At 41.5% G+C, this 111,036-nt stretch carries 121 protein-coding genes, 3 tRNA genes, 1 other RNA gene and 6 pseudogenes (2 of these 131 only partly in view); 54 read left to right on the top strand and 77 right to left on the bottom strand.

Translation table 11 applies throughout. From position 1 onward, the window contains the following. The 9 genes from ACMFNG_RS02925 to ACMFNG_RS02885 form a co-directional block, all read left to right on the top strand. Positions 1-129 carry the end of an SPASM domain-containing protein gene (locus ACMFNG_RS02925; protein ID WP_011013207.1) on the top strand. The gene continues 465 nt to the left of window position 1, outside the view, so the window shows 129 of its 594 coding nt (coding positions 466-594); its start codon lies beyond the left edge, outside the window; the stop codon is at positions 127-129. Positions 130-391: 262 nt separating this feature from the next. Then, positions 392-1,846: a M1 family aminopeptidase gene (locus ACMFNG_RS02920; RefSeq protein WP_223208988.1), complete on the top strand. Its 1,455-nt coding sequence runs from the start codon at positions 392-394 to the stop codon at positions 1,844-1,846. 395 nt (positions 1,847-2,241) lie between these two features. Further along, positions 2,242-2,439, top strand: coding sequence for an antitoxin AF2212-like protein (locus tag ACMFNG_RS02915; protein ID WP_011013205.1), 198 nt, complete (start codon positions 2,242-2,244; stop codon positions 2,437-2,439). A gap of 158 nt (positions 2,440-2,597) precedes the next feature. After that, positions 2,598-2,768, top strand: coding sequence for a hypothetical protein (locus ACMFNG_RS02910; protein ID WP_011013204.1), 171 nt, complete (start codon positions 2,598-2,600; stop codon positions 2,766-2,768). Next, complete coding sequence (locus tag ACMFNG_RS02905; protein ID WP_394295155.1) at positions 2,717-2,884, top strand: PIN domain-containing protein; 168 nt, start codon at positions 2,717-2,719, stop codon at positions 2,882-2,884. Before ACMFNG_RS02910 ends, ACMFNG_RS02905 begins: the two co-directional genes overlap by 52 nt. 339 nt (positions 2,885-3,223) lie before the next feature. Continuing rightward, positions 3,224-3,700 carry a 30S ribosomal protein S15 gene (locus ACMFNG_RS02900; protein WP_011013203.1) on the top strand — a complete coding sequence of 159 codons (477 nt, stop codon included), beginning with the start codon at positions 3,224-3,226 and terminating at the stop codon, positions 3,698-3,700. A gap of 31 nt (positions 3,701-3,731) precedes the next feature. Continuing rightward, the gene (locus ACMFNG_RS02895) at positions 3,732-5,165 is read left to right on the top strand and encodes a DHHA1 domain-containing protein (protein WP_011013202.1); all 1,434 of its coding nucleotides are present in this window, start codon (positions 3,732-3,734) and stop codon (positions 5,163-5,165) included. Next, positions 5,143-5,394: a KEOPS complex subunit Pcc1 gene (locus tag ACMFNG_RS02890; RefSeq protein ID WP_011013201.1), complete on the top strand. Its 252-nt coding sequence runs from the start codon at positions 5,143-5,145 to the stop codon at positions 5,392-5,394. Before ACMFNG_RS02895 ends, ACMFNG_RS02890 begins: the two co-directional genes overlap by 23 nt. After that, a complete protein-coding gene (locus ACMFNG_RS02885; protein WP_011013200.1) occupies positions 5,394-5,990 on the top strand; it encodes a 30S ribosomal protein S3ae in 597 nt (198 codons plus the stop codon). The genes ACMFNG_RS02890 and ACMFNG_RS02885 overlap by 1 nt, the downstream gene beginning before the upstream one ends. On the opposite strand, the pseudogene ACMFNG_RS02880 reads toward ACMFNG_RS02885, so the two are convergent. The 3 genes and pseudogenes from ACMFNG_RS02880 to ACMFNG_RS02870 form a co-directional block, all read right to left on the bottom strand. Continuing rightward, positions 5,987-6,432 (bottom strand): annotated as a pseudogene (locus ACMFNG_RS02880) (Lrp/AsnC family transcriptional regulator). The gene ACMFNG_RS02885 and the pseudogene ACMFNG_RS02880 overlap by 4 nt on opposite strands. An 80-nt stretch (positions 6,433-6,512) precedes the next feature. Further along, positions 6,513-6,788 (bottom strand): nucleotide pyrophosphohydrolase, encoded by a 276-nt coding sequence (locus ACMFNG_RS02875; RefSeq protein WP_011013198.1) that lies wholly within the window; start codon positions 6,786-6,788, stop codon positions 6,513-6,515. Further along, a complete protein-coding gene (locus ACMFNG_RS02870; protein ID WP_011013197.1) occupies positions 6,766-7,164 on the bottom strand; it encodes an ArsR/SmtB family transcription factor in 399 nt (132 codons plus the stop codon). Before ACMFNG_RS02870 ends, ACMFNG_RS02875 begins: the two co-directional genes overlap by 23 nt. 118 nt (positions 7,165-7,282) lie before the next feature. On the opposite strand from ACMFNG_RS02870, the gene ACMFNG_RS02865 reads away from it, so the two are divergent. Genes ACMFNG_RS02865 through ACMFNG_RS02855 form a run of 3 tightly spaced genes read left to right on the top strand, consistent with a single transcriptional unit; the run spans position 7,283 to position 9,014 of the window. After that, on the top strand, positions 7,283-8,041 hold the full coding sequence (locus ACMFNG_RS02865) for a DUF2666 family protein (RefSeq protein ID WP_011013196.1): 759 nt from the start codon (positions 7,283-7,285) through the stop codon (positions 8,039-8,041). 59 nt (positions 8,042-8,100) lie between these two features. Beyond that, a complete protein-coding gene (locus ACMFNG_RS02860) occupies positions 8,101-8,808 on the top strand; it encodes a PrsW family intramembrane metalloprotease (protein ID WP_011013195.1) in 708 nt (235 codons plus the stop codon). Then, positions 8,799-9,014, top strand: coding sequence for a hypothetical protein (locus tag ACMFNG_RS02855; RefSeq protein WP_011013194.1), 216 nt, complete (start codon positions 8,799-8,801; stop codon positions 9,012-9,014). The genes ACMFNG_RS02860 and ACMFNG_RS02855 overlap by 10 nt, the downstream gene beginning before the upstream one ends. Here ACMFNG_RS02855 and ACMFNG_RS02850 read toward each other — a convergent pair. Continuing rightward, the gene (locus tag ACMFNG_RS02850; protein ID WP_014835504.1) at positions 9,003-10,313 is read right to left on the bottom strand and encodes a M20/M25/M40 family metallo-hydrolase; all 1,311 of its coding nucleotides are present in this window, start codon (positions 10,311-10,313) and stop codon (positions 9,003-9,005) included. The genes ACMFNG_RS02855 and ACMFNG_RS02850 overlap by 12 nt on opposite strands. Before the next feature lie 205 nt (positions 10,314-10,518). On the opposite strand from ACMFNG_RS02850, the gene ACMFNG_RS02845 reads away from it, so the two are divergent. Continuing rightward, the gene (locus tag ACMFNG_RS02845; RefSeq protein WP_014835505.1) at positions 10,519-10,734 is read left to right on the top strand and encodes a hypothetical protein; all 216 of its coding nucleotides are present in this window, start codon (positions 10,519-10,521) and stop codon (positions 10,732-10,734) included. Here ACMFNG_RS02845 and ACMFNG_RS02840 read toward each other — a convergent pair. After that, a complete protein-coding gene (locus ACMFNG_RS02840) occupies positions 10,731-11,711 on the bottom strand; it encodes an asparaginase (RefSeq protein ID WP_011013191.1) in 981 nt (326 codons plus the stop codon). The genes ACMFNG_RS02845 and ACMFNG_RS02840 overlap by 4 nt on opposite strands. 88 nt (positions 11,712-11,799) lie before the next feature. Next, positions 11,800-12,489 carry a DUF4152 family protein gene (locus ACMFNG_RS02835; RefSeq protein WP_011013190.1) on the bottom strand — a complete coding sequence of 230 codons (690 nt, stop codon included), beginning with the start codon at positions 12,487-12,489 and terminating at the stop codon, positions 11,800-11,802. Positions 12,490-12,549: 60 nt separating this feature from the next. Here ACMFNG_RS02835 and ACMFNG_RS02830 point away from each other — a divergent pair, with 60 nt between their 5' ends. Beyond that, on the top strand, positions 12,550-13,008 hold the full coding sequence (locus ACMFNG_RS02830) for a hypothetical protein (protein ID WP_011013189.1): 459 nt from the start codon (positions 12,550-12,552) through the stop codon (positions 13,006-13,008). A gap of 36 nt (positions 13,009-13,044) precedes the next feature. On the opposite strand, the gene ACMFNG_RS02825 is transcribed toward ACMFNG_RS02830, so the two are convergent. Next, entirely contained in the window at positions 13,045-14,400 is a 1,356-nt protein-coding gene (locus ACMFNG_RS02825; RefSeq protein ID WP_011013188.1) for a glycogen/starch synthase, read from the bottom strand. Positions 14,401-14,438: 38 nt separating this feature from the next. On the opposite strand from ACMFNG_RS02825, the gene ACMFNG_RS02820 reads away from it, so the two are divergent. Further along, positions 14,439-15,314, top strand: a complete 876-nt coding sequence (locus ACMFNG_RS02820) for an EamA family transporter (protein WP_011013187.1) — start codon at positions 14,439-14,441, stop codon at positions 15,312-15,314. Here the strand turns inward: ACMFNG_RS02820 and ACMFNG_RS02815 are convergent, their stop codons facing one another. Continuing rightward, complete coding sequence (locus tag ACMFNG_RS02815) at positions 15,315-15,899, bottom strand: DUF99 family protein (RefSeq protein WP_011013186.1); 585 nt, start codon at positions 15,897-15,899, stop codon at positions 15,315-15,317. Positions 15,900-15,954: 55 nt separating this feature from the next. Between ACMFNG_RS02815 and mobA the strand changes: the two genes are divergently transcribed. The 3 genes from mobA to ACMFNG_RS02800 all read left to right on the top strand — a co-directional run bounded on the left by mobA (position 15,955) and on the right by ACMFNG_RS02800 (position 17,582). Beyond that, the gene (gene mobA / locus ACMFNG_RS02810; protein WP_014835506.1) at positions 15,955-16,545 is read left to right on the top strand and encodes a molybdenum cofactor guanylyltransferase; all 591 of its coding nucleotides are present in this window, start codon (positions 15,955-15,957) and stop codon (positions 16,543-16,545) included. Positions 16,546-16,609: 64 nt separating this feature from the next. Further along, the gene (locus ACMFNG_RS02805; protein ID WP_011013184.1) at positions 16,610-17,161 is read left to right on the top strand and encodes a TIGR00288 family NYN domain-containing protein; all 552 of its coding nucleotides are present in this window, start codon (positions 16,610-16,612) and stop codon (positions 17,159-17,161) included. Further along, positions 17,103-17,582 carry a TIGR00288 family NYN domain-containing protein gene (locus tag ACMFNG_RS02800; protein WP_014835507.1) on the top strand — a complete coding sequence of 160 codons (480 nt, stop codon included), beginning with the start codon at positions 17,103-17,105 and terminating at the stop codon, positions 17,580-17,582. Before ACMFNG_RS02805 ends, ACMFNG_RS02800 begins: the two co-directional genes overlap by 59 nt. Here the strand turns inward: ACMFNG_RS02800 and cobO are convergent. The 4 genes from cobO to ACMFNG_RS02780 all read right to left on the bottom strand — a co-directional run bounded on the left by cobO (position 17,579) and on the right by ACMFNG_RS02780 (position 21,390). Next, positions 17,579-18,106 (bottom strand): cob(I)yrinic acid a,c-diamide adenosyltransferase, encoded by a 528-nt coding sequence (gene cobO, locus ACMFNG_RS02795; protein ID WP_011013182.1) that lies wholly within the window; start codon positions 18,104-18,106, stop codon positions 17,579-17,581. The genes ACMFNG_RS02800 and cobO overlap by 4 nt on opposite strands. Before the next feature lie 760 nt (positions 18,107-18,866). Beyond that, positions 18,867-19,619, bottom strand: a complete 753-nt coding sequence (locus ACMFNG_RS02790) for a hypothetical protein (protein ID WP_011013181.1) — start codon at positions 19,617-19,619, stop codon at positions 18,867-18,869. A gap of 33 nt (positions 19,620-19,652) precedes the next feature. Further along, positions 19,653-20,639: a magnesium/cobalt transporter CorA gene (gene corA, locus ACMFNG_RS02785; RefSeq protein WP_014835509.1), complete on the bottom strand. Its 987-nt coding sequence runs from the start codon at positions 20,637-20,639 to the stop codon at positions 19,653-19,655. Between the two features lie 674 nt (positions 20,640-21,313). Beyond that, positions 21,314-21,390: transfer RNA gene (locus ACMFNG_RS02780), tRNA-His, on the bottom strand. A gap of 73 nt (positions 21,391-21,463) precedes the next feature. Between ACMFNG_RS02780 and taw3 the strand changes: the two genes are divergently transcribed. Then, positions 21,464-22,084: a tRNA(Phe) 7-((3-amino-3-carboxypropyl)-4-demethylwyosine(37)-N(4))-methyltransferase Taw3 gene (gene taw3 / locus ACMFNG_RS02775; protein WP_014835510.1), complete on the top strand. Its 621-nt coding sequence runs from the start codon at positions 21,464-21,466 to the stop codon at positions 22,082-22,084. Here the strand turns inward: taw3 and ACMFNG_RS02770 are convergent. Next, positions 22,050-23,042 (bottom strand): archaeosine biosynthesis radical SAM protein RaSEA, encoded by a 993-nt coding sequence (locus tag ACMFNG_RS02770; protein WP_011013178.1) that lies wholly within the window; start codon positions 23,040-23,042, stop codon positions 22,050-22,052. The two genes, taw3 and ACMFNG_RS02770, sit on opposite strands and share 35 nt — an antisense overlap. A 96-nt stretch (positions 23,043-23,138) precedes the next feature. On the opposite strand from ACMFNG_RS02770, the gene ACMFNG_RS02765 reads away from it, so the two are divergent. Together ACMFNG_RS02765 and ACMFNG_RS02760 are read left to right on the top strand one after the other, a co-directional pair. After that, positions 23,139-23,267, top strand: a complete 129-nt coding sequence (locus tag ACMFNG_RS02765) for a hypothetical protein (protein ID WP_262923836.1) — start codon at positions 23,139-23,141, stop codon at positions 23,265-23,267. Between the two features lie 17 nt (positions 23,268-23,284). Further along, positions 23,285-24,886, top strand: coding sequence for a Na+/H+ antiporter NhaC family protein (locus tag ACMFNG_RS02760; RefSeq protein WP_011013177.1), 1,602 nt, complete (start codon positions 23,285-23,287; stop codon positions 24,884-24,886). 11 nt (positions 24,887-24,897) lie between these two features. Here the strand turns inward: ACMFNG_RS02760 and ACMFNG_RS02755 are convergent. Together ACMFNG_RS02755 and ACMFNG_RS02750 are read right to left on the bottom strand one after the other, a co-directional pair. Then, positions 24,898-25,787: pseudogene (locus ACMFNG_RS02755) on the bottom strand (4Fe-4S dicluster-binding protein). After that, positions 25,787-26,650, bottom strand: a pseudogene (locus ACMFNG_RS02750) (P-loop NTPase). The pseudogenes ACMFNG_RS02755 and ACMFNG_RS02750 overlap by 1 nt, the downstream one beginning before the upstream one ends. Before the next feature lie 164 nt (positions 26,651-26,814). On the opposite strand from ACMFNG_RS02750, the gene ACMFNG_RS02745 reads away from it, so the two are divergent. Further along, positions 26,815-27,354 carry a NifB/NifX family molybdenum-iron cluster-binding protein gene (locus ACMFNG_RS02745; RefSeq protein WP_011013170.1) on the top strand — a complete coding sequence of 180 codons (540 nt, stop codon included), beginning with the start codon at positions 26,815-26,817 and terminating at the stop codon, positions 27,352-27,354. Between the two features lie 156 nt (positions 27,355-27,510). Here the strand turns inward: ACMFNG_RS02745 and ACMFNG_RS02740 are convergent, their stop codons facing one another. Both ACMFNG_RS02740 and ACMFNG_RS02735 read right to left on the bottom strand, forming a co-directional pair. Continuing rightward, a complete protein-coding gene (locus ACMFNG_RS02740) occupies positions 27,511-28,764 on the bottom strand; it encodes an RNA-guided endonuclease InsQ/TnpB family protein (protein ID WP_011013169.1) in 1,254 nt (417 codons plus the stop codon). Beyond that, positions 28,757-29,386 (bottom strand): IS607-like element ISPfu4 family transposase, encoded by a 630-nt coding sequence (locus ACMFNG_RS02735; RefSeq protein WP_014835514.1) that lies wholly within the window; start codon positions 29,384-29,386, stop codon positions 28,757-28,759. Before ACMFNG_RS02735 ends, ACMFNG_RS02740 begins: the two co-directional genes overlap by 8 nt. 51 nt (positions 29,387-29,437) lie before the next feature. Here ACMFNG_RS02735 and ACMFNG_RS02730 point away from each other — a divergent pair, with 51 nt between their 5' ends. Genes ACMFNG_RS02730 through ACMFNG_RS02705 form a run of 6 tightly spaced genes read left to right on the top strand, consistent with a single transcriptional unit; the run spans position 29,438 to position 33,784 of the window. Then, complete coding sequence (locus tag ACMFNG_RS02730) at positions 29,438-30,187, top strand: MBL fold metallo-hydrolase (protein ID WP_011013167.1); 750 nt, start codon at positions 29,438-29,440, stop codon at positions 30,185-30,187. Between the two features lie 28 nt (positions 30,188-30,215). Continuing rightward, positions 30,216-30,782: an SMC-Scp complex subunit ScpB gene (gene scpB, locus ACMFNG_RS02725; RefSeq protein ID WP_011013166.1), complete on the top strand. Its 567-nt coding sequence runs from the start codon at positions 30,216-30,218 to the stop codon at positions 30,780-30,782. 53 nt (positions 30,783-30,835) lie between these two features. Next, positions 30,836-31,912: an OB-fold nucleic acid binding domain-containing protein gene (locus ACMFNG_RS02720; RefSeq protein ID WP_011013165.1), complete on the top strand. Its 1,077-nt coding sequence runs from the start codon at positions 30,836-30,838 to the stop codon at positions 31,910-31,912. A 1-nt stretch (position 31,913) separates the two neighbouring features. After that, the gene (locus ACMFNG_RS02715) at positions 31,914-32,282 is read left to right on the top strand and encodes a hypothetical protein (protein WP_011013164.1); all 369 of its coding nucleotides are present in this window, start codon (positions 31,914-31,916) and stop codon (positions 32,280-32,282) included. Beyond that, a complete protein-coding gene (locus ACMFNG_RS02710) occupies positions 32,279-33,088 on the top strand; it encodes an OB-fold nucleic acid binding domain-containing protein (protein WP_014835515.1) in 810 nt (269 codons plus the stop codon). Before ACMFNG_RS02715 ends, ACMFNG_RS02710 begins: the two co-directional genes overlap by 4 nt. A gap of 45 nt (positions 33,089-33,133) precedes the next feature. Beyond that, on the top strand, positions 33,134-33,784 hold the full coding sequence (locus tag ACMFNG_RS02705; protein WP_014835516.1) for a hypothetical protein: 651 nt from the start codon (positions 33,134-33,136) through the stop codon (positions 33,782-33,784). Here ACMFNG_RS02705 and ACMFNG_RS02700 read toward each other — a convergent pair. The 14 genes from ACMFNG_RS02700 to ACMFNG_RS02635 all read right to left on the bottom strand — a co-directional run bounded on the left by ACMFNG_RS02700 (position 33,781) and on the right by ACMFNG_RS02635 (position 47,050). Continuing rightward, positions 33,781-33,951 carry a preprotein translocase subunit Sec61beta gene (locus ACMFNG_RS02700; RefSeq protein ID WP_011013161.1) on the bottom strand — a complete coding sequence of 57 codons (171 nt, stop codon included), beginning with the start codon at positions 33,949-33,951 and terminating at the stop codon, positions 33,781-33,783. The genes ACMFNG_RS02705 and ACMFNG_RS02700 overlap by 4 nt on opposite strands. Positions 33,952-34,081: 130 nt before the next feature. Beyond that, positions 34,082-36,373, bottom strand: coding sequence for a DEAD/DEAH box helicase (locus tag ACMFNG_RS02695; protein ID WP_430515194.1), 2,292 nt, complete (start codon positions 36,371-36,373; stop codon positions 34,082-34,084). A gap of 8 nt (positions 36,374-36,381) precedes the next feature. Continuing rightward, positions 36,382-37,146: a bifunctional fructose-bisphosphatase/inositol-phosphate phosphatase gene (locus ACMFNG_RS02690; RefSeq protein WP_011013159.1), complete on the bottom strand. Its 765-nt coding sequence runs from the start codon at positions 37,144-37,146 to the stop codon at positions 36,382-36,384. A gap of 2 nt (positions 37,147-37,148) precedes the next feature. Beyond that, a complete protein-coding gene (locus ACMFNG_RS02685; RefSeq protein WP_011013158.1) occupies positions 37,149-37,952 on the bottom strand; it encodes a DUF63 family protein in 804 nt (267 codons plus the stop codon). 63 nt (positions 37,953-38,015) lie between these two features. Beyond that, positions 38,016-40,214, bottom strand: a complete 2,199-nt coding sequence (locus ACMFNG_RS02680) for an elongation factor EF-2 (protein WP_011013157.1) — start codon at positions 40,212-40,214, stop codon at positions 38,016-38,018. 92 nt (positions 40,215-40,306) lie between these two features. Continuing rightward, on the bottom strand, positions 40,307-40,555 hold the full coding sequence (pcc1, locus tag ACMFNG_RS02675) for a KEOPS complex subunit Pcc1 (protein ID WP_011013156.1): 249 nt from the start codon (positions 40,553-40,555) through the stop codon (positions 40,307-40,309). Beyond that, on the bottom strand, positions 40,518-41,189 hold the full coding sequence (locus tag ACMFNG_RS02670; RefSeq protein WP_011013155.1) for a ribosomal biogenesis protein: 672 nt from the start codon (positions 41,187-41,189) through the stop codon (positions 40,518-40,520). Before ACMFNG_RS02670 ends, pcc1 begins: the two co-directional genes overlap by 38 nt. 46 nt (positions 41,190-41,235) lie before the next feature. Then, positions 41,236-41,385, bottom strand: a complete 150-nt coding sequence (locus ACMFNG_RS02665; RefSeq protein ID WP_011013154.1) for a DNA-directed RNA polymerase subunit P — start codon at positions 41,383-41,385, stop codon at positions 41,236-41,238. A 7-nt stretch (positions 41,386-41,392) separates the two neighbouring features. Then, a complete protein-coding gene (locus ACMFNG_RS02660; protein ID WP_011013153.1) occupies positions 41,393-41,644 on the bottom strand; it encodes a 50S ribosomal protein L37ae in 252 nt (83 codons plus the stop codon). A gap of 62 nt (positions 41,645-41,706) precedes the next feature. Then, on the bottom strand, positions 41,707-42,057 hold the full coding sequence (locus ACMFNG_RS02655) for a DUF1667 domain-containing protein (RefSeq protein WP_011013152.1): 351 nt from the start codon (positions 42,055-42,057) through the stop codon (positions 41,707-41,709). Then, entirely contained in the window at positions 42,050-43,291 is a 1,242-nt protein-coding gene (locus tag ACMFNG_RS02650; protein WP_011013151.1) for an NAD(P)/FAD-dependent oxidoreductase, read from the bottom strand. The genes ACMFNG_RS02655 and ACMFNG_RS02650 overlap by 8 nt, the downstream gene beginning before the upstream one ends. Continuing rightward, the gene (locus tag ACMFNG_RS02645) at positions 43,284-44,774 is read right to left on the bottom strand and encodes an NAD(P)/FAD-dependent oxidoreductase (protein ID WP_011013150.1); all 1,491 of its coding nucleotides are present in this window, start codon (positions 44,772-44,774) and stop codon (positions 43,284-43,286) included. Before ACMFNG_RS02645 ends, ACMFNG_RS02650 begins: the two co-directional genes overlap by 8 nt. A 12-nt stretch (positions 44,775-44,786) precedes the next feature. Further along, positions 44,787-46,259, bottom strand: coding sequence for a glycerol kinase GlpK (glpK, locus tag ACMFNG_RS02640; RefSeq protein WP_011013149.1), 1,473 nt, complete (start codon positions 46,257-46,259; stop codon positions 44,787-44,789). 44 nt (positions 46,260-46,303) lie between these two features. After that, positions 46,304-47,050, bottom strand: coding sequence for a glycerophosphodiester phosphodiesterase family protein (locus ACMFNG_RS02635; protein ID WP_014835518.1), 747 nt, complete (start codon positions 47,048-47,050; stop codon positions 46,304-46,306). Between the two features lie 154 nt (positions 47,051-47,204). Between ACMFNG_RS02635 and ACMFNG_RS02630 the strand changes: the two genes are divergently transcribed. Both ACMFNG_RS02630 and ACMFNG_RS02625 read left to right on the top strand, forming a co-directional pair. Then, on the top strand, positions 47,205-48,533 hold the full coding sequence (locus ACMFNG_RS02630; protein WP_011013147.1) for an SLC45 family MFS transporter: 1,329 nt from the start codon (positions 47,205-47,207) through the stop codon (positions 48,531-48,533). 13 nt (positions 48,534-48,546) lie between these two features. Next, positions 48,547-49,413, top strand: a complete 867-nt coding sequence (locus ACMFNG_RS02625; protein ID WP_011013146.1) for an alpha/beta hydrolase — start codon at positions 48,547-48,549, stop codon at positions 49,411-49,413. A 319-nt stretch (positions 49,414-49,732) separates the two neighbouring features. On the opposite strand, the gene gcvPB is transcribed toward ACMFNG_RS02625, so the two are convergent. From gcvPB to ACMFNG_RS02600, 5 genes are all read right to left on the bottom strand, one after another. Beyond that, positions 49,733-51,241, bottom strand: a complete 1,509-nt coding sequence (gene gcvPB, locus ACMFNG_RS02620; RefSeq protein ID WP_011013144.1) for an aminomethyl-transferring glycine dehydrogenase subunit GcvPB — start codon at positions 51,239-51,241, stop codon at positions 49,733-49,735. Then, positions 51,242-52,588 carry an aminomethyl-transferring glycine dehydrogenase subunit GcvPA gene (gene gcvPA / locus ACMFNG_RS02615; protein WP_011013143.1) on the bottom strand — a complete coding sequence of 449 codons (1,347 nt, stop codon included), beginning with the start codon at positions 52,586-52,588 and terminating at the stop codon, positions 51,242-51,244. Positions 52,589-52,646: 58 nt separating this feature from the next. Next, entirely contained in the window at positions 52,647-53,312 is a 666-nt protein-coding gene (locus ACMFNG_RS02610; protein ID WP_193328785.1) for an HAD family hydrolase, read from the bottom strand. Between the two features lie 69 nt (positions 53,313-53,381). Next, positions 53,382-54,053: a hypothetical protein gene (locus ACMFNG_RS02605; protein WP_011013141.1), complete on the bottom strand. Its 672-nt coding sequence runs from the start codon at positions 54,051-54,053 to the stop codon at positions 53,382-53,384. A gap of 342 nt (positions 54,054-54,395) precedes the next feature. Then, positions 54,396-54,473: transfer RNA gene (locus ACMFNG_RS02600), tRNA-Arg, on the bottom strand. 48 nt (positions 54,474-54,521) lie between these two features. On the opposite strand from ACMFNG_RS02600, the gene dcd reads away from it, so the two are divergent. Beyond that, a complete protein-coding gene (gene dcd / locus ACMFNG_RS02595) occupies positions 54,522-54,992 on the top strand; it encodes a dCTP deaminase (RefSeq protein ID WP_011013140.1) in 471 nt (156 codons plus the stop codon). Here the strand turns inward: dcd and ACMFNG_RS02590 are convergent. The 16 genes and pseudogenes from ACMFNG_RS02590 to ACMFNG_RS02515 all read right to left on the bottom strand — a co-directional run bounded on the left by ACMFNG_RS02590 (position 54,972) and on the right by ACMFNG_RS02515 (position 67,014). Continuing rightward, positions 54,972-55,514 (bottom strand): hypothetical protein, encoded by a 543-nt coding sequence (locus ACMFNG_RS02590; protein ID WP_011013139.1) that lies wholly within the window; start codon positions 55,512-55,514, stop codon positions 54,972-54,974. The genes dcd and ACMFNG_RS02590 overlap by 21 nt on opposite strands. Before the next feature lie 104 nt (positions 55,515-55,618). Beyond that, positions 55,619-55,942: a 50S ribosomal protein P1 gene (gene rpl12p, locus ACMFNG_RS02585; RefSeq protein ID WP_011013138.1), complete on the bottom strand. Its 324-nt coding sequence runs from the start codon at positions 55,940-55,942 to the stop codon at positions 55,619-55,621. Between the two features lie 46 nt (positions 55,943-55,988). Continuing rightward, positions 55,989-57,008, bottom strand: coding sequence for a 50S ribosomal protein L10 (locus ACMFNG_RS02580; RefSeq protein WP_011013137.1), 1,020 nt, complete (start codon positions 57,006-57,008; stop codon positions 55,989-55,991). Positions 57,009-57,013: 5 nt separating this feature from the next. Further along, a complete protein-coding gene (locus ACMFNG_RS02575; RefSeq protein ID WP_011013136.1) occupies positions 57,014-57,664 on the bottom strand; it encodes a 50S ribosomal protein L1 in 651 nt (216 codons plus the stop codon). A gap of 78 nt (positions 57,665-57,742) precedes the next feature. Next, positions 57,743-58,237 carry a 50S ribosomal protein L11 gene (locus ACMFNG_RS02570; protein WP_011013135.1) on the bottom strand — a complete coding sequence of 165 codons (495 nt, stop codon included), beginning with the start codon at positions 58,235-58,237 and terminating at the stop codon, positions 57,743-57,745. An 11-nt stretch (positions 58,238-58,248) separates the two neighbouring features. Continuing rightward, positions 58,249-58,707 (bottom strand): transcription elongation factor Spt5, encoded by a 459-nt coding sequence (locus tag ACMFNG_RS02565; RefSeq protein ID WP_011013134.1) that lies wholly within the window; start codon positions 58,705-58,707, stop codon positions 58,249-58,251. 3 nt (positions 58,708-58,710) lie between these two features. Then, positions 58,711-58,896: a protein translocase SEC61 complex subunit gamma gene (locus ACMFNG_RS02560; RefSeq protein ID WP_014835520.1), complete on the bottom strand. Its 186-nt coding sequence runs from the start codon at positions 58,894-58,896 to the stop codon at positions 58,711-58,713. 56 nt (positions 58,897-58,952) lie between these two features. Continuing rightward, positions 58,953-60,071 carry a cell division protein FtsZ gene (gene ftsZ, locus ACMFNG_RS02555; protein WP_011013132.1) on the bottom strand — a complete coding sequence of 373 codons (1,119 nt, stop codon included), beginning with the start codon at positions 60,069-60,071 and terminating at the stop codon, positions 58,953-58,955. Between the two features lie 68 nt (positions 60,072-60,139). Next, positions 60,140-60,553, bottom strand: coding sequence for a hypothetical protein (locus tag ACMFNG_RS02550; RefSeq protein ID WP_011013131.1), 414 nt, complete (start codon positions 60,551-60,553; stop codon positions 60,140-60,142). Positions 60,554-60,639: 86 nt separating this feature from the next. Then, positions 60,640-60,849: a hypothetical protein gene (locus ACMFNG_RS02545; RefSeq protein WP_430515269.1), complete on the bottom strand. Its 210-nt coding sequence runs from the start codon at positions 60,847-60,849 to the stop codon at positions 60,640-60,642. Then, positions 60,850-60,939: pseudogene (locus tag ACMFNG_RS02540) on the bottom strand (hypothetical protein); the annotation flags it as partial. Next, positions 60,917-61,756: an IS200/IS605 family accessory protein TnpB-related protein gene (locus tag ACMFNG_RS02535; RefSeq protein WP_223208986.1), complete on the bottom strand. Its 840-nt coding sequence runs from the start codon at positions 61,754-61,756 to the stop codon at positions 60,917-60,919. The pseudogene ACMFNG_RS02540 and the gene ACMFNG_RS02535, both read right to left, overlap by 23 nt. A gap of 92 nt (positions 61,757-61,848) precedes the next feature. Then, positions 61,849-62,473 (bottom strand): annotated as a pseudogene (locus ACMFNG_RS02530) (IS607 family transposase). Between the two features lie 62 nt (positions 62,474-62,535). Beyond that, positions 62,536-63,075, bottom strand: a complete 540-nt coding sequence (locus ACMFNG_RS02525; RefSeq protein ID WP_011013126.1) for a hypothetical protein — start codon at positions 63,073-63,075, stop codon at positions 62,536-62,538. Positions 63,076-63,081: 6 nt separating this feature from the next. Further along, a complete protein-coding gene (locus ACMFNG_RS02520; protein WP_014835521.1) occupies positions 63,082-66,069 on the bottom strand; it encodes a hypothetical protein in 2,988 nt (995 codons plus the stop codon). A gap of 132 nt (positions 66,070-66,201) precedes the next feature. Continuing rightward, positions 66,202-67,014, bottom strand: a complete 813-nt coding sequence (locus tag ACMFNG_RS02515) for a D-aminoacyl-tRNA deacylase (protein ID WP_011013124.1) — start codon at positions 67,012-67,014, stop codon at positions 66,202-66,204. Positions 67,015-67,085: 71 nt separating this feature from the next. Between ACMFNG_RS02515 and ACMFNG_RS02510 the strand changes: the two genes are divergently transcribed. The 4 genes from ACMFNG_RS02510 to ACMFNG_RS02495 all read left to right on the top strand — a co-directional run bounded on the left by ACMFNG_RS02510 (position 67,086) and on the right by ACMFNG_RS02495 (position 69,131). Continuing rightward, on the top strand, positions 67,086-67,784 hold the full coding sequence (locus ACMFNG_RS02510) for a nucleotidyltransferase domain-containing protein (protein WP_011013123.1): 699 nt from the start codon (positions 67,086-67,088) through the stop codon (positions 67,782-67,784). 39 nt (positions 67,785-67,823) lie between these two features. Continuing rightward, a tRNA-Pro gene (locus ACMFNG_RS02505) sits at positions 67,824-67,901 on the top strand. A 35-nt stretch (positions 67,902-67,936) separates the two neighbouring features. Beyond that, positions 67,937-68,506 carry a hypothetical protein gene (locus tag ACMFNG_RS02500; protein WP_011013122.1) on the top strand — a complete coding sequence of 190 codons (570 nt, stop codon included), beginning with the start codon at positions 67,937-67,939 and terminating at the stop codon, positions 68,504-68,506. Then, a complete protein-coding gene (locus ACMFNG_RS02495; protein WP_011013121.1) occupies positions 68,499-69,131 on the top strand; it encodes a TIGR00296 family protein in 633 nt (210 codons plus the stop codon). Before ACMFNG_RS02500 ends, ACMFNG_RS02495 begins: the two co-directional genes overlap by 8 nt. Here ACMFNG_RS02495 and nadC read toward each other — a convergent pair. The 5 genes from nadC to thsB form a co-directional block, all read right to left on the bottom strand. Next, positions 69,109-69,939, bottom strand: coding sequence for a carboxylating nicotinate-nucleotide diphosphorylase (gene nadC, locus ACMFNG_RS02490; RefSeq protein ID WP_011013120.1), 831 nt, complete (start codon positions 69,937-69,939; stop codon positions 69,109-69,111). The two genes, ACMFNG_RS02495 and nadC, sit on opposite strands and share 23 nt — an antisense overlap. 9 nt (positions 69,940-69,948) lie before the next feature. After that, entirely contained in the window at positions 69,949-70,860 is a 912-nt protein-coding gene (gene nadA, locus ACMFNG_RS02485; protein WP_011013119.1) for a quinolinate synthase NadA, read from the bottom strand. A gap of 44 nt (positions 70,861-70,904) precedes the next feature. Next, positions 70,905-72,299: an L-aspartate oxidase gene (locus tag ACMFNG_RS02480; protein ID WP_011013118.1), complete on the bottom strand. Its 1,395-nt coding sequence runs from the start codon at positions 72,297-72,299 to the stop codon at positions 70,905-70,907. Positions 72,300-72,344: 45 nt separating this feature from the next. Next, positions 72,345-73,763, bottom strand: coding sequence for a phosphoenolpyruvate carboxylase (gene ppcA / locus ACMFNG_RS02475; RefSeq protein ID WP_011013117.1), 1,419 nt, complete (start codon positions 73,761-73,763; stop codon positions 72,345-72,347). Between the two features lie 142 nt (positions 73,764-73,905). Continuing rightward, positions 73,906-75,555, bottom strand: a complete 1,650-nt coding sequence (thsB, locus tag ACMFNG_RS02470) for a thermosome subunit beta (protein WP_011013116.1) — start codon at positions 75,553-75,555, stop codon at positions 73,906-73,908. Between the two features lie 153 nt (positions 75,556-75,708). On the opposite strand from thsB, the gene ACMFNG_RS02465 reads away from it, so the two are divergent. Beyond that, on the top strand, positions 75,709-76,431 hold the full coding sequence (locus ACMFNG_RS02465) for a hypothetical protein (protein ID WP_011013115.1): 723 nt from the start codon (positions 75,709-75,711) through the stop codon (positions 76,429-76,431). On the opposite strand, the gene ACMFNG_RS02460 is transcribed toward ACMFNG_RS02465, so the two are convergent. The 6 genes from ACMFNG_RS02460 to ACMFNG_RS02435 form a co-directional block, all read right to left on the bottom strand. Beyond that, positions 76,415-77,131: an anaerobic ribonucleoside-triphosphate reductase activating protein gene (locus ACMFNG_RS02460; RefSeq protein WP_011013114.1), complete on the bottom strand. Its 717-nt coding sequence runs from the start codon at positions 77,129-77,131 to the stop codon at positions 76,415-76,417. The genes ACMFNG_RS02465 and ACMFNG_RS02460 overlap by 17 nt on opposite strands. Before the next feature lie 9 nt (positions 77,132-77,140). Continuing rightward, positions 77,141-78,958, bottom strand: a complete 1,818-nt coding sequence (locus ACMFNG_RS02455) for an anaerobic ribonucleoside triphosphate reductase (protein ID WP_014835522.1) — start codon at positions 78,956-78,958, stop codon at positions 77,141-77,143. A 219-nt stretch (positions 78,959-79,177) separates the two neighbouring features. Continuing rightward, entirely contained in the window at positions 79,178-80,272 is a 1,095-nt protein-coding gene (locus ACMFNG_RS02450; protein WP_014835523.1) for an ABC transporter ATP-binding protein, read from the bottom strand. Positions 80,273-80,277: 5 nt separating this feature from the next. After that, positions 80,278-81,111 (bottom strand): carbohydrate ABC transporter permease, encoded by an 834-nt coding sequence (locus ACMFNG_RS02445; protein ID WP_011013111.1) that lies wholly within the window; start codon positions 81,109-81,111, stop codon positions 80,278-80,280. Beyond that, positions 81,108-81,962: a carbohydrate ABC transporter permease gene (locus ACMFNG_RS02440; RefSeq protein WP_011013110.1), complete on the bottom strand. Its 855-nt coding sequence runs from the start codon at positions 81,960-81,962 to the stop codon at positions 81,108-81,110. Before ACMFNG_RS02440 ends, ACMFNG_RS02445 begins: the two co-directional genes overlap by 4 nt. Before the next feature lie 38 nt (positions 81,963-82,000). Beyond that, complete coding sequence (locus ACMFNG_RS02435; protein ID WP_011013109.1) at positions 82,001-83,284, bottom strand: ABC transporter substrate-binding protein; 1,284 nt, start codon at positions 83,282-83,284, stop codon at positions 82,001-82,003. A gap of 184 nt (positions 83,285-83,468) precedes the next feature. Here ACMFNG_RS02435 and ACMFNG_RS02430 point away from each other — a divergent pair, with 184 nt between their 5' ends. Continuing rightward, entirely contained in the window at positions 83,469-84,473 is a 1,005-nt protein-coding gene (locus ACMFNG_RS02430) for a tetratricopeptide repeat protein (RefSeq protein WP_011013108.1), read from the top strand. Here the strand turns inward: ACMFNG_RS02430 and ACMFNG_RS02425 are convergent. Both ACMFNG_RS02425 and ACMFNG_RS02420 read right to left on the bottom strand, forming a co-directional pair. Further along, complete coding sequence (locus ACMFNG_RS02425) at positions 84,470-84,745, bottom strand: elongation factor 1-beta (RefSeq protein WP_011013107.1); 276 nt, start codon at positions 84,743-84,745, stop codon at positions 84,470-84,472. The two genes, ACMFNG_RS02430 and ACMFNG_RS02425, sit on opposite strands and share 4 nt — an antisense overlap. Then, positions 84,746-84,928, bottom strand: a complete 183-nt coding sequence (locus tag ACMFNG_RS02420) for a zinc finger domain-containing protein (RefSeq protein ID WP_011013106.1) — start codon at positions 84,926-84,928, stop codon at positions 84,746-84,748. 100 nt (positions 84,929-85,028) lie between these two features. Between ACMFNG_RS02420 and ACMFNG_RS02415 the strand changes: the two genes are divergently transcribed. Together ACMFNG_RS02415 and ACMFNG_RS02410 are read left to right on the top strand one after the other, a co-directional pair. After that, positions 85,029-85,862 carry a geranylgeranylglycerol-phosphate geranylgeranyltransferase gene (locus ACMFNG_RS02415; RefSeq protein WP_011013105.1) on the top strand — a complete coding sequence of 278 codons (834 nt, stop codon included), beginning with the start codon at positions 85,029-85,031 and terminating at the stop codon, positions 85,860-85,862. Positions 85,863-85,865: 3 nt separating this feature from the next. Further along, on the top strand, positions 85,866-86,246 hold the full coding sequence (locus tag ACMFNG_RS02410; RefSeq protein ID WP_011013104.1) for a hypothetical protein: 381 nt from the start codon (positions 85,866-85,868) through the stop codon (positions 86,244-86,246). On the opposite strand, the gene ACMFNG_RS02405 is transcribed toward ACMFNG_RS02410, so the two are convergent. The 6 genes from ACMFNG_RS02405 to fba form a co-directional block, all read right to left on the bottom strand. Then, the gene (locus ACMFNG_RS02405; protein WP_011013103.1) at positions 86,227-88,095 is read right to left on the bottom strand and encodes an aldehyde ferredoxin oxidoreductase family protein; all 1,869 of its coding nucleotides are present in this window, start codon (positions 88,093-88,095) and stop codon (positions 86,227-86,229) included. The genes ACMFNG_RS02410 and ACMFNG_RS02405 overlap by 20 nt on opposite strands. Beyond that, positions 88,095-88,931, bottom strand: a complete 837-nt coding sequence (locus ACMFNG_RS02400) for an aldo/keto reductase (RefSeq protein WP_011013102.1) — start codon at positions 88,929-88,931, stop codon at positions 88,095-88,097. The genes ACMFNG_RS02405 and ACMFNG_RS02400 overlap by 1 nt, the downstream gene beginning before the upstream one ends. Positions 88,932-89,038: 107 nt before the next feature. Then, positions 89,039-90,274 (bottom strand): 2,3-bisphosphoglycerate-independent phosphoglycerate mutase, encoded by a 1,236-nt coding sequence (locus tag ACMFNG_RS02395; protein WP_011013101.1) that lies wholly within the window; start codon positions 90,272-90,274, stop codon positions 89,039-89,041. A gap of 48 nt (positions 90,275-90,322) precedes the next feature. Beyond that, on the bottom strand, positions 90,323-90,796 hold the full coding sequence (locus ACMFNG_RS02390; RefSeq protein WP_011013100.1) for a THUMP domain-containing protein: 474 nt from the start codon (positions 90,794-90,796) through the stop codon (positions 90,323-90,325). After that, on the bottom strand, positions 90,793-91,653 hold the full coding sequence (speB, locus tag ACMFNG_RS02385) for an agmatinase (RefSeq protein ID WP_014835524.1): 861 nt from the start codon (positions 91,651-91,653) through the stop codon (positions 90,793-90,795). The genes ACMFNG_RS02390 and speB overlap by 4 nt, the downstream gene beginning before the upstream one ends. A gap of 61 nt (positions 91,654-91,714) precedes the next feature. Beyond that, positions 91,715-92,560, bottom strand: a complete 846-nt coding sequence (gene fba / locus ACMFNG_RS02380) for a class I fructose-bisphosphate aldolase (RefSeq protein ID WP_430515193.1) — start codon at positions 92,558-92,560, stop codon at positions 91,715-91,717. A 104-nt stretch (positions 92,561-92,664) separates the two neighbouring features. On the opposite strand from fba, the gene ACMFNG_RS02375 reads away from it, so the two are divergent. Further along, positions 92,665-92,874: an LSm family protein gene (locus ACMFNG_RS02375; RefSeq protein ID WP_014835525.1), complete on the top strand. Its 210-nt coding sequence runs from the start codon at positions 92,665-92,667 to the stop codon at positions 92,872-92,874. 9 nt (positions 92,875-92,883) lie between these two features. Further along, positions 92,884-93,618: a molybdopterin-guanine dinucleotide biosynthesis protein MobB gene (locus ACMFNG_RS02370; RefSeq protein ID WP_011013096.1), complete on the top strand. Its 735-nt coding sequence runs from the start codon at positions 92,884-92,886 to the stop codon at positions 93,616-93,618. Between the two features lie 50 nt (positions 93,619-93,668). Here the strand turns inward: ACMFNG_RS02370 and ACMFNG_RS02365 are convergent, their stop codons facing one another. Further along, the gene (locus ACMFNG_RS02365; protein WP_011013095.1) at positions 93,669-94,208 is read right to left on the bottom strand and encodes a CBS domain-containing protein; all 540 of its coding nucleotides are present in this window, start codon (positions 94,206-94,208) and stop codon (positions 93,669-93,671) included. A gap of 76 nt (positions 94,209-94,284) precedes the next feature. Here ACMFNG_RS02365 and ACMFNG_RS02360 point away from each other — a divergent pair, with 76 nt between their 5' ends. From ACMFNG_RS02360 to ACMFNG_RS02345, 4 genes are all read left to right on the top strand, one after another. After that, positions 94,285-96,186: a phosphoadenosine phosphosulfate reductase family protein gene (locus ACMFNG_RS02360; protein WP_014835526.1), complete on the top strand. Its 1,902-nt coding sequence runs from the start codon at positions 94,285-94,287 to the stop codon at positions 96,184-96,186. A 140-nt stretch (positions 96,187-96,326) separates the two neighbouring features. Continuing rightward, positions 96,327-97,211 (top strand): asparagine synthetase A, encoded by an 885-nt coding sequence (locus ACMFNG_RS02355; protein ID WP_011013093.1) that lies wholly within the window; start codon positions 96,327-96,329, stop codon positions 97,209-97,211. Between the two features lie 45 nt (positions 97,212-97,256). After that, positions 97,257-97,904 (top strand): phosphoribosyltransferase, encoded by a 648-nt coding sequence (locus ACMFNG_RS02350; protein ID WP_011013092.1) that lies wholly within the window; start codon positions 97,257-97,259, stop codon positions 97,902-97,904. Between the two features lie 3 nt (positions 97,905-97,907). Then, a complete protein-coding gene (locus tag ACMFNG_RS02345) occupies positions 97,908-98,186 on the top strand; it encodes a hypothetical protein (protein ID WP_014835527.1) in 279 nt (92 codons plus the stop codon). Here the strand turns inward: ACMFNG_RS02345 and mce are convergent, their stop codons facing one another. The 3 genes from mce to ACMFNG_RS02330 are packed head-to-tail and all read right to left on the bottom strand — an operon-like array spanning position 98,187 to position 100,023. Further along, positions 98,187-98,588, bottom strand: coding sequence for a methylmalonyl-CoA epimerase (gene mce, locus ACMFNG_RS02340; RefSeq protein ID WP_011013090.1), 402 nt, complete (start codon positions 98,586-98,588; stop codon positions 98,187-98,189). After that, the gene (meaB, locus tag ACMFNG_RS02335; RefSeq protein WP_011013089.1) at positions 98,581-99,546 is read right to left on the bottom strand and encodes a methylmalonyl Co-A mutase-associated GTPase MeaB; all 966 of its coding nucleotides are present in this window, start codon (positions 99,544-99,546) and stop codon (positions 98,581-98,583) included. The genes mce and meaB overlap by 8 nt, the downstream gene beginning before the upstream one ends. A 42-nt stretch (positions 99,547-99,588) precedes the next feature. Continuing rightward, the gene (locus ACMFNG_RS02330; protein ID WP_011013088.1) at positions 99,589-100,023 is read right to left on the bottom strand and encodes a cobalamin B12-binding domain-containing protein; all 435 of its coding nucleotides are present in this window, start codon (positions 100,021-100,023) and stop codon (positions 99,589-99,591) included. Positions 100,024-100,142: 119 nt separating this feature from the next. On the opposite strand from ACMFNG_RS02330, the gene ACMFNG_RS02325 reads away from it, so the two are divergent. Both ACMFNG_RS02325 and ACMFNG_RS02320 read left to right on the top strand, forming a co-directional pair. Beyond that, a complete protein-coding gene (locus tag ACMFNG_RS02325; RefSeq protein WP_014835528.1) occupies positions 100,143-100,739 on the top strand; it encodes a DUF7411 family protein in 597 nt (198 codons plus the stop codon). Next, positions 100,732-100,787: C/D box small nucleolar RNA (locus ACMFNG_RS02320), an RNA gene on the top strand. The genes ACMFNG_RS02325 and ACMFNG_RS02320 overlap by 8 nt, the downstream gene beginning before the upstream one ends. Here ACMFNG_RS02320 and ACMFNG_RS02315 read toward each other — a convergent pair. After that, positions 100,785-102,506, bottom strand: coding sequence for a hypothetical protein (locus ACMFNG_RS02315; protein WP_288072586.1), 1,722 nt, complete (start codon positions 102,504-102,506; stop codon positions 100,785-100,787). The genes ACMFNG_RS02320 and ACMFNG_RS02315 overlap by 3 nt on opposite strands. Positions 102,507-102,611: 105 nt before the next feature. On the opposite strand from ACMFNG_RS02315, the gene ACMFNG_RS02310 reads away from it, so the two are divergent. The 4 genes from ACMFNG_RS02310 to ACMFNG_RS02295 are packed head-to-tail and all read left to right on the top strand — an operon-like array spanning position 102,612 to position 106,322. Beyond that, on the top strand, positions 102,612-104,078 hold the full coding sequence (locus ACMFNG_RS02310; RefSeq protein ID WP_011013084.1) for a DHH family phosphoesterase: 1,467 nt from the start codon (positions 102,612-102,614) through the stop codon (positions 104,076-104,078). Between the two features lies 1 nt (position 104,079). Continuing rightward, on the top strand, positions 104,080-105,603 hold the full coding sequence (locus ACMFNG_RS02305) for a dihydropteroate synthase-like protein (RefSeq protein ID WP_011013083.1): 1,524 nt from the start codon (positions 104,080-104,082) through the stop codon (positions 105,601-105,603). 34 nt (positions 105,604-105,637) lie between these two features. Further along, a complete protein-coding gene (locus ACMFNG_RS02300; RefSeq protein WP_011013082.1) occupies positions 105,638-105,832 on the top strand; it encodes a hypothetical protein in 195 nt (64 codons plus the stop codon). Beyond that, positions 105,822-106,322 carry a PUA domain-containing protein gene (locus ACMFNG_RS02295; RefSeq protein ID WP_011013081.1) on the top strand — a complete coding sequence of 167 codons (501 nt, stop codon included), beginning with the start codon at positions 105,822-105,824 and terminating at the stop codon, positions 106,320-106,322. Before ACMFNG_RS02300 ends, ACMFNG_RS02295 begins: the two co-directional genes overlap by 11 nt. A 220-nt stretch (positions 106,323-106,542) precedes the next feature. Here ACMFNG_RS02295 and ACMFNG_RS02290 read toward each other — a convergent pair. Beyond that, positions 106,543-106,788, bottom strand: a pseudogene (locus ACMFNG_RS02290) (SDH family Clp fold serine proteinase); the annotation flags it as partial. A gap of 62 nt (positions 106,789-106,850) precedes the next feature. Between ACMFNG_RS02290 and ACMFNG_RS02285 the strand changes: the two are divergent. From ACMFNG_RS02285 to ACMFNG_RS02275, 3 genes are all read left to right on the top strand, one after another. After that, positions 106,851-108,788 carry an alpha amylase N-terminal ig-like domain-containing protein gene (locus ACMFNG_RS02285; protein ID WP_011013079.1) on the top strand — a complete coding sequence of 646 codons (1,938 nt, stop codon included), beginning with the start codon at positions 106,851-106,853 and terminating at the stop codon, positions 108,786-108,788. Positions 108,789-108,886: 98 nt separating this feature from the next. Further along, a complete protein-coding gene (locus ACMFNG_RS02280; protein ID WP_011013078.1) occupies positions 108,887-110,191 on the top strand; it encodes an extracellular solute-binding protein in 1,305 nt (434 codons plus the stop codon). A 38-nt stretch (positions 110,192-110,229) separates the two neighbouring features. Beyond that, positions 110,230-111,036, top strand: partial view of a carbohydrate ABC transporter permease gene (locus ACMFNG_RS02275; protein WP_011013077.1) — the 5' portion only. It continues 90 nt past the right edge of the window; 807 of the gene's 897 nt are visible here — the first part of the coding sequence; its start codon is at positions 110,230-110,232; its stop codon lies beyond the right edge, outside the window.

The raw sequence follows: 111,036 nt of genomic DNA, 5'->3' as shown, positions 1-111,036 counted from the left end.
TTGAAATACGGCACTCCAAATGCTCCAGGATGCATCCTTTATCCATATTGCGAAGCTGGATTACGTTTTTATCATAAACTAGGAGATAAAAGGAATATTTATTTAAACCTCCAAGAATACATTACATAAATAGTGAGCATACATGAAAATGAGAAGAATTTTTATAACTTTGATATGCATTGGCATTATATTATTTTTCACTTTTAAAAATGTTACTATTCATGACAATAACAATCTAGAAAATTTCCAAATAATTGACGGAAAGGACATTCCCAAATCAAATGCATCCTTTCATGGCGTCACTTATTTAACCACACATAACTTTTCCAAGCTTGAAGTTAGATCTTATATAGAACTCACAATTAATCCTTCTTCTCAAAAAAGTTTAGAAGTGGACGGGAAGAAAATTTTGACAGTAAAAAACGTTAGAGAAAGCGACACAAGTAGAATATCACTGATATTTCCTAAGAGAGTTGTTATTGGAAATATTACAGCGAAAGGATGCTTTATTAAGAACGTTTCAATAGTCACCATGCCTCAAGCAAATATCTTGGTACTCGTTTTAAAGATACCAAAAGATAAAATTGGGAATATAACAATAGAGTATCATGCCGAAGTAATGCGCTTTGAGCCTTTTGTAAGTTACATAGAAATGAGAGAAAGCTGGAGCATTTTCAGAACAACCTATGATGGAAACGAACTCGTGTTATCATCCATGTGGCTATTGAGGGAACTAGAAACTTTTGAAAGCTATGAATCACAAATACGCCTGAAGGTTCCCAAGGGTTGGGAAGGGGTAGTAATAGACGAAAAAGGAGAAGGGTTCTGGGAGGTTATTTACAAAGGATCAACAAGAGAGGGAAATATTCTTGTGTATAGCTCAAAAAACTCAAGAGATCCCTTAATAATTGTGGGCAATTTCTCGCTCATTCGTAAAAATCTTTCAGGAATAACAATTAATGTGTATCAGGTGGGAAGAAAGAGAGAAGACGTTGTTTATGTTGTCTCCAAAATAGTAAGGAGTTATTCTAGAATTCTAGGAGGTTATCCATACTCCAGCCTCAAAATCTTTTACCTGGAGAGTTTAAACACTAAGGCGGGTTTTGAGTTCCCACAAGGAGTTATATTAATCCATCCTAAAAGAAATGAGACTCTCCTCCTCGCTCATGAAATTGCCCACTCTTGGTTCGGTGATTATGCATCTTTTGGTAGGATGGATGAAACATTAGCAAATTATCTTGCTATAATGTCCATGAATTCTTATGAAGTGCTTAATTTTGTAGAACATTCTCCTTTAATTAATTCCACCTACACCTTAGCACAAGTTTATACGGAAGACGTGTTCAATCCACACGCAGAAGGAATGGTGTACTACAAAGGTGCTTTTGTCTTCCGTTCTCTGCAGTTTGTTCTTGGTAATGAGATTTTCTTTAAAGGGCTAAGGGAACTTTTGAGGGAGTGTCATGGTAAAGAATGCAATTTAACTGATGTTCAAGATATTTTTGAAAAAGTCAGTGGACAAGATTTGGATTGGTTCTTCAAAGAATGGTTTTACACTACAAAGGTGCCCAATTACAAGATTGAAAACTTAAGTCTAGTCCAAAAGAATGGAAAATATATAGTGAGCTTTGACATTATTGACAAGAGCAATTTTACAATGCCCCTTGAGGTTGAGATAATAACTTCAAAAGAAAAATTTGTCAAGAAAGTTTGGATTAAAGGAAAAGCAAAGGTTAGTTTTGAGATAAATGATAAGCCCCTAAAGATAATCCTCGACCCAAACGAATGGATGATAAATGAGAATAAAGAATACAGCGTAGATGGAATGAAGGTGATAGTGAATTAAAAACTTCCAATTGGGGATTTTATTTAAACAAACCGAGAATACCTTAGATACTCTCGCTGGTATGCTACTCCGCCAACCTTCTTAACATAACTGTAAAACAAATGTTATTAAGTTCTAAAATCTTTTAAATTGATTCCATTGTGTTTACGCGAAGGGACGGCTGGCACTTGCTGGCCGTCACCCGGGAGGTGATGGGAATGGCTAAAGTACTTCACTTCTTTGCACTTTTAATTAGTGGAGGGATCTTAGGTTCTAGTTAGCTAATTAAATGATACCTCTTAACATCTTTTCCTATTTCGCTCTCTTTTTTGTTAACATTAACTTCGTCATTAAAAACAAACCTCACAACAACGCCAAAACCTTAAATCTCCCAAAAATCTCTTACGGGGAGAGTTATGCAGGTCATTGAGGCAATTTATGAGGATGGAGTTTTGAAACCTCTAAAAAAGCTAAAGCTTAAAGAGCACTCAAAGGTCATCATCAAGATAATTGATGAGGAGGAGCTTGAGAAAATCTTGGATTCCATGGTTATCGAGAAAGTTGAGGGTATAGATTATAAGAAGCTTAAGGAGGCTTACTATGAATCACTTTGAACTCTTTGTAGATTCTTCTGTTCTGGTAGGATTAAACCTTGGTGATGAAAAGGCAAAAGCATTAGTAAAGTCGTTAATTGAAAGAGGCCTTACCTTAGTCCAGTCGTTTTCTCTGAAACGGCTTATAAGGTTATGTTTACCTGGCCCTTCGAGATGGATTGAAGGGTGTTTATGATCTCAAAAAGCATTTGAATAGATATAGTTGGGTTTATGGGAAAGTCAAGGAATCAATTGAACAACTGATGAAGAATGAACTTTTAAGGATAGTTGAAGTCAACTGGGAAATACTAAAGTTATCCGCAGAAATTGGGAAAAATACGCTCTTTTAACCAACGATGCGATAATAGCTGCCACTTGTAAATATTATGGAATTAAGAAAATAGCAACCTTTGATGAAGACTTTAAGAAAGTTAATTTTCTCGAAGTTATTGATTCACCGTTATAACTTCCTCCTTGTGAACTATGGCTGAGTAAAGCAATGCGAAGAAACCCTCTTGATTTCTCGATTAATTGTGAGAGTAATGAGAAGAAACCATAACTTTTCCCAGGATTGCTCACCACCATAGCCCATCCTCTTCATAACCCCCAAGCTGGCTTTAACCAGTAGGTAATATGCGAAGAACCTGCTTTCAGGCCGAGTCGAAACTGATAAGCCTGTAAACCTTCCAATTGGAATTCTCGGCTCTTAAAGGGAAATTCCAAAAACCTTTTAAATGCTATAATCAATCATGCGCCGAAAGGGACGGCTGGCCTTAGGCTGGCCGTCACCATGGAGGTGATGTAAATGGCGAGGATGCATGCTAGAAAGAGGGGTAAGAGTGGGTCAAAGAGGCCTCCAAGGACGGCTCCTCCAATTTGGGTGGAGTATACTGTTGAAGAAATAGAGAACCTTGTGGTTAAGCTTAGGAAGGAAGGGTATAGCACAGCAATGATTGGAACAATCCTAAGAGACCAGTATGGAATCCCTAGCGTTAAGCTGTTTAAAGATCCTGACAATCCAAATAGAAACTTAACAATAACGAGAATACTCGAAAAGCACGGTCTTGCTCCAGAGATACCTGAAGACTTAATGTTCCTCATTAGAAGGGCAGTAAACCTTAGAAAGCACCTTGAGCAGCATCCAAAGGACCTGCACTCAATGCGTGGTCTTCAGCTCATAGAGAGCAAGATAAGGAGACTTGTTAAGTACTACAAGAGGAAGGGTAAGCTTCCAAAGAACTGGCGTTACGACCCAGAGACTGCAAAGTTGCTCGTCCGCTGATCCTTCCCTATATTTTCATTTGGTGTTTTTCATGGATAAGGAGGGTTTTTTGAACAAGGTTAGGGAGGCTGTGGATGTAGTAAAGCTCCACATCGAGTTAGGTCATACTATAAGGATAATCTCTCATAGGGATGCGGATGGAATAACCTCTGCGGCAATTCTTGCAAAGGCTTTGGGAAGAGAAGGAGCGAGCTTTCACATTTCGATTGTTAAACAGGTAAGTGAAGATCTTTTAAGAGAATTAAAGGATGAAGATTACAAAATCTTCATTTTTTCCGACCTGGGTAGTGGTTCTTTAAGTTTGATAAAAGAGTATCTTAAGGAAAAAACTGTTATAATCCTTGATCACCATCCTCCGGAAAATGTGAAGTTGGAAGAAAAGCATATACTTGTTAATCCAGTTCAATTTGGCGCAAATAGCGTTAGGGATCTGAGTGGATCTGGGGTTACATACTTCTTTGCAAGGGAGCTAAATGAAAAGAATAGGGACCTTGCTTACATTGCAATAGTGGGAGCAGTTGGGGATATGCAAGAGAACGATGGAGTTTTCCATGGGATGAACCTTGATATTATTGAAGATGGGAAATCTCTGGGAATTCTTGAGGTTAAAAAAGAATTGCGCCTGTTTGGTAGGGAAACTAGACCTCTCTATCAAATGCTCGCATATGCCACAAATCCGGAAATTCCTGAAGTTACTGGAGACGAGAGGAAGGCCATAGAGTGGTTAAAGAACAAGGGCTTCAATCCCGAGAAAAAATATTGGGAATTAAGTGAGGAGGAAAAGAAAAAGTTACATGATTTCCTAATCATTCACATGATCAAGCATGGAGCTGGAAAAGAGGATATAGATAGGCTAATAGGAGACGTTGTTATTAGTCCCTTATATCCTGAAGGGGATCCCAGGCACGAGGCTAGAGAATTTGCTACCCTATTAAACGCTACAGGCAGGTTAAACTTGGGCAACTTAGGAGTGGCTGTATGTTTGGGAGATGAGGAGGCTTTCAGAAAGGCCCTAAAGATGGTTGAAGACTACAAGAGGGAGCAAATTGAAGCAAGAAAGTGGCTACTTCAAAATTGGAACAGTGAAGTTTGGGAGGGGGATCATGTTTACGTCTTATATGTGGGAAAGAGTATTAGAGATACTCTCGTTGGAATAGCAGCTAGCATGGCCATCAATGCTGGACTGGCAGATCCTGAAAAGCCGGTTATAGTGTTTGCAGATACTGATGAAGATCCAAACCTTCTCAAAGGTTCAGCTAGAACAACTGAAAGGGCTTTAGCTAAGGGTTACAATTTGGGAGAAGCTCTTAGGAAAGCGGCTGAGCTAGTGAATGGGGAAGGGGGAGGACACGCGATAGCTGCAGGTATAAGAATTCCCAGGGCCAGGTTGGCGGAGTTTAGAAAATTAATAGATAAAATCCTTGGAGAACAGGTGAGCAAAGGTGGAGATAAAAGCGAAAGCTGAAATATTGTGGGAGTACAGCGATGAGAAGGTTGCTGAGGCTATTGCGAAGTCTGTTGATGTTGATAATATTTCTCTCCCTCCAAACCTCAAGAAAAGTTTAAATCTTATGACGTTTTCCGATGGAGCGAAGGTAATAACAAAGGTTAAATATCATGGAGAAATTGAGACTCTCATAGTTGCTCTCGATGATTTGATATTCGCTGTAAAAGTTGCTGAGGAGGTGTTATGATGGCTGCGAAAAGGGCTACAACAACAAGGGATAAGTGGAAGTTGAAGCAATGGTATATTATTTATGCTCCCGACTTCTTTGGCGGGGTAGAGGTAGGATTAACGCCAGCAGACGATCCAGAGAAAGTACTCAACAGAGTCGTTGAAGTTACTCTGAAGGATGTTACAGGAGACTTTACAAAGAGTCACGTGAAGCTCTATTTCCAAGTATATGATGTCAAGGGACAGAATGCCTACACAAAGTTCAAGGGAATGAAGCTTGCAAGGAGTTACATAAGATCCCTTGTCAGGAGAAAGACTACAAGAATTGATGGAATATTCAACATAACAACGAAAGATGGGTACAAGTTGAGGGTAATGGCAATGGCCATAGCAATGAGAAGAATACAAACGAGCCAAGAGAGGGCTATTAGAAAGATAATGCAGGAAATTATCTACAAGAAAGCTGAAGAACTAAACTTCAAGGACTTTGTTTTAGAATCCGTAAACGGCAAAATTGCAGCTGAGATTGCAAAGGAGGCAAAGAAGATCTACCCGCTAAGAAAGGCAGAGATAAGAAAGATAAAAGTGTTGGAAGAGCCCCAGGTTATAGCTTAGAGAAGCTCAAACTTTGGAATGTCACTAACAAACTCGACTTCGAGATCTTCAATACCATTAATTTCTTTAATTACATCGTTGACCTTTTCTTGTGCTTTTTTAATATCCTTTGGAACTAAAACATGGGCTATTATGTTGTACTTTCCTACTCCTAGCTCCAATATTTTAACATCTTCGTGATCTTTGAGAACCTTTGCAACTTGGTATATGTTTTCAGTTGCTTTCACTTTTATCAATAGAATCGCATACATGTAATTTAACTTTTCCAAGTTTGGAATTATTGTAAATTTTCTAATAATGCCTAATTTTTTAATTTGTCGACTTTCCTGGCAACCCTCTGCCTGGTAGTTCCGAGCATTTCAGCCAATTCGCGATATGTGAGTCTTGAGTTTTGTGAGAGTATTTTGATGAGCTGGAGGTCTACTTTGTCCATCCTCCTCATAAATAACCCCCTTTTTGATGAATATTCGCCTGTATAAAAAAGTTTCGGATGATTTCCAATATTCAAAGATTATTATAAAGTTACAAGTCTCTAGTTGAGTATTTTACGAGTGTCTTCTTTAATGCTTCCTCTACATCTATTTTGAAATAATTTGCGATGCAAATTAATGCAAAAAGAACATCTCCTATTTCCTCTTCTAGTTTACTGTAATCTTTTTGGCCCTTTACTCCTTCAAAAGATAAAATTATATCGGCAAGCTCTCCAACTTCTTCCACTAAAGCGGTTAGCATTTGTGAGGGTGTCCAGTAGCCTCCCATCCTCTTAATAAGTTTGTCAACTTCCTTTTGAAGTTCCATGATTAAAGTCCTCCAGCACCTTTTCCAAATATTCCCTTAACTTTTCTTTGTTTGTCCTATAGAATCTTAATTTCCCTTCTTTTCTTTCTTCAAGGAGATCTAACTCTTTTAAAATTCTTATGTGATGACTAACGAGTGTTTGATCTATCTCAAGGGCTTCAGAAATTAGGCAGACACACATCCACCTGTCATTTAACATTTTGAGTATTCCATACCTAATTGGATTTGATATGACTTTTAAAAACCTACTTATCTCCTTGGAGGGGTATGTCTCTATTTCCTCATCTAAATCTAATATTTCACATTTTGATAGGCAACTCATGACAGTCTTTTTCTGCTTTTCATTAAGCTTTTCAATTAGCTCCCTAATCTTCACGTCTATCACCACCAAAGGTTTGGAACTAATGGTATAAAAAATTTATTTCACTTGAAAAGTGAATTGCATGAAAAAGCTTTTTCAATGAGATCCACTTATCTTATTTGAGGGATGAAAAATGATCGAGAGGATATTGGAATTCACGGCTAAACATGAAGAGTGGATTGTAGGTGAGAACGTGGAAGATTTCACAAATGAGAATATAGCGATGTTCCTCTCACGAGTCTCCAACACAGTTAGTTCAAAGATACCGGGCTATTTAGGAGAAAAAATTGACGTTAATGGATTGCTTTCCATAAAAATTGAGGGAAGCTTAGAGGAGAAGCTAAAGGCCTTGATATCCCCAAAAGTATCCCGGCAGATAGGGAGGCTTGTTATGGAAGACGATAAAAAGTTGAAAAAACTTCTAGTTGAGGTTGCAAAGGCTGTTTTAACTAGAGAGATTTTGAAGAATGAGTTACCAATTGAATTCCCAGGTGGAAAAATTGAAGGGCTAAAAATTCAGCCAAGGTATGAAGAAGACCACATAAACTTTACTGCAAGATATGGAAGCTGGATAGTGGTTAAGAGAATGATTATAGATGAAAAAACTCCCCTTTTGGATATAGCAAGACTTTTAGCAAGTATAAATGAAACTGCAGTTAACAAGATTAAAGACTTTGCAGATGTTGATGATAAGAAAATAGTGGAGTATTTCGGTGGGTTCAAGAAAGTTAAGAAAGAAGAAGAGATAAAGGAAATAGTCCAGCTCTTCAGAGAGTTTAAAGGAAACGAATTTGAAGTTAGATATGCGGCCAGAGAAATGCTTTCAAAGCTTGGGTTAAAAGTTGATGTTCCATCGAAGAACCTTGAAAAGTATCTAGAAAAGGCGGGATGAGGAAGCCGAGGACACCTGATGGATGATGACTCTTCGCTTCGCCGACCGGTGGTGATTAAATGTCTCTACTCACCTCTCTAATATTCTTTGCTTATGCTCCTGCTTTAGCCTTACTTTGGTATTTTTACCACGAAGATAAGCTAGAACCAGAGCCCAAGAAGTACGTTATCTTAACGTTTCTTTTTGGAGCTACTGTGTCTGTAATAATGGCAATTATAATTGAGAGCCTTCTAGTTCCCAGCTGGATAACATCCATAGGAGCATTACTCCCAGCAACTTTCTTTTATATCTCCTTAGTTGCGGGAATCGTTGAGGAGCCGGCCAAGGCTCTTGCTATTAAACTTCCATATAAGGCAAGACAAATGGATGGGATAATGGATGGCGTTATCTATGGAGTTGCCGCTGGACTTGGGTTTGCAGCTACGGAAAATCTACTTTATGGTCTTGGTTATGGAATGGGGACTACAATAGCTAGAGCACTTTTAACTCCCCTAGCCCATGCCTCATGGAGTGCTATAATAGGAGTAGGTTATGGTCTAAAATCTGAAGGAAAAATTTATGACCTGACTCCTTATTTTGCACTTGCAATATTGTTGCACTTTCTATGGGATTACTTTGCGTTTCTCTCAACTGTTGTTTCAGCTTATTACATCTTCGTGATCTTAATACTGCTGATAAATATAAGCTTGCTTAGATACTTTATAATCCTGGGAAAGAGAGAAGATTTGGAGAAGTACTGGTGGATGGGTGGTAGAAGATGGTGGTAAAGGAAAAGCTGGAAAAAGCGCTAATAGAAGTGAGACCTTATGTAGAGTATTACAACGAGCTTAAAGCCTTAGTTTCAAAAATTTCATCCTCAGTAAATGATCTTGAAGAGGCAATAGTGGTGTTAAGAGAGGAAGAAAAGAAGGCGAGTGAGCCATTTAAAACAGATATTAGAATACTCCTTGACTTTTTGGAATCAAAGCCTTAGTGCAATTTCCTTATACACTTTTGGCATCTTTTTTAGGGAGTCTATTTCAACGAATTCATTAGGTCCGTGGATATTTCCTCCTTTAGGCCCGATATCTATTGCCTTTACGCCATATGGGGTGAAGTACCTTGAATCTGAGGCTCCAGGACCCTCAACTGGTTTAACATCTTCGCCAAGCTCTCTGAGAACTTCCAATGCAACTTTCACGATCTTTTCTTCAGGACTTGTGAAGAGATAACCTGCTTTTTCGTTAGTTTTGACTTCGAGTTCTCCCTCTGGCAAAGTGAACGAGATAACTTCTTTTAATGTCTTTTCGATATCTTCTTTTGAATTACTCATCGCCCTTATATCGAGCCTTAAAACGTGTTTTTCGTTTTCGATGGAATACATGTTTGGCGTTATTGACACTCCATAGTCGCTGTATTTTTCCGCCTTTATTGGAGCCCTCACAACTGGAACTATTGACCTCATCAGCTCTGTCAATCCAAGGTCCACTTCAACTTCTTCTCCATCTCCTCTTTCAAGGTAAGTTAAAGTAACTTCACTGGGAACAACGTTACCTTTCAAGAATTTCCCCTCAAGGGAAACTACAGGGACTTCTTTTGTTCTTACGAAGTGTGAAGCTGCTATTAGTGGATGAGTGTCTACTCCTGGGAGAAAATATGCAGCATGTCTTGTTTCTAAAATTGGGGTGTTTACCTTGAATGTTTTGGATTTTATTTTCCCTTTAACCTTGATCTTCTTAATCGGAACTCTAATAACCGCTCCAAACCCCTTTCTTCTCCTAATTATTGGTTTCATTCCTATTCCGTCTGCATTGATCATGTACTTTGGTAGCTTGTTCTCTTCTTTTAATCTCTCAGCAATCTTGCTAGCGAGGAATCCTCCAATTTCTTCATCTCCAGTAAAGGCAAAGATTATTTTTCCTTTGATATCTTCTTTTGCAAGCTCTTTTAGTGCTACCATCACCGCAGCAACATTCCCTTTATCATCAACGCTTCCCCTTCCATACGCTTTGTTTCCTATTATGGTTAATTTGAATGGATCTGTGTTCCACTCTTCTGGATTTACTGGGACTACGTCGAAGTGAGCCATGAAGAGGAGCTTTGGATAACCTTTTCCAATTTCCCCTAATACTCCATAATAGCCGTTCTCTTCAAAAACGTCAGCTTCAACTTCCCACTCTTCCAGCGTATCTTTGATGAACTTGGGACATTCTTTGGTGGGTTTTATTCCCTTTGCTGGATCATTAACGGTTTCGAACTCAACCAATTGAGAAAGAAGTTCAAGCACGTCCATATCCATCCCCTCAGGTGATGCGGACCTCATCATACTTCAGCCGGTTGATCCATCATCATTGGGTGATAGATGTTAAAAACCTTTGAGTAATAAATCTAATTGCCCGATGATGGGAACAGGGTAGCTGCCGAGCTGATGAGGAAGCCGTTCCAGACTGAGGGAAAAGTTTTATTTCTATAAAATTGAACTTCAGGTGGTGGTGCTGATGTACATGGCAGAGTTCAAGCTCAGATTTGGCAATAGAAAGTGGTATGTGAGAAGAATAGTAGAAGCTGAAAGTTACGAGGAGGCCGTGGAGTTGGCAAAGAAGTATGCAGAGCTCATGAATAAAGGAGAAGTCAAATGGGAGCTTGCAGATGTCTATGAAGCTACTAGGCCATTAATCATTGGAGAAGAAGAAATTAAGAAGCTGGAAGGTTAATCTCTAAGCTCTCCAACTAGATTTTTTCTCATTAATACTTTTATTTCTTCCACATTGTTTGTGTGGCCTAGAATCCACATGAGCTTTGTTACTGTTGCCTCTTTTGTCATGTCCCCCGCTGGGATTACTCCAGCTCTAAGGGCTAATCTCCCAACTTTGTACCTCGTTAGATCAACTCCATCGTACATTGCCTGGGTTGTCATTACTATTGGAATCTCCTTGGAGAGCTCCTCTATTGTTTGAAGTAAATCACTTCCCCTATAAGGAATTCCTCCAGCTCCATAACCTTCTATGACAATTCCTCTATATCCCAGCTCTACAGCTGCCCTAAATATGTCCCCCGAAAGTCCTGGGATTAGCTTTATAACTAGAACTTTTGGATCGTGCCTAAGGTCTAATGTGACTTCTCCATTGTTAAACTTTGGAATAAAGTTAACCACGAGATCTTCTCCTCTTAATTCTGCAATTATAGGGTAGTTAATGCTTTCGAATGCATCTCTGCTCATTGTCCTAACCTTAGATGTTCTAACTCCAAGCATAACTTTTCCATTGAAGGCCACGTAAACTCCCCTAATTCCAGAAGTTGCAAACTTTATTGCTGTTTGCAAGTTTAGGGGGGCATCACTATTTTCTTCAGTGGCAGGTATCATAGAACCAGTAAATACGATGGGTATTGGGGGGTTTCTAAGCATGAAACTTATCATTGAAGAAGTGTAGGCAAGAGTATCGGTACCATGAGTGACTATAATTCCATCATATTTTTTTACATTCTTGTAAAGAGTTTCAGCAAGATCTACCCAATCTTCTGGCTGGATAAGCGTGCTATCAACGTTCTTTAAATCGAGAAAATCACAATCCTCACAATCTTTGATTCCGGCGATATCTAAAACTTCTTTAACGGACAACGAAGCCTCATATCCATTCTCGCCCTTTACACTCGCAATTGTTCCACCCATCCCAATTAGAAGAATTTTCACATTTAATCACCATGATAACTAAAATACCCCCTTTTTAGTATTTTTGTCGACAATTTATAAGGTGTAGAAAAGAAAAATTGACATTTGTTCAGCGTTTTGAAAAAATTTCGAAAATCATAAATCTCCTGGCCACAGGGTTTGGATATATTTCCCATTTAACACCCTCAGGGACACTAACCTCTGCTGAACCATAAAGTCCTCCTTCCCTGGGATCTAGGCTTCTCCCAATGATCTTGCCATCTTTAATATTAACTTCCATGTATCTTGGTAGTCCTATTATTAAGTGTCCTTCTTTTTCAACGTTCTCTATCCCCCACTTTGCTGAATAAATACCTGCGTAGATCTCTGCTATTCTCACTGGGACGCTACTTTTTCCAATAGCAACTATCTCTATGTTTGTTTCCTCCCAAAATTTTCGGGCTAATGGTTGAAGGTCTTTTGATAACTCCTTCCATACCTCTTTCCCTTTATCTGAAATACCTAATGCGTCGATTGTGGGTTCATCGAGCTTTCTTAGCTCTATTCCTCCCAGGGTTGAGTCTAGATGAATTACATCTGGCTTTACTTTCCTTGCCAACTCGATTGCTAGCAAGACTTCGTCTCTGATTGCCTGCCTTCCCGTGAGGTCATAATCATAGGGATTTGCGTACTTCACCATAACTTCTTTTGCACTCCTGTAAGGTTTCTCAACTAGAACAGCGACGGTCGCTATAAGCCCTATTGGCTCAAAAGTTTCATCTAGAACAGCCCCTCCCGTGTCTGCGGCCACGATTCTCATTTTTCTACCTCCAGCGATAGTTTTAATTATATAAAATACTACACATTTAAGTGAGGGGTTATGGGGACTAGGGAGATTATTATAGATTGTTACCTCCACGACATGTGTGAAGGGTTGAACATAATGACTGTCAGAGGTTCAGCGTATCTTCTTGTGGGCCAAAACGTATATCCCCTAATTGAGGGAATTGTTCCTCCAACACTTCACTTCTACATCAAAGAGGGCTACCTCGATATTTATGGCTTTTGGAGAGTTGAAGGGGAGGAGCATGCTGCTCATATAAGAGTGGCAATTGACAAAGTTCATGTTGTAGGGACTTCCATTATAGTTGAACCTCACGGGGCTCTTGAAAACTTTGACGCCTCTGTAGTTATAAAACTTGATGCCTCTGAGAAAGATTTAGAACAATTGAAGAAAATAATCAATGAGGAGAAGTTCTGGACCAAAGAGGAGCATGGTGAGGTAATATCAACATATTTAGAAAAGCATTTAAGGGAGAAAAGAAAGAAGAAGGAGTGAGATGATGAGCTTGGCCGCTTCCCGAGTGGTGAGGGTCTAAACTCCGGTGCTGATGAAGTCAAAGAACCTTTCCACATTTCCCCTGTAAACTTTAATGTATCTTTCAGCTGCCTTTTTCCATGAAAATTCTCTTGCCCTCTTCTTGCAGTTTTCTCTTAGCTCCTCTATTAGCTCTTTGTTGGTCTTATTTAGCTCGGCCATCTTTATCATAGCATTTGCAAGTGTCCAAGGATCTCCTGGGGGTACTAACAAGCCAGTTGCATTGTGGGGACTTTTATCGAGGCTTATTATGGTATCCCTTAACCCACCGACTGAAGAGGCTATGGGTATTGCTCCAAGGCACATTGCTTCTAATTGAACTAAACCAAAGGGCTCAAAGTACGAAGGAATAACCACAAAATCTACTGAACCATATAGTTCCCTCACAAACTCTCTAGACAGCATCTGTGTTATAACTACAACGTTTTTGTATGAAGTAGCCAAGCTTCTAGCCCAATTTTCCAATTCTGGATCCCCTTTTCCAACTATTATAAACCTAAGAGAGCTAAAGTCTTTGTAAATCTGGGATAGAATTTCAATTGCCCTTAAAAGAACATCTACTCCCTTCTGCCCTCTATCGAACCTTCCAATAAACATGAAAGTCGTCCCTTTTTCAAGCCCGAACTTCTTTAGAAGCCTCTCTTTTCTTGTCTCTCTATCCCCATCGAGGAAGTCTTCACTCCAGAAGCTGCAGTCTATGCCGTTGAATACATAGGTAACTTTACCTTCAAAGTTCCTGAAGAACCCCCATTCATCCAGGAGATACCCTCTGCTTACCGTCGTTACCATGTCGGCTACATATCCTCCAGTATGCTCTGGGTCTAAATCTGGGTAGGGGGCTAGCTCCGAAAGGTTTGCCTCATGGAAGTAATAAGCTGGAACTTTCGCCTTATTCAACCTGTGTATTGTAAAGACGGCTGGGATCTTGAAGTACTTCTTTATTAGTGCACCAGCAAAAACGGTGTGCCAATCGTGAAAGTGAACTACATCTGGGAGCTCTTCTTTCTCGAGCAATTTATTTAAGAGGAGAACGCTTGCTTTTCCAAAGAGAACACTCTTCTTCAGCAATCCATCCCAACCAGGGCCATACACATCCGTTGAGTCAAGCAGTCCTCCCCCTATTCTATAAACCCTTAAGTTTCCCTCTTTCTCTAAGTGAACTCTAATTTCAACTTCTTCTCCAAAAGCCCTAACCTTTCCAATCGATTCTCCGTGAAATTGCCCATGGGCGGGAGTAAATACGATGGTCTCATTTCCCAGGGAGGCAAGTGCCTTTGCAATATACGTTAATGCCTCTGCTAGTCCTCCGACCTTTATGGGTAAGTATTCAAAGCCAAGCAAAAGTACCTTCATTCTTTCACCCTTATGAATATCTGAGTTTGGGTATATGAATGTTGAGCAAACATTATAAGCTTAAGTTCCCAGGAACTCTTGCAATGAAGGGAGGCTATCTCTTTGTGTTTTTGGCTGCGGTCATGTGGGGAACTCTGGGAATATTCGCAAAGTTTCTCTATGGATTTAATCTCTCAACTTATACGATAGTTTTCTACAGGGTTCTCTTTGCGCTAATATTCTTGGCAGTTTATCTTAAAGTTAGGGGTCTCCCTTTGCTGATGTCTAAAGATAGGCTCCCCTTTTACCTGGGTTTTTCCTTCTTTAGCATTTTTCTCTTTTATTCTCTCTACTTTTACACAGTTAAGATATCATCAGTCTCTTTCGCCGTTTTAATGCTTTATACTGCCCCAGTCTACTCCCTAATTTTTGGAAGAATACTATTTGGGGAAAAGCTCACTCCCAGTAAACTTACTGCAGTTTTTCTTGTAATTCTCGGTGTTTTGTTATTGAACCTGGACGGAAAACTTAACGTTTCAAAGCTAGCTTTATTGACTGGACTTGCAAGTGGACTCACATACTCCCTTTATGGAGTCTTTGTGAAGTTTGCAGTGAGAAGGGAAGAGCCCGAGAGAGTTCTCTTTAACGTCTTATTAATTGGTCTGCTCTTTCTCTTGCCAGTGACTGATTTAAGAGTTCCCACAGCCGCCCTTCCTTATCTCTTAGGACTTGCTTTCTTTCCCACATTCCTGGGGTATATCTTGTATAATACGGCTCTCAAGACTGTAGAGGTTAGCAAGGCCTCGATAATTGCAACTATTGAGCCGGTAGTTGCTATTATCCTAGCTTACTTTATATTTGGAGAGGCACTTTCTTTACTCCAATATCTCGGTGCTTCCCTTATAATAGCTGGAGCAATTCTAGCAAAGAGGTAGCTATTCTTTGGAGCTTTCTCCCCTCATAACGGCCGATGCAACTATGTGGGCAATCCTCAGGGCCTCTGGAATTAGGGAATTCCGAGAGGTTGCTCTTATAATCTTAGCGGCAGTTTCAGCGTCAATGCCTATGGCTTGATAGTACACCTTTCCTGGGATCAGCTCGTAGATCTTTCCCCCAGCTTTTATTAGCTCCATTCTCTTCTCCCAATCTTCGAAATGCTTTCTCAATGCATTTTCAATCGCTTCAAAATCAGGCCTCTTCCTTACAACCACTATAAGGGGAAGACCAGTCTCCCTAAATACTCTGTTGACGTCAACGACGTTAAACCCTGCGTAGGTTATTCCTTTGAGTAGGATAACGCGAAGATCCCCCCTAAATCTTGAAGACAAAATCGAGTCAATTATTGCTTCTGTAACATCAAGTCCATCTATGGTTATCCACCTAGAAACAGCTCCAAGAACATCACTTCCCCCTTTCATGACTATTCCGACGAGAATAACTTTTTCTCCTCTTTTTTTGTGAGGAAATGTTCCGTCATCAAATCCGATTACCCTAATTTCTCTTTTAACCCTCCTAATCATTGTTTTTCCTAAGGAGAGTAATGTATAAAAACACTTTTCCCACCCAAATGTGGAGATGCTAGGGGTAATATTTGCAGTGAAACTCAAGAAGAGTGATAATTACCTAATTCCGATAAATGATGAGTCTGTGGTAAAAATTGTTGAAGCTAGGCTTAGGTTAGCTAAGAGGATAGATGATGTTGTGGTTTTAGTAAAAAAGAGTCAAGAAAGAAAGTTTTCTCTCCACGTTGAGAACGTAGTCCCAGTTACGGGAAACACGAAAATAGATGCCCTATTGAAAGGCCTTCCTAAATCAGGGGACATATTTCTTGTAGAGGGAAACATGCCTCTGGTAATGCCTTTCCTGATCAACTACATGACCTCAATATACTACGATGAGTTCTTGGAAGCTCTTATTCCCAGGTTCAGAGAGAATGTAGAGGTCTTTCATGGGGTGTACAATGCGAGAGCCTTGAGGAATGCTTTGGAGGGCATGAAGGCCGACAATATAAGCAACTTATCAAAGCTTCCTGAATACATAGACGCCGAATTCTTGGATGTTGAGGAATTAATGAGAAAGAACGAAAAAGTTAAGTGGAGCTTCTTTAGGGTTAAAACATTGGATGATATTAGGACTGTTCTTAGGAGTGGACTTCTTAGAGAATAGGAAAATTAAAATACTTGAGAGTTTCAAAAATTAATTGATTTCATCGATCGCCCAGGTGTTATAGATGGCGAGATGGGAGAGAATTGTGGATGGGGTAAAGAGCATAGCACTGATGAGAAAGAAAATAATCACGAGGGGGAAAAGGATAGCCCTCTTCGTTGATGGGCCTAATATTCTCAGAAAAGAGCTGGGAATTCATCTTGAAGACATAGTGGAGGCGCTGAGCAAGTTGGGCAACATAAGAGTAGCAAAAGTGATTCTAAATCAATATGCCCCTCAAAGCCTTATCGAGGCCGTCTCAAATCAAGGGTTTGAGCCGGTAATAGTTGCGGGAGAAATAGGAGTAAAGATGGCAGTTGAGGCCATGAGAGAAGTGTATAACCCGAATATAGACATGATAGCTTTGGCCACTCGGAATACAGAATTTGTCCCAATCATATTAAAGGCAAAGGAAAAGGGGAAGGAAACTGCGATAATTGGAGTTGAACATGGTCTAAGTTCTGCATTAAAACACGCAGCTGATTACGTGATAATTCTAAAGCCGAGAGGTGAGAAGATTGAAGAACGTCATCACGAAGATTCTGAGGAGAGAAGAGAAGGAGGAAGAGGAGCCTAAAAAGACGATTGGACTGATAATAGATGGGCCAAACATACTTAGGAAGGAGTTTAAGATAAGGCTAGAGGACATCAAGAAGGCCTTAGAAAAGATTGGAAAGATAAGAGTGGCAAAAGTAGTTCTTAATCAATACGCTCCTCAAGGATTAATCGAGGCTGTTGTAAACCAGGGATTTGAACCTATAATTGTGGCAGGGGATACCGATGTGAGAGTGGCAATAGAGGCCATGGAGTTAATATACAATAGTGACATAGATGTTTTAGCGTTGGCTACGAGAGATGCGGACTTTTTGCCAATAATAAGTGAAGCAAAGAGGAGGGGGAAAGAGACGGTAGTTATAGGTGTTGAACCTGGGTTCGCTGTGGCTCTTCAGAATGCGGCCGACTATGTAATAATAATGGAGAAAAGGGAAGAAGATTAATACTCAATTCCCCTTCTTGCCAGTATTCCTCTTTGGTATGGGTGCTTTACTTCTTTCATTTCGGTAACATAGTCTGCAAGCTCAAAGAGCTCCTCTGGGCAGTATCTTCCAGTGAGAACGAGCTCAGTGTTTTTGGCCTTGTTTAGAATGAGCTCCTTGACTTCCTCAATTGATATCATTCCAAAGCCAAGGGCCACGCATATTTCATCTAGAATTACAAGATCCCATTCGCCACTCTTCACGACTTCTTTGGCCCTTTCAAGGGCCTTCTTTGCGGCTTTTATGTCCTCTTCATCCGGCTTTCCATGAACAAACTTTGGAAGGCCGTAAGATTCAATCGTGAATCCACACTTTTGGGCCATCTCATACTCTCCGTACACTTTTGGAGCCTTAAGGAATTGGACTATTATTACCTTCCCCCCAGAGCCGAGCATTCTCAGCGCTAAGCCTAGGGCTGCTGTGGTTTTCCCTTTTCCATTTCCAGTGTAGATATGAACTAAACCAAGCTTTTCTTTCCAACTCATACTATCACCTCAGCCAGTATGCCCTACATCATCTATCAGCCGAGCGAGACTCATCATCGGAGCTATAAGACTTTGAGAGTTTAAATTTTAAATCTTGAGGATTTTCGGTACACGATATTTGGGCATATTTTTGGAAATAAAGGTGTTGGAGATTGGGATTTGATTTAATAATCGAAGTTAGCATTGCTTTGTTTTTCAGGTAACGAATGTTTTTCGAAAATTTTTGAAGTGCATGGTAAGAATATAATTTAAGGGTTTTGAGATGTTCTGTTGGTTCTCGTAAAAAGTTAAGAGTCTGCTTAAAAAAGCGTTGCATCCCTTTTTGTCTTTCCCTCATGCGCACTCCCCAGGGCCGGTAATATCGATAGGAAAAATCACTTGTAGAATATGCGGTATGTGAAGGAGGATCACCAGGAGTATTACATCATCCCCATTCTTCGACATAAGCTTTTCCTCTTCCACTCGCAGGTTTTCAAAGGCTCCCAAGCTCTTAGGGATTTACGCGGTTAACGGTAGTGGGGAAAGTCCCTTAAATCCTAGGTAAGCCAGCTCTCTTCTCTGAGTTCATCCTTCTTCTCGACGTTTTTAGCGATCAGTCCATAATACTTCTCTCAATCCTTGAGTCTACGAGCTCAGCCTTTCTCTTCAAATTCCTCAAGGACGAGCCTCGTCTTTCCGACCCTTCTCCGCCATGACTATAAGCTCGAAGCCCTCTTTCCTGATCCTAGCTATAATTTCAGCGGCGACCGCGTAGAAAAGACTAAAATAGAAGTAAAGTGGGAACTTCAATCTTATCTAATTCTTTTATCCCCTCACTTTTTCCCGTCAGTGAAGCTTTTACAATAGCGTACTCGTTGACTCCCTCCCATAGTCGCACGTAATCATAAGTGTCAAAGTTAACTGAAATTTCTAGCCCTCTAACATAATTTCCTTGGGGTTTAAATAGCCAGAGAATTTCTCCGTCTTCATCTTTTAGGTAAATAGCTTCAACATTATCATGAAGCTTAATTTTGTCTTCTTCGCTTGTGAAGAACTCTTGATAGTACTTATTGACTTTCATAAAAAGCTTTAAAAGAAAGATCAATCCTTCGAGAAAACCAACTAATTTTTCCAGGGATTTGGTATCAAGATCAACTTGATTTGATATTTCCTCACTTTTCTTGATAAGCCATCTTATGTCTCCTGAGATAAGAAATTTTCTGATCTCTGCACATAATTTTTCGTATTTCCCATTTAGGCTTTCTAGCTTTTGGCAGATTCCGTCTATATAGCTTATTATGCCCCGAATTTCATCGGGAATGTAAGTTCTATAACTCATGAAATCTTCTCTGAAGATTAACCTCCTAATTTTATCTAACTCATCAATCTCATATCCTGGTTTATAGTATATTATGCTGGAAACAGATCCTCTCCATCCTATTACTTCCTCCTTATTGATCTCATTTTCCTTCTCGAAAACTTCACCTACATATGTGAGGAGATATTGAAGAATTTCACGTGGATCTGATAACATAGACTCTCACCTCTCCAAAGTGGTAAATTTTCCTTATAGCCACCCTTTCCTCTTAAAGTAGTACACCATTCCGATACCTATGGTCAGCATTGCTAAAAGCACTGCGGGATAGCCGTAGTACCAGTTAAGTTCTGGCATATTATATGGGGAAGCCTGTGGGTTGAAGTTCATTCCATATATTCCAGTTACGAAAGTTAGAGGTATGAAGATCGTGGAGACAACGGTGAGGATTCTCATGATTTCGTTCGTTCTTATTGAAAGTGTTGAATAATAAATGTCAATTAGGCCATTGGCCATTTCTCTGTTGTTTTCAATGATGTCAAGTATTTCCATAACATGCTCATAAAGCTCTCCGAGATAATTCTGCGTCTCTTCACTAAAGAATTCCTTTCCTTCTAGCCTTAACCGTCTAAATATCTCCAGCAGGGGAAATATAGTTCTTCTTAGGAATAATATTCTCCTCCTAATTCCGTGGATCTTCTGAAGTACTTCTTTTCCTTCACCTTTTAGAACCTTGGTCTCTATCTCCTCCATCTGTTTACTGACATCCTCTAAAATTGAAATGTAATTCTCAATTATTGCATCGAGAAGTGCAAAGAATAAATGATCTGCTCCCTTTCTTCTATAAGCTAATTCACCATGTCTTATGCTCTCTCTAATTGAGTTAAAAACATCTCCAGGTTGCTCTTGAACAGTTATTATGAAGTTGTCCTTCAGAAAGATAGCAGTCTTTTCCCTTTTTAAGCCACCCTTTATCTTATACACTTGGTAAAGTAGAACAAAGATATAGTCGTTTAGAATCAAGATTCTGGATCGAGTCTTTGCTCGGAGAATCAACTTAATTACAACATCGTGAAGCTTAAAAATTTCTTTTAGGTCTTTGAGGTATGCAATGCTTTCGATGTTTACCCAAACTACCTTGTAGTCTTTGTAATTTAGGGCATCTTTTATTGCTTTAATCCGTTTTTCTTCAAATTTATCTTCTGAATATGCGAAGACCGTTATTCTAGGTTCTTCCATCCTGGACACCACAGCTGAAAAATTGAACTTTAGAGTAATTATAGTTTGTGTTACCTTCTTAATGTCGTTCATAGAGAACGTCGGGCCTATTTTGCATGCCTCAGCTCTTGCTTAATGACAGGATTAATAATGTAGCATTCCTCATGCTGGTTCAATGGCAGAAGATGGTGTATCTACTTTCTAGATAGTAACGTACAACGTTCTGGACTTTTTATTTATCTTTCCGTTGGATAAATGGCTTGATGCCCACTAGAGGTTTTGAGAGAGTGTTTTTCAATATTCTATCAGAAATTTATTGTAATTTCTGATTCTCTCTTTTGACAGTTACTTTAATCTCTCTGCCACCTGTGAAGGATCTTGTGCGTTTAACTCAACGGTGAGAATTATATGTTCTTCCCGCTTCAAATGAGTTTATCATCTACTGAGGGAGCATTTGTGAGGATTTCCAAAGGACTCCGCGGTTAAAAAATAACGTGCAAGCTGTCGAAGGTGACTCATGCGAATTCTCCTATCTCTCAAAAAGGAGTATAATTTGGCCGGTCCTTGCCGATGCTTTCTTCTGGCATAACTTCGCTCAAATTACTATTACCGGTTAAAGATCATAAGATTCAGAATCCATTATTACTTTGTGAATTAGGATTCCGTCTTGGAGATTTTTATGAAGAATCTGTTTCTGGGGCCGGGGCCGGGATTTGAACCCGGGCCAGGGGATCCACAGTCCCCTGTGCTAACCAGGCTACACCACCCCGGCCACTCCCATCGAAAATTTTGGAATAGATTTATAAAGTTTTCGTCAGATTCTGGAAAAGAAGGGTGGAAAACTCATGAAAGCAAAAAGAGAGGCATTACTGAGTTTATTTCAAGCAATAAAAGAAAATAAAGTTGATGAGGACATAGTAGAATTACTTCTGCTTATAAATTCAATAAAAGGAGTTTATACAACCTCCTCTTGTTCTGGGAGGATAGGAATAATCGAGGAGCCTTCACTTGGAGCTAAGCCCCTCTCGAGATGGTTGATAAAGGTTCATAGGCCAATTAAATTTGAAGAGGCAAAGAAGGCCCTAAAAAATGCTCAAAAGGGGTTAATATTTCTGAAAAGCCAACCTCCAATTTTTCACGTGGTCACAGAAAGCTTAGAACTCGCAAGAAAAATACATGAAATTGGACTTTCATCTGGATTTAAGTACACCACATACAAGGTAATATCAAGAAGATATCTTGTGGAAATTAACGGCACTGAATACTTAACTGTCCCCCTGGGAAAGGATGGAAAAGTCTTTGTGACGGACGAATACTTAGAATTTGTCATTGAAATAGGAAATCAAATGCTGATGAGGGGTAAATCTAGGCTTCCTAGGTTGAGAGAGAAGTTTGAAGAGCTAAAAGAGGAAGTTGGTGAAGATCCTCTCTTCACCACTCTGAGTACTGAGAAACTCTCGCTATAGAGAGTTGCCAGTCAAGGATATTGTTCTCCACTATATACCTCCACTCTTTATAACACTCCTTTTCGAGGTTTTCAAGAACTCTAACGTCCTGGGTAATGGAGAATTCTCTTATGGCCTTCTCAACTTTTCTGTCTTTTGCTCCACCACAGTTGTGTGGCCCTCTCTTGGAACCGGCACCTACTGGGTCACATAAAAACCTCTTTTCGGGAAACTTTCTCTTCGCCCATTTCAAGACCTCAACCACGCTCCAAAGCCAGGGGGGCCTATACTCCCCCTTTTCCCAAATAATTTCGTAAACGGTTCCCTTTTGAATGTTAGTTAGGTTTATTGAGAAAGTATCAGTGTAAGGTTCGGCTTTTTCTATGCTCTCCTTTACGTCTTCAATTCCCTCAGCTTCTGAGAGAAATATCGGCTTAAACAGGAGGTAAGTTTTTACGTAAGCTCCAGCATTTCTAATTTTCTCACTGGCCTTAATGAAGTCTTCAAATGTGTTTCCTTTGTTTATGGATATATCCGCAACATGGTCATTGGCCGTTTCAAGGCCTAGGGCAACCTCAAACCTCTTTCCCTCTACTATCTTAGCTAATTCTCTAACCCATTCCTCTTTAACAAGTTCACTTCTAGTTTCAACAACGATTTCATAAACGTTCTCGAGCTTTGCTAACTCTTCAAAGATCTTAATCCTTGTCTCTCTCCTTACCTCGGCCGAGTCAAAAAAGGAGCCAGAGGTAAATATTCTCACGCTAAATCTTCCTTCTTCCCCTTTTATCTTCTGAATTGCCTCCCTAAAATAGTTGAGAATTTTCTCTTGTGTAGTCTCTTTTGGAGATTGGGCGGGGTAAGAGCACATGTAACATGGCTTTCCTATTCGATACCTATAGCATCCTATGGTTGGGAGGATTATGTACAAAACACTCCCAGGTTTACCTGCAACGTTGTCTTTGCCAATCCAATACATGGTTCAAGATTTCCTAGTGGCATTTAAAAGACTTTTTACCCTTTACAAATGAGTAAAAGAAGGTTTTTATACTCATTTCTTCATAGTTCATAGCTGATGAGTATAGACTATAAGCTGATCAACAAGGCTAGAAAGGGATCAAAGAACACCAAAATGTTTTTTATTGTAATTCTCAAATACTCCAAAGAAGATCCGATAATTTCAGAGTTCCTAAAAAATTTTTAGATAGGAGGTGTTAAGGGATGAGTGATTTTGGTGTTCTATCTCTCCTGCCGCCTCTCGTAGCTATAGTCCTTGCAATATGGACCAAAAGGGTAGTCTTTGCACTCTTTGCTGGAGTATGGGTAGGCGGAGTTATGGCTTCCAATTGGAATCCAGTGACGGGAACAATAAAGACTTTCGAATGGATAGTTGGGAACGTTACTGATAGCTGGAATGCAACGATACTAATATTTGACTTCCTAATTGGAGCAGGGGTTGGATTGATCTACAAATCCGGTGGAGTTCATGCAGTTGCCGAGGCAATAACAAGAAGAATTAGGACTAGCAGGGATGCATCACTGTTAGGCTGGCTCCTGGGAGTTTTGGTTTTCTTTGACGACTACACAAACACGATAATTGTCGGAAATACTATGAGGCCCATAACAGACAAAATGAGGGTTTCCAGAGAAATGCTTGCCTATATAGATGATTCAACCGCTGCTCCAGTCGCTGGAATAGCTATTGTTTCAACATGGATAGGATATGAACTCGGACTAATTAGGGAAGCATTAGATAAATTGAACATTACCATGGGTGAATACTTCGCCTGGGCACACAGCGTTCCATACAGATTTTATTCAATATTCGCGATAATCCTAGTTTTCATTGTAGCCTACACCCACAGGCACTATGGTCCAATGCTTAAGGCAGAATACAGAGCCAGAACCACTGGAAAGGTCGTAAGGGATGGAGCAAAGCCACTAATGGCAACTGAATCAGATCTCGGGCACCCTCTTACTGAGAAGGGAAGTGTTCACTTCTTCATATGGCCGATATTGGCGTTGGTATTCGTAACACTTTACGGCCTCTACTATACTGGAAAGAGTGCATGTGAAGGCCCATGCGGAGCTATGGACATTCTAGGTAATGCGGATTCAGCAACTTCCCTTCTATGGGGTTCATTTGCCATGGTACTTGTGGCCTTAGTTCTAGTACTAGGAACGAAGACAATGACTGTGGAAGAGGCGGAGAGTGCAATAATTCAGGGTATGAAGCAAATGATAATGGCGACCGTTATTCTAGTCTTGGCGTGGAGCATTAAGAGCGCAACTGAAGCTGTAGGAACAGCTGACTATGTTGTAAACCTTGCAAAGAGTGCAAACGTTCCTGGTGGGATAGTTCCACTGATAATCTTCTTAGTTGCCATGTTCATATCATTCACAACTGGAACAAGCTGGGGAACCTTCGGAATACTCATGCCAATAGCTATTCCTCTAGCTTATGAACTGGCCCCAGGTGATAATTCTGTACTCTTTGCAAGCATAGGTGCAGTGTTTGCGGGAGGAATATTCGGAGACCACTGTTCACCAATAAGTGATACAACAATCATGAGTTCAATGTTCTCTGGAAGCGATCACATAGACCACGTAACTACTCAGATTCCCTATGCAGTAACAGCTGCCAGTGTTGGAATAGTCCTCTACCTCCTATTTGCTGCAGGAATAAGAACACCAGTAATTCTACTTCCAATCGGCCTTGTCCTCCTAGTGTTAGCCTGGTATTTCCTCAGTGAATGGTATGGAAAGAAATACGGAATACCGCATGGAAGAGTTCCCATCTATCCAACTGAAATCTCTGAGTGATTTTTCTATTTTCATTTCAATATTTCCTGTTTTATTATCTCCACTATCTCAGCTATTGCTTTTGAAGCCTTTGAATTTGGAAAGGCCTCAACAACTGGTTTTAGCATGATCATACTTTCGGGCACCGATCTGTCGTAGGGTATCTTTCCTAAAATTGGAATGCCCTCGCTCTCAGCCCACTCTTCCAGAGCTGTAAATTCTGGGTTTATGTCGGCCTTGTTTATTATTAGGTAAGCGGGTTCTTTGAAGTGTTGCACCACTTTATAGACACGTTGAACATCACTCAATGATGCTGGAGTAGGTTCTGCAATTAGAATTGCTACATCGGCCCCTCCAAGGCTTGCTATGACTTGACACCCAATTCCTGCTGCAGAGTCAACGATCATGTGGTCTAGACCTTCTTCTTTCATTATTTTTTCTTGCCCACTCCTTTTCTTCCGTAACTAATTTCCCACTTTCTGGTCTTCCCACATCTACCTGGGCTGATATAAGTGGAAAGCCATACTTTGTCGTTGCCTCTCTAATGACTTCTGACCTTACTAACTCTAGCGTTATCGTTCCTGGGACTGGACAAACGAGTCCACACACGTTGCAACCTTCACACGTTAGCTCATTAACAACATAATTTACTTCATTATCGATGTAAATTGACTCATAAGGGCAGCGTTCATAACATATTCCACACTTTACACAGCTATCTTGGTTTATTCTTGCAACTTTGGCTCCTATATGCTCTCTTCCCATCCCATTCGGTCACTCCAAGGAGGATTCCCAGGTTTGGAGCCTCTGCGTCTGCATCCACAACGACGAATGAGTAATCATCCTTTAGCAGATATAATAGGGAAGCTGTTATCGTACTCTTCCCAAAACCATCTTTACCGATTGCAATAGCTATTTGCATTACTCTCCACCTCCAACAAACTCTAAAACTTTCTTGGCAAGCTCATTGAATATTTCAGCTTCGGGATACTCAGTAAGAACTATTGGGTAACCTTGGACATAACTTTTGACTATATTCTCGCTGTATGGGATTTTTGCAACAATTTCAGCATTATATTTCTCTGAAATTTCTCTTACCTTTTCAATCTCTCCTAAGTCTGCCCTATTTACGACTACCCAGGTTCTAATTTTCATAAGAGTCCCAAGCTTTAAAATGAGCTCCAAGTCATGAATGTCGAGAGATGTGGGCTCAGTAACAGCTATGAGAAGCTTTGAGCCTTCTATGGCCTTAGAAACAGTATTACCTGTTCCAGCAGCTGTATCCACTATTAGAAGACCTTCCCTTAATTTCTCAACTCTTTTCTTTGTGGCAACAACAAGGGGCATTGATCTCTCTTCTCCCTCTTTAAGTTTGCCAGTAACTAGGGTAAAGCCATAGGGGGTAGGGGTGACGTAGGTGTGGCCAATGAGTTTAGATCATTCTCTTATTGCTCCTGGGACTGGGCAGACTATTTCACATGCACGACAGCCAGAGCAAAGAGTTGGCATTAGAAAAGGAGTTCCATCCTTAAGAGTAACTATTGCGTGTTCCTCACACACTTTTGCACATTTTCTACGCTTTATACACTTTAAATAATCAAAATGAGGCATGAACTGATATACGGGCTCTTCATTGGCTAAGCTTACTCCCAAGAGGAGATGGTCGTTTGGTGCTTCTACATCGAGATCTGCAAGTGTGCGCTTTACTCCCATCTTACTGCAAGATTTATGGCGACTGTAGATTTTCCAGTTCCACCCTTTTCCCCCACTGATTGCTATCTGCACACTCTCACCTCCAAAATTAGGGAAACCTAATTTATTTATAAACTTTCTTGTGCATATGCTCACCAATTATCTAATTTAGGCTATACTGGGAAAAGTTCTGCTTATTAGGGTAGCCGAAAATTTTAAATATCTGTGCATATGCACAAAATATTGAGGTGAGGATCATGAAGATAGCGATCCCAACTAATGGAGGAGGTAGGGAAGATACTGTAGCACCTCTCTTTGCTAGAGCTCCGGCATTTTACATAGCTGAAGTCGATGAAAAGGGTAACATAATTAGCGAAAAAGTAATTCAGAACCCTGCTGCCACTGCAGGTAGAGGAGCAGGTCCAATAGCTGTTCAAATGCTCATTAATGAGGGCGTTGACACAATAGTAGCTCCTCAGGTAGTACCGAATGCTTTGGGAGCAATACAAGCTGCTGGAATTAGAGTATATTATGTTACCCCAGGGACTCCAGTTGAAGAGGCAATTAAAGTAGCAACTACTGGCCAAGGGGGCCAACTTCCATCACTACCACAAATTCCTACTCCGGTAACTCCAGCACCTGCAATGTATGGTCCAGTATATCCTCCATTTGGATGGGGTAGAGGCTGGGGAAAAGGACGTGGATGGGGAAGAGGTTGGGGCTCTATACTTGGATACTGTCCATGGACTGGAATGCCAAGCAGAAGGGCCCTTCGTTGGTATTACGGCTGGTGGTGAACTAATCATCTTTTCTTTTAATTTTTAAATATCTTTTCTAACATAAAGAGGGAATAATAATAATGATGAATACGCAAATTTTAATTCTTTTCGAAAACCACTCAGGATGGAGAAAAGGATTTATTGGATATCATGGGGTCTGTCCGTCGTGAGTTTTTATGAGTGAATGTGAGTAAATCTTCGTCCATTCAAGTCAACCCTCACGACGGACTTGGGCCTCATCGCGTTCAGCTCCCCTCTGGGTTCATTGGGGGGCAAATCATCACGCTCAACCCCGCTCAGGGCGACCCCAAGTCCCCGCATCAAAATATTAAAAGCACCAACAAACTGCCTATCCGCCTTAAACCCACAGTTAAAACACTCCACCAGCCCGTTTCGGGACTCTAACTTACTCCCACATATCGGGCAGGTGGAGGAAGTATAAGCAGGATTAACAAACTCGATAGGAACACGATAAGAAAGCTTTCCAACAATCTTCTTCCAAGTGGCACGGGAAAGCTTCCTGTTAAACTTTCTCGAACCATTCTGGAGCATTTTAAACTTGTTCAAACCCTCGAAGATGAAAATCGCATCGGGGAACTCCCTCGAAAGCTGGACTGCGAGTTTGTTCAAGTAATCCTCAATCCTGTTCCTCCTCCTAGTCCAGTATTTCTCAAGCAATAAACCAATCCTCTTTGGAGCTTTCCGCTGAATGCTTTTTAGCATATCAATAATTCTATCATAAGTCTCGGAAATTCTATGCAGTTCGCTCAAGTCCACTCTAATCCAGCCCTTTTCAGGGTGATAAACGTCAAGGCTCGTTAAGTTACTGTCAATGCCGATTTTGATTCTTCCAGAGAACTCAACCTCCTTTGAGAAGGTTAATAAGATATCCCTCTCCCTGATTATTAACTCGCCAACTTTCCAATCCTTAATCCTCTCATAAAACCACTCCCTTGAGAAGTCCAGTTCAAGGTATTCTTCCCTCGGTTTAATTGTTATTCTGATTTTCGAGCCTTCAACCTTCATTAGTGTTGTTTTAACCCTCACGAACTTCCTCTTAACGACTGGTTTCACTCTTTTTCTTCTCCCCTTGAGGTAGTTCTGCCTCCAGCTTTTGAGGATTGAGTAAGCAGTCTTTATTGCAGAATCAACGTAGTGCTTAGCAAAAGGCCATTCTCGGAGGAGTTTATTCCTCAGCCCTCGCTTAAAATCGTTTGATTGTGGAAAATATGGGATTAGGCGGATTGTCTCGTAGTACCGGTATTCCTCGTTTCCGAGAGAATATCTATGCTTAACCTTCTTTTCCTTCCAACTCGTGTTATCCCATATTTCGTCAATTGCCCTCTGGAGGAGTCTCTGGTATTCCTTGAGGAAGGGATTAATGTTCCAGTTGTGGGGCATTCTGTATGTTAAGACAATTTTACCCATTCTCGACCTCCTCGATTAGTTTTTTTACGCCTTCTTTGAGCTTTTTGTATTTGTGGGAGCGCATTCCGTAGAGTTTCCCAGCAAAGTGTGAGATTATGGTTGTTAAGTCTTCAATGAGTTCTTCTCGTGGGGATTTTTCTTTGTCGGTGATAATGATTATCTCTGCACCGTTCTCCTTGAAGAAGAATTCGAGAGTTTTGAAGCCAAAGCGTGTAAGCCTGTCGGGATGGGTGATGATGACTTTTGAGACTTCTCTCTTTGCCACGAGTTCGAGGAGTTTGCGGTAGTTTTTCCTGTTCTCGTTCAATCCTGAGCCGATGTCCGTGAGTATTTGGACTTGCCACCCACGTTCTTTTGCGTATTGCTCTATTGCTTTGACTTGTCTTTCTAAGTAGTCTTTTTGTGTGTGGCTTGATACCCTTGCGTAGCCGATGATTAGGCCTTTTTCCTCGCTTATTCCGAGGAGTCTTTTTATTTCGCTTTCTGGTATTCTTCTTCTCCCGCCGGGTGTTCTAACGGTTTTGATTTTCCCTTCTCTGTCCCATTTTTGGATTGTCTTTGGGTGGACGCCGAGTATCTCACTTGCCTGCTTTACCGTGTAGAGTTTCTCTTTTACTACCATACACTCACAATTATTCACGAAAATATTTAAAGCTTTCGGTTAAGAGGAACAGTGAAAAAAGGCTTTTCAGCTCTAGTAGAACACAACGGGTATAGAGTTTTAGTTGACACTGGTACGGATGGAAAAATTCTACTAAACAACATGGAGGGGTTGGGGATCGATCCTAATTCAATAGATGCTCTTTTCTTAACTCATGGCCACTATGATCATACTGGAGGAATTGCAGAACTTTTGAAGGCGAGGAAGGACACTCTCGATGTTTATGCTCATCCGAGAATCTTTGAAAAGAGGATAGCTCTAAAACCTAAAAGAAGAGACATTGGAATTCCTTTTTCCCAGGAAGAGCTTGAAAGCCTTGGAGCGATTTTCCATTTAAATGATAAAGCATTGGAGTTTTTACCTGGGCTAATATCCTCGGGGGAAATAAAAAGGGAAACCTGGGATAGAGCCGTTGGATATCTACTCAACAACGAAAAGGATCCGGTTAGGGACGATATGGCTCTTCTCATAGATCTTGGAGATAAGATTGCTGTAATAACTGGATGTGGCCACAGTGGAATTTTGAATATTGCAAAACATGCAGTTGAAATAAGCAAGAAACCTATTAGAGCCCTCATTGGAGGATTTCACTTGAGAGGAGCTTCAATTACCATCTTAGAAGATGCTGTTAGGGGATTAAAAGAGCTGAACGTTGAAATGCTTTATCCTGGTCACTGTACGGGCATTGATGAGTATGCTTACCTAAGGATGAAGTTGAAGGCAGAACACCTTAATGTAGGAAAGGAAATAGTCATAAAATGAGATGGCCTAAATAATGTGGGCGAGAAGCATGGGACTAATAGAGGATAAAGCCTTAGTTGAAGCTGCTCTCTTCGTAGCAGGAAGACCTTTGAGCTTAAAAGAGCTTTCAAAAGCACTGGGAATAAAATCTCTAGACTATCTGGAGAAGTTGATTGAGCTGATAGCAAGTGAGTATGCGGAGAGGAAAAGTGCAATTGAAATAGTAAAGGTTGCTGGGGATAAGTGGGTTATGCAAGTAAAGCAGGAATACTCCCAAAGGGTAATTCCATTAATGCCTAAGCCAGAGCTGAGCACAGGAGAACTCAAAACTTTAGCCTTGATAGCTTACCTCCAACCAGTGGAACAGAGCAAGATAGTAAAGCTTAGGGGGAGTCAAGCATACGAGCACATTAGGAAGCTTTTGGAGATGGGTCTTATATATGCTGAGCCTTATGAGAGAACAAGACTTCTTGGAACTACTGAAAAATTTGCGGAGCTTTATGGCTTTCCAGAAAATGATCCAATGTTAATAAAGGAGACATTCAAGAAAGTAATTCATGCTGAGTATTCTGATTTGATGAAAAAGATAGAGGAAAGTGAAAAGAAAAAGGAATGACCTTCCAAAGGCTTAAATATTCTCCAAAGAAATTACTATTTAGGTGAATGATCATGAGTGCATTTACAAAAGAAGAAATAATCAAGAGGATCCTGGAAGAAGTGGAAGGAATAACTCTAGAAGAAATTGAGAACCAAATAAGGCAAATAATGAGGGAAAACAATATTTCAGAGCATGCAGCTGCTCTCTTACTAGCAGAAAGGCTGGGAGTTGAAGTTACCAAAAGAGAAGAACAACCTTTAATGAAGATTAGCGACCTATATCCAGGAATGGATCCCCACGAGGTCAACATTGTTGGAAGAATACTTAAGAAGTATCCACCGCGAGAATACACAAAGAAGGATGGAAGCATTGGAAGGGTTGCCAGTCTAGTTATATACGATGATACTGGGAGAGCGAGGGTTGTTCTTTGGGATTCAAAAGTTTTGGAGTATTACAGCAAGCTAGAAGTAGGGGATGTTATTAAGGTTTTAGACGCCCAGGTTAGGGAGAGCTTATCTGGTTTGCCTGAATTGCACATTAACTTCAGGGCTAGAATAATTAAAAACCCAGATGATCCTAGGGTTCAGGATATCCCACCTCTTGAAGAAGTTAGAGTGGCAACTTATACGAGAAAGAAGATCAGTGAGGTCGAGCCTGGGGATAGATTTGTAGAGCTTAGGGGAACAATTGCCAAAGTTTACAGAGTTTTGGTATATGATGCATGTCCAGAGTGTAAGAAGAAGGTTGACTATGACCCAGGAATGGACGTTTGGATATGTCCAGAACATGGAGAGGTTGAGCCAATAAAAATCACTATTCTTGACTTTGGGCTTGATGATGGCTCGGGATACATTAGGATTACCCTCTTTGGAGACGATGCTGAAGAGTTGCTGGGAGTAGGGCCAGAAGAGATTGCCCAAAAGCTTAAGGAAATGGAGAGCATGGGCATGACTCTCAAGGAGGCAGCGAGAAAATTGGCGGAGGAAGAGTTCTACAATATAATAGGGAAAGAAATAATCGTGAGGGGAAATGTAATTGAGGACAGGTTCTTGGGCCTAATCTTAAGGGCCTCCTCCTGGGAAGAAGTTGACTACAAGAGAGAAATTGAGAGAATTAAGAGGGAATTGGAAGAATTGGGGGTGATGTGAAATGGAAGAAGTTACTCAGGTGAGAAAAAGAAGACCTGCTATAGAGAAAAAAATTGCTGAAATTACAGAGAATGATACGAGGGTATCCATAATTGGCAAGGTCATCAAGGTGGACAAGATGGAGTATCTTTTCTGGCTAGATGATGGTACTGGAGTGGCGATAATTGAGAGTGAGGGAGAGCTACCAAAAGTTGGGCAGATCGTTAGAGTTATTGGGAGGATAATCAAAAACGAGGGGATGCACATATACGCTGAAGTTATTCAAGACTTCAGTGAGGCAGACCTAGAGGCTCTTGAAGAAATTAGAGAATTGGAGAGGAAAATATTGCCTCAAATTGAAAGAGAAGTAATGATGTGGTGGTCACTATGAAAAAGAGATTACCTGCAAGTAGAGTTTATATTAAGGATATTTTAGAGGGATACTTCGTAAAAAGCGAAGGAGACTTTGAGCCAAATTATCTAATAACGAAAGACGCCAGAAAGATATACAGGGCTAAAATCGTTGGAACTGTGATAAGGGAGCCACTAATTGCAGAAGATGAGACATATGGAAAGTTTCAAATCGATGATGGGACTGGAGTAATATGGGTGCTTGGATTTAGAGACGATACCAAGTTCGCTAAACTTGTAAAGAAGGGAGATCTAGTCCAAGTTATAGGAAAGATAGCAGAGTGGAGAGATGATAAGCAAATCCTAGTGGAAGGTGTTGCAAAAGTCCATCCTAATATGTGGATTCTTCACAGGTATGAGACGCTGAAGGAGAAAATTGAACATGCGAGGAAAGCGAAGATTGCATTCGAGATATACAACACCTATGGGATAACCGCAAAGTCTAAGGTCATAGCTAAGAACAAGGGAGTTCCTGAGGAATTACTGGAAACAATTGATGAGCTCTATGGAATAATTATGGAAGAGAAGGCAATGGAAGAGCCGGTTGAAGAGCTTATAGAGGAAGAGATAACAGAAGAAGGAAAAGAAGAGAACGAAATATTGGAGAAAGTAAAGCAGGAGATTCTAGAGATATTAAGGTCAAAGAAAATTGCAGTATCGAGAAAATACATACTAAAGAAATTGGGAGAAAAGTATGACGAGGAGACAATAGAGGATGCGATTGCAGAGCTACTAGCGGATGGAGAAATTTACGAGCCGGAGACTGGATACTACAAACTGCTATGATAAAGTATAAGTAGATCCAATGAAAAAGAAGAAAGGGTGAACGGTATGGAATCTCCATCAAATCAACTGGTGAATAAGTTCGTGATATCTCTTCCTGAGGGAAAGATTTTAGGATTCGTAACCGACATCAATGTAGAAGTGTCGGACAACCAATACTATTTCATTTTAAGAATGAAGGTATTTGAAAACCTCTCAAGAGGAGAATTTCACCCAGGAATGTTTTCCTCAGAAAAGAAAATCAAAATTAAGCCAGAAGACATTGTAAACGTTGGCCCAGACGTAATAATCTTGGGAGATGGAAAAGTTCCACCACTTAGAGAAATAGAGAGGTTAGTCCACATAGCCGAAGAATATAATGCTTTGGTAAAAGAGTTAGAAAAGAAGGAAGAAGAGATAAAGAAACTCAAAGAGGAGAACAAAGAGTTGCAAAAAATTATAGAAGAACTTGAGAGAAAAGTTAAGAGGCTCGAGGTCATTGAAGATGACTTTGGCCACTTGAAGGAGCAACTATTGAAGCAGGAAGGTCAACTTGAGATGGCAAGAGAGTACATAAAATTACTTGAAGGAATTAGGCACGATATAGACGAGATAAGGAACAACATAACGTCCCTAATTTCAGGATACATTGAAGAAGTGATGAGAAAAGTAGTTAATGAAGAGCTCAATGCGAGGGGGTTAAAGAAGACGATAATCTAACCAAATATCCTAGGTCCAATTATTTGGAGTAAAACCTCAATCAGTATGAAGACTAAGACTATAGCCAGAGCTCCCTTTGGCGTTACTTTTACAGCTTTAGTGTCCTCATCGAAGAACCTCATTAGTCCTGCTCCAGTTGGTGGTAGGGTTGTTTTTTCCTTTGCCATTATTCACCACCTAAGGTGCATTTTTGAATAAGATATTTATAAATGTTTGTCGAAATTTCATTGCCCCCGGGAAACCGCGGCGGGGGAGCGAGCGGCGAGCTGTGAGCCCGCTTCGCTCCCCGGGGGTACACTACTCCTCATCCTCTATATATGGGGCAGTTATTACCCTTCTAATCTCCTTAGCAATCTTCTCTCCTATGCCTTCAACTTTCATTAACTCAGCAACGCTTGCAGTGAATACCCTTTCCACACTTCCAAAGTGCTTCAACAATCTCCTAGCTAGAGTTGCTGAGACGTGAGGTAATCCCTCAACTATTAACCTCTGCCTCTCGGCAAGGGTAAGGGCCTTCTTCTCACTTCTAATTCTCACAGGTTTTTCTCTCTCCTCTTGCTCCCTCTTTGCAATTAGAAAGATGTATTGAGCGGTTTCCTCTGGAGTAGATGAAAATATTATTGGGACCCCAAAGTCTACGGTTACCGCTGCTATTGCCCCCCTTATTGCATTTGGATGGACGTTTCTAATTCCGTATAAAGAACCTTCGACTATCATTATCGGTCTTGAGTATGCCTCTTTGAGCCTCTTAACTTGATCAAAAAGTCTACCATCAATAATTGACTGAATGAAGTCGTTAGCTGACTTCCTCTCAATTGCAACGTCCTCACTAATTATATAATCTCCCACATCGAGCGTTTTAACCTCTAACTTTACACCAAGAAGTTTAAGTCTCTTCACAACCTCACTCCTAAGCTCTCTGCTATCTACGACGACTTTTACACCCTCTTGAGCCTTTACCTTCTTTTCCTCTTTTTCAGTTGCTTCTTCTTTTTCCTTTTTCAACCACTTGTCTAGAGAGGTCTTTTCGCTCTCTTTTTCTCTCACAAAATCAACTAGAGAAGTTTGCTTCTGCTTTTTAATTGCCTGACTCACCTTAGCTATTGTCTCTTGCATTATCTTTTCCTTTTGCCTGGAACTCCAGTAGTATGCTTCATCTCTAGTCCCCTTGGCCATTAGGATTATAACTCTCCCCGGCATATGCCTGCCAGTTCTACCCCTTCTTTGGATGCTCCTTATGGCAGATGGTACTGGCTCATAAAACACAACCAAATCAACTTCCGGCACGTCAAGTCCTTCCTCTCCTACACTCGTTGCCACTAGAACGTTGAATTCTCCTCTAGCGAATTCGTCAAGAATTAATTTCTGCTCTCTCTGACTCAGTCCACGGTCATTTTCTTTGCTGGCCTGTCCAACGAACCTTTTAGCTTTTATTCCATCTTTCACAAGTTCATTGACTATCTTTTTTGCAGTTTCTCTGTAGTTAGTGAAAACTATGATTTTGGAATTTTGTTTCCTTTGGAGTTGTTCCCTAATTATTTCTTTTAACTTGTCCATCTTGGGGTGATCAAGCCCAATCTCCTTCGCTTGAACTAAAAGTGAGATTGCCTTTTTCATTCTCTTATCCGAGAATATTTCCTTGCTAGCCTTTGTTGATCCCGCTTTTGCCTCCTCATACAACTTCTTTATATAAGCCCTCAGGGCGGATAACCCTTGGGTTTCCAACAGCTCAATTGCATGATGTAGCTTAAGAGCCATTGCGTGATAGAGAAGCAAGCCTCTGAGATCATGATTACCTTTCGCCATTTCTTCGTTTATTATTTGCCCAGCTCTAAGAACTTCTTTCTTTGGAATGTCTGGGGAAGAAGATTCAAGAAGTACAGTTTCTGCCAACGGTTTAAGGGCATCTCTAAGCATTTCTCTTAAAAGTTTCCTTACTTCCTTGTATATTTCTGGGAGATCAACCCTAACCCATTCAAACCTTATTCCCTTAACGTAAGGTCTAACATCGGGAGAATTTTCGGAGCGGTATTCAATATGCTCAATTCCCAAGTTATTTATTACCTCCATGATCTTTTCAGGAGTGCTCCCAGGGGAGGCTGTTAACCCTATAACAAGTGGGTTTTTGGCCTGTCTTTTATACTCTCTTGCTATAAAGACGTAAGCGTAATTGCCCACAGCTCTGTGAGCTTCATCGAATACTATTAGCGAAACGTCTTCTAAAGATATTCTTCCCGCCAATAAGTCATTTTCAATAGTTTGAGGAGTGGCTACAATTACTTTTGCTCTCGCCCAGGCCTTACTTCTCTCTTCTGGGCTCTTCTCTCCAGTAAGTGCTACAATTTTTTCTGGAGGGAGGTTAAATAGCCTCCTAAAACTTTCCGCATGTTGAAGAACGAGAGGCTTAGTGGGGGCGAGCATTAGAACTTTTCCGCCATATTTCGTTAATCTATACTCTGCTATCATCATAGCTATCAGCGTCTTACCTAATCCTGTGGGCAGAACAATCAAGCAGTTTGTTTCTTTGCACTTGGCGTATATTACCTCTTGATATATCCTAGGCTGTATTAAGTCTCTCCTTAATAACATCACACTATCTACTCCAGTAAGCTTAAAATTGTTTTTAGCAACTCTTCGCTGTTCACGGCTATCACATCAAGCCTATCAGTTGCATTAAATGAAATATCTATATCCTTTCCCGCGGAGTCCTTAATAAGGGCTCCTGCCTCTTTTGCAATTATCGTTCCAGCAGCTATGTCCGTTGGCCTTACGTATTTCCTCACATCAACTACTCCATCTAATGCACCCATAGCTAGGTATGCCAATTCTAGAGCGATTGCCCCTAAGGTTCTAGTTCTCTTTACATGTTTAACGATTTCATGGCCTTTACCTCGAGAATAAAAGCTTATTGATGGCTTCTCGTCCGGGGTTTTTCTTACCTTTATTCTTTTTCCATTTAAAAAAGCTCCCTCTCCTGGGATTCCCTCAAAGAATCTCTCTGTCATAGGTTCATAGATAATTGCATATATTGGCTTATCTTTTTTAAATACTGCTAGACTCAAAGCAAAAAAAGGAATTCCAGCAATGAAGTTATATGAACCATCTAGTGGGTCTACTATAACGGTGTATTCACTCTCGTTATCAATAACACCAACTTCCTCGCTCACAACGTTGACTCCAAGCTCTGTGATTCTTGAAAGTATTAAATCCTCGGCGAGCTTATCAACCAGCTTTGTCTCATCTCCACTGGGGCTTATCTTTACGAGCTTTCCCCCATCAGGGTTTCCAAAGAAAGGCATTATTGTAGTTTCGAAATCTGAGATTATGTCAATGGCTACTTCCCTCCAGAACTTAAGCTTCATTTTTAAACCCCCATTAACATTCTTAATAAATTCCTGGTTCCTGGGGCAAAGCCCAGTATAAAGATTACCATTTTTATAAAGTCCAAGAGCTCCTTCTCTTCCCCTTCCTTTTCGAGTTCTTTAAGTAGCCATACTGCGGCGAAGAGGATTATGAACTTTAATACATACATAACTGCTGCAGTCCCAGTTAATCCAATTAGCAACCTAGGGAGAACATGTTGCTCCCAGTAGCCCATAAAGTCTACTCCCACAAAGGTGGTGGTTGCGTCATAGAAGTGGGCATAGAATAGGTATGAGTTCTCTCTAACTAAACTAACTTTCTTTGACAAGAGAAAGACCACAAGTTCGGCAAGAATTAGGAAGGGAATGAAGTACTTTAAGACAGCGAAATCAAAATTTATTTTGGAAATGTTAGCAGACATTGCAGCGAGATCTACCATAACTAAACCCCATCCAAACCATAAGAAAACTCCCCTCCAATCTTTGGCGAATTTATGTGAGACTAAAAGGGCAGAAAATGCTATTACAAAGACCAGGAAGTATATCCCAGGGGAAACAGTGAGATAAGTTCTCGGAAAAACTCCAGCATCTGTTAAGGCTCTTGTGAACGCTCCAAAAATCATGTAAGGAATTAGCGCTCTGAAGAATGCGTTGTTTATCTCAATTTTAAGCCTCTTTAGAACTTTATATACAAGTAAAGTTGCAATCCCCAAGATTATGGCATAGACAAGCGTGTTAACTGGGTTATATCCAGTATTATACTTAATTGGGTCAATAAAATATTTCTGAAAGAACTCTCTAATCATTAATCTCATCACCAAATATAGACCAAAGTCCAGAAAATAAAAATTTTTTGAAAAGAGAGGAAATCAGAACAGTGGACAGACGTCTTTTTCTGTTGGTGGATTGGGGTCAAGGCCCTTTCTCTGTCTGATCTGCCTGATTATCTGCTGAGCAAGCTCATTTGGAACTCTCTTGAATCCTGCGTGCTCTGTGCTCCATAGGGCTCTACCGCTTGTTGCACTTCTTATTGCTCCAGCGAATCCAAACATCTCAGCAACTGGAGCTTCTGCAATTATGGTCATTACCTCTCCCTCTTGCCTCATGTCAATGAGCTGACCTCTTCTCTGTGATATCTCCCTACTAACAGCACCCATGTACTCGTATGGGATGTTGATAATGACCTTCTGGTAGGGCTCGTAGAGGACTGGGCCTGCCTTCATCATTGCACAGTGAATTGCAGTTCTAATTGCTGGATAGATCTGAGCTGGACCTCTGTGTACGTTGTCCTCGTGAACTTGAGCATCAACAAGCCTAACTATTACTTTCATTACTGGCTCTTTGGCCAATGGTCCTTCATCCATAGCCTGGTGGAATCCATCTATGAGGAGATCCATAACTTCATTGAGGTACTGGATACCCTTTGTGTTGTCGAGGAACATGTTTCCATTGTAAATATCAACTACACCCCTTGCAATGTCATAATCCATTCCAAGCTCTGCAAGCTTCTTAGCTACGGCCTTTGGATCCTTGACCCTTCCCTCTGGTATTATTCCTTCCTTAATTGCCTGGTATATCTCGTCTGGCATTGGCTCAACTACAACGTAGAATCTGTTGTGCTTGTTTGGTGACTTACCTTCAACTATTGGGCTTGGCTTGGTTATGCTCTCTCTGTAAACTACTATTGGTTCTGAAACGTCGACTTCAATTCCCCAGTCCTTCTGTAGCTTGTAGAGCTTGACCTCAAGGTGGAGCTCACCCATACCACTGAGGAGGTGCTGTCCAGTCTCTTCATCGATCTTAACGTGAAGTGTTGGGTCTTCTTTGGCTAATTGCCTCAATGCCTCAATGAGCCTTGGTAAGTCTTTCACATTCTTGGCCTCTATAGCCACTGTAACTACAGGCTCGCTCACGTAGTGGAGGGCCTCGAATGGCTCGATTTGCTCTTCAGCAACAGTCTCTCCAGCCATTGCATCTCTAAGTCCAGTAACTGCAACGATGTTTCCAGCTGGAACGGCCTCCATGTTTATTCTCTCTGGACCCATGTAGATACCGACCTGCTGTATTCTTCCCTTTCTCTTGCTGTTGATTAGGTAAACCTCCTGACCACTCCTTACAGTTCCACTCCAAACTCTACCAGTGGCAACTTCTCCAGCGTGCTTGTCGATGATGATCTTGGTGATTACCATTACCATCTTACCCTTTGGATCACAGTTGAGCATTGCCTGGCCTATTTTGCTATTTATGTCGCCCTGCCAGAGGTGTGGAATCCTGTACTTCTGGGCCTCAATTGGGCTTGGGAGGTGCCTAACGACCATGTCAAGTACTACAACGTGGAGTGGGGCTCTCTGCCTAAGAGTCTTGTTGTCTCCCTTGAGAGTTAGGTCAATTATTTCGTTGAACTTAACTCCAGTTCTCTGCATGAATGGAACGCTTAAGGCCCAGTTGTAATAAGCTGAACCGAATGCAACGCTACCATCTTCAACCCTGACCATCCACTTCTTCTTGTATTCTTCGGGGGCGTATCTCTGGATTAACCTGTTAACGTCCATAATTATCTTGGAGAACCTTTCCATCATTTGCTGTGGAGTTAGCTTAAGCTCTCTGATAAGCCTATCAACCTTGTTTATGAAGAGGACTGGCTTGACATATTCTCTCAATGCTTGTCTCACAACTGTTTCGGTCTGTGGCATCACTCCTTCCACTGCATCAACGACGATTATAACACCGTCAATGGCTCTCATAGCTCTTGTAACGTCACCACCAAAGTCCACGTGTCCTGGAGTATCGATGAGGTTAATTAGGTAGTCCTTTCCTTCATAGTTGTGCACCATTGAAACGTTTGCCGCGTTAATGGTAATACCTCTGGCCTGCTCTTGCTCGTCGAAGTCTAGAACTAGTTGCTTTCCTGCCAGCTCTTCACTTATCATTCCAGCTCCGGCAAGTAGGTTGTCACTCAACGTAGTTTTACCGTGGTCAATGTGAGCCGCTATACCAATATTCCTGATTCTTTCAGGTTGGAGCATGAGCTCCTTGATCTTAGCAATCATTTCCTCTCTCCTACCCATTTCCACCACCTTCTAACCTTGCTCGGGTTTACTTAAAAAGTTAGGTTATAAAACTTTTCCCAGGTTGAGAGAATTCATTCAAAGTTGAAGCTCTAAACTTCAATTACATCGATTGCTGCCTTTATCCACCTGAGGTAAGAATTGACCGTCCCTCTAAGGGCAGAGGAATCTGTGGCCTTTATATCTAGGATTATTTTTTTCCCTTCCAGCTTGAAATCAATTTCACTCCTCCTATATGGAACGCTTAAGTGCTCGTAAAGAACAGCTTCATAAACAACTTTAGCAACATCTTCGGAGGGAAATTCAATCTCGATTTTCGCTTGAACTCTCTTGGCCTTCACCCTTTTCCCTCCGTGGAACCTTAATTCCTAGGGCCTCTTTGTAGTCCCATCTTCTACCATCTTCCATGATCCATATCTTTACGTTGATTAGAGGTCCAACCGGCCTGTCTTTTGTAACATCAAGCCTATAGAAGTTTATAACCATTCCTCTAGGATGCCTTTCAATAACCGCAATTACATCTGTATCGTATTTATCCGCTATGTATGTCAAGCTCTTATCTCCCCTGGGAACAAACTTTCCAGTGGTTAGTTCAGCAAAAACTTGGGCAAATGCAATGTGATCCCACCCAACCCTTTTGGCAGTCGTAACAACTAAAGGCATATCCTCTCTTATTGGATTGAGCCCCTTAAATCCCATCTCCCTCTGCAACTTTATACCATGAAGATACAAATATCCCAAATAACCCCAATCCTCGGGGTGGACTTTTATGAATGTCATTTTGAGGGGGTTCCCCTTCCAAACGTTTAATATGAGAAGCCTCTCATATCCCCTGTCATAAGCTTCCATGAGAAGCTCTTGGATGGTCTTCTTCCCCCTAGTCAAGTAAAGAGAATTGGGGAATACTCTCTCTAAATCATGACCAAAACTTCTAGTTCTTCTGGTAGGCCTATGTGAAGTAGTTATCAGCATCATAGGTGCTACCCTTAGGAAGTTTAAAAGAAAAGGTTAAAAATGTTAGCTAAATGGCCTTTACCCTTCTTGGAACCTTGGGTCTTGGCTTGTATAGAATCTTGCTACCACAATATGGACAACGGAGATCCCTTGTTATGGAAAGGTCTAGCTTAACCTCCCTACCACACTTAAAACATCTATACACGGCCTCAACCATATTACATTCACTCCGTTATCCTTCTAACGGCCTTTCCGGCAGGGGTAACTGGGAGGTAAGCTCCACCGGCAAATGTAGCTCCACACTTCTGGCACTGCCATATTCCAGTGCTAATTCTCTTCACCGCTTTTCTTCCACAGACTGGGCAGGTGTGTTTCTGTCTCATCTTTGCCTCTACTGCTGCAACTCTTCTTCTAATCTTGAGACCGTACCTTGCACCAAACCTACCGGCTGAACCAACCTTTTTGGTTCCGCTCATGAGCATCACCTCTAAATCATCGTGAGCTGAAGGGGGTTAAATCTGAAGTAGTTTATAAATGTTTAGGCTTCTCTGGTGGCTATTATCTTCACTCCTTCAAATTCTCCAACAACCTGGCCAACTTTTACTGGAGCTTTGAGCTTTAACTTGGCGAGCATCTTCATGAGCTCGGGGATCTTATCTTTTGGTATTGGCTTTTCCGTTTTAACACTTACGGTAGGCAATTTTCCTCCTTCAACTGGAATCACGCTCATGACAACTCTCTTTGGAGCCCTTATTTCTTCAATGGCCCACTCTTTTCCCCTGGGACATGTGTAGCCCTTTATATCCTTTATCTTCCCGGCTTCAATTTCAACTTCAATAGAGCAACTAAGGGGGCAGACAATGCAAGTGAGCCTATAAACTTCACTCATTCTTTACCACCTGCATCGTTATTTTTTCCTTGGCCTTTCTAATCTCCTCCCCCCTAAGCTTTATTCTGAGCATTTCTGATGGTTTAACTACTGGGAGACGAAGTTTCTTCCCTATTTCAGGGAATTCTAGAGTTACATCTTCTATGGGTCTCTGAACTCTTGCATAAATCCACACATCCCTCTCTCCGCTGAGGTAGTGAGGAGCTACAAGTCTAACGTTCTCTCCTTTAACTAGTTTTATCCATCTCGTACTCTTTATCCCCCCGTTTTCTATAAACTCTTTAGCGCCCTCGGCAGCTGTTTCACCCTGTTCTACAACGTAATCAACTAAATCGTTTATTAGCAGAGAATTTCCTGCCACGAATATCCCAGGAACGGAAGTTTCGAGCCTGTCATTAACCACTGGTCCTCCAGTTGCTGGATCTATCCTAACTCCAATCTCCTGGAGAAGTTTAACGTTTGGAATAAGTCCCGCAGAAATTATTAGGGTGTCTGCTTCGATCCAAAACTCACTCCCTGGGATTTCCCTTAGATTTTCATCTACCTTGACCACTTTTACTTTCTCTACTCTCTTTCTCCCCCTCACTTCCACTACCTTATGGCTTAGGTATAGTGGGATGTTGAAATCCTTTAGGATCATTAAATTTCTTGCAAGTCCTCCTGGGTAGGGCATTAGCTCGATTACAGCTTTTACATTGCATCCTTCAAGCGCAAATCTACGGGCCATTATTAGTCCCACATCACCAGAGCCAACTATGACTATGTCCCTCCCAGGGAGTATGCCATATAGATCCATGAGGGCCTGAGCCTCTCCAGCCGTGTAAATTCCAGCAACCCTATCTCCAACGATTCCTATTTCGAACGCATGCCTTTCTCTAGCACCCGCTGCATAGATAATAGTCTTTGTGGCAACTTTTTTCACACCTTCGGGAGATACATATGTCACAAACTTTTCCAGGTCAGAATAATTCTGAATCTCAATGACTCTTGCAGAAGTCTTTACTTCCACCCCATCTAACTTGTTTATCAGCCTGTATGCGAACTCTGGCCCAGTTAATTCCTCTTTAAAGTAGTGAAGCCCAAAGCCTGGGTGAATACACTGGGGTAGAATTCCTCCCAGGAAATCGTTGTCATCGAGCAATAATACCTTCAGGCCAAGCTCTTTGGCCTTAATTGCTGCACCCATTCCAGCTGGTCCTCCTCCAATGACAACGACGTCATAACTCTCAAGCACTGTTCTCACCTCTTAGCAATGCCTTAACATCTCCTATACCAATCTCGCTTCCCTCTCCCTTAAGAGTAATTTCCCAGGGTGGAACGTTGTATGCCTTTGAGAGAAGTTGAATTATCCTAACCCTACAAAAGCTTCCCTGGCAGGTTCCTGAGGTAGCTTTAGTCCTAAACTTTATTGAGTCTATGCTTGGAATTTTAACGCCTATGAACTTCATTCTCTCTATTGCCTCTAGAATCTCACCTTCAGTTACTAGGTTACACCTGCATACAATCTTTCCGTAAGCAGGGTTCTCTCTAATCAATCTGTTTGCTTCCTCTGGAGAGAGCATTGAGAATCTTGTTATATCCTTCCTATATGGGTTCCACTTTTCTTTTTCTATGAGCTTAATACCGAGATCCCTCTGGATTATCTCTGCAACTTCATAAGCAATTGCTGGGGCACTAGTAAGTCCAGGAGAACGGATTCCAGCAACGTTTATGAAACCAAAGACTTCTTCTTCAGCCTTAATTATAAAGTCTCCACCTGTGGGCTCTGGTCTTAACCCTGCAAATGTCCTTATTACCTTGCTCCTTGGAGGAAGGTTTGGCCACAACTTCTTTGCACCCTCCCATACCTCCTCTAGTCCTTCCCTTGTAGTTGCCAGGTTTTCCTTTTCTTCAGGTGGCAAGTCCTGGGCATTGGGCCCAATCATTAGATGACCGCTTATCTCTGTTGTAACTACAATTCCCTTACTAATTGGAGTCGGTGTTGGGAAAAGAACTCTCCTAGGTCCTGGGACGGTATCGTCAAATATCCAGTACTCACCCTTCCTGGGATGAATAGTGAAGTAATCGAGTCCAACCATTCTAGAAATTTCATCTGCATAAAGTCCGGCGGCATTTATTATAACATCTGCCTCAATGAATCCGTTGTTTGTCTCAACTCCTTTTACCTCCCCGTTCTGCACTTTTATTCCTTTAACTTTGGTGTTGAGATGGATCTTGACTCCATTGGCAACGGCATTCTCAACTATAGCTATTACCGCAGGAATAGGGCCAATCTGACCTACCGTTGGTATCCAAAGTGCTCCTTTTGCCTCTGGATTCAACCCTGGCTCCAAATGAAACAGCTCTTCTCTGTCAACGATTCTCATCTCGGGGACTCCATTTCTTATACCCCTCTCGAGAAGCTTTTCGAGTTCGTCAAAATCTTCCTCCTCCAATGCCACAACAAGGGCACCATTCCATATGTGGGGTATTTCTAGTTCCTTAACCCATCTATGCCAGAGTCTATTTCCCCTTACACAGAGCTTTGCCCTCATTGGGTATTTATCTGGATCGTCATCGTATCCACCATGAATTAAAGCTGTGTTTGCTTTACTAACACCCCAACCAACGTCGGGATTTTTGTCTATTAGATGAACCTCGAGGTTTTCATATCTGCTTAGAACTCTTGCTATACTAGCTCCCGTTATTCCCGCTCCAATTATCGCAACCTTAATCATTTATCCCCCTCCTCAACTCACAACTTTGGCCCAACCTAAAGCTCTCTTAACGGCCTCTTTCCATCCCCTATATAGTTTTTCTCTAGTTTTTTCATCCATCTGAGGTTCAAATACTCTCTCAGCTCTCCAGAGTTGTGATATCTCCTCCATGCTTTCCCAATAGTCTACGGCCAAACCAGCTAAGTAGGCAGCTCCAAGGGCAGTGGTCTCTTTAACTACAGGTCTAATAACTTTCTTATTGAGGATATCAGCCTGGAACTGCATGAGGAAGTTGTTAACAGTGGCTCCACCATCCACGCGAAGCTCCTTTATCTGTATCAGCTTTTCCATCTCTTCAATTACATCCCTTGTGAGGTAAGCTATGGCCTCTAAGGTTGCCCTTGCAAGATGTTCTCTCCCAGTTCCCCTTGTTATTCCAATTATCAACCCCCTAGCGAACTGATCCCAGTAGGGAGCTCCCAATCCTACAAATGCTGGAACGAAGTAGACTCCCTCGTTGCTCTCTAACTTAGTAGCTAATTCTTCAGTCTCAGCGGCATTGCTGATTATCTTAATCCCGTCTCTCAACCACTGAACAGCTGCTCCCGTGATGAAGATACTGCCTTCCAGGGCATAATTTACCTTCCCATTAATCCCCCATGCAACCGTTGTGAGGAGGTTATCTGAATAAAGAAGCATTCTTCCTGTATTCGCCAATATGAAGTTTCCAGTCCCGTAAGTGGCCTTTACCATTCCCTCTTCAAATGCTGCTTGGCCAAAGAGAGCAGCCTGTTGATCTCCAGCATCCCCACTAACTGGAATTTCTGGGCCAAGAATTTTTGTATAGCCATAGATTTCACTAGATTCTTTTACATCAGGTAAAATTCCATCGGGAATCTTAAAGATCTCTAAAAGCTCTTCATCCCACTCCAGCTTATTAATGTTGAACAACATTGTTCTGGAGGCATTTGAATAGTCCGTTACGTGCTCTCCCGTAAGCCTGTAAATTAGAAAGGTGTCAATTGTACCGAACATAACCTCTCCTTTTTCCGCTTTTTCTCTAAGCCCAGGGACATTGTCCAAGAGCCATGCTATCTTTGAGGCTGAAAAGTAGGCATCTGGAACAAGACCTGTCTTTTCTTTAATGACATCACTATATTCTCTCTTAATTTCCTCAACCATTTCAGCAGTTCTTCTGCACTGCCACACAATGGCATTGTAAACGGGTTTCCCATCTTTTTTCCAAATAACTGTAGTTTCACGCTGGTTTGTGACTCCAATAGCAGCTATTTGATTTGCCTCTATCTTGGCTTTCTCTATCGCAGTCTTTATTGCTTTCACTTGAGCCTCCCAAATTTCCTCTGGATTATGCTCTACCCACCCTGGCTTGGGATAGTATTGAGGGAATTCATACTGCCCAATTCCTAGAACATTGCTGTTCTTATCAAATATTATTGCCCTGGCGGAAGTTGTGCCCTCATCTAAAGAGAGGATATAGCGGTCCATTTAACCACCTGATTTAGAGTTATGAAAAAGAAGGGTTATTATTTTTACCTTATTCCCAGGGAAGAAAGGTAGGATACCATTCTCTCAACATCATTAGCTATTACAACTTCAAACATGCCAAGGAGCCTCTTTAGGTTCTCATCTACATAGAATAATTTGTCATCTTCCGTCCATAGAACTATCTTCAATCCTAAACTTCTGACCCATTTGATTGCTTGGTAAGTTTTCTCAAAGCCTATAATTGGGATTGCCTCCATAGGTACGTTTACAGACCATAGGTTTAGCTTTTCTTTAAGCTTTGGAATAAGCGGAACGGTTTCCTCTTTGTCCACTAGTAGGCCCATAATTGTTGTATCATCGTACTTTCTGTACTCTCTTAATGCTTCTATGTCAAAGGAGGATATCATAACTCTCTCAGGGTTATTCTCAGAGACTATCCTGGCAACTTCTTTTGCAGCATCCCTGTCCTTGATCTCTATATTGAGCAAAGCGTCTTTTGGTAAAATCTCGAAAACTTCCTCTAGAGTTGGAATTCTTTCCCCCATTCCGATATTGGCCTTTTTCAACTCCTCTAGCGTCATCTCCTTTTGTCTACCCTTGAGATTGCTAGTTCTATCGATTGTTTCATCATGCATTAATATTACCTTATTATCTTTACTCAACCACACGTCGATTTCAACACCATCTGCGCCCGCTTCAATAGCCTTTCTAATTGAGAGCAGGCTGTTCTCTGGATATTTTGCCATGTATCCCCTATGTCCAAGAACTATTATCTTATCTCTTTCCCACATAGGGTTTCCCACCATTCAATGCATGAGGAAGGATAATAACAATTTTTCTATACCCTATTAAATTTTTGTCATATTTTCAACTCCGTATCGGGAATTTCTTATTAACTCTAGGAGCCAAAATTGGCCAGAATGACAACTTGGGGGAGGGAAGAGAATGGAAAGAAAGTTCAGGTATTCGATGATATTCCTCCTTGGTTTTGGTTTCTTCGGTATAAGCATAATATGGTCCCTCTATAATGCATACATCCCAATTTTCCTGCAGGAGACATTCAAGATGAACAGGACAATAACAGGCTTCATCATGACAATAGATAACCTCTTTGCGGTTATTCTATTGCCCTTCCTGGGAGCACTTAGCGACATGACGAGAACGAGGATTGGAAGAAGAAAACCCTACATATTACTTGGAGCACCCTCTGCTGCAATAATGTTCGCCCTAATTCCAGTGGCGAGAAAATATGAGAATCTTGCCCTCTTTATGGGCACGATAATCTTCATGAACTTTTTTATGGCTCTCTTCAGATCTCCTGTCATCGCCTTCATGCCTGACATAACCCCAAGCGAAAAGAGAAGCCAAGCAAATGGGATAATAAACTTTATGGGAGGACTTGGAGCTCTGTTAGCTTACTTTGGTGGAAAGTTTCTCTATGACATCAACTACGCACTTCCATTCTATGTGGGTGCAATTGTCATGCTTTTGGCGAACCTCCTTGTCGTGATACTAGTTCCAGAGCCAGAAGAATACTGCATTAAGGGACAAAAGTTGGAAATTAGAAAAATACTTTCTGAAACCGCTCACAAGAGCTTTGGAGAGCTGAAAGAGAACTTAAAGGATGTGTTCCTAAGCAAAGAGAAAAGCTTACTAGCAATATTACTAGCGATATTCTTCTGGTTCATAGCGTTTAACTCCCTGGAAACTTTCTTCACCAGCTATGCCAAGTATCACCTGGGAATCAGTGAGAGCACAGGAGCCTTCATTATGGGAGTTGTTTCCCTAAGTTTCATGATATTTGCAATACCTGCGGGATTCCTTGGAGGAAAAATTGGAAGAAGAAAGACAATAACGGCTGGCCTTGTTTTAATAGTCATAGTTCTCATATTAGCCCATATATTGGGGCAAACAACGAAGCCAGCGTCCGACTCCTTGACTGATCCTGTTGTTCTCAAGTTCATGGGTCTGTTTTTCCTAGCTGGAATTGGGTGGGCAATGGTTAACGTCAACTCCCTCCCCATGGTTGTTGACATGACGGTGAGGGAAAAGGTTGGAGGATATACTGGATTATACTACTTCTTCAGCCAAGCAGCAAATCTTGTTGCCCCACCATTATCAGGGGCTCTAATAGACCTGACAAGCTATTCCACTCTTATCCCATTTGCCATTGTGTTCTTTGTACTGGCTGCAATAACCATGCAGTTCGTTAGGAGAGGGGACATCAAGGGTGGAAGTAGCGATATGTATGAGTACATACCAGATATGGACTAGGGGAGGGAGGTAGGTGATAATTGAAATACTTGTAGCTGCTTTAGTTCTCTTCCTAGTTTTTACAGCCTTTGTGGGGTATAAAATGGTAAATCCACCTAGGGTAGTAGGGAATTGGACTCCAAAAGACCTTAGCTTTGAATACAAAGACGTTGAAATCACCACCGAAGACAACGTTAAGCTTAGTGGGTGGTGGATAGATAATGGCAGCGACAAAACTGTAATTCCCCTACACGGTTATACCTCGAGCAGATGGGCCGAGCACTACATGAGGCCCGTGATAGAGTTCCTCTTAAAAGAAGGGTACAATGTTTTGGCATTTGACTTTAGGGCCCATGGAAAAAGTGGAGGAAAATATACAACTGTTGGAGATAAGGAAATTCTGGACTTAAAGGCCGGTGTAAAGTGGTTAAAAGATAATTATCCAGAGAAATCTAAGAGAATTGGAGTGATTGGATTTTCAATGGGGGCATTAGTTGCAATTAGGGGATTAAGCGAAGTTAAAGAAATTTGTTGCGGAGTTGCAGATTCACCACCAATATACCTAGATAAAACAGGAGCAAGAGGAATGAAGTATTTTGCAAAACTTCCAGAATGGCTTTATTCATTCGTTAAACCTTTTTCAGAACTATTTTCTGGTGGAAGGCCTATAAATGTTCTTAATTATACAAATAGCATTAAGAAACCACTCTTTTTGATCATAGGTAGAAGAGATACACTCGTAAAAGTCGAGGAAGTTCAAGAGTTTTACGAGAGAAACAAGCATGTAAATCCGAACGTTGAATTGTGGGTCACAGACGCTCCTCATGTAAGGACAATTCAAGTCTTTCCAGAAGAGTGGAAAAGTAGAGTTGGAGAGTTCCTTAAAAGGTGGATGGGATAAGTTTTTATTTTTTCATCCTAAATTTATCATCTATGAAAGCCAGAGTCCTGCTCCCTATTATCTTAGCATTTTACCTTTCTTCCTCTCTATTCACCCCACCGTAGTTGACAATCCTGAAGGAGTTAAATTTCTCCATGAATTCTTTAAAATTGTGAGAGAAGACCTCGGCTAACCCTCTTGTCATCATCTTCAGCGTGGCTAACGCTCCTCATCGGTCATATAAAATAGGCGGATTGGTTTTAAAAAAGAAACGATAAAAAGAAAGGGGATGATGAGCGTTTACCGGTCTGAGTTGTGATGATACTGGCACTGTCTGACCTTAGTAGTCAACTTCTCCTTTCTCTTTTAGCTCCTTGTACATTCTCCACGTAACAATTGGCTTCTTGGCTGCTAAAACATCGTCAACTCTTTTAACTGCCGTGTTGTGGGGAGCACTCTTAACGATCTCTGGGTTTGTGTAGGCCTCTTCGCTAATCCTCTTTAGAGCCTCAACGTAGGCATCTAGCTCCTCCTTACTTACGGTTTCAGTAGGTTCGATCATTAAGGCCTCATGTACAATTAGGGGGAAGTATATGGTTGGGGCGTGCATTCCAAAGTCTAAGAGCCTCTTTGCAACGTCTAGAGCTTTAACTCCAGTCTCTTTCTTCATGGGTTCTGCTGAGAATACAACTTCGTGCTTCCTGAGCTCTTTCCCTGGGAGAGAATATCCCCTTGTCCCCTTGAGCTTTTGGGTTAGATAGTTTGCGTTTAAAACTGCTATCTCACTCACTTCTCTCAGGCCATCTCTTCCCATTATCTTAAGGTAAGTTAATGCCCTCACAAGAACTGCAAAGTTTCCATAAAGCTCCTTCACCTTTCCAATGCTCTTTGGCACGTTGTAGTCAAGGTAATACCTACCGCTTTTCTCGTCATAACTCACCAGTGGCACTGGTAGATAATCTTTCAGAAACTCTTTAACTCCTACGGGCCCAGCCCCTGGACCTCCTCCACCGTGAGGAGTTGAAAACGTCTTGTGGAGGTTGAGGTGCACAATGTCAAATCCCATGTCTCCAGGCCTTATCTTTCCAAGAATTCCATTGAGGTTCGCACCATCGTAGTAGAGCAACCCCCCAGCCTTGTGGATTATCTTAGCTATTTCCACTATCTCATCTTCGAATATTCCCAGGGTGTTTGGGTTTGTCAGCATTAATCCAGCAGTTCTTTCACTTACGGCATTTTCTAATGCCTCTAAATCAATTGTTCCATTCTCATTGGATGGTATTTCAATAACTTTGAATCCTGCCATTGCTGCTGATGCTGGATTTGTTCCGTGAGCTGAGTCTGGAACTAACATTTCATTTCTCTGGGGCTCTCCATTGTCTAAATGATAGGCTCTAATTATCATCACTCCAGTAAACTCTCCATTTGCTCCAGCTGCTGGTTGGAGAGTAAAGCGATCCATGCCTGTTATCTCCTTAAGCCACTGCTCGAGCTCCCACATTATTGCAAGTGCACCTTGAACTGTTCTCTCATCTTGATAGGGATGAATGTAAGCAACTTTTGGATGAGTGGCGATCTCCTCGTTTATCTTTGGATTATACTTCATTGTACATGAGCCAAGTGGATATATTCCAGAGTCAACGCCGTAATTCATCTCGCTTAGCCTTGTGTAGTGCTTAACTATTTCAGGCTCGCTTAACTCTGGAAGTTCAAGCTTACTCTTCCTCCTCAACTTCTCGGGAATATCAACCTTTATGTCTTCAATGGGCTTAGGAAGAGTGTATCCAACTCTCCCAGGCCTTGAGAGCTCGAAAATTAGCGGTTCATCCCATTTTGCCTGTCTGAACATTTACAACACCTCCCTAAGGGCATCTATCAGTGCATCAATCCATTCCTTTCTTGTAGTCTCTGTAGCTGCAAAGAGGGCACTTTCTCCAAGCTCTGGGAAATGGGGCTTAACGTAGTAACCACCGTGAATATTTTTCTGCAATAGATGCTCGTGGATTTCTTGGTAGGGCTTTTCGAATTTTACAAGAACGTCCTTGAAGTTCACGCCATCAAAAGGTATCTCTGCAACTTCACTGAGCCTCTTCTTTAGATAGGCGGTATTTTTCAGTATTACTTCCCCAAGCTCTTGCATTCCCTTGGGTCCCAGGGAAGCTATGTGGATCGCTGCGGCCACTGCCACTAGAGCTTCATTTGAACAAATGTTTGAAGTAGCTTTAGCTCTCCTTATGTGTTGCTCTCTCGTCTGGAGTGTCATCACGAAGGCTCTCTTTCCTTCTGCGTCCTTCGTCATTCCTATAATTCTCCCAGGCATCTGTCTGATAAATTTAGGATCGTTTCTAGTTGCGAAAATTCCGGCCCTGGGCCCCCCAAAGTTCATTGGACTTCCAAAGTATGAAGCTTCTCCAACAACTATATCTGCTCCTAATTCTCCCGGGGCCTCTACTACTCCTAAAATCGTTGGATCAACTCCGACTACGAAGTATGCTCCCGCTTCATGGGCTATCTCTCCAATCTCTTGAATGTTTTCTTCAAGAAGTCCAAAGAAGTTTGGTATCTCTACGTAAACTCCAGCAGCATCGTTAACCTTCTCTTTTAAATCTTCAAGATCAACTTGGCCTCTATCATTCCACTTTACCTCCACTATTTCCAGATTTGCTCCTCTGGTGTAGGTTTTTAGAACTTGCATTCTCTCGGGATGTGTGTGCTTAGGAACGACGAACTTTAATCTCTTTCCTCTGTGAAGTCTTACCGTCATTAAGGCTGCCTCACCTAAAGCTGAGCCCCAGTCGTACATTGACGAATTGACAACGGGCAATCCTACGAGTTCAGCTATCAGGCTTTGATATTCGAAGAGAGCCTGGAGCATTCCCTGGCTTATCTCGGCCTGGTAAGGGGTGTAAGAAGTTAGGAACTCACTTCTCTCTATGAGGTATTTTACATGAGCTGGAACGTAGTGGAAATAAGTTCCTGCTCCGAGAAATGTTGGCATCTCCAGCACGGTCTTGTTCTTGCTTAGAATCTCGTTCATCTCCATGAATACCTCGTATTCACTTTTTCCTTCTGGAACGTTGAACTCCCTTATGAATCCCTCTGGAACATCTGCAAAGAGTTCTTCTATTGAAGAAAAGCCGATTTCCTTTAGCATTTCTTCTTTATGAGCTGAGTTAGGAATGTAGTGCTTTCCCATAATTTTTCCCTCATAAAATCTTTTAACATAGAAAAATATATGCCTTTCTGTTTTCTGTCTATCTAGATTTCAAATTCTTAACTACATCAAGAAGGCTCCAAAGATCGTAGATCACATGTAAATGAGGAATTTGGGCCAAAATATCATCGCTAACGAACCTCGCGGTGTAGGGGAAGTACATCCATACGTATTCAGTATTTTCATCTCCCCTTCCTATGAAGCGCCATGGCTTGTCATCAACCCAAACAAATGTATCATACCCATACTTTTCCCTCACAATGCTAAATGCCTCGCAGATCGTGATATCCCTTCCAAATATTATTACATCATCAAAAAGATCGTAAAGGCCACTAATCTTTAGCCTGTATTCTTTTATTCCTGGGATAAAGTCCTCTGCCGAGAAAGAAATCACTATATGCCCGTCTTCTTTTAGCCTTTCCAAAACTTCTCTTGCTCCATCAAGAGGCTTTGTAAGCTTGGCTCTTTCCTCAAACCATGCTCTCGCAAATTTTCCTTGGAAAATCTTCATTGGGGGCTTTATTTTTCTTCCGTGCTTTCCGAACTTTGGCCTCTCAAATTGGAGTTCTAACTTTGTTAATAACTTTGCTATATACCTCTTCCCAGGGAGCCAAGGATAAGTACGTTTTAAAGCTCTGTAGAAGGCCTCCTCTATGCATGAGTAGCTATCTACTAGTGTTCCATCAAAGTCAAAGGCTATGATCATCAGAGAGCTACACATCTGGAGGAGTTTTAAAGTTATTGCCATTCAACTTCAAAGATAGCTTTTGGGAGTTTAGTCCTCTTTTATAAGTATTATCCACGCTACATTGATGTACGCAGTATTGCCTATTTTTCTAGCTGTTGTGATCTTTACTTGGTATATGTTGTCACTCACTTTATTTGTAGATACTGTGAGATAGTATGATGCCTCGATAAAACCTATGGAGGAAAATGACGTTTCGTATGTTTCATTCCCATAACTTATCCTGTAATTGTAGGATATTACACCTGTGTAAGTTACTGACTTATTTCTTGGCAGAAGTTCAATGAGTAAATCATCAACATGAATCCTTTGAGGCATGAAGTTGAACTTGGATTCAGCATTATATACATGCACAACTACGTACTTATAAACTGCATGATCTATAAGTAGAGTAGTTTCATTTAGGATAGTGGTGTTTAATATAAACGTCTTAGAAAAGTTGGAGTAGGGCTCATAAATTAAGATCTTCCATGTCTCATTCATTTTTAGTACATTTAGATATAGGTCTTTTGCTTCTTTTAAGATATTACTAAACTCTTTTGTTGCAAGCTTATATGTTCGGTTCTCGATTGTAAAAGCGTTAGATTGGGGGTTGGTATTATTAGTAGTTGTAGAGGGATGTTCATGATTGGAGATATATACTAGGACGGCTAGTACGAGAATAATGGTAAAAACTAGAGAAAGCTTCTTGGATATCATCATGCCCACTACCAAATCTTTTTTCCCATTTTATTAAAAATTCACTTTTTTTACTTTGTACCATATGAAACACTTTTCTTGGGGGTCCGGTACATTATAGTGGGTTGCTCATAGGCATAGGTTGGCCGTCTAGTTAAGATTCATGATTCTATTAACCAATTGATATTTTTTGTGAAACTCTGAAACTCCAATAGCTCTCGTAACTTCCTCAATAAGGAGTTTCACACCCCAGAGTTCTTTACACTTTTGGTAAGCAAAGACACTTTAATGTGAGCTGTATTGTTGAAAAGCTTCTTGGAATGGCTTTTTTAGTTAGAAGTTTGAGAAATAGTTAGGATTTGTGATTGGCGGGCCGGCCGGGATTTGAACCCGGGACCTTCGGCTCCGAAGGCCGACGCCCCATCCAGGCTAGGCCACCGGCCCTCAGAAAAGGCTTTAAATTAAATTAAAAATAAAGGTTTCGGTGGTAAAATGCTACTTCCAGACTGGAAAATCAGAAAAGAAATACTTATAGAGCCATTTTCTGAAGAATCGCTCCAACCAGCAGGTTATGACCTCAGAGTGGGCAGAGAGGCTTTTGTTAAGGGGAAATTAATCGACGTGGAAAAGGAAGGAAAAGTCGTTATTCCTCCAAGGGAATACGCCTTAATCCTAACCCTCGAGAGGATAAAGTTGCCCGACGATGTTATGGGGGATATGAAGATAAGGAGCAGTTTAGCAAGAGAAGGGGTTATTGGTTCTTTTGCTTGGGTTGACCCAGGATGGGATGGAAACTTAACACTAATGCTCTACAATGCCTCAAATGAACCTGTCGAATTAAGATATGGAGAGAGATTTGTGCAGATCGCATTTATAAGGCTAGAGGGTCCGGCAAGAAACCCTTACAGAGGAAACTATCAGGGGAGCACAAGGTTAGCGTTTTCAAAGAGAAAGAAACTCTAGCGTCTTTTCAATAGCATCCTCAATATCTCGTGTGAAGTAATCAATGTAAATACTTGCTGGGTGGGTTTTTAGGGATTCAAACTCGTAAGATGGGCCTGTATAGCAGAAAACTATTTTTGCCTCTTCTTCATTTATCTTTCTGTGAATAAAAAATCCAACATCCACACTAGTTCCAAAAGATATTGTTTGCGTGATTACCAACAAGATCTTGGCATTATTTTTGATCTTATACTCTATTTCTCCTTTCTCCCTCCAATTTGCCCAGAATAAACCTGGGTAGTATACATTCACTCCTCTCTTTTTAAGTTCCTTATAGATTTCGTACATAGTTAGAAGATTGTCGAAGTCTATGTGCCCTGTTAAGTAAACATCAAAATCTTTATGATGATCTTTTATAAGTTCCAGAACTCTCTTATTTTTCTCTTTAATTCTCTCTACATCATCTTTTTCTTCTTTTGATAGGTACATTCCTCTCTCAAGTTTAACTAAGGTTAAGAACTCTTGAGCTGTTAAGCCATCCACATTAATCCCTCTCTTGTATATAATTTTGTCAAAGCATTATAAAAATTACAAAATTACCATGTTTTATGACTGTAAGATATGGAGAAAAGGGAAGAAAAACGAAGTCATCCAAAGAGTGCGCTGAGTCCAGCAAGGGCTTCCTCTTCGGAGACCTCTTCTTCCTTCTCCTCTTCTTCCTTCTTTTCCTCTTCTTTCTTCTCTTCTCCTCCTCCTGCGGGAGCTGCTGCTGGGGCTGCAGCAACTGCAACTGGCATTGCTGCCTTTTCAATTACCTCGTCAATGTTAACTCCTTCAAGGGCTGCAACTAGGGCCTTTATTCTTGCCTCATCTGGCTCAACACCTGCAGCCTGGAGGACAGCCTTAAGGTTCTCCTCATTTATCTCTTTCCCAACGCTGTGTAGGAGCAGAGCAGCATACACATACTCCATCTCTTCACACCTCCGATCAGCTTTATTTATTGAGAGTACGCGTGATTCATCCAAATAGAGCACTCAATCCGGCAAGAGCCTCCTCCTCGGAGGCTTCTTCATCCTCTTTTTCCTCTTCAACCTTTTCCTCCTTCTTTTCCTCCTCAACCTGGGCTACGCTAACTTGAGCCTGTGCACTTAAAAGCTCTTTGGTCTTCTCATCTAGCACATCTTCAGGCAATTGCTGGGCAAGGAGTAGCATTGCTCTGATGGCCCTTCCAATGATATCTGAGATTGTCTCCTTGGTAATGTAGCCAGCTTCCACGGCCACAGCCTTTGCGTTGAGGAATGCCTTCTGAATAATTGCTTCGATTGTCTGAGGCGTTGGATAGGCTATGTTTACTGCCAAGTTGAATGCGTGCATGTAGGCCTTTTGGAGCATGTTTATGTACTCGCTCTCATCGATGGCCAATACGTCTGGGGTGTAAATTATTCCATCCTCATAAACAGCAAGCAAGTCCAAACCTACTTCAAGTGGTTGAATTCCGAGAGCATTAAGAATATTTGCTAACTCGGGAGTTATCTCTTCTCCAGCCTTCAGCACAACGGTGTCCTTTTGTATTGTTACCTTACCCCTCTCGATTCTTGCAGGTATTCCCATGGCCTGCATCTGACCAACTATTGGCCCAGGAGCTAGAGAAGTTGGACCGGCGGGAATTACGACATCCTTAGGAACCTTTGCTCCAGGTTTGGCTGGGGCAGGTTGTCTGTTCTGCTGAAGGAACTTGTAAAGCTTGAATGGATTCATTGTTGTAACTAAAATTCCAGCTCCGCCCTCTATGTAGTTTATTAGCTTTTCAAGCTCTGGCTTTCCTAGTTCTTGAGCAACCTTCTTTATTGCAAGCTCTATGAGAGTGTTCCTAGACACCCTAAGGAGGCCATTGTTTTCCCTGATTAACCTCCTCATCTGTGAAAGTGGGTAAGCAGGCATGCTTGAAACGTCAACCAGTGCAACTACTGGATAACTTTTGATTAGATTTGCGAGCTCTTCAACTTCCTTTTTCTTCCACTCGGCTACGTGAGCCATTCACATCACCCCTCTATCTTAACAGCTGGGCCCATTGTTGTCTTAACGTACACTGACTTAACTTGACTCTCTCCCCTCTCGAGCTTTCCTATTATTGCGTTGAGGACTGCCTCAATGTTCTCTGCAATCTCTTCATCACTCATTTTTTCTGTTCCTACTGGAGCGTGGACAACTGGGTTGTTCTTGAGCTGTATTCTTACGGTTTTCTTTAATTTTTCAACTATTGGAGTTAGGTCAGTAAGTGTTGGGGGGACTACAACGGGCATCTTGTTCCTGGGACCTAGATACCTACCCAGGTATCTACCGATCTTTGGCATCAAGGGGGCTTCGGCAATAAAGAAGTCGTACTTTTTAGCAAGCTTTCTAGCTTGCCTTGGGCTGCTCGCAATCTCCTCCAACTCCGCACTACTAATAACATCTAGCCCGAGCTTCCTCGCCGCCTCAGCAACGGCACCATCAGCGATGACCGCGATCTTAACATCCTTCCCTCTCCCATGAGGAAGGACTACCTCAAGCTTAAATCTATTTTCAGGTCTCTTAAGGTCAATATCCTTCAAGTTCACTGCCACTTCGACACTCTGTGTGAAGTTACGCGGCTTGGCCCGGGCCTTAGCCTCCTTCACCGCTTTCACGATTTTCTGCCTGTCAAAGGGCATTGTAGCTTCCCTCCTATATTTTTTAAATAAAAATCAAGTGGTGGGTAAAAGAAAATGTTTTTAAATTTTTCTTATCCTCTACTCCTTCTCAGCCTTCTCAAACAACTCGTCGTAAACCCCCTCATCAATTTCCTTTTGCACTTCCCTAGGATCCTTTCCTTCCACTGTAACTCCCATGCTCAGTGCTGTTCCTATAACTTCCTTTGCGGCGGCCTTAAGTGTTAAAGCAAGCATCTGATCCTTCTTCATCTTAGCTATCTTTATGACCTGCTCCATTGTCAAGTTGCCAACTATATTGTGCTTTGGCTCTCCACTTCCCTTCTCGAGCCCAAGTTCCTTCTTTATCAGTTGGCTTGTTGGTGGAACACCGACTTCAATTTCGAACTGCTTTGTAACTGGATCAACTATGATCTTCACTGGAACTTGCATGCCAGCAAAGTCCTTTGTCGCCTCATTGATCTTATCAACGACCTGCTTAACGTTTAATCCTAGTGGACCAATTGCTGGACCAAGGGGAGGACCGGGAGTGGCCTTTCCACCCTCAACAAGCACCTCAACTACCTGCTTTGGCATTTCTTCTCACCTCACTCCTCCTTCTGCAGCTTGCTTATAAGCCTAACGTAATCTCCCTTTATGGTAACGGGAATGGGAACTATGGCATCAATGAACTGAACAACAACTTCATCCTTACTCTCATCAATTTTGACAACTTTTGCCTTTTGTCCCTTAAATGGACCGGCAATAACTTCAACGAGGTCTCCAGGTTCAAGCCCACTAACAGCTGGCTTCTCCTCTAGAAAGTGCTCTATTTCCTTAAAGGGAACCTCTCCTGGAAGAACACCTCTAGCGTGTCTAATTCCCCTTATTGCCTCATCCACAACGCCTTTATTTGGAGCCTCAACAAAAATATATCCTTTAACTCTAGAAGGAGCCAGAATAGCATAGATAGGAAGATTGTAAGTTCTAACCTTACTGTAAATTAGCTTTGCAGTTGTCTCTTCCTGTCCATGAGTCACTCTCACAGCAAAGATTTTCCCTGCCATCTTTTACCCTCCAAGGATTAAGATTCCCACAATTCTTATTAGCATCCCAATTAGACCAATTAAAATGATTCCGAGCCCAGTTATTTTTGCTGCCCTCTTATAAGTAGCCCAGTTAGGCTTCTTTGTCACGAGGAAGACTCTTCTTGACTCCTTCCAGAAGTGCCTGATTCTCTCCTGTAATTCTGCCATTCCTTGCCCCCCACTTCCATGGTCACAGTTTTATTTAAAAATTTTAGGAAAGGCAACTAAAGCTCTGGTATGCTGATTTCAATTGATGGTGATTCTTCAGGAGTTTCAAGTGGTGTTTCTTCCTCGGGAGTGATATATCTTGATGTAACTCCTGTGATGACAACCATTACTCTAATTGTCTTCTCAAGCTCTGGCTCCAGCTGTATTCCCCAAATCACCTGGGCCTTTGGATCGACGTTTCTTGTGACATACTCTATTATCTGTTGAGCTTCCTCTAGCTTAACATCTGCACCGCTTATGTGGATGAGAGCACCTGTGGCTCCGCTTATGTCAACATCAAGCAATGGACTATTCAATGCCTGCTCAGCTGCCTCCAAAGCTCTCTTCTCGCTGTCACTCTCTCCAATTCCAATCATTGCAACTCCTCCATCCTTCATTACAGCTCTAACGTCATTGAAGTCCAGATTAACAAGTCCAGGCTTGGTTATGAGCTCCGTTATTCCCTTTACTGCCTGAACGAGGATTTCATCTGCAACCTTGAATGCCATCTGAATCGGCAGCTTTGGTGCCACCTCCAGGAGCTTATCATTGGGAATTACTATCACGGTGTCCGAATACTTGACTAGCCTCTTTAGCCCATATTCAGCATTCTTGGCCCTTCTAATTCCCTCCATGGTGAAGGGTAAAGTAACTACTGAAACCGTCAATGCTCCCATCTTCCTAGCAATCTCAGCTATAACTGGAGCGGCACCAGTTCCAGTTCCTCCTCCAAGTCCACAGGTGATGAATACCATGTCGGCCCCTTCAAGTGCATCTCTAAGCTCCCTCTCACTCTCCTTCGCAGCCTCTTCTCCAATCTTTGGATCGTTACCTGCCCCAAGACCCCTTGTCAATTCCTTCCCAATTAGTATCTTCTGGTGGGCCTTAACCTTTAGCAAGTCCTGGGCATCGGTGTTCACGGCAATTATCTTTGCTCCGGTAACACCAACTTCCATCATTCTATTCACAGTATTACATCCAGCTCCACCGACACCGACAACGTAAATCCTTGCTTTTATCTGCTCTACTATTTTCTTTAACTCCTCATCTATGCTTGACTGAGGAACTTGAACTTCAGGGACCTTATTTTCCTCTTCGGAGACTCTTCCAACGACATTCTCTACGAGCTTTAGCATACTTCGAACCCCCCGTTAATTGACACTCTGGGTAAAAATTTGGTAAACAAAAATATATAAACTTCACCCTACTGTCTAACTACAACCCTAGGAATTGGAATTGGAGATGGCATTCCCATTTCCTTTGTTATCATCATAGCGAAGGGAATCAGCAAGTTGTTTGCAAAGTTTACTACCTCAGCAACGAGCTCTCCAGGTAGCTTTTTCTCCTTCTCCCAGTTGTCGAGAATGTTATCTACATCCTCTCTATTCCTGGGAAGATAAAAGACGATCATTCTTATCATTCCCTTTCCAACTTCGGGAGAATAAATGATATTGTACGTTAGCTCCACCTCTATACCCTTAACTTTGCCATTTGGAAGATTTATCTCCCCTAGCCTGAGCTCCTCAATCTTGGGGTTTAGCGAAACCTCAACCTGGCCCCCAGGAACAGGGTTTTTCTCAAACTCTACTCTTATTATGTTATGTCCAAGTATAGCCATTTCACGTCACCAAAGAAAGAAGAAGTGCAGGAGCTTATTAAGGTTATCTTTTCCTCAAAGTCTAATCTTTTGGTGAGGGGTTCTCCCTACGGGGGTTTTGGTGTGATTTTGTGGAATTTTATTCCAATTCTTTGTTTTTCTACTGCTATAACCCCGTAGGGATTGGTCTTCATCGGCCCTTCATCGAGACTCGGAACCTCCAACCCTTTCAGGGCAACCCCAGGGCCCCACATCCGAAGGTTTAAGACGGCAATAAAATCCCTATCCTCAACCAAACCACAATTCGAGCACTTCATTAACCGCCCCTCTTGGGGTATTAATCGACCCCCGCATACGGGGCAAGTGCGGGAAGAATTCCTCGGATTAACATAAACAAACAGGAACACCAAACCACTTAGCCTTATACTCTATCAACCTTTGCAATTCACGAGCATTCCACTTGGAGAGTTTTCTATTTAAACCCTTTGAACCCCTCAAGACATTCTCCTTTATACCATTCAAATCCTCGAGAATTATACCCATTCCTCTTTCCCTCGCAATCTCAACAATCTTGTTGGCCAACTTGTGCAGGAAATCCTTTGACTTATTCCTCTCTCTCCTTGAATACTTCTTCAAGAGTTTTTCACTCAGTTTTTTATTCCACGCTGAAATCTTCTGGATTTTCTGTCTTTTTACCTCGTAAACACGGTGAATGTGATACAGTTCGCGAGTGTCGAAATTGTAAACTGTTAAATTGGCCAAAACGGTAACGTTGGTCAAGTTTATGTCCACACTCATCCAATCCCTTGGCTTGAAGTACTCTACAGTTTTTACAAAGTTCAAAACGAGTTTATCTGGAAACAAAAACAATCCACCGAGTTTTATTTTTCCCTCAAACAATTCCTTCAGGAATGGGAGTAGGTAAGGATAATTTGCCAGATTCACCTCTAGATAATATTTTCTTGGGATTATTGTTATCCTCAGCACTGAACCCTTGAGGGTGAAGAGTGTGGATTTTACATAAACGAATTTCTTCTTCAGCTTTGGTTCCCGAACTTTCTTGCCCCTCCTGAGTTTCCGCTTGTAGGACTTTACAAGCCCAAGCATTTGGTTTATTGCGGAGTCAACGTAGTGGGCGGCATAATTCCACTCTTTGAGGAGTTTGTCTCGGAGTTGCTTCCTCTCGACTTTCGTGAATTTTTCAGTACTAAGGATTTTTTTCAAGAGTGATTTTTGCCAGTTTGTGATACTCTTCAATAAAGTCTAGGATAATCTTATCAGGTTGGAGTGGGATTGAGTATGCCTTGACGATGGTTTCATTCTTGGAGGAGTTGTTTTTCATTCTCTACAACCTCTTTGTACTTGTGGGAATGCATTCCATATAATTTACCAGCAAAGTGCGAGATGATTGTTATCAAGTCTTCAATGAGTTCTTCTCTTAGCTCTTTTTGAGTTTCGTTGATTATTATTATCTCTGTTCCAAGGGCTTGAAAGAGTGTTTTGAGTGTTTTGAATCCAAATCTTGTTAGTCTGTCGGGATGTGTGATGATGACTTTGACACTTTCTTGTTTGCCACCATTTTGAGGAGTTTTTCCTCTTTTCATTCAATCCCGAACTAATGTCCTTGAGGATTTCAACATTCCAGCCTTTTTCTTTCGCATACTGTTGGATTGCCTGTACTTGCCTCTTCAAGTCATCTTTTTGTGTTCTACTTGAGACTCTTGCATAACCAACCACTTTTCTCTCCTCGTGGATTCCGAGTATCCTCTTTATTTCACTTTCTGGAATGCTTCTTCGCCCACCAGGTGTTCTGATAACTCTGATTTTTCCCTGTTTGTCCCAATTCTGAAGTGTTTTTACAGTAACTCCAAGGATTTTTGATGCCTCTTTCAAAGTATAATGCCTCTCCATATATATAAAGTGCACACTCACCCTTTCCATTATTTTCCATGAAATTACACAAAAAGAAAAACAATTAGAAACGGTTTTAACTTTCAAAAACTTTATGTAGGGCTGTACTCTTGCCTCTTGAACCAGAGGATAAAAATCAAAGTATACACTACAAGGAAGGGCAACAATTCTTTCTGAAGTCCAAACGCTTCAATCAACGCTCCCCAGGAGAAGATGATCCAGAGGGTCTTAAGAAGATAATAAGCTCTTCTGTTTTTGCTATAATCAAACATTAGGAGTATATAGAAGACCCAGTAACTGGCCAAGATGGATAATATCCATCCTGCTCCATGAAGCTTGAGGGTAAGTAATATAAAGAATCCTAGGAGGTACCCCATAAGCACGTTGCTAACACTCTCATCCTTCCTGGACTTTATTATGACGTTCAAGTGGAATAAGTAAGAGGATAATGTAGATAGAGCAAGCCACGAGATGATTGCAATGTATGAATTGTTATACTTAATTCCCGCAACAAAGGTTGAGGAAAATACTAAAACCGCCAAGGAGGAATGGAAAGACCTTGTTCTAACTCCTACAATCACTCCAAGAATAATGGAAAAATAAAGAAACAGAGTATAAACACTCCCCACCATTTTGACTCACCACTTCTTTAGTATTCCTCTTATAAATGCCTGTGCTACCTTAAATATCTCCCAAACAGTTTTTGCTCGTTTTCCTTCTTTAAATGCTACTACAATTCCCCTTAATCCTTCTCCACCTGTAAAGAATGATCCGATGTCTGCTGAAACTGCAAGGTAGATTGTGTCGCTTGTTTTTACTTGGATTTGAGTTGAGATTTTGTACTTCTCGTATTTTGAGTATTCGAAATTATTACCCCTTGACATTTTCAACTCGAATTCAATTGTTACTGGCAGGTGATAATAACCACGAAGCCAGTAGCGTGCAAATGCCGTGAAGTCTGAAGTCCAAGCTTTAAAGGTAATATAAACATTTCCAGTCTCCCCAGCTTTGATCGTTGTAGTAGTATCCAGAGTTATCACCCCATTAGAATGATCCATTGGGAAGTCTATTGAGAGGACTCTCGATTCGTCTAACTCGATGGCAACCCCACTCCGAGTTGGATTTCTAAGCTCAACTACACACGTTGCCGTACCCTTGTAGTCAAGAGTTCCACCAACCTTCAAAACCAAATCATTACAAGACACTCTCGACAACTCTAACCAATTAACCCTTCCCAAGACTTTAACATCCTCACTTGCCATTTGGCGCCCGCCTATTTTTAGTATTAAGGTCGTGTTTTGAGTTAAGGGTCCTATGGTTGCAGTTATTCTTGCAGTCTTGTTGGCGTAGATTGTCAAATACCCATTCGAGATTGAATAATTAACACCGTAATAATCCTCATGAGGCCACCAAACGTTCCCAGTATCATCAACTAACTCGATAGGCAATGTTTGCTTGTAATTCTCTGAATTCTTCACAGTAATGATAACACTCACATTATTACCCGCTTCAATCGGGTTTGGAACAACCTCAAGCCAACCAGAAAGCCCATACTCTACCGAAGAAACGTTCAGTTCTCCTTTCTTTTCTTCAACTTTTACTCCCTGATTGTAGAGTTTAATTTCATAGGAGTGCTCTCCACCCTCAGCACTCCACTGGAGGGTTAGGGTTTTAGTAGAGTCTGGGGGAATGTAAGCACTAGTAGAGTCAACCTCAACATCATCAATGAACAACTTTACGCTAACGTTCCTCCCGCTAGAGTAGGAATTCTTAACCTCAACCTTGAATGTAACAATTTCCCCAGCCCTGGGCAAGTTTGGAGTTATCGTTACAGTAGTAATGCCTAGCGAGCCACTAGACTTTTTCCTTACAGTGAACTCGCCATCTACACTCTTAGAATGCTGTCCAAACTTACAAGTTAGCACGTAACTGTAAGTTCCAGAGCGAGAGTATGTAACCGAGCCAAAATTGACTAAAGCAGTACTCTTACCCTCAGCGTTAAAGCTTTCAGACTTCTGGTAAGAACTCCTACTCGTGCCTGAAGTTGGGACTTCAAGGCTGAGTGTACAAGACCCACTAATCCCAACCTCATTATCATTCCTCACGCGAGCCTTGAAGGTTAAGGCACTACCCTCCACACGATCCCCATCAATGGAAAGTGTGACGCTAACCTTGCTAGGATCCACTGGATCTTTCAAGCTTATTGTCTCTTCATAAGTTCTCTCAGTGGTCTTTTTACTCATTGAAGTTGTTTGAATGGCCATTGGAGCATTCCCCCGGTAAGACTTGTAAGTGATTTTTACTGTTCCAGCAACGGTAACACTACCACTCCCGTAAACCTTCCCACTGACAGTACTCTTAATCACCTTTACCTCATCCTTATTCAGCATGCCAACTTTTTCAGTGTCCTCGAGTGATGTTCCATCAAACTCAACGTTAATGTCGTAAACTGCATTATTCTGAGCCTCAATCTCCACCTCAACTTGATAAGTGGCGTACTCACTCGTGACTTCAACTGGATTCACGCGGACTGCCTTAATTACAAGAATCCCCTCACTCTCCCCAACCATTAAAGCCTCCCGGGCAATTTGATCATTTAATGGCAGATCCGTATCTTTTGGTGGTTTTGGAATTGTGATTATTGGCTTTGGAATTGGTGTTGTTCCATCCCCATAACATTCAGCCGTTAATGCCCTCGCCAGTTCTACCACCTTGTGATTCAGGAGGTAATTTAATTCTGGGTTAGAGTTTCCCAGCTTTTGGGCTTTTAATATCGACTCAACTTGTAGTGTTAGGTTGTAGGCTTTGATTGCATTCCACCAGTACGTGCATTTGATGATTGGAATCCTCTTAAATTTGTTAAAGACAATTGAAAAGTTTGAATTTCTTATTATGACGTGCCCATCCCTTCCCTTGGGGTTTGATTTTATCACTTCAACTTCCTTAGCCTTTAACCTTTCAATGGTGGAGAGTTTTTCATCAATTCCTTCAAAGAGGTAAGCGCGGTAAAAACTAATCCACTCTCTTGCAATTTGTGGTGGGATTTCGCGGGTTATTAGAGTATCTCCAGGCTTTGATTGGTAGTCTTTCCAGTATTTTAGTTCTAGTGCCCTCGCCTCGTAACTGTTGTATTTGAATGCTATTCTAATGAATGCGTTTGAGAAGTCTGTTAGGAATTTGCTCATGTTAAAGTCGCCCTTGACTTCATCAGCATGCTCAATCAAGTACTGCTCGAACTCCTCGATTTCTTCATCACTCCAACCTTCGTTTTTTAAGGCTTGTACAGTCTCTTGCGGGAGGCCTTTAGCCTTTATCTCCTCAATCATTTCCTTAAGCTCGTCTTCAGTATAGTACAATTTGACTCCCGCTGATTTTAATTCTTGAAGGGTTTGCCAGGTTTGGGTTGAGATTATTATGGCATTCTCAGCCCCAGCCTTGGAGTTCTCTATTAACTCGTTTATTGCTGTAGTGTTTCCAGATTCTGCCTCCCCAACGAGCCTAGCCTCCCTCCAAAGTATTTCCCAAAACTCTTCATAGGGATCCTGAGTACTAGCTTGGACAATACTAGGATTAACTAGGCCTCCCAATAACAAACTTATAACAAAGAATACAATACTCCTCCTCACCACAAATCACCAAAATTACAACCCAAAATAGTACTAAAAAACATTTCTATATAAAAAACAAACATAGTGATAAAATTGAACTCATACTTATTACTTTGAGCACGCATAAAGAAATAAACTATTCAGATGAAATTAATCCTTTATAAATTCAAGCCCCAGCTCATTTGCTAATTCCTTAGCTAGTTGTCTAGTCTCTCCCCTACTTCCCTTCCAGTCAACGTATATTGCCTCAACTTCCTCAGTCGACCTTGAAAGTGCGCGAAGGATAACTTCCTTCTTCACTGGCTGTGCGTATTTTGGGAGAATGTGGGAGAATGCAAGGTCACTTTCAAGTGCTACCTTTGTCTGCTTTGGAGCATAGTGTCCCCCTCCAATACCTAGGGCGACCTTAAACTTCTCCCTCTTTTTAAGGACATACATTATTGTTTCGGCTATTATTTCTCCAGCTCTATCATTAACCCACTCCTCTTCGCTGGATCCAATTTCTATGAAGAGGCTAGGGACTTCCAGTTCACTTGGACCGTGGTGAGTTGCTTCATAACAAACTGTCCAACCGAGGTCGTTTAGTTCGTGCATTTTTAGTAGGGCTAACTTCATCGCGCTTGGAAATGCTATGGCAAAGCTCTCATCTTTTCCCCCATACATTGCCTTTCCCCAGTTTCCAGTAACATGGGTGGTTAGGGAAGGAAGTTTTTTTGCACTTGAGTGTCTAGATGCGAAAACTATAACCTCAGGTTTTATCTTTGTCTGCTTTTCAATCTCCTTGTCGAGGTAGTCGTAGTATATCATCTCTTCGTTTGTGGTGAGAATTAGGATGTCTTCCTTCTCATAAACCCTATTCCCATCGAATGTGAGGTTGCTCTCCGTAAAGCCGAAGTTTTCAATGAGCTTCTCCCTTATGTTCATTGAAGCCTTGTCAATCTTAGTTGTCATGATTACCTTCATTTATCTCCCCCCATTCAAGGAAGCTTTCTTCGTTAAAAACATTATTAAATGGGGAAAAAGTAGTAATATTGATGCCCAGGGAAAAGGTTGTTAGGGTTTGGGATGAGAGGGAAGTAGTTTACTCTCCTAAGAGGTGGAGGATTCTCTGGGAGAAGAGGGAGAAGGCTCTCAAGATAATGGAGCTCCTCAAGGATTTTGATCCTCATGTTTATGGGAGCGTAGCTAGGGGAGATGTGAGGAGGGATAGTGACATAGACATAGTTATTCCTTATAGAGTCCCAAGCTATTTAATTGAGCTCGCCTTGGGAGATTTAATTCAGAGGAGAAGAATAGTAATGGCTACTCCGTGGCACTTAATTAAGGGGCACATAGAGATCGATGAAGAAACAACTGTAACGTTTTTCTTAGTCGATCCAACTGATAGGGAGCTTGAGTTTTACAAGTGGGGAGGAATGCTTGACTTGTGGGGAGTGAAGACCAAGCAGAGAGTCCCAGGGGTTAACAAAAAGTTAATTCTGATAATTCCAACTGATAAAGGACACATCGAAAGGGAGGTGGTTGGAAGGGAGGCAGAAGTGGCAAAGATTCTTGGAGTTAGCGTAGATATAGTGGAGGAGAGGGTTAAGGTTCTCACAAGAAGGGACAGAATTGGCAGGACTGGAATTTATCTTGATGAGGAAGTTCCGGACTGGAAGAGCTTTGAAGAATTCTTGAAGGAGCTGGCTGATAGAGATCCTAACATAAGAAGGAGGGTGAGGGAGAGCTTGTGAGAAAAGTTTATAATTTTATGTATTCCTGTCCATTTTGAAGGGGCCGTAGGGTAGCTTGGCCCATCCTGCGGGCTTCGGGAGCCCGCGACCCGGGTTCAAATCCCGGCGGCCCCACCAGTACATATAAAGTAAAGATATCAGTGGGAGGATTCATGAAGCTTGTTAACGTTGACGAAGTCTCAAATATCTTTTATGGTATTCGCTCCACTGCAAGGTACATCCAAGCTGTGTTTCCCCTTGAAGGAATAATTTGTGAAGTTGAAGAGATGGTTTTTGAGGACGGAGAAAAGACTGCAAGTGGCGAATTTTACAGTACTCCCAAAGAACTTTTAGTGGAACTCTTTGACATAATAACGAGAGGAGATCTTCCAACCTCAGTTTTGGAAGATGTTCTAATGGCAGTAAGCCTTGGAGATTTGTCTCCTGTAGATGAGTTGAAGGACATCCTTGAAGGAAAGGAAGATGAAGTTGAAAGTTTGAAAATGGTGATAGCAGAAATTATCAAAACTAGAAAGAGGGAAGACGTGATCATAGTTGAAGGAAAGGATATAGTGGATCTTTTGCCTTATGGGAACGATATAAAACTCTTTCTCCTTGAAAGTAATGAGATAAGGAAAGTTTCAAAAGAAGTTAATGTAAAGGAGTTAAGAAATATCCTTGGGATGGATGTTGAGGATGTTATGGATATAATAAACTTGATACGGGTGAGGGAAGATGTATAGGATTAAGGATGAGTGGGGAGAGTTCCTAGTAAGGCTCGCAAGGAGGGCTATAGAGGAATACCTCAGGACGGGGAGGGAGATAGAGCCCCCTAAAGATATCCCTCCAGAGTTGTGGGAAAAGATGGGAGTCTTTGTTACCCTAAACAGGCACAATGTTCCACCACAAGCGGCATTGAGGGGATGCATAGGGTTCCCCTTGCCGATCTACCCTCTAGTTAAGGCAACAATAAAAGCCGCTATATACGCAGCTGTTGACGATCCAAGATTTCCACCGGTGAAGCTTGAGGAGATGAACAACATCGTTGTAGAGGTCAGCGTTCTAACTCCTCCAGAACTTATTGAGGGTCCACCGGAGGAGAGGCCTAAGAAGATAAAGGTTGGAAGGGATGGGCTTATAGTGGAAAAGGGAATTTACACGGGCCTTCTTCTTCCCCAAGTGGCAGTGGAGTGGGGTTGGGATGAGGAGGAGTTTCTAGCAGAGACGTGCTGGAAAGCTGGATTGCCACCAGACTGCTGGCTTGATGAAGATACAAAAGTGTACAAGTTTACGGCTGAGATATTTGAGGAGGAGTATCCCAGGGGGCCAGTTAAGAGAAAGCCTCTCATCCCACAATCTCAAGACTGACATCGAAGTTCTTCACGGAATGAGTTAGGTAGCCGAGGCTTATAACATCCACATCGAGTCTTGCGTACTCTCTTATATTTTCTGGAGTTATCCCTCCCGATATTTCAATCTTAACTTTTTCCCTTAATCCCAACTTCTTGAGCTCCTCTATAACTCTCTCTATTTCTTCGGGCGTCATGTTATCAAGCATTATTACGTCGGCCCCCGCTTTTGCCGCTTTTATTGCATCCTCCAGACTTTCAACTTCAACCTCCACCACTTTGTATACGCTGAATTCCTTGGCCCTTCTTATTGCTTCTTCTAGGGGAACTAGGGCAAGGTGATTATCCTTGATAAGTATTGCATCGCTCAGGGAAAATCTGTGAGGTTCCCCTCCTCCAATCATGATGGCCTTCTTATCTAGAAGCCTCAACAAACTTTTCCTAGTTCCCGCTATCTTTACTTTTGGATTTACTTCTCTAACAATGTCAACTAGTCTCCTAGTTTCTGTGGCAATTCCGCTCATTCTTCCTATTATGTTGAGGGCGGTTCTCTCTACTAGCAGAATAGCCCTGGCGTTTCCTTTAACTTCCATTATTACATCTCCCTTCTTGACGAATTCGCCGTCTTGCTTTTTTACATTGACTTCAACTCCAAAGTACTCGAAGAGCTTTCTGGCTTCATCAACTCCCGCTATGATCCCCTCTTGCTTCGCTATTATTACCCCTTTAGCACTCATCTCCCTGGGAATAACTGCCTCACTAGTTATATCTCCGTAAGGAGCATCTTCCTCAACAAATTTTAAGAGGTATGAAATTGGAATCTCCATAGAAACACCTCAACTCATCTCAAGCATTCTTTCAATGGCTTTTCTTGCCTTTTCGGCTATCTCCTCTGGAACGGTGACTTCATATTTCATATCCCTTAGGGATTCATACACATGTTGCAGTGTTATGGCCTTCATTCCAACGCACACTGCATCCTCTTTGGCTGGATAAAACTTCTTGTTTGGATAGAGCTTGCTCAGCCTATACACCATTTCCCTCTCTGTGAAAACAACCCATTCGTCCCACTCACATGCTCTTCTTATCATTCCCCCCGTTGAGACTATTATATCAGCATGCTCTTGGACTTCTGGATTGCATTCGGGGTGAACCATAAGCTTTGCATTGGGATGGAGCTTTTTGGCTCTCTCGACATCTTCAATTGTGAACTTCTTGTGGACGTAGCAGTGTCCTTCCGGTGGGATGGGGATTATGGTTTTCCCAGTGACCTTAGCCACATAGTGAGCTAAATTCTTGTCCGGACCAAAGATAATTACGTCAGAATCGAGCTTTCTAATGATATCAACTGCATTTGCTGAGGTTACGGTGACGTCTGCATAGGCCTTGGTCTCAGCTGTACTGTTCACGTAGAGGACTACTGGGGCATTTGGATACTTTTTCTTAGCTTCGAGTATATGCTTAACTTTAAGCATGTTGGCCATTGCACATGTAGCTCTCTTATTTGGGATGAGAACTATCTTATCCGGGTTTAATATTTTGGCAGTTTCCGCCATGAAGTCAACTCCAGCAAAAACTATTACATCTGCATCAACTTTTGTGGCCTTCCTCGCGAGCTCAAGACTGTCTCCAACGAAATCTGCTACATCCTGAACTTCAGGGAGCTGATAGTTATGGGCTAGGATTATCGCGTTTCTCTCTTTTTTCAACCTTTCAATCTCCTTCTTAAGCTCCTCAACCTTTTCCATAACAATCCCCAATGAAGATTAGGGAATTGTGCTTAATAACTTTTTTAGAGCATGCAATTTTCTACACGGAAAATACTCGGCCTTCTAAATTCCTCTCTTGAATAGGGATAGTCTTCTCTGTAATGAGCTCCTCTACTTTCTTCTCTCGCTAAGGCACACTTTAAGACAGCTTCTGCCAGAATCTTTACTCTTGGATCGGCCTCAACCTTTTCTAATTTTTTGAGACCAAGCCTTAAGGATTCCTCTCTTCTTATTATCCCTGCATGGTTCCACATTATGTCTCTAACTTCATCAACGTTTCCCGGCTCATATCCGTGGTACTTGGCTTCTTTCCTTTCTCCCCTGGGTTTCTCTCTAATAACTGTTCTTGAGACCTCTATTCCCGAAACTATGCACTCTAGAAGTGAATTACTAGCCAGTCTATTCGCTCCATGGAATCCATTACATGCTGCCTCTCCTATGGCGTACAATCCCTTGATGGGTGTTCTGTAGAATATATCTACACTTATCCCGCCAATCGTATAGTGGGCCACGGGAGTTACGGGGATTAAGTCTCTTTTTGGATTTATTCCTTCTCTTCTGAGGAAGGAGTATATGTATGGGAATCTCCTCTTAAAGTCTTCAATTCCAGTGGCATCTAGGAAAACCCCTTTACCTTCGAGCATCTTTCTGTATATCTCCCTAGCAACAACGTCTCTCGTCTCTAGCTCGTTTACGAACCTTTCGCCTTCTCCAGTTACAAGCTTTGCTCCAGCTCCCCTCACAGCCTCACTTATTAGGTAAGTTCTCTTTCCGATGAAACCTGTTGGGTGAAATTGGATGAATTCAATGTCCCTCAACGGAACTCCCTTTAGTGCTAAATCTCCTATTGGAATTCCTAAGTTCCAAGGGTTGCCAGCGGTGAATTTGTATAAGCCAGAAAATCCTCCTGAAGCTATTATTACCGCATCAAAATAAAGTAGCTCTCCCTCAACAAAAACTCCAACAATCTTTTTGTTATGAATTGCTACTTCCTCAGCAAATTTTCTTATGAAATTCACACCCATTTCTTTTGCGTGCTTTTCTAATACGGGGATTATGTACTTTCCAGTTTCGTTTTTAATCGTGAATATTCTAGGAAAAGAATGGCCCCCTTCAAGCTCTCTGCTAGTGAACTCGATTCCCAGGGAAGTAAGAAAGTGATAGGCTTCTGTTGACTTGGAGATTACATTCCATACAACGGTAACATCGTTTAGATATTTTCCCCCTCTTATGGTGTCTGTGACATGAGAAATAATTGAGTCTCCATCACTTATCGGAAACGCTATCCCCGCCTGGGCTAGATATGAATTTGATTCCTTGGGTTTTGGGCCAAATACTGTAACCTCAATTCCCTTTTTTGCCAATGACATTGCAGCGGTTAAACCTGCGAGGCCACTCCCAACTACTGCCACCTTCATTTTTCCTCTCCCTCTCAGAGAAAAAAGTGTAGAGGTATATGGGCTTTATCCAAGAAACCCTCTTAACTGGGCCAGCTTCATCACATCTCCTTCCCCTTTAAACACTATTTCTGCCTCCTCAATGTACTCAGGGATTTGCTCTGGTTTGAATTCCTTGACCCTTTCTGCTAGCTCTTTCAATCCTACCTTTTCAGCAACTTTTGGAGAGAAAAATCTCATGGCAAATTCTAAGTCTTCATATACGTTGATGTAGTATTCTGAAATTGTTTCGAGTTGGGAGTCTGTGAGTGAGTTTAATGCAAGAAGTTCTGGGGGGATTCCGATGGAGTAAAGGGCAGCAGTGAATGTGATTGCTCTGGGCAGAGTTATCCCGTTCACATTTCTTGAATATCCGAATAATCCTATGTGGAGCTTCCTCTTTCTTCTCCTGGGTATTCTCTTTGCTACGCTGTTTATGTATGGGGCTAGAATTCTAATCTGCTTTTGGTATTCTGCCTCATAGTTAACCAGAAATGGAGGAATTTCAACTGGAATTGGCAACTTTCTTTTTGTCGATTTAATTTTCTCTACCGCCTTAACGACGTCTTTGGTTGGGTAGTCATACTTGAAGGAGCTCTGGATTGTGAAGGTTTGGACACTTGGATATTCCTTTACTACTGCATCAACGTTATCTGGTCTCATTCCTCCTCTCAAGGGAGGACCACCAACTCCGATAATTGGGTATATTGGAATGCTGAGCTCCTCTTCTACCTTTAGAACTTCATATAGTGCCCTTTTAACGTAAGTGACTGCTGTAATTAGACCGTAGTTCATTGCGGGATCACTTCTAGCAAAAAAGACCCTCTGATACTCAATGTCATTCTTCCTATTTAGTATGTAAGCTTCTGTTATTTTTGCAGCTTTGATTAGAGCGGATTTCGTCTCAAACAGTGGGATTACATTAATTTTTTCTGGGAAGAAATCTCCGATCCACTCCCTTACTGTTATATCATAGATTTTCTCTCTGCTTATCCAAACTACTGCCTTCTTATAGAGCCAGTATACTCTCTCAATTTCCTCTACACTAGTTGTCATGGGAAGTATTACTTCGAATATTGGAGCTATGTTATCTCCATAGAATATCCTTGCATAATCCGCACTTCTTGCGATTCCTTGAAGGGTTTCGAGAAGTAACTTTGCTTCTTCTTTTTCTACACTTGGGTTTGGAACTCTTGGGGTCAGGCGAATATCCTTTCCAAGAATATTGTTCTTGAAAAATGTTGGGTATCTCTCGAGAAGTTTTTTAACAACGAATTCATCAACTTCTTTTCCTTCAAAGTCCCACATTTGTTCATCTGCTCCAAGGACACTGAAGGCATAGAATGCCTCCGTTATCTCATCTTCTCCCTCTAGTATGGGGGAGCTAGCGAAAAATGGTATTGAATAGTTGTCAGGATGTTGAGTACTCATTATTCTTGGTATCATAATGCCCTCCAAGATCGAGCTAATTAGTCATATTTAAAGATATTGGAAGAAGTTTTAAACAAAAGACGAAGAATTTAAGATTCTAGAAGTTAATGCTCCTGAAGAAAAGACAATTAGAAAAAGGGGAGAAAAGTTTGGGACATCAGTCTAGATCACTGCTGAAGTCCTCGCTTCCTCCTCCCTTCTCACCTTCTTTCTCCTTCTCTTTCTCGAGCTTGCTGGCAGCGATGACATCGTCGATTCTGAGGATCATTATTGCTGCCTCGCTAGCACTCTTGATAGCTTGCTTCTTGACTCTTAGTGGCTCGATGACTCCTCTCTCTAGCATGTCTGCTGGTTCGCCTTCGTATACATCGACACCGATGGTTGGTCCCTTCTCCTTGTGGGCAGCGATGACCTTAACGAGTGTCTCGATTGGGTCGAGACCAGCGTTCTCTGCTAGTGTCCTTGGAATGACCTTGAGAGCCTCTGCAAAGGCCTCAATTGCCAACTGCTCCTTGCCACCAACTTCCTTGGCGTACTCGTCGAGTCTAATGGCTAACTCGATTTCTGGTGCTCCACCGCCAGCTAGGATCTTTCCATCTTCAAGGATGTCCTTCACAACCTTTATTGCATCTTCTAGGGCTCTCTCGACCTCATCGACTACGTGCTCAGTTCCACCTCTGATGAGGATTGTCACAGCCTTGGGGTTCTGGCAGCCCTCGACGAATATCATGCTCTCTCCAGCAACCTTTCTCTCTTCTACTAGCTCAGCGTAACCGAGGTCCTCTGGTGTGAGGTCCCTAATGTTGGTTACGATCTTAGCTCCTGTGGCCTTGGCGAGCTTCTCCATGTCGCTCTTCTTGACTCTTCTGACGGCCATTATTCCGTATTTGGCTAGGTAGTGCTGTGCTAGATCGTCAATTCCCTTCTGGACGAATACTACGTTAGCTCCGACTTCCTTGATCTTCTCGACCATCTCTCTGAGCATTCTCTCCTCTTGCTCGAGGAAGGCCTGGAGTTGCTCTGGGCTGGTAATTCTTATCTCGGCATCAGTCTCGGTCTCCTTAACCTCAAGTGCATCGTTAATTAGTGCAATCTTAGCTTTCTCGACTCTCTTTGGCATTCCTGGGTGGACTACTTCCTTGTCAATAACTACACCTCTTATGAGCTGGGTGTCTCTGACGCTTCCACCCTCCTTCTTCTCGAGCTTGATGTTGTCGATGTCAACCTTGTACTTTCCGTCTTCCTTCTCTGCAACTAGCTTAACTGCCTCTACTGCAAGCTTGGCTAAGTACTCCCTCTCCTCCTCAGCGGCCTTACCGGTAATTGATGTCATTGCAGCCTTGAGGAGAATTTCCTCATCGTCGGGCTTGACTTCTTTGGCTATGTTCTCGAGGATCTCTTGAGCCTTTTGTGCTGCTAAGGTGTAACCTTTGATGATTATGCTTGGGTGAATGTTCTGGTCTAGTAATTCTTCAGCCTTTCTTAGGAGCTCACCTGCAATTACTACAGCGGTTGTTGTTCCATCACCGGCCTCCTTGTCCTGGGTCTTTGCGACCTCAACCATCATCTTAGCTGCTGGGTGCTGAATGTCCATCTCATCGAGAATTGTTGCACCGTCGTTTGTTATTACGATGTCTCCAAGGCTATCAACGAGCATCTTGTCCATTCCCTTTGGTCCGAGGGTTGTTCTTATTGTCTCTGCAACAATTCTAGCAGCAAGAATGTTCATTCTCTGGGCATCTCTACCAACGTATCTTTGGGTTCCTTCAGGCAAAATTAGAATGGGTTGGCCTGCTAACTGGGCCATTTTCCCACACCTCCTTTATTTATTGTTTTATATCTTTCTCAGGTTTTAGTTACCTGTTGTAGTTTCCACTTATAGGTTCCTTTGGATTGCTTATAAATTTTTCGGTCAATCCTTATATAGTATAAAGGTTGGAGAGGGAAGAGGTGTAAGTTTATGAGGAAAATTTCCTTGCTTGTGTTGGTCGTTGTTTCTAGCATTATCGTGGCAGGATGTATTGGAGGAGGCACATCAACGGCAGAAGTACCAAAAGAAGAACTTTATGCAAAGCTGGAAAATGCAACAACGCTTGGAGTTTTGTGGAACTTAGAGCTTTTAAACTCTACAACAAGAGAAGTTCTCGCAACTTCAAAGGGCAAGGCAGTAATATATCCTAATCTAGTCCTGTCTTATAGGGAAAGTGAAGGAGAAAATTGGATTTCAAAGTCTGTCATAACATGGGAAAACAATGAGGGTAGTTTGATTCTCGTAATGACGATAAATAACACAACTCAGAAGTATGAAGATTCTAAAGAATTCAACGTTACCATAGCTAGGAAAATGGCTTTTCCAGGGGGAGAAATTGAGCTTCTCTTACTTGATAACATGGAATTTAACTCTACAAAAGTGGAGACAAAGTGTGACGGGGAATGCGTGCTAAGGATAGTTAAAGAGGACAGCAAGGTTCTATACGACATCCAAGGTGTATGGAAGATTGAGTACATTGAAGGGAACGTTACCTTTGATTCAAACACGAAAGAAATTTCAAAGGTTGAAATTGTTATGGAGACTTCCCAGGGGTTCATTGAGAAGATTAAATATGAGTTTATCAAAAACAATCTCGATGAAGCTAAGGCTGAAATAGAAAGAATAAGGGAAGAGCTTAAGAATACTTCCTGACGATAACTTTCTTTACCCCCCTCTCTTCTAGCTTTTCTTTTATTAATTCGATTTCTCTGTCGGCCCAACAGTGGTTGTTGCACCACTCTTTATTCCTGGGATTTGTTATGGGAGGTCCCACTAAGGGATGTAGCACAACATAGAAATCTGTGTCTATCTTTTCTAGGCCTTCTTCGATCCATCTCATTATCTCTTGAATATCAAATCCCTTGCTTACGGGTATTCTAAGCTCTAGAGGTATGGAATTTTCGGAGACTATTTCTAAGCCCTTCAAAAATAGTTGCCAGAGCTTGAGGGAAACATTTTCTGGTAAGCCATAAAGTTCAGTTGGTGGAGCTTTTAGATCCGTGGCCACATGATCCACAAGGTCAATTATCTTCTCCAACGGTTTCACTAATGTTAGGTTTGAGTTAAGACTTACTGGAAGATACTCTCTAACCTCCCTGAGAAGTTCCTGAAACTCCCTCCACTGAATTAGTGGTTCTCCTCCCGTTACATGAAAGTAATCCACTAGGTATGAATTTTCCTCGACTTCTGCAATTAACTCCTCTTTCTCTAGTTTAAAGCATTCCATTCCCTGGGCTAACTTCCAGTTGTGGCAAAATGGACATCTAAGATTGCATCCGCAAAGCCAGAGGGTAAAGGTAACCTTCCCAGGAATGTCTACCATGCTTACTGCCTTCCATCCTCCGATAAGCATAGAGACACCTCAGGCTAAGTAGTGTTTCCTTCTCCAGAACTCTTTCTTCCTATATGGATTCCAGTTCTTCAATGGCCTATAATAGCCTATTATTCTACTCCATACCTCTACATCGTGGCTTCCACACTTGGGGCAACTCGTATATAATCCTGTGAAGGAGGATTTACACGAGTTGCAGACCGTTAAAGCTGGAGTGTAACTCCAGTATACTAGCTTGGTCTTCATTAGCTTTTTAGTTAGCTCAGCTAATGCCTCAGGATCTGGCTCTTCTCCCAGGAAGATATGCATCATTACCCCTCCCGTGAAGCTTCCTTGGACGATTTCCTCAATTCTAATCCTGTCTCCTAGTTCAAGTGGGCCGTAGTAGGGGGCTATGCTAGTTGAGTAGATAGGATTCTCGGGGTCATCTAGGTATTCCTTTAACTCTGGAAAGTCCTTCATATCTTTGAGAGCTAACTTAGCTGCTGCGCTTTCCCCAGGAACTTCTTCAACATTCCATGGAACTCTTGTAGCTTTCATCCATTCTCTGGCCTTTTCTGTAGCAAACTCCACCATTCTCTTCATTAACCTTGCAGCCTCGATCCAATCCCTTCTATTTCCTTCTTTCCACAACTCTGGGGAGTTTAGGTATAATGCGGCAGCTTCTGGAAGTCCCAGGATTCCGATGGTGTTGAAGTGGCTTGATGGAAATTCCTCTAAGTAGTCCCTTATCATGCTGTACATGTGGGGATACATGGAGAGCAACTTAACATACCTGTTTCTGAACCATTCGGTTGTTATCCTAACTATCTCGAGGGTCTTTTCGTATTCTTCCCAGAACTCATCTTCATCTCTGCTTTTGAGGGCAATCCTGGGAAGGTTAACTGTTGTAACGTTTACAGAACCAGTAACATCGGGCATTGCCCATAATCCACCAAATCTTTGCCTTTCGAGCTTCTCTACATCTTCATCTAGCGAGAATGTATATGTGAATTCTCTCTTATCTATGTTTAACCTACAGCACATTGCATAGCTTGCATCTGGATCAACAACGTTGGTGTTCAACCAGTAGAAGCTTCCTCGTTTAGCAGCTGTGGTAAAGATAGCTTCAAAAACTTCGGGGTCATTCCAAATCATATCCGCGGTTACCATAAGGGTGGGGATTGGAAACGTGAAAGGCTGTCCTAGGGCATCTCCTTCTCTGAGAACCTCGGTAAGAGCCAATATGAACATCTTAGCCTCTCTCTCATATTCACCTAGAGGAGCTACTTCTTCTCCATTGTATATTGCGTAATCTCCTTCAAGCATTTTCTTTGGAGCATCGAGAGTTACCGTAAAGTTCGTAAAGGGGGTCTGAAGGCCAATTCTTGTTGGGTAATTTAGGTTATAGACTAACCTTTGAATATTTTGCTTTACTTTTCTTAGATCTAGATTTTCCTTCCTTATGAATGGTCCAGCATACCATTCAACGCTTGAGAAAGCCTGTGCACCAGAGAAGTAGTGTTGTAGGGTTATTAGGTAGTTTGCAATGTGATCAACGAAGGTGTCGAAGTGTTTAGCTGGTCTAGAAGTTATTGTTGGCGTCCTCAACCCTCTCTTTAGTAATCTAGCAATGCTGTGCCCTGTACAATAAGGTATGTAGAGACTGTAGGGGAGCTTGTGGATGTAAATATCTCCTGAGAAGTGAGCCCTTAATCCGACCTCTGGAATTAAGCTTAAGCTACTTTTTAGTGCTTCTTCCATTACATAGGCAAAGAATCCACTAGGTCCTGGGTATCTATTTGCGTTCTCCAGAACGTCAAGACTTCCCCACCTTGCATACTCGTGGATGATGTCCACCTTTTCCATGCTTTCACCCCTTTGGATATTTTGTCCAATCATACCCTGGGAAATATGTAGCTTTTATGGGTTGTGGAAAGAAAATTAGCATTTGGCTAAAATATCCATAAATGACTCTAGTAAATTGGTGAAGAGTTTAACTACCTAGCTGGCATTTAGACAATTAATGTTGCACCATCAATGCATGATAAAGAAACAAGGAAAGAAGGATATTTGAAAAAATGTCAATTAAATTATGGCCTTTTCTGAATTCTTGTCAAATATATGAATCTTGTCTAGATCTATTAGCACAGATACCTCTTTTCCTATCTCCAAAGGAATATGGCCAGGAAGCTTAACTTTTATAATTGACTCCTCGAACCTAACGTGCACTATTGTATCTGTTCCCAGTGCCTCAACGAAATCCACAACTCCCTTTATCTTTGCAGTTCTTCTCATGTGGGCAAGTTCGCTTATCCCTTCAATTACCATATGTTCGGGACGTATTCCAAAGAGAACGGTTTTCCCTATATAGTTCCTCAATGCTTCCATTATGTCATCTGGGAGCTCTATCTTAAATCCTTCTCCTTCCAGGTATCCTTCGCCTACTGAAACTTCTAAAATATTCATTTCTGGAGCTCCTATAAAGGTGGCTACAAAGACGGAGTTGGGGTTTAAGTAAACTTCAGTAGGCGAGCCAACTTGGAGTAACTTTCCTCTGTTCATTACTGCAATTCTATCTCCCATAGTCATTGCCTCAACTTGGTCGTGGGTTACGTAGATTGTAGTGACCTTAAGCTTCTGTTGCAACTTCTTTATCTCAGCCCTCATAGCGACTCTTAATTTAGCATCCAAGTTGCTTAACGGCTCATCCATAAGCAATACATCTGGCTCTACAACTATGGCCCTGGCAACTGCGACTCTCTGCCTCTGTCCTCCAGAGAGCTGTGCTGGATATCTGTCAAGTAATTCTTCAATTTGCAGGAGCTCTGCAGCCCACTTGACTCTCCTCTCTATCTCATCTTTTGGATACTTCTTGATCTTAAGCGGAAAGGCTATGTTCTCATAAACTGTCATGTGAGGCCACACGGCATAGCTCTGGAAAACCATGCTTACATTTCTATCTTTTGGAGGGAGGTATGTGACGTCTCTATCCCCGAAGTATATTTTCCCAGACGTTGGTTCTTCAAGCCCTGCAATCATTCTCAAAGTTGTCGTCTTTCCACATCCTGAGGGGCCCAATAACACTAGGAATTCTCCATCCTTAATCGTGAGATTTAAGCTATTAACTGCGGTAAAATCTCCAAACTTTTTTGTGAGATTCTCTAACCTTACCTCAACCATCTTTATCACCTCAGTGTTATTCCCCACATGGTTATCAGGTACTTCCTAGCGAAGAATATGAACAACATTGCTGGTAGAACCATTATAAAGGCGGCCGCGAACTTGTAGTAGGCAGGAGCTGCACCTCCTGCTGCGCCCGCAACTATGGAGAGGGTTTGAGCAGGTAGGGTTCTGTTTTTGAGGGTTAATACTGAAGCAACAAATACCTCATTCCAGCTCATTACAAAGGTGAACATTGCAGCCGCGGCTAACCCAGGAAGAGCTAGAGGTAGAGTTATCGCTTTAAATGCCCCAAATCTAGTTAGGCCAAAGACCATCGCAGCCTCTTCCAGCTCTTTATCAACACTGGCGAATATGCTTGAAGTTATCAATACTACAAAGGGTAATGCCATAGCAGTATGAGCTAACGCAACACCCAGGAGTGTATCAACTAGATGTAATTTTATGTAGAGGACAACCAATGGAATCGCCATTATTGGAATTGGAAACATTCTCAGTGCTATTATGGAAAGCTTTATTGTGTCCTTACCTTTAAATACGTACCTTGCAATAGCATATCCCGCTGGAACTCCCAGCAAAAACGAGATTGCTATTGTTAGTAAAGCTACAATTACACTATTCTTGATTCCATCCCAGGCCCCAAGTGTAAAGAGGATTATCTTTACCCACTCCGAAGTAAAGCTGGTGGGTATTACCTTGTTTGGGTCATAGTAATCTGTCTTTGTTGAGAACGCGTAGAGGGCTGAAACAATGAGGGGAATTATTATCCAGGCAACGACGGTAAAGATGAACGCATAAAATAGGACTTTTTTAAGCATAAAAAGTGTTTTCTCGTTCATGTTCTCACCTCCAGATATTCAGCTTTCAGGAACTTAATGTACAATGCTCCGAGGAGTATTGATAATGCAGCTATTGTTAAGGCGTATATTGAGGCCACTCCATAATCCTTTATCTCCACCAATTGATAGAATCCCTCTCCGGCCAACACTGGGATGTCTCTTCCCGCTAATATCCAGACAATACCGAAGACCTGCATGGCGAAGAGCGTTCTAATAATGAGGGCGCTTTGAATGCTGGGCTTTAGCATTGGAATTACTATTTTCCTAAGTCTTGTCCAGTAGCCAGCTCCAAAAACTTCAGCAGCCTCTAGATACTCCTTACTTATCATTTGAAGTCCTGCAACCAAAATTACGAAGACTATGGCAGTAGCTCTCCAAACTTCTGCAATAACTATGGCTAGGAATTCCATCATCCTATATTCATACCCGAAGAAGTGAATTGGTTCTGAAATTAATCCCAGGTTCAAGAGAAGCTTATTTAAAAATCCATAATCGGCAAGCATTGTATACCAAATCAAGCCAGCGGCTACATCACTTATCGTTAAAGGTATAACTAGGGCGTATATAGCGAAATCTCTTCCTTTAAATGACCCATTAACGGCCAAAGCCAGTATCAATGCGAGGATAAGTTGGAGGGGAACTATGGTTATAGCCAGTAGAATTGTATATTTTAGCGCCTGCCAAAACATTGGATCAGAAGTGGCTCTCCTAACTGTATCCAATGAAAACGCGCCATTCTTAGTGAAAGCTAGGTAAAGGGCTTGAATCAGAGGATAGCCAATGAAAAACGCTAGGTAAGCCACGGCCGGTAAAATTAAAAGGTAGGGAATATGAGAACTTCTTATTTTCATTGCCCATCACCTAAAAAGAAAGAAAAAAGGGAATAAAATCAAGGCTCTGGAACTCCTACCTCTTCAAAGAGTTTGTGAAGCTTTGGACCCAACTCTTTCAGCACACTCTCTGGATCCTCTCCGTTGAGTACTATTCTAGTGAAGGCATCTCTGTAAATTGCGCTGAACTCTCCACCCTTCTCTCCCAGGTTGGGGATCATGACGATTAAGGCATCGCTTGTTGAGGACTGGGCAGTAACTCCGTTAACTAAAATCTTTAGTGGGCCCTCAGGAACTGCATTGCTTGCCTCCTTAACTGTTGGGAAGAATCCTACCTTCTCCATTACTTTAACCTGGGTTTCTGGCCTTGTTAAGTATTCAATCAACTTCCATGCTTCTTCCTGGTGTGGAGCATTCTTGGGTATGGCAAGTCCGGCTAGAACAACAATGAATCCTCTTCCCTTTGGCCCCCTGGGAACTGGGACTACAACGAATTGATCGGGCTTTGTGGTTATTGCATTCTTTATTCTAGCTGTGTGATCCCATGCAATCAAAACATCCCCTTGCAGTAGAGGATCTGCCATGGCATCCCACGTTGTTGAGGCTGGGTTAGTGTACTCCCAGAGGTCTTTGAAGTAATCCCACATCTCTAGGGCCTCAGGGCTATCGAATTTCTTTGTCTCATACCCAGTAAAGCTTGGGTATAGGTAGCCGTGGATGAACCTATGGAGTAGTCCCTTTGGACCAGCGGGTAATCCAAAGGCCTTCTTTCCAGTCTGCTTGTATATATTCTCAAGCCACTCTAGGAGGGCATCGTAAGTCCACTTCTCCGTCCCCTTCATTACATCTTCCTGAGTTAGGCCTTCAGGCAGGTACTTGAATGCTTCCTTATTGACCACCATTACGTAGGTAGCACTCATCCATGGAACGTAGAATACTTTTCCATTTTGATCTGTGGCGTATTGTAGGTAGCTCTCAATAAATGTTCTTCCTTGCAGTTCCTTTATCTTTCCGGAAAGATCAGTTAGCCATCCTTTGGAGTTGAAGTAATCCAATCCCCCGTGAAGGTCTGCAACCACATCTAGGGTTACTTCTCCAGAGCTCATCTCAGCCTCAAGTCTAGTTGAGAGGTCAGCATAGCTTAGTGGAACAAACTCTACGTCAATCCCTGTCTCCTCCTTGAATGGAGGAATTAGCTCGTTTAAAACAAACGCTCTCTCTTCTGGTGGGTTGAGCTGGGTAGAAGCCCAGACTATCTTTGCACCTCCCCCTCCAATGCATCCACTGGCAAACACTGCTATCCCTAGAAGTACAATTAATAGCATGCTAATTTTCTTGTTCATCTTAGCTCACCATATTACATTAACTATACTAACCTTTATTTATTTTTCCCTTTTTGGCCTTTAATTGATCAATGGGAAATTAACAATCCAAATTTTGGTAAATATAGACATGATTTAGTTTTAATTTACCTCAAACAATAAAGGTTTTAACATGTTTAAATTTTTCAACATCTAGGTGAGAGAAATGGTTGAAGAAAAAATCAAAGAAGCAATAAAAAACAGGGATTGTGAAACAATACTTGAGTTGCTGGACGAGTATTTAGAGCAGATAGAGGATGAGGAAAAGCTTAGAGAGGCTTTAAAGGAGATTGGAGAAGCGGCAGTTGAGTGTGAAGACTTCGACATTATTCACGAAATTTCTCACTTATACGAGCATTTAGGAGAGCCTGAAAAAGGAATTGAGCTCTATAAGAAAATTGTTGAGAGAAGGAAAGGAGATAAGGAAAAATATGCTGAAGCTCTATACTATTTAGCTGAAGAGTATGAGCACATGGGAATGCCTGAAGAGGCTTTGAAAATTTATCAGGAGCTCTTAGAAATTGAAAAAGAGTTGGGAAATGAGAGGGAGATAGCTTTAACTTTGGCTAACATAGCTGTCGTTAAAGATGAGCTTGGAGAGGCAGATGAGGCAATAAAATTAATGAGTGAGGCAAAAGATATTTTTGAGAAAATTAATGACACTAAGAATTACCACATAGCCCTAATAGACTTGGCCCACTTCTATTACGAGCTTGGGGAATATGAAAAGGCCATGCAGATAATAGAAGAAGTTCTTAGAAATCCCCTTGATGATGAAATAGAGGTTCACGGGAGACTTGTAGAGAGTGAAATTCACTCTGCATTGGAAAATTACAAAAAGGCAGCTCTCTCCCTTAGAAATGCCCTCTTAAGATCTGGAGATGATGAATATCTCTTTGAAACGGCATTTGAGGCAGTTCTAGAATTCATTGAAGAGCTGTACAATGAAGAGAAGTATGCGGAGTTAAAAGAGGTAGCTTCGCTCTTTGCAGAGCTGTTCGAAGATGATACAAAATTCTTCTTCCAGGCGATAGAGAAGCTTGCAGAATGGAAGCTTGGAAAAGAGGAAGCTAAAAAGGAATTTGAAGAGCTTTACAATAAAATTGAAAATGAAGAAATGAAGGAATTTTTAGATGAACTAAAGAAGCCAAAGGTCAATTTGTCACTTTAAATTCTTGAGACAGTTTCAACTTCTGCACTTTCTACCTCTTCTACTTCTTGGAACTTTTCTGCTATTTCGTCGAAGGAGTACCCTTCCTCGTCCCTTCCAAGAACGTAGAACTTCAGTGCTACTAGTCCAAAGGCTATGGGTTCTCTTTCAACCTTTGCAAGTCCATACTTCTCTGGAATTAGTGCCTTCAACTTTTCCTCAAGCTCATCCAAGTTCACTTCGGGATCTGTTGGCATCACTCTAATTACACCAACCAAATTAAAGTCGCCCATTCAGGGTCCCTCCCATCCGCAATTGGGGCACTTATAGGGCTTTGCTAAAACCCTACAGCTTTCACATCTCCATATTACTGCCTCACCGCAGTTTGGACAGATAAAGTGAGTAGCGTGCTCCCTGGGTGTTATCTCCCTTCCACATGAGGTACATACTGGTATCTCAAACTTCATCTCAACCATTCCCTACACCTCCAGAAGTAGAGGTTTTTTCTCTAACTGCTAATCGGGTTAGGGATGTTATTTATAAAACTTTTCCTATATTTAGATGGGCGAGCAAGAGATGGAAGTCAAGGGATTCATAGAGATAATGAGACCTCATAATTGTATCCTTGCCGGAATAGTTGGAATTTTGGGAGCATTGGTGGCCTATGAAGGAATTCCAGACATTAAAACCCTCACATTAATTTTTTGGGTGGTTTACTTTGGATGTTCTGGAGGGAACACCGCCAATGATTACTTTGATTATGAAATTGACAAAATAAACAGGCCGAACAGGCCTCTTCCCAGGGGTGCCATGTCCAGGAGAGCAGCTCTGTACTATGCCCTTCTTCAATATGCTATTGGAAGTATACTCGCTTATTTCCTAAATATAAGGGCTTTTGTCTTTGCCACAATTGCGTACTTCCTGACGTTCTTATATGGATGGAAGCTCAAACCTCTCCCCCTCGTTGGGAACATAACAGTAGCAGCCTTAACGGCGGCAACTCCAATATATGGGGCAATTGGAGTGGGTAGAATAGGATTAGCTGGGTATTTGGCAATTTGTGCGTTCCTAGTTAACGTTTCAAGGGAAATAATGAAGGATATTGAAGATATTGAGGGAGACAAAGCTTTAGGAGCGAGAACCCTTCCCATAATAATAGGAGAGAAGAAAGCTGCAATAATAGCAGCGATTTTTGGATTTCTTACAGTAATAGCTTCTTTCCTTCCAGTAAAGGTAGGAATAGGTCTTGGGTATGCTCCCATAATAATTGTGGACATTATTATTATAAAAGCAAGCATTGATGTTCTTAGAGATCCAAAAGCGGCCAGCAAAGGTCAAAAATTATTGAAAATTGCAACTTTCGTAGCAGTTATAAGCTTCTTAGCGGGAGCTCTTACTAAGGGGGTGTGAGTTGTGAAAATAAATGACATCATTAGAGAAAACATTGAGAAGGATGGGCTTTGGCTTGTGATAACTTTTAAGACTCCTTATGGGCCAAGAGATACTTTGGAAATATTAGAGAGAGCTATTAGGGAGAGCGGATGGGATGTAACCTTTAGTGCAAACTGGTGGACTGCAGATATTCCCTACGGGCTTGCGAGAGTGGATGCTAAGAAAAATGGAAAGGAAAAAATAGTGTTGGGGAAGTGGGTGTTGGGAAAGAGTTGCAAAATAATTAAGGTGGAAAATTTAGACTTGGAAAAAGGAAAAGAAGAGTTCTTCAGGATGGTGGATAGCATAGCGTCAACTTTAATCCACGACCCTGTTATAAGGACTATGAGAGAGCAGTATTGAGCATTCTCCTCTTAACTACTTCCAATGCTCTCTTTGCATCTTCCTTGAACTCTGGGTATCCAAGTTTCTCCATTGTTTCTGGTAGTGGAACGCCCAACTCTTCATCCCATCCCCTTAGCCTGTAGAACTCTCTCCTTGCCTCCAAGAAGTCGTTGTAATCAATGAATGCTGCGTTTCCCTTTGCTGGACCATCTTTTTCTGGCTCCCACCAGCGTGGTGGTATTGTATCATCTAATGGTGGTGTAATCCACTCGAGTGCATTGTAAATTCTTGCCATGCTCTCTACAGCCTGCGCAACTCTCCTTAGCTTCTCCACTGACCATTCTTCTCCAGTAGCTAGGGAATATAGCTTAGCCAAATCGTCAAGCGTGTACGGGACGAACTTGCACACACCTAGCATGTTTATAATGTACATGTAGTCTCTGTCCTCAATGAGCGATGGGACTAACTCCTTCGCTGGTCCATCGTTTGGCAATTGGTGAGGGCTTGGCCATCCCCTCAAGTGGGAAGCACCAATGTCAGCTGTAGCATAGCTTAACGCGTAGGTTCTCCTTCCCCTGGGATCCCAGGCAGGGGATTCCAATCCTTTAACATGAACAGCGAATTCGCATCCTCTTCCTAATCTTTCGCAGGCTCTCTTAACACCGTCAGCTAAAACTGCGCCTATTCCCTTTCTCTCCGCTATTAGGTGAATTAGCCTTTCCACTGCCTCTGCATCTCCAAATCCCTTTACTGGAAATCCAATTTCTTCCTCTGTAATGAGTCCTCTCTCAACCAGTTCTAAGAACCATGCAATGGTATTTCCAGTAGCTATGCTGTCGAGTCCATAGTTGTTAACCAGCCAAATGAAGTAAGAAACTGCTGGCAAGTCAAATACTCCCGTGGCAGCTCCGAGCATTCCCAAACTTTCATATTCGGGCTTAACTCTTATCTTCTTCCCTTTGTACTCAATTTCCATATACATGCTGCACTTTATGGGGCAGCTCTTTCCGTGGATATACCATTCAGGCTCTATCTCATATCTCTCGATTTCGAGGCCCGAAAGCTTCTTAGCCAGCTCTTCAGGAATGTGCGGTTTGGAGAAATTATAAGCTGAACCCATTCCAACTTCAGCTGCCCACAGGAGAGCAGTTGTAGTTCCGTATTTTCTAGTGTCAGCGTACTTTGGATCAGTAGAGAACTTTTTGTAAAACTCACTCCACAGTTGTTGGAACTCTTCAGTATGAGCGACTTTTGGTCTCTCCCCAGGCTCTACCACGATAGCTTTAACTCTCTTGCTTCCGAGCACTGCGCCGAGTCCTCCCCTTCCGCTGGCCCTCTCGGTGTCGTAAACAACATTTGCCATTCTACTCATCTTCTCTCCTGCTGGTCCTATCATTGCTATGCTAGCACTTGGATGATCTTTCCAGATTTCTTTTGCCACTTCATAAGTGCCCTTACCCCATAGGTGCTCAGCTGGGTTTATTTCAACTTTTCCGTCGTGAATGTATAGATAGACGGGCTCTTCAGATCTTCCCTCTATTATTAGGGCATCAAAATGCCCCTTGAGCTTTGGGCCAAAAGCATCTCCTCCACTGGAATCTGTGATAAGCCTAGTGGTTGGGCTCTTTGAGACTGCAATTACCTTGCTTCCCCCTGGGACTAGGCCTGTTAACCCTCCAGTTGCAAATACAAACTTATTTGCGGGGCTTAGGGGGTCTGTCCCAGGAGGAACTTCCTTGTAGATAATGTAATATCCAAGCCCTTTTCCACCTATAAACTTCCTGATTATCTCTTCTGGAAGGTCTTCATACTTAACTTTCCCAGTTGTGAGGTTAACCCTTGCAATTTTTCCCTTATACCCAAACATCACACACACCTCCTTGCCATCTCTCTATCCTCCTCTGAAAGCCTCCATCCCATAGCTCCAAAGTTTTCTTTGAGGTGTTCCTTGTTGCTTGCTTTTGGAATTGCTACAACATTTTCCTCCCAAATCAGGTAGTTTAAAGCCACTTGAGCAGCTGTTTTTCCGTATTTTTCTCCAATTTTAGCTAGACATTCATTCCTTGCAAGAGTTCCCTTTTCTAGAGGTGTGTACGCCATTAATGCTATTCCTTCACGCTTCATGTAGTCGAGAAGTCCTGTAGTTTCGGGCCAGCGGTCTTTCACTGAGTATTTAACTTGATTTGCTACAATCTCATACTTCCTCATGACCTCCTGGGAGCGCTGGAGAAGTTCCAGATTGAAGTTGCTAACTCCAATGTACCTTATCACTCCCTCATCTACGAGGTCTTCCAAAGCGTGAAGTGTCTCCTCTATCTTCTTGAAGTCATCAACGGGCCAGTGCAACAAATAAAGGTCAATATAAGTTCCTAACCTTTTAGCACTTGCTCTAGCAGCCTTCTTTGCTTCCTCATACCCAAAGTGAGTTGGCCAGACCTTGCTCACTATGAAGATGTCCTCACGTTCGAATTCTTTAATGGCCTCTCCAACTATTTCCTCAGCATGACCAGCTCCATAGAATTCCGCTGTGTCGATTAAATTCATTCCTAATTCAAGTCCATATCTTATTGCTTCTATGCTTTCCTTATCCCTAGAATAGTCTGGGGTCTCTCTCCCTCCTATTCCCCATGTTCCCATTCCAATTGCCGTTACCTTATCATCTCCTATACGCTTAAGGTCGTTGAATGCATTTACCCTTTTCATAATTTCACACCAAAATAGTTTTGATATACACCTTAATTAAGGTTTCTACCAAAACGCTAAGTTAAGAAACGAAAAGGTAATTTCAGTAGAAAGAGAAATAAGAAAGATCAGGCGCCGAACTTCTCAGTCCTATTCATTAAATCCATCATAATTGGGACTATGTCGTGCCCTCTTATCCTTCCAAGGCCTCCGCGCATTGCCTCTCTTTCGCCGAACTTCTCCGTGTAATCTGCCCTAACTCCTCCTCCAGCTATCAAAAGTGGAACTGGATCCCCACTGTGGTTCATAACTTCACATGGAGTTGAGTGGTCTCCAGTTATTGCTATGACTACATCCTCCAGATCAACGTGATCCACTATGTATTTAATCATCCTATCGGCTCTTTCTATTAGCTCTGCCTTTAGCTTTGGATTGTTGTCGTGGCCAGCTGCATCTGTTGGCTTGAAGTGTATGAAGACAAAGTCGTAATCCTTCAGCAATTCAACTGCCTTTCTAGCCTTGGCCATCTCATCGGTATTGTACTCTCCAGTAGCTCCTTTTGGAGTATAAACGTCAAATCCAATGGCCTTTGCAACTCCCTTTACCAAAGCTACTGCAACTACTGCGGCGGCCTTAACCTTCCACTGCTCCGTGAATTTCATTGGGATGTTTGGATAAGTACCCGCCCCTCTAATTAAGAGGTAATTTGCCACTGGTTTCCCTTCTTTTCTGCGCTTCTCATTTATTGGATGCTTATCAAGGACTTCATGGGCTTTTTTGACAAACTCTTCCAGGATTTCGGCAACCTTCTTGCTCGCTTCATCTTCCCAGGTGAAGGGGTGGGGTGGTTTTCCTGCCTCATGAGGATCGTTCTCTCCAACTTTGTATCCCTCTGCCATTCCTTTCAAAACCAGAACAGCTCTGTGTCCAGTTGCGCCTTTGAATATGAAGTCTACTGGAATATCTACATTCTCCTGTATTGCCTTTGCTAGTTCATGAGCCTCCTCAGTGCTAATCCTTCCGGCTCTTCTATCTGTTATCACTCCATTCTCCAAAGTTGCAAAATTTACTCTGAATGCTAGATCGTCCTCGTCTAACTCCAAACCAACACCAAGAGCCTCAAAATATCCTCTCCCCCTGTAACTCTTATAGGGATCATATCCGAAGATGCTTAGGTGGGCAGTATCACTTCCTGCTGGTTGGCCAGGTTTTATTGGATCTTGTTGCCCAAGAATCCCTATTTTGGCAAGGTAATCCATGGTGGGTGTATTTGCATACTCTAAAGGAGTTTTGCCTCCGAGCTCTTTTATGGGTCTATCTCCAAGGCCATCCAAAATAATAAGCACTCCTTTTCTCTGCTTCATTTTTAATCACCTACAGTGAGTGGAAGAAGGAAAATATAAGCTTTAAGTTCAATCTTCAACTTTCTTCTTGACAATCTCTCCAGGTCTTAAAATCGAGATCAACGCTTTGTTTTTTAACACATTGACAAAAACTATCACATCGGGGTTCTCTAAATCAACTGGGTTTTCAGTTATCTTTTTTATTATGCTTCCCAACTTTCTCTCAAGCTCCTTTTCCCCAACTTTCGCTCCCCTAACTTTAGCTCTAACTGCAAACTTCCCCCTGGGAATAGTTTTGGCAATTTCTTCGATCTTATTTTCAAGTTCCTCAAGAGGGACTACATAATCGATGGGGATAAAGCGTTGAAGGGCGAAAGTTTCAAACGTCTTTATTCTCTCTATTGCCTCCTGCTTTCCTAGCGGGGTCTCTCCTATTAAAACTCCCCCCCACCTTGTTCTTTTCACCTTGGCATTCAACGCCCACTCGAGCTCGAGCATTGCATCTCCTTCTCTCCCAGGGGGGCATGTGGCGAGGAATTTCATTTCTTAATCCCCTCGAACATTCCCAGGAGGTAGAAGAGGAGCTTTGCCCCAGTTAAGGCTGTTACATTGCCCAGCTTTTCTCCTCCAACTTCCATTATATCTATCCCAATGACTTCCCTGCTCTCTGATAACCATTCTAAAGCTTCCACAACGTCCCAGAATCTTAATCCTCCAGGCTCTGGGGTTCCAGTTTCAGGAACTAGAGATGCATCGAAGGTATCTATGTCAATTGAAAGGTATATGGGCTCTGGTAGAGTGCTAACAATATCTACAAACGCTTCAAAGCTGTAGTCTCTTGCATGAATCCACTCTATTCCGTTTTTCCGTGCAAAATCCACCTCCTCCTTAGTCCCACTCCTCACTCCAAATATTGCCACTTCTACTCTCAACTCATTTATTCTTCTAGCAACACAAGCATGGTTGAACTTTGAACCCCCGTAGCTGTCTCTTAAGTCCAAATGCGCATCAAAGACTACATAACTCTTAGGTTTGAGGACTCTTACTGGGGCTAGCGTCATAGAATGCTCTCCACCTAGGAATATTGGCAAAGCTTTGGGATTTATTTCTCTCAACTCTCTCACAGTTTCCTCAGCGACCTTTAGTGCCTCTTCTATACTCACAGGTAGTGCTACATCTCCAGCGTCAGCTATCTTAGCTTCGGCTAAATCAACGTCATAATCCAAAATGTAGCTCTCAAAATTTAGAGTAGCTTGCCTTATTAAAACTGGACCAAACCTTGCACCTGGCTTATAGCTTGTAGTCCCATCATAGGGAAGGCCCAGAATCACGTAGTCGGCATCTTTTATGTTGACTAGTGGCAGTTCCATATCAAATGATTTGTAGGTATGTAACAGCATGTCATCACCAAAAAGACGAGCTAGAGAAGAGTTTAAGAATTTTATCAAAAGAAAAGAAAAGTCAAATGAGACCTTCTGCCTTAGCAGCTTCCTCTGGATCTTCATTTCTGTGGATTACCCTAATGAGGGCCTTAATCATTGGTTCTGGGTTTTCTCTTTGGAATATATTTCTTCCAACAACTGCTCCAGCTCCTCCAGCTTCAATAACTTCCCAGACAACCTTTAGGAAGTCAACAGGATTTTCGGTCTTAGCTCCACCACTTAAAAGAACTGGAACACCAGCGGCAGCTTCTACGACTTTTGCAAACGTCTCCTTTGATCCTGTCCAATAGGTCTTTATCATATCTGCTCCACTTTCTGCAGCAGCTCTTGCTCCATACATAACTACCCTGTAGTCTTCCTTCTTTCCGTACTTTTCGTCAATGTAGGGCCCTCTTGGGTATGCAAATTGGACTACTGGGTAACCAAGGTCGTGAGCATAGCTCACTATTTCTGCAAACTGTCTCATCATGACATCTTCTTGAGGAGAACCCCAGTAGACTGTTGCGGCGATTGCATCTGCACCAAGCTTTATTGCGTCATCAACAAAACTTAATTGACTCTGCAATAGTTGTTCTGGCTTGGGCCTCAGGTTTGTTTTGCTTGTGAGCTTTATCATTAATCCAACTTCTGGCTTAACCTCGTCACCAGCTATTCTCGCAAGTCCTGGGAGCATCATGACTCCATCGATTCCAGCTCTTACTACTTTCCTGATTATAACCCTTGGATTTACATGCTCCCAAACTGGCTCAAAGTCCGTAGGGCCGTGCTCAAAGCCGTGGTCCATGGCGAAGATTAAAGCTCTTCCATCTCTCCTAAAGAATCTTTTTAGCCTCCTCTTAATTCCAACATTTTGAGGGGCCTCCATACGTATCACCTACCGTGATTGAGCTCTATAACTTAAAAGCTTTTTCAAACTTTAAGGAGAATAGCTTATAACTTATTATCCCAGGGAAAGGTGGAGGGATGGGTATGGAAAGCCTACTTGAAAAAGTTCTCAAGGAATGGAAAGGGCATAAAGTAGCAGTTTCCGTTGGAGGGGATCACTCGTTTACTGGAACGTTAGAGGATTTTGATGAGGAGGTAATCCTTCTCAAGGATGTGGTTGATGTAATAGGAAATAGAGGAAAGCAGATGCTTATAGGGTTGGAGGATATAAACTGGATAATGCTACTAGAGTAGGGTGAGAAAATGAAGGCTATGGAGTTTGTTGGATACAAGAAGAGCGGGAAGACGACATGTGTGGAAAACGTTGCCAAAGTATTAAAAAAGGAAAAAGGGTACAGAGTTGCAATAGCCAAAAGCATGCACTCAAACTTTGACAAAGAGGAAACTGACACGTGGAAGTTCTCTAGAATAGCTGATTATGTGATAGTTCATGCCCAGGACATAGACGGTTTACTGTTCAAAGCTAAAGATGTAAATGCATTGTTTTCAATGGTTTCGGCGGACATTTTGCTCATAGAAGGATTCAAAAGTATAACACATGTTCCAAAAGTTATCTGCGCGAAAAGTGAAGAGGAAGTAAGGGAGTTAAATAATGGCCTTGCAATTGCAGTAAGTGGGGTAATTGCAAATAAAGGAATAAAGGAAATAGATGGGCTTCCAGTAATAAATGCAACAAAGGAACCAGAAAAATTGGCGGAACTAGTGGAGAAGAAGGGTTTCATGCTTCCAAATATAGATTGTGGACTGTGTGGATACAACTGTGCGGAAATGGCGAAGCTAATTGTCAAGGGAGAGAAGACAGTTAAGGATTGTGTCGTTTTGAGCTCAACTCCAAAAGTTACGATAAAAATTGATGGACAGGTTTTACCCCTAAAAGATTGGGTTCAAGAGCTTGTAGAGAAGACAATCAAGGGAATGCTTTCTGCCATGAAAGGTTACAGAGAGGGAAGAAAGATAGAAATTGTAATTAAAGAGTGAAGACTCAGTCCGTGGGCGTTTCTTCATCTATCCGTGGAGGTGCTTTCTCTTCATCGTCCCTCAATTAAGTCTTTACATGTCTCGCAAACCCATAGTTCTCTTCCTTCGTGATAAACCTTGTATAGTGCTCCATATTGACCGCAAACTTCACATATTCCATAAACTTCAGATTCCTCCTCCCTCTCTTCCTCTTCTTCCTCATGATTATGAGATGCTAGTGCAGCAAGAATATCAGCTGCAGTTACAAATCCAATAGGTTTTCCGAACTTGGTTACAAGGACTCTTCTCACCCCTTTCTCCGTCATTAATTCAATGACATCCTCGATATCGTAATCATACTCGATTTTTACTGGATTCTTTGTCATAATTTCTTCAACTTTGACTTCCTTGGGATTCTTTCCTTTGGCAACGACTTTGTCGAGAATATCTCTCTCAGTAACAACTCCAAGAATTTCATCTCCTTCCATCACAACAGCACTTCCGGCCTTGTTCCTAGAGAGAATTTTTGCAACCCTATCAACTGTATCCTTGGGTTGTACAACAATGGCTTTTCTTTTGACAACTTGTTCCACTAGTATCTTCTGAGCCATGATGATCCCTCCTATTCACTTAGTGATAGGTAAAGAAATTTAAAAAGATTATGTGAAGGGAGAGTGTGGTGAGAGGGTGAGGAAAAAAGGTCCTGTTATACTTGGAAGATTTTGGATTCATTGGTGCGAGAAGTGTAACGTTCCTCTAATTTCAGATAAATGTGACATTCATGGAAAGAAAGGTGTGTTCAAGATAACTCTAACCCCTCCAGGGGACGTTAGATTTGCATTTAAACGGGACATCGAGCTAATAGTGGAAGTTTTTAAGAAGCATTATGGGGTAGACATTTCGAAAATTTTGGAGGGAAAAGTTGTCCTTCTAAACAAGATACCAAGTGAAGATGATGCTTATGAAATTATCTTTGATGGGTTTATTTTTGGGAATATCATATTTGATCCAATAAAGCTGGAATGGAGGCCTAGCTTAAAGATTGAAGGTGCAAAACTTCTCTGGGAAAAGTTTGGAAAAAAGCTGAAAAAGTGGGTTATCATAGATAAGGGTGCTGTTGAACCTGTCAAAAAGGGAGCTAATGTTCTTCCAGTTGGGATATTGGAAGCTGAAGAGAGCATCAAGAGAAATGAGGAAGTAATAGTTGTCAGCGAAGATGGGGAAGTTGTGGGGGTAGGAATAGCAAAGAAGGATTACGCGGGATTAGTTTCGAAAGAGAGAGGAACTGGCATAAAAATGAAAAGAAAGGCCTGGGGAAGTGGAAAGAGAGTAAAGGATAGAAAGGCAAGCATTGAAGATGTTATACGCGCAAACAGGACGGCATTGGAAGAAAAAGTAGAAGAGGCTAAAGAGTTTATGAGGAAAACTCAAGAAAAATACAACTTGCCTATTGCCGTTGCATATTCTGGTGGAAAGGATAGCTTAGCTGTTCTAGGACTTGCATTGGAGACTTTTGAAAGGTTCACTGTCTTTTTCAACAATACAGGAATTGAGTTTCCTGAAACATTAGAGAATGTGGAGGAAATTAGAAGAGAGTTGGAGCCTAAGGGAATAAATTTTGTAATTGCAGATGCAAAAGATGCTTTTTGGAGGGCAATAAACGTATTTTCTCCCCCTGGGATGGATTATAGGTGGTGCTGTAAAGTTACTAAGCTTGGCCCAATAACTTTGGCTATAGATAAGCACTTTCCCCAGGGAGTTCTTATGTTTGTGGGTCAGAGAAAGTTTGAAAGCTTTAAGAGATACAAGCAGGGAAGGGTGTGGAGAAATATATGGGTGCCGAACGAAATTGGTGCAGCCCCAATTTTCCATTGGACTGCACTTGAGGTTTGGCTTTACATATTTTCCAGAAAATTAAAGTATAATAAGCTGTACGAGAGGGGGATTGATAGAATAGGATGCTTCCTTTGTCCAAGTCAATCTTTGGCTGAAATAGAGAGATTAAAGAAAGAAAAACCAGAGTTATGGGAAAAATGGTATACGGAGTTGGAAAAGTGGAGAAAGAGACTCAATCTTCCTGAAGAGTGGATTAAATATGGATTCTGGAGATGGAGAAGAATTGGGAAGAGGGAGAAAGTGATAGCAAGAGAATTGGGGATTTACATTCCAGAAGAAAGAGGATGGAATGCCATTAAGTACACAATAGAGGAGAAAAATGGAGAATTCAAAGTTAAGATATCCACTAAAGTAAATTTAAAGAGGATTAAGGAGGTTGCTCCTATACTTGGCCCAGTAGAAGAAGAAAAAAGCGTCCTTAGAGCTGGGGATGTTATCTTCGATGCTGATCGGAACTTAATTCTCGCCCCTACTCTGGATGAGGCATACCTTTCCTATTTTCTCATAAGGAGAGCTTATGAATGTGTTGGATGTGGAGTTTGTGTAACAAAATGTCCCAAAAGGGCAATAGAGATAGATGAGAAGAGGAAGAAGATAATCGTTAATCCTGAAAAGTGCATTCACTGTAGAGAGTGCATGGAGGTCTGTCCTCTTGTAGTTATTAAGGGAATTGAGGAGGGTAGTCAGCTTTAGATGACTGTCAACATTGTTTTTAAGTAAATTAGCATTTTGATTATTTTCTTCGTTTTTAATTATCTTTTTTGCATAATTTTCAAAAATTCATGCATAAATGACATAAAGGATTTTTGAGAGATGACAAAACGGTGAAAAACATGAATGCTGTTGAGATAATATCCAGAGAAATATCTCCAACATTAGACATTCAGACAAAAATCCTTGAATATATGACGGATTTCTTCGTTAAAGAAGGCTTTAAGTGGCTCCTCCCAGTTATCATTAGTCCAATAACAGATCCTTTATGGCCAGATCCAGCAGGAGAAGGCATGGAGCCCGCGGAAGTGGAAATTTATGGTGTAAAGATGAGACTAACCCATAGCATGATCCTTCATAAACAGCTGGCAATAGCAATGGGGTTGAAAAAGATATTTGTCCTATCACCAAACATAAGATTGGAAAGCAGGCAAAAAGATGATGGAAGGCATGCCTATGAGTTTACTCAATTGGACTTTGAAGTAGAAAGGGCAAAGATGGAAGATATTATGAGGTTAATTGAAAGACTCGTCTATGGCCTCTTTAGAAAAGCTGAAGAGTGGACAGGAAGAGAATTTCCCAAAACGAAGCGCTTTGAGGTCTTTGAGTATAGTGAAGTTCTAGAGGAATTTGGGAGCGATGAAAAGGCTAGTCAAGAAATGGAAGAGCCCTTCTGGATAATTAACATTCCTAGAGAGTTCTATGATAGAGAGGTGGATGGCTTCTGGAGAAATTATGATTTGATACTTCCTTATGGTTATGGAGAAGTGGCAAGCGGTGGAGAGAGGGAATGGGAGTACGAAAAAATAGTAGCAAAGATAAGGAAGGCCGGTCTAAATGAGGATTCCTTTAGACCCTATTTGGAGATTGCAAAGGCTGGAAAGCTGAAACCAAGTGCAGGAGCAGGAATTGGAGTTGAAAGACTTGTTAGATTTATAGTAGGGGCAAAGCACATAGCTGAAGTGCAACCTTTCCCAAGGATTCCGGGAATACCTGCGGTCATATAAAGCAAAAATCTTAAATTCTCAATTCCATCTTTTGAGAGGGACACCATGAAGAAGTTTCCCGCGTACCTTGCATCCTGGGAAGACATAGAGAACTGGGCTAAGGCAGGAGCTTGGAAGGTTCTTGAGAGCGGTTGGATGCCCGATGTAATAGTAGGACTTGCAAGGGGAGGATGGATAGCAGCAAGGCTTTATTGTGACTACTTGGGAGTTAAAGACCTTGTAAGTATTAAGGTTGAGCATTGGGGAGTAACTGCAACGCCCGATGGAAGAGCTAGGTTAAAATATGGGGCTCAATATGACTTTGAGGGCAAGAAGGTTCTAATTGTTGACGACATAACTGATACGGGAGAGAGCATGAGCTTAGCGTATGAGTACATGAAGTCTAGGAATCCTGCCGAGATTAGAACTGCGACCCTTCTCAATATAAAGGGCTCAAAATTCGTTCCGGATTACTACGCCAAGGACATAGATTGGGTCTGGGTTGTGTTTCCGTGGAACTTCGTTGAGGACATGATAAACTTAACTAACAATCTCTTTGAGGAGAAGGACAAGCTAACAACAGACGAGATAATTTCTCTGTTCAAGGAGCTACACGGCATTGAAGTTCCCAGGGAGAAACTAGAAGAAGCCTTAAGAATGGCAGAAAAGCGGAAGATTTTTAAGTTTGAGAACGGCTTCTGGACGAAGGTGTGAGTAGTGGATAAGGAAAAAGCGATAAAAGACATCAGAGAGAAGAGCAACTATTCGAGAGAAATATATGAGATGAACAAAGAGGAAATCGGAAAAGTTCTGGATAGCTATGAAGATCTAAAAGAAAACTACTTAGAGAACCATCCGAGAGCGAGAATAATAAGAATAGTTGTGAAGGAGGAAAATGATCTACCATTAGCAATTGAGTTCCATAGAAAAGATGATTCATTCAAAGACTTCACAATAGCTATAGGAAAGCCATATATAAAAAGAGAGGAGAAGTAATCATTCCTTCCTTTCGCATAACTCAAGAAGAACTCCCGTTACGCTCTTTGGATGAATGAAGGCTATCTTAGCTCCTCCTGCTCCTATTCTTGGTTTTTCATCTATTAACCTGTACCCCTTCTCTTTGAGCTCCTCGAGCTTCTTCTCAATTCCTTCAACCCCAAGAGCTATGTGGTGTATTCCCTCTCCTCTCTTCTCAATAAACTTTGCAATAGGAGAATCTTCGCTGGTTGCCTCTAAAAGCTCAATTCTGCTCTCTCCAATCTTTATAACGGCGACTCTAACTTTCTGGTCAGGAACTTCTTCTATTTCCTCAACTTTTAGTCCTAGCCCTTCCCAAATCTTAATGGCTTCTTCTAAATTCTTCACAGCTATTCCAACGTGGTCAATTTTCTTAAACACTCTTCCCACCTCCAATTATTTTTTCCATGATAAGGGAAGCGGCAGAGTAAGGATCTAGTTCCTTTTTCATAACCTTCTCTAAAATATCTTCAAGATTTCCAGCCTTAATTGAAACCTCAACCTTTTTCGCTATCATATCGGACACAATGGTCTTTATCTCCTCTTCTACTCTTAGTCTTTTCTTTTCCTCTAATTTTCCGGATTTTTCTAGGAACTCTCTATGCCTCTTTATCTGCTCCCAAAGTTCTTTGATACCTTTTCCAAGAGTTGCAACTGTTTCAACTATAGGTGGCCTCCAGCCGAGCTTTTCCCATTTTTCGCTCTCTAAGTCTAAGGTAAGGGAGAGTTCAAAGTAAGTTGCGTCTGCTCCTTCCCTGTCAGCCTTGTTTAAAACGAATATATCAGCTATTTCCATAAGACCAGCTTTTATAGCTTGAATATCATCCCCTAACCCAGGAACTGTAACTAAAACAACAGTATCAGCGGTCTTCACGATATCAACTTCTACTTGACCAACGCCAACAGTTTCAACAAAAATTATATCACAACCATATGCATCTAGAATCTTTATTGCATCGTTAGTAGCCTTCGCTAATCCTCCTAGGCTCCCTCTAGTAGCCATGCTTCTAATGAAAACCCCTGGGTCAGTTGCGTGATCTTGCATCCTAATTCTATCACCTAACAATGCTCCACCTGTAAAGGGAGATGTTGGATCTACGGCAATTACACCTACTATTAGTCCTTCTTTTCTTGCTTCTTTCACCAATTTATCTACCAGAGTAGACTTTCCTGAGCCAGGAGGACCAGTTATTCCAACTATATAGGCATTTCCAGTTAGAGGGTATATCCTTTTTATAATTTCTCTTGCCTTCTTTTCATCATTCTCTACTAGGGTTATTAGCCTAGCAACGGCTCTTCTGTCCCCTTTTCTCATTCTCTCTACAAGGTCGTCTATCATACATCATCACTGGAGAAATTATCCAAGAACAATATAAAAGGATTAAGTAGAGGATCTGAACTTCTTGAGCTTTTCAACGTTTTTGTCGATGAACTCAATTATGGTTTTTAGAGGAGTTCCGGGGCCAAAAACTTCTGCAACTCCCATCTTCTTTAGTTCTTCGGCGTCATCTGGTGGAATTATTCCCCCAGCAACAACTAGAATATCTTCTCCAGGCTTTATTCCTTTCTCCTCCAACAGTTTTAGTATCTTAGGTATTAGAACCATATGAGCTCCTGACAAAATGCTTATCCCAAGAACGTCAACATCTTCTTCAATGACAGCCTCAACTATCTGTTCTGGAGTCTGTCTAATTCCCGTATATATAACTTCATAACCAGCATCTCTAAGGGCTCTTGCCACAACTTTTGCTCCTCTGTCATGTCCATCAAGCCCGGGCTTGGCGATTAGGACTCTAACTTTAGATCTCTCTACCATTATCTTCCCCCAAGTTTTACTAACGTGAAATAATATTTAAAGGTTGCTAAATGTAAAGAATTTGGACATTTTATCCTAAACAAGGCAAGATTTTTATTTAAATGCTGTTAGCTTATTCCATGAAAGTGGTTTATCATCTCTTTAGTGGGGGAAAAGACTCTTCACTTGCGGCATGGATACTCAAAAAATTAGGATATGAGGTTAAGCTAATAACGATAACCTTTGGAGTCTTAGATAATTGGAAGTTTGCAAGAGAAACGGCGGAAATACTTGGTTTTGACCATGAAGTTATAGAAATGCCAATAGGGATCTTAGAGAAAGCTACGGAAATGTGCATAAAGGAAGGAAGGGCGGGAAATGCAATCCAATACATTCATGAAAGAGCTCTTGAATATATCGCTTCCCGTGAAGAAGTGAAAAGGATTAGTGATGGAACTAGGAGAGATGATAGAGTGCCATTTTTAGACTTATCAAAGGCAAGATCACTTGAAGATAGATATAATGTGGCGTATATTCGGCCTCTTCTCGGATTAGGGTACAAAACAATTAGAGAGCTTGTAAATGAAATATTTGTTGTTGTTGAGGATGAAAGCGAAAAGGTTCAAAAGGGGGATTATGAGACGGAATTAAGAGAGTTGATAAGAAGAAAAGGACATGATCCAAGTCAAATATTTCCCAAGCGTCACGTTCAGTCTAGGGTTGTTGGGTTGAGATGATGAACTCGGCAGGTCCTGAAGGATGATGAGGATCTTGAGTGCTGATCACCTAACTATTATACTTAGTCTCCCTATCTTAAACTGTACACCTGTTTCCTGACTAACTTCTCTTATAACCCTGAGTATTACCTCAGTTGCTCTTCTCTTTATCTCTTCATCGCTAATGGAGGATAATGCCCCAAATAATCCCTCTTCTTCAATTTTTGCAAGACTAGCCTCAATTATTAGTTCAACTGAAGAACCTTTTGGCTCATAGTTGAGCTTAAGCCACCTTAAATTAGCGCGAGGTATTGATCTAAGTTCATCTTGCATTTTCTGCCTTAACATTTGGACTGAAGTTTCTATTCGTGCTTTCAAGACGTTTTCTTCAACTTCCTTCTTTTTGTCTTCTAGTAGATAATTCAACTCTTCTATTCCAGCCTCTCTCAGCATTTTTTCAACTTCTTTTTCTAGGCTTTCTTTCTTTTTGAGAATTTCTACTGCTTTTGTAGATAGCTCGGCTTCCTTAGAAAGACTCACTTCAACTTTGTTAACCCATACGTACTTCCCTACTATCTTGCTCAATTCTGAGGCATGTCTTCTTGCCAAGTTAACGATTAAAGCCTGGAGCCTTGCTTCATCCATCTCTTTGGATTTTCCTTCTAACTCAATGTTTATCTCAAATTCTCGAACTCCTCCTAGAACTTCGATGAATAATCTATCAACAAGAACTCCGTTGGCTTCTATCTCTTTTAGCAACGTTCTACTAAACCTCACAAAGTACTGTCTAAATTGCGGATCTACGGCTAGATATAAGTTTGGAGCTAATTGTTCTGCTTTTGGCTTAGTTAATCTCCAAAGGCTTACATCTTCTCTTTCCTTCTCTTCAATAGATTCCACACGACCCCCTGCAATAACGTTAACCTTTATGCTCTTAATTAGAGGCTTATAATCGGTATCTCTCCTAATTTTCGGAAGATGTTTGTGTATAGTAAACATAACTCTTCTTTTGAGAATTTCAGGATTGCCTCCTTCTTGAGAAGCCACGTAAAACTCCCCGCTTATATGAATGACTCCTTCTCCAACTTGGGCAGAGAGGTCGTAGGAAGATATCTTTGCCCCATTTAACTGACTTGTAATCTCGTTGTTAACAGTCTCTACGTAACTTCTTATTGCCTTCTTTATTTTTTCTTTTACTTCTTCGCTGATATCTCCAACAACCTCAATTTTGCTTTCTTTTCGTATTTCTATTGGAGCTTCTTTTTTCTCTTCTTTCTTTTTCTTTTCTTCGGTGACAATTTCTTCGGTCTTCTTCATTATCTTTTGAATTTCTTCTTCTTTTTCTTCTTTTGCTTCTTCTATTGCAGATTCTATAGTCCTAGTGGCTCCTTTTTTGAAAACACTACTCAGTGGAACAGCTGGGGTTTGAGAATACACTTCCAAGTTGTTTGCAAGAATTAACCTGAACTGGTTGTCATCTAAAGGATATACAGAAACTATTAGGGGAAGCTCAACGAGTTCAGCTAATTTTTTAATTGCTTCCTCTCCAACGACTTTTTTCTTTGCTTGGACATAGGAACATTCTATTGCGAGAATCCTAGAACCATCCACTAACATTTCCAGGAGATAATTGTCTTCCATGTCCTTACCAAAGATTTTTACGTATGCACCCCTAGCTTTGGTTGAATTTATAACGCTGAGTACAGTATTTAAAAGATCTTCAGCGGAGAGGCATACTGAATTTTCTACCCCTGGCTTAAGATTTCCAAATTCCATGTCCCTCACCATTAGAGATATATACCCATAATGTAATGATAACAGTTAGATGTTCCAGCCTTAAATTTAGATTAGCGAAGACAATATTTAAACATTATTGAATTCCAGGTGACGCTCATGCGAGTCTTAGTACTTGGAGGAGGGGTACTGGGAAGAGCCATAGCAGAAAGTCTATTTGGAGAGTTTGAGGTTATTGTAGTGGAGAAGGACGAGGTTAGAGTTCAGACTCTGGCTGAAAAAGGGTTGCAAGTAGTTCAGGGTGACTTTTCTTACACAGCTACCTTGCTAAAGGCTCATATCGAAAAAGCAGACCTCATTGTCATTACGATAAGTGATCCAGAGGTAATAGCAAAGACTCTTCATGTGATCCAAAATAACAACAAAGATGCAGCTGTTCTTCTAATTTTGCCTGAAGATACCTCTTTAGAGGAAATTGCGTCGATAGCAAAGGAGAAATACGATACTGACGTCAAAGTTGACTATGTAATAAATCCAAGAAGTGCTATTGTTAGGGCAGTAGTGGATACAATAGAAAAAATTGGGGAGAAAAAGAATTCTATGAAACTCATAGAAAAGCTAAATGAGATAAAGGAAAATACTGACACACTCTTGATAGTTATGCATGATAATCCTGATCCTGATTGTATGGCAAGCGCATCGGCTCTCTCCCTAATTGCTCAGACGGTAGGTTTAAAGACAGTAATAGTTTACGGGGGAGATATAACTCACCATCAGAACAGAGCCATGGTTAACATTCTTGGAATGGATTTCAGGAAAGTTTCGAGGGGAAGTTATGAAATTAAGAGGCATTCGGCGATTGCCATCGTTGATGCCCAGCCAAATGGAAACATTTCAATCTTGGACGATGAGGACATAGCAAAGGTCCAAATAATTATAGACCATCATCAAATCCTTCAAAATCTAAGAGAAAAGCTTCCCGATAATTGTTTTGTCGATATAAGGCCCGAGGCAAATTCTACATCCTCAATTTTGGTGGAATACCTGAAGTCCCTCGAAATACCAATTGACGAAAACCTTGCCACGGCCCTCTTCTATGGAATGTACATAGATACCAAAAAGTTCTCCAAGCTAAGTAAGATAGATATAAAGGCCATAGAATTTCTCAGTGGACATGTGGATTATGACCTCCTAGATAAAATTGAGTTCCCAGACATTAGCACAGAAACTGCAGAGATTCTTGCTAGGGCAATTTTAAACAGGAGAATATACAAGAACGTAATAATAAGTAACGTTGGGTTCATTGCCAATAGAGATGCCATAGCGGAAGCAGCAGACTTTTTGCTGAGACTTGAGGGAATAACAACTGTTCTTGTCTTTGGGATAGTAGATGACAGAATTGAAATCTCAGCAAGAACAAGGGATGTAAGGGTTAACATAGGCGCAATAATGAAGGAGGCATTTGGTTCTCTTGGAAGTGGTGGAGGACATCCTCAGGCTGGAGGAGCGAGAATACCCCTAGGAATATTTAAGCTTGCAAAGGATAAGGCATCCCTTCTAAGACTTGTTGAGGAGGCGATAACGGAAAGGTTTTTAGAGGCCCTGGGAATGAGGGAGGGCACATAATTTGAGAATTCTTCTTGTTACTGGTAGATTAGCGGAACCTCTAGTTAGAAAATACGGAAAAGGATGTGATGTTTTTGTAACTCCAGTTACGGTAGCTGCTTTTCTAACCCCCGAACTTATAGTGTACTATCTGAAAAAATCCAAAATAAACGTGAAGGAATATGACCTAATATTGATTCCCGGTCTTGTAAAAGGATCAGCAGAAGTTATAGAGAGGGAGTTTGGGGTTCCTGCATATAAAGGTCCAAAGAATGCTGTTGATATTCCCCAGGTGTTGAAAGCCATAAAACAGGGATTCAAGCTAAGCAAGATAGTGCCAGCAGATGAGTTATTTTCTCAGGATGCGCTAAAGAAAGTTGAAGACATAAGAAACAAGGCTAAAAACAAGAGATACATAGAGAAGGCTCTGAAGAGGCCTGGAAATATATTAATTGGAACTCTCCCTGTAGGGCTTGATTTCCCTACAAGGATAGTGGCTGAGATTGTTGACGCTCCTTCTCTAACAATAGAGGAAATAATGAGGAAAGCAAAATACTATCTAAGGGAAGGTGCTGATATAATCGACATAGGAATGGAAAGTGGGAAAACTAATGTGGAATTCCTTGAAAGTGTTCTTCCAGAAATCAAGGAGAAAATAAATGCACCACTCTCCTTGGATACGCTTAACCCAAAGGAAATTGAAGCTGGGGAGAAGGAAGTAGATCTTATTTTGAGCGTTGATTTTGGGACAGTTGAGGAAATATTGCCCTCAAAGCCAGTAGTTTTAATTCCAACGAATATGAAGGAAGGAAAGTTTATAGAAGATCCCATAGGAAGGGCAAAAGCGTTAGAAAAACTTAAGGAAAAGGCCCTAAATCTTGGATACAAGGGGTTGATACTTGACCCTATATTAGAGCATTATCCGAACTTTTCCAGGTCTCTAGTGGCGTTTTACTTATATAGGATGAGAAATCCTCAGGATATTCTCCTCGCGGGGGTAGGAAATATTACCGAAATGATGGATGCAGACAGTGTGGGATTAAATGCTCTCTTGGCAAGTATAGCTGGTGAGCTTAAAATTTCGCTCCTTTTAACGACGGAAGTAAGCCCAAAAGCTACTGGAAGCGTTAGAGAGCTTAAAAGAGGTATTGACATGGTTCTCTTGGGAGGAGTAAAAGACGTGGGTATTAACCTGCTTATCCTGAAAGAAAAACGAAGGAAGGAGCAAAAGATTGAATTCGCTAAAACAATTATTAGGGCAAAGAAAAAGCCTGTAAAGTTGGAAGAAGTGTATTTTAAAATTTACGTTGTTGGAACAGAGCTTGCTGTAACGGCATATAAAGGAACAAATCCTGTTATGACGATCATCGGAAAGGAACCAAATGAAATCATAGACACAATACTAGAGCATTTTTCGATATCCCCTCGGCATGCATTTTACCTTGGTAGGGAGCTTGAGAAGGCATATACTGGATTAAAAATAAGAAGATCCTATATTCAAGAAGAAGAGCTCTTTGGCGATTTTTATTTTGAGAAAGGTTTATAACTCATTATCGAGAAGTATAATCTGAGGGATCTTCATGCAACCAAGAAAGAAAATCAAGAAAGAGTTTGAAGAAGAAGAGGAGCTTTTAGAAGAGATGGAGGAAGATTGGACGGAAGAAGAGGAGTGGGAAGACTGGGAGGAAGAAGAATACGAGGAAGATTGGGAAGAAGATTGGGACGAAGAGTGGGAAGAGGAGGAGTGGGAGGAAGAAGAAGAGGATGAATGGTGAAATTATAGCAAGAAGAGCATCTTCTTGGGAGATAGATCTCATACTCAAAGAAGCGGAAAAATTTGGGACACTTGTCCATAATTTTTTTGCCATAGTTGAAGGGAAATATCGAGACGTTTATGCGGTAAATAATGAAGTTTGGAAGATTATTGAGGATTTAACAGTGAGACCTTTTGCGCTAGGAACCTTTGTAGGGATGATAAAAGTTGACGAGAACCTCGTTGAGAAATTTTATCCAGCCATAGAGTTCTTTACCTTTGTTGATATTGAAAAGAACTATGCTGTTCTTGGCCCTAAGGCATCTTTTCTGTTTACTACTGGAAAAGACGTTCCTAAAAAAGCAGTGAGAAAGCTAGTTTGGAAAGGAAGCAAAAAAATTGTAGTTATGAACGAGTTAGGGGACGTTCTTGGAATAGGAAGAATAAACCCAAGTAACGAGGAAAAGTTCATAAAAAATATAACAGATGTAGGAGCATTTCTAAGAAAATAACTATTACTTAGCTTCCTGCTTCCCTGGGAAAGAAGCGAATTCAACTGTTCCTCTTTGCCTTACGGGTTGCTTATAGCCATAAGTGCGTAGACCTCTTCTGGGACTTGAAGATGTGGGGAGTCACCGTTCCCCCCGAAAGCCAGCCAATGAAGATGAGAGGCTGGAAGGTTGGCCATGTCGATATTTACGAACTTTACACAAAATCACGGCCAACCAGAACGGCCATTCTTATAGCCTTTAGAACTTCCTCACTATCTTCAATGCTAATGAACCTATATATTGGAATTCCAAATGGGCCATTGTTTATGAATCAATGTTGTGACTGTGGAGTTTCCTTTCTAGCACGTCTCTCTAGGAGATTTGCTTTAGCAAATTGTTGTCTATATTGCATCCGTGGCCATTGTAAGAGGTACATAAACAAAAACCACTGTATTAAAGACCCCAGAAATCCACTAAGGAGATCCACTTTGTATATATTCTAACTTAACTACTGAAACGTTTTTATTCCTTTAAGCAATTGCTACAAACATGTATAAGCTCGTCAGTTTCAGAGATAGCGAGATCTTTGGAAGAGTTGCAGAGGTGGAATTTTCCCTAATAAGAGAAGGAAGCTATGCATACCTCCTTGGTGACTTTAATGCATTTAATGAGGGAAGTTTTAGAATGGAGCAAGAAGGAAAGAATTGGAAGATTAAAATCGCCCTTCCAGAAGGGGTATGGCACTATGCTTTTTCAATAGATGGGAAATTCGTCTTAGATCCAGATAATCCTGAAAGAAGAGTATATACTAGAAAGGGTTACAAATTCCACAGAGAAGTTAATGTTGCAAGAATTGTCAAAAGTGACGATTTGGTTTTCCATACTCCTTCTCTCCTGTATCTGTATGAAATTTTTGGGAGGGTTCACGTTCTTTTAAGGACACAAAAGGGGGTAATAAAAGGGGCAACTTTCCTGGGGGAGAAGCATGTTCCTATGAGGAAGAAGGCTTCTGATGAGCTATTTGATTACTTTGAGGTTATCGTAGAAGGAGGAGATAAGAGGTTAAATTATTCATTTGAAGTATTAACAATGGAAGGAGCGAAATTTGAGTATGGTCAATTTAAGGCGAGACCCTTCAGTATCGAATTTCCAACCTGGGTTATTGACAGGGTATTCTATCAAATAATGCCAGACAAATTTGCTAGGTCTAGGAAAATTCAAGGAATTGCCTATCCAAAAGATAAATATTGGGGAGGAGATCTAATCGGAATTAAGGAAAAGATAGACCACCTTGTGAACCTTGGAATAAATGCAATATATTTAACTCCAATCTTCAGTTCCCTCACATATCATGGATATGACATAGTTGATTATTTCCACGTTGCAAGGAGACTTGGAGGAGACAGGGCCTTTGTGGATTTGTTATCTGAGCTTAAAAGGTTTGATATAAAGGTTATCCTTGATGGGGTATTTCACCATACGAGCTTTTTCCACCCATATTTCCAAGATGTTGTAAGGAAGGGGGAAAATAGCAGCTTTAAAAACTTTTACAGGATTATTAAATTTCCAGTAGTCTCAAAAGAATTTCTTCAAATCCTCCATTCAAAATCTTCCTGGGAAGAAAAGTACAAAAAGATAAAATCCCTTGGCTGGAATTACGAGAGCTTTTTCTCAGTTTGGATAATGCCGAGATTAAACCACGATAATCCAAAGGTTAGAGAGTTTATCAAGAATGTGATTCTTTTCTGGACAAATAAGGGGGTCGATGGATTTAGAATGGATGTTGCTCATGGGGTTCCTCCAGAAGTGTGGAAAGAAGTTAGAGAAGCATTGCCAAAAGAAAAGTACTTAATTGGAGAAGTTATGGATGATGCAAGGTTATGGCTGTTTGATAAATTCCATGGAGTCATGAACTATCGGCTCTATGATGCAATCTTAAGGTTTTTTGGATATGAGGAGATTACAGCCGAGGAATTCTTAAATGAACTAGAGCTCTTAAGCTCGTATTATGGCCCAGCAGAGTATCTAATGTATAATTTTTTAGACAATCATGATGTTGAGAGATTTTTGGATATAGTTGGGGATAAGAGGAAGTACGTGTGTGCTTTGGTCTTCTTGATGACTTACAAAGGTATTCCATCTCTCTTCTACGGAGATGAAATAGGGTTGAGAGGGATTAATCTCCAAGGAATGGAATCTTCCAGAGCACCAATGTTGTGGAATGAAGAAGAGTGGGATCAAAGGATTTTGGAGATAACAAAGACACTAGTAAAGATTAGGAAAAACAATAAAGCCCTCCTTTTTGGTAATTTTGTCCCGGTGAAGTTTAAAAGAAAATTCATGGTATACAAGAGGGAACACATGGGAGAGAGAACTATCGTTGCCATTAACTACTCAAATTCACGCGTTAAAGAACTAGGAATAACAATTCCTGAATATTCGGGCGTGATAATTAATGAAGATAAAGTGAAATTGATAAAGTACTAAAATTTCTCTTTGACGTTCATTTATGTACATTAGCACAAGATATATATAGCCTTAAAATATGTATCACTATCGATGATACTAACATGGGAGGTGTACATATGAGGAGAGCAACATACGCCTTTGCTCTTTTGGCCATTTTAGTTCTTGGAGTAGTGGCTAGTGGATGTATTGGTGGAGGAACTACAACACCAACCCAAACTTCCCCTGCTACTCAACCAACCACAACACAAACTCCAACACAGACTGAGACACAGGCTGTGGAGTGTGGAAGTGGAAAAGTTGTTATTTGGCATGCAATGCAACCCAATGAGCTTGAGGTCTTCCAAAGCTTAGCGGAAGAATACATGGCACTCTGTCCAGAAGTTGAGATAGTTTTTGAACAAAAGCCAAACTTGGAAGATGCTCTTAAGGCTGCAATACCCACAGGTCAAGGTCCTGACCTCTTTATCTGGGCTCACGACTGGATTGGAAAGTTTGCTGAGGCAGGATTACTTGAGCCAATTGATGAATATGTAACTGAAGATCTCCTTAACGAGTTTGCTCCAATGGCCCAGGATGCAATGCAGTATAAAGGTCACTACTATGCTCTACCATTCGCCGCTGAAACAGTTGCAATAATCTACAACAAAGAAATGGTTAGCGAGCCACCGAAAACCTTTGATGAGATGAAGGCAATAATGGAGAAGTACTATGATCCAGCAAATGAGAAGTATGGAATAGCTTGGCCAATTAATGCCTACTTTATCTCAGCAATTGCTCAGGCCTTTGGTGGTTACTACTTTGACGACAAAACAGAGCAACCGGGACTAGATAAGCCTGAGACAATCGAAGGATTTAAGTTCTTCTTCACAGAAATATGGCCATACATGGCTCCAACTGGAGACTACAACACTCAACAGAGTATATTCCTCGAGGGTAGAGCCCCAATGATGGTTAATGGTCCATGGAGCATTAACGACGTTAAGAAGGCAGGAATAAACTTTGGAGTGGTTCCACTACCTCCAATAATCAAGGATGGTAAGGAGTACTGGCCAAGGCCTTACGGTGGAGTTAAGTTGATTTACTTCGCAGCGGGAATAAAGAACAAGGATGCTGCATGGAAGTTCGCAAAGTGGCTTACCACAAGCGAAGAGTCAATTAAGACATTGGCACTAGAGCTGGGATACATACCGGTTCTTACGAAGGTTCTTGATGATCCAGAAATTAAGAATGATCCAGTAATCTATGGCTTTGGACAAGCAGTTCAGCACGCATACCTAATGCCAAAGAGTCCAAAGATGAGTGCTGTTTGGGGCGGAGTTGATGGGGCAATTAACGAAATCCTCCAAGATCCACAAAACGCTGACATTGAAGGAATACTAAAGAAGTATCAACAAGAAATCCTTAACAACATGCAAGGATGATTCCTTCTTCTTACTATTTTTATTTTGGAGGTGGAAAAATGAAAAAAACAACAGTAGCTGCACTCATGTTAATAATCCCAGGAATAGCGGCGTTCTTGTTTTTCAACTTGTGGCCAATAGTATACTCAATCTACCTAGCCTTTACCAATGCAAAATTAGGGAACTTCCCAATTCAATCCCCTACAGCCGAACCTTTGAGGTTTGTTGGATTGGAGAACTTTAAGTGGTTATTAAAGCAAGAAAAGTTTCTTAATGCATTTAAGTGGACGTGGATATTTGTGGCAACAAGCGTTACTTTAAAAGTTCTTGCTGGTCTATTCTTAAGCCTCCTGTACAATAGTAAGTATGTGAGAGGAAAAACTATCTATAGGTCTCTACTCATTATTCCCTGGGCACTTCCTCTCCTGTTCTCAGTTACGGTGTGGAAGTTCATGTTTGATCCTGTATTTGGGCCAATAAACCTAACTCTAAAATCAATTGGTGTCGAGGGGCCTAACTGGATAAATGATCCATTTTGGGGGTTCATCGCTCTCAACATAATAGAAGTTTGGCTGGCTTATCCATTCATGATGACGGTAATTACTGCAGCCCTTCAGTCAGTGCCAGATGTGCTAATAGAGGCTGCAATTATTGATGGAGCAAACTACTGGCAGAGGCTCAGGCATGTAGTTCTTCCCGTAGTTGGAAAGCCAATAGCATTTGCAACGATACTCACAAGTGCGGCCAGTTTTCAGTACTTCATGGTTCCGTACATCTACAACGCAGGTCTCTTCGAAGATAGGTTCATACTACTCTACGGATTCAGACAAGCATTTGGAGCAACTCCCTATTATGGTAGGGCTACA

The sequence above is a fragment of the Pyrococcus woesei genome (assembly GCF_050496105.1).
Classification (GTDB): Archaea; Methanobacteriota_B; Thermococci; order Thermococcales; family Thermococcaceae; genus Pyrococcus; species Pyrococcus furiosus.
This window is presented reverse-complemented; position numbering and strand designations above follow the sequence as displayed.

Bases quoted from the DNA above. Each gene is read 5' to 3' on its own strand.
- ACMFNG_RS02465 (WP_011013115.1), top strand. From the start codon at position 75,709: ATGAGGAAAATTTCCTTGCTTGTGTTGGTCGTTGTTTCTAGCATTATC.
- ACMFNG_RS02480 (WP_011013118.1), bottom strand. From the start codon at position 72,299: ATGAAGGTGGCAGTAGTTGGGAGTGGCCTCGCAGGTTTAACCGCTGCA.
- ACMFNG_RS02405 (WP_011013103.1), bottom strand. From the start codon at position 88,095: ATGTTTGGGTATAAGGGAAAAATTGCAAGGGTTAACCTCACAACTGGG.
- ACMFNG_RS02495 (WP_011013121.1), top strand. From the start codon at position 68,499: ATGTATAGGATTAAGGATGAGTGGGGAGAGTTCCTAGTAAGGCTCGCA.
- ACMFNG_RS02865 (WP_011013196.1), top strand. From the start codon at position 7,283: ATGATCGAGAGGATATTGGAATTCACGGCTAAACATGAAGAGTGGATT.
- ACMFNG_RS02425 (WP_011013107.1), bottom strand. From the start codon at position 84,745: ATGGGCGACTTTAATTTGGTTGGTGTAATTAGAGTGATGCCAACAGAT.
- meaB (WP_011013089.1), bottom strand. From the start codon at position 99,546: ATGATAGACGACCTTGTAGAGAGAATGAGAAAAGGGGACAGAAGAGCC.
- ACMFNG_RS02580 (WP_011013137.1), bottom strand. From the start codon at position 57,008: ATGGCTCACGTAGCCGAGTGGAAGAAAAAGGAAGTTGAAGAGCTCGCA.
- gcvPB (WP_011013144.1), bottom strand. From the start codon at position 51,241: ATGTTCAGACAGGCAAAATGGGATGAACCGCTAATTTTCGAGCTCTCA.
- ACMFNG_RS02455 (WP_014835522.1), bottom strand. From the start codon at position 78,958: ATGGAAAAGGTGGACATCATCCACGAGTATGCAAGGTGGGGAAGTCTT.
- ACMFNG_RS02745 (WP_011013170.1), top strand. From the start codon at position 26,815: ATGAAGATAGCGATCCCAACTAATGGAGGAGGTAGGGAAGATACTGTA.
- ACMFNG_RS02515 (WP_011013124.1), bottom strand. From the start codon at position 67,014: ATGAAGGTAATCATGACAACTAAGATTGACAAGGCTTCAATGAACATA.
- ACMFNG_RS02915 (WP_011013205.1), top strand. From the start codon at position 2,242: ATGCAGGTCATTGAGGCAATTTATGAGGATGGAGTTTTGAAACCTCTA.
- ACMFNG_RS02695 (WP_430515194.1), bottom strand. From the start codon at position 36,373: ATGTTATTAAGGAGAGACTTAATACAGCCTAGGATATATCAAGAGGTA.
- ACMFNG_RS02370 (WP_011013096.1), top strand. From the start codon at position 92,884: ATGAAGGCTATGGAGTTTGTTGGATACAAGAAGAGCGGGAAGACGACA.
- ACMFNG_RS02570 (WP_011013135.1), bottom strand. From the start codon at position 58,237: ATGCCAAAGCAGGTAGTTGAGGTGCTTGTTGAGGGTGGAAAGGCCACT.
- ACMFNG_RS02285 (WP_011013079.1), top strand. From the start codon at position 106,851: ATGTATAAGCTCGTCAGTTTCAGAGATAGCGAGATCTTTGGAAGAGTT.
- ACMFNG_RS02885 (WP_011013200.1), top strand. From the start codon at position 5,394: ATGGCTGCGAAAAGGGCTACAACAACAAGGGATAAGTGGAAGTTGAAG.
- ACMFNG_RS02685 (WP_011013158.1), bottom strand. From the start codon at position 37,952: ATGATTAGAGAGTTCTTTCAGAAATATTTTATTGACCCAATTAAGTAT.
- ACMFNG_RS02645 (WP_011013150.1), bottom strand. From the start codon at position 44,774: ATGATTAAGGTTGCGATAATTGGAGCGGGAATAACGGGAGCTAGTATA.
- ftsZ (WP_011013132.1), bottom strand. From the start codon at position 60,071: ATGCTAAAGCTCGTAGAGAATGTCGTTGGAAGAGTCTCCGAAGAGGAA.
- scpB (WP_011013166.1), top strand. From the start codon at position 30,216: ATGGGACTAATAGAGGATAAAGCCTTAGTTGAAGCTGCTCTCTTCGTA.
- ACMFNG_RS02820 (WP_011013187.1), top strand. From the start codon at position 14,439: ATGTTGAGCAAACATTATAAGCTTAAGTTCCCAGGAACTCTTGCAATG.
- ACMFNG_RS02560 (WP_014835520.1), bottom strand. From the start codon at position 58,896: ATGGCAGAATTACAGGAGAGAATCAGGCACTTCTGGAAGGAGTCAAGA.
- ACMFNG_RS02665 (WP_011013154.1), bottom strand. From the start codon at position 41,385: ATGGTTGAGGCCGTGTATAGATGTTTTAAGTGTGGTAGGGAGGTTAAG.
- ACMFNG_RS02295 (WP_011013081.1), top strand. From the start codon at position 105,822: ATGAATGGTGAAATTATAGCAAGAAGAGCATCTTCTTGGGAGATAGAT.
- ACMFNG_RS02635 (WP_014835518.1), bottom strand. From the start codon at position 47,050: ATGTGGGAAAGAGATAAGATAATAGTTCTTGGACATAGGGGATACATG.
- taw3 (WP_014835510.1), top strand. From the start codon at position 21,464: ATGAAAGCAAAAAGAGAGGCATTACTGAGTTTATTTCAAGCAATAAAA.
- ACMFNG_RS02815 (WP_011013186.1), bottom strand. From the start codon at position 15,899: ATGATTAGGAGGGTTAAAAGAGAAATTAGGGTAATCGGATTTGATGAC.
- ACMFNG_RS02765 (WP_262923836.1), top strand. From the start codon at position 23,139: ATGAGTATAGACTATAAGCTGATCAACAAGGCTAGAAAGGGATCAAAG.
- ACMFNG_RS02850 (WP_014835504.1), bottom strand. From the start codon at position 10,313: ATGGACGTGCTTGAACTTCTTTCTCAATTGGTTGAGTTCGAAACCGTT.
- ACMFNG_RS02430 (WP_011013108.1), top strand. From the start codon at position 83,469: ATGGTTGAAGAAAAAATCAAAGAAGCAATAAAAAACAGGGATTGTGAA.
- ACMFNG_RS02355 (WP_011013093.1), top strand. From the start codon at position 96,327: ATGAATGCTGTTGAGATAATATCCAGAGAAATATCTCCAACATTAGAC.
- ACMFNG_RS02390 (WP_011013100.1), bottom strand. From the start codon at position 90,796: ATGAAATTCCTCGCCACATGCCCCCCTGGGAGAGAAGGAGATGCAATG.
- ACMFNG_RS02895 (WP_011013202.1), top strand. From the start codon at position 3,732: ATGGATAAGGAGGGTTTTTTGAACAAGGTTAGGGAGGCTGTGGATGTA.
- ACMFNG_RS02610 (WP_193328785.1), bottom strand. From the start codon at position 53,312: ATGATCATAGCCTTTGACTTTGATGGAACACTAGTAGATAGCTACTCA.
- ACMFNG_RS02400 (WP_011013102.1), bottom strand. From the start codon at position 88,931: ATGAAAAGGGTAAATGCATTCAACGACCTTAAGCGTATAGGAGATGAT.
- ACMFNG_RS02845 (WP_014835505.1), top strand. From the start codon at position 10,519: ATGTACATGGCAGAGTTCAAGCTCAGATTTGGCAATAGAAAGTGGTAT.
- ACMFNG_RS02875 (WP_011013198.1), bottom strand. From the start codon at position 6,788: ATGGAACTTCAAAAGGAAGTTGACAAACTTATTAAGAGGATGGGAGGC.
- ACMFNG_RS02825 (WP_011013188.1), bottom strand. From the start codon at position 14,400: ATGAAGGTACTTTTGCTTGGCTTTGAATACTTACCCATAAAGGTCGGA.
- ACMFNG_RS02565 (WP_011013134.1), bottom strand. From the start codon at position 58,707: ATGGCAGGGAAAATCTTTGCTGTGAGAGTGACTCATGGACAGGAAGAG.
- nadC (WP_011013120.1), bottom strand. From the start codon at position 69,939: ATGGAGATTCCAATTTCATACCTCTTAAAATTTGTTGAGGAAGATGCT.
- thsB (WP_011013116.1), bottom strand. From the start codon at position 75,555: ATGGCCCAGTTAGCAGGCCAACCCATTCTAATTTTGCCTGAAGGAACC.
- dcd (WP_011013140.1), top strand. From the start codon at position 54,522: ATGCTACTTCCAGACTGGAAAATCAGAAAAGAAATACTTATAGAGCCA.
- ACMFNG_RS02660 (WP_011013153.1), bottom strand. From the start codon at position 41,644: ATGAGCGGAACCAAAAAGGTTGGTTCAGCCGGTAGGTTTGGTGCAAGG.
- ACMFNG_RS02545 (WP_430515269.1), bottom strand. From the start codon at position 60,849: ATGAAGTGCTCGAATTGTGGTTTGGTTGAGGATAGGGATTTTATTGCC.
- ACMFNG_RS02860 (WP_011013195.1), top strand. From the start codon at position 8,101: ATGTCTCTACTCACCTCTCTAATATTCTTTGCTTATGCTCCTGCTTTA.
- ACMFNG_RS02790 (WP_011013181.1), bottom strand. From the start codon at position 19,619: ATGTTATCAGATCCACGTGAAATTCTTCAATATCTCCTCACATATGTA.
- mobA (WP_014835506.1), top strand. From the start codon at position 15,955: ATGCTAGGGGTAATATTTGCAGTGAAACTCAAGAAGAGTGATAATTAC.
- ACMFNG_RS02445 (WP_011013111.1), bottom strand. From the start codon at position 81,111: ATGAACGAGAAAACACTTTTTATGCTTAAAAAAGTCCTATTTTATGCG.
- ACMFNG_RS02760 (WP_011013177.1), top strand. From the start codon at position 23,285: ATGAGTGATTTTGGTGTTCTATCTCTCCTGCCGCCTCTCGTAGCTATA.
- ACMFNG_RS02440 (WP_011013110.1), bottom strand. From the start codon at position 81,962: ATGAAAATAAGAAGTTCTCATATTCCCTACCTTTTAATTTTACCGGCC.
- ACMFNG_RS02705 (WP_014835516.1), top strand. From the start codon at position 33,134: ATGGAATCTCCATCAAATCAACTGGTGAATAAGTTCGTGATATCTCTT.
- ACMFNG_RS02715 (WP_011013164.1), top strand. From the start codon at position 31,914: ATGGAAGAAGTTACTCAGGTGAGAAAAAGAAGACCTGCTATAGAGAAA.
- ACMFNG_RS02435 (WP_011013109.1), bottom strand. From the start codon at position 83,284: ATGAACAAGAAAATTAGCATGCTATTAATTGTACTTCTAGGGATAGCA.
- ACMFNG_RS02300 (WP_011013082.1), top strand. From the start codon at position 105,638: ATGCAACCAAGAAAGAAAATCAAGAAAGAGTTTGAAGAAGAAGAGGAG.
- corA (WP_014835509.1), bottom strand. From the start codon at position 20,639: ATGGAAGAACCTAGAATAACGGTCTTCGCATATTCAGAAGATAAATTT.
- ACMFNG_RS02690 (WP_011013159.1), bottom strand. From the start codon at position 37,146: ATGAAGCTTAAGTTCTGGAGGGAAGTAGCCATTGACATAATCTCAGAT.
- ACMFNG_RS02365 (WP_011013095.1), bottom strand. From the start codon at position 94,208: ATGGCTCAGAAGATACTAGTGGAACAAGTTGTCAAAAGAAAAGCCATT.
- ACMFNG_RS02835 (WP_011013190.1), bottom strand. From the start codon at position 12,489: ATGAGAATCGTGGCCGCAGACACGGGAGGGGCTGTTCTAGATGAAACT.
- ACMFNG_RS02460 (WP_011013114.1), bottom strand. From the start codon at position 77,131: ATGCTTATCGGAGGATGGAAGGCAGTAAGCATGGTAGACATTCCTGGG.
- fba (WP_430515193.1), bottom strand. From the start codon at position 92,560: ATGGAGGCCCCTCAAAATGTTGGAATTAAGAGGAGGCTAAAAAGATTC.
- ACMFNG_RS02575 (WP_011013136.1), bottom strand. From the start codon at position 57,664: ATGCCCTTTGACAGGCAGAAAATCGTGAAAGCGGTGAAGGAGGCTAAG.
- ACMFNG_RS02710 (WP_014835515.1), top strand. From the start codon at position 32,279: ATGAAAAAGAGATTACCTGCAAGTAGAGTTTATATTAAGGATATTTTA.
- ACMFNG_RS02550 (WP_011013131.1), bottom strand. From the start codon at position 60,553: ATGGCTATACTTGGACATAACATAATAAGAGTAGAGTTTGAGAAAAAC.
- ACMFNG_RS02280 (WP_011013078.1), top strand. From the start codon at position 108,887: ATGAGGAGAGCAACATACGCCTTTGCTCTTTTGGCCATTTTAGTTCTT.
- ACMFNG_RS02670 (WP_011013155.1), bottom strand. From the start codon at position 41,189: ATGATGCTGATAACTACTTCACATAGGCCTACCAGAAGAACTAGAAGT.
- ACMFNG_RS02630 (WP_011013147.1), top strand. From the start codon at position 47,205: ATGGAAAGAAAGTTCAGGTATTCGATGATATTCCTCCTTGGTTTTGGT.
- nadA (WP_011013119.1), bottom strand. From the start codon at position 70,860: ATGGAAAAGGTTGAGGAGCTTAAGAAGGAGATTGAAAGGTTGAAAAAA.
- speB (WP_014835524.1), bottom strand. From the start codon at position 91,653: ATGCTGTTACATACCTACAAATCATTTGATATGGAACTGCCACTAGTC.
- ACMFNG_RS02770 (WP_011013178.1), bottom strand. From the start codon at position 23,042: ATGTATTGGATTGGCAAAGACAACGTTGCAGGTAAACCTGGGAGTGTT.
- ACMFNG_RS02375 (WP_014835525.1), top strand. From the start codon at position 92,665: ATGGAAAGCCTACTTGAAAAAGTTCTCAAGGAATGGAAAGGGCATAAA.
- gcvPA (WP_011013143.1), bottom strand. From the start codon at position 52,588: ATGGGAAAGCACTACATTCCTAACTCAGCTCATAAAGAAGAAATGCTA.
- ACMFNG_RS02500 (WP_011013122.1), top strand. From the start codon at position 67,937: ATGAAGCTTGTTAACGTTGACGAAGTCTCAAATATCTTTTATGGTATT.
- ACMFNG_RS02420 (WP_011013106.1), bottom strand. From the start codon at position 84,928: ATGGTTGAGATGAAGTTTGAGATACCAGTATGTACCTCATGTGGAAGG.
- ACMFNG_RS02830 (WP_011013189.1), top strand. From the start codon at position 12,550: ATGGGGACTAGGGAGATTATTATAGATTGTTACCTCCACGACATGTGT.
- ACMFNG_RS02740 (WP_011013169.1), bottom strand. From the start codon at position 28,764: ATGGGTAAAATTGTCTTAACATACAGAATGCCCCACAACTGGAACATT.
- ACMFNG_RS02330 (WP_011013088.1), bottom strand. From the start codon at position 100,023: ATGGTAGAGAGATCTAAAGTTAGAGTCCTAATCGCCAAGCCCGGGCTT.
- rpl12p (WP_011013138.1), bottom strand. From the start codon at position 55,942: ATGGAGTATGTGTATGCTGCTCTGCTCCTACACAGCGTTGGGAAAGAG.
- ACMFNG_RS02315 (WP_288072586.1), bottom strand. From the start codon at position 102,506: ATGGTGAGGGACATGGAATTTGGAAATCTTAAGCCAGGGGTAGAAAAT.
- ppcA (WP_011013117.1), bottom strand. From the start codon at position 73,763: ATGATACCAAGAATAATGAGTACTCAACATCCTGACAACTATTCAATA.
- ACMFNG_RS02720 (WP_011013165.1), top strand. From the start codon at position 30,836: ATGAGTGCATTTACAAAAGAAGAAATAATCAAGAGGATCCTGGAAGAA.
- ACMFNG_RS02415 (WP_011013105.1), top strand. From the start codon at position 85,029: ATGGAAGTCAAGGGATTCATAGAGATAATGAGACCTCATAATTGTATC.
- ACMFNG_RS02805 (WP_011013184.1), top strand. From the start codon at position 16,610: ATGGCGAGATGGGAGAGAATTGTGGATGGGGTAAAGAGCATAGCACTG.
- cobO (WP_011013182.1), bottom strand. From the start codon at position 18,106: ATGAGTTGGAAAGAAAAGCTTGGTTTAGTTCATATCTACACTGGAAAT.
- ACMFNG_RS02510 (WP_011013123.1), top strand. From the start codon at position 67,086: ATGCCCAGGGAAAAGGTTGTTAGGGTTTGGGATGAGAGGGAAGTAGTT.
- ACMFNG_RS02700 (WP_011013161.1), bottom strand. From the start codon at position 33,951: ATGGCAAAGGAAAAAACAACCCTACCACCAACTGGAGCAGGACTAATG.
- ACMFNG_RS02395 (WP_011013101.1), bottom strand. From the start codon at position 90,274: ATGAAGCAGAGAAAAGGAGTGCTTATTATTTTGGATGGCCTTGGAGAT.
- ACMFNG_RS02325 (WP_014835528.1), top strand. From the start codon at position 100,143: ATGAAAGTGGTTTATCATCTCTTTAGTGGGGGAAAAGACTCTTCACTT.
- ACMFNG_RS02900 (WP_011013203.1), top strand. From the start codon at position 3,224: ATGGCGAGGATGCATGCTAGAAAGAGGGGTAAGAGTGGGTCAAAGAGG.
- ACMFNG_RS02525 (WP_011013126.1), bottom strand. From the start codon at position 63,075: ATGGTGGGGAGTGTTTATACTCTGTTTCTTTATTTTTCCATTATTCTT.
- ACMFNG_RS02450 (WP_014835523.1), bottom strand. From the start codon at position 80,272: ATGGTTGAGGTAAGGTTAGAGAATCTCACAAAAAAGTTTGGAGATTTT.
- glpK (WP_011013149.1), bottom strand. From the start codon at position 46,259: ATGGACCGCTATATCCTCTCTTTAGATGAGGGCACAACTTCCGCCAGG.
- ACMFNG_RS02350 (WP_011013092.1), top strand. From the start codon at position 97,257: ATGAAGAAGTTTCCCGCGTACCTTGCATCCTGGGAAGACATAGAGAAC.
- ACMFNG_RS02735 (WP_014835514.1), bottom strand. From the start codon at position 29,386: ATGGTAGTAAAAGAGAAACTCTACACGGTAAAGCAGGCAAGTGAGATA.
- ACMFNG_RS02680 (WP_011013157.1), bottom strand. From the start codon at position 40,214: ATGGGTAGGAGAGAGGAAATGATTGCTAAGATCAAGGAGCTCATGCTC.
- ACMFNG_RS02655 (WP_011013152.1), bottom strand. From the start codon at position 42,057: ATGAGTGAAGTTTATAGGCTCACTTGCATTGTCTGCCCCCTTAGTTGC.
- ACMFNG_RS02855 (WP_011013194.1), top strand. From the start codon at position 8,799: ATGGTGGTAAAGGAAAAGCTGGAAAAAGCGCTAATAGAAGTGAGACCT.
- ACMFNG_RS02605 (WP_011013141.1), bottom strand. From the start codon at position 54,053: ATGATGATATCCAAGAAGCTTTCTCTAGTTTTTACCATTATTCTCGTA.
- ACMFNG_RS02310 (WP_011013084.1), top strand. From the start codon at position 102,612: ATGCGAGTCTTAGTACTTGGAGGAGGGGTACTGGGAAGAGCCATAGCA.